Source organism: Streptomyces sp. NPDC029044, from assembly GCF_040637495.1.
In the GTDB taxonomy this organism is placed as follows: domain Bacteria; phylum Actinomycetota; class Actinomycetes; order Streptomycetales; family Streptomycetaceae; genus Streptomyces.
Genome location: NZ_JBEZWN010000031.1, coordinates 1 through 89,115, shown reverse-complemented (window position 1 = coordinate 89,115; position 89,115 = coordinate 1). Strand labels below are relative to the sequence as shown.

The window sequence follows — 89,115 nt, the reverse complement described above, 5'->3', positions numbered from 1 at the left end:
CACGGTCAGCCTCCCCCGCCGCCGCGCGCCGGGCGCCAGCACGCCGCCCGGCCCCGCCGGTCACCTGGCGCCGGGCTGCCCGCAGCCTGGGCGCCCGCCGCCGGCGCGTGGCGCCCAGGGCGCGGCCGCCGGGCTAGCGCGCCGGCCGGCGAGCGGACCGATGGAGTACATGTGGTTCCTTTCCATGGGGTGGTTGGTTCACAGGCGGGTCGATGTCTCGGCGAGCGTGCCTGTGGGGAGGGGGAAGACAGGTCGAGGACGGCGCAGTCGCTGAACGCGCCGCCGTGCACACCCGCGGTGATGACGACCCGGGGGCCGGGGCGGGAGCCGTTGACCGGGGTCAGTGGGATGTCGACGGCAAGGGTGCCGAGATCGGCCCGGACGCTGCCGCGCGTCTTGGTACCGGGCTGGGCCTCCAGAGAGCCCACGGAGCGGGTGCAGGCGTTCATGGTCAGGCCTCCGTGCGGCCGATGGTGGAGATGAAGTCGATGGGCTGGGGCGAGGTGCCGTCCAGGGCGAGGTCGGCGGCGATGTCACCGAAGGCGGGCGAGAGTTTGAAGCCGTGGCCGGAGAATCCGGCGAGCAGGATGACGTTCTCGGCGCCGGGCAGCGGGCCGACCAGTGGGCGGGAGCTCTCGGTGTAGCCCTCCATGAAGGCCGTGAGACGGGTCGGGTCCGGGTGCAGGTCGGGCAGGTAACGGCCGATCAACTCCCTGAAGATCTCGAGCTCTTCCGGTCGTACCGTCCGCTCCAGCTGGTTCGGGTCTGCGACGACCCGGTGCAGTACGCGGTTCAGGCCGAGCTTGACGGAGAGGCCGTCCGGGGAGGGCAGGCCGTACCAGTGGGCGGGTGCCGTGCGGATGAACGCCGGGCGCTCCCCGCCGAACCAGGCGTCGGGAGCGGTCGGCACGTACCAAGCGCTGATGACGCGGCGGACCTCCACCTCCCAGGGCAGGTCGGGCAGCAGGTCGTTGACCCACGGGCCGGGGGTGACCACGGCGGTGTCGAAGCGGTCGCTGCCGGCGTCGGTGCGGATCTCGACGCCGCCCGTGACGGGGACGATCTCTCGGACCGTGGTGTAGCGGTGGATGACGGCGCCCAGCTGCTCGGCGCGGCGGGCCGCGGTCTGGATGGTCAGCTCGGGGCGGATGAAGCCGGCGCGGCGGTCGAGCACGGCCGCGTCGCCGTCGTCGAGCCGGTACTGCGGGAAGCGCTTGGCGAGGGCTTCGGCGTCCAGCACCTCGTGGTCGAGGTCGTGCTCGGCGATGGACTGCAGAACGGTGGCCATCTGCTGGTGTTCGGTCGGCCCCATGAGCAGGCATCCGGTCAGACGCCGCAGCTCGCGGCCGGTCTCCTGCTGGAGCTGCTCCCACAGGGTGTCGGCGTGCTTGAGGAGGGGGACGTAACGGGAGTCCTCGAAGTGGGCGCTGCGGAAGATGCGGGTCTCCCCGCCGGCGGCGCTGCGGTCGTGGCCGGGCGCGTAGCGGTCGTACCCGACGACCTCGGCGCCGCGGGCCGCAAGCCGCCAGGCGGCCTGGCTGCCCATCGTTCCGACGCCGACGACGGCGACGCGTTTCTTCGCAGCTGACACGGGACTTTCCTTTCGTATCGCCGGGGCGCTTGCTGTGCCCTCGACGCGCGGCTGTTCGATTCGTGGTGGAGCCGGGTGCTCAGTTCGAAGGGCCGGGACGGTCAGAGCAGTTCCAGCAGCTTCTCGGTGAACTCGTCGGTCGTCGCCGTACCGCCCAGGTCGCGGGTTCGCACATCCGACTTGGCCAGGACGGCGGTGACGGCGTTGTCGATGTCCCGGGCGGCCTCGGGGTGGCCGAGGTGGTCGAGCATCATGGCCGCGGACCAGATCGCGCCCAGCGGGTTGGCGATGCCCTTCCCGGCGATGTCGGGTGCGGAGCCGTGCACCGGCTCGAACATCGAGGGGAATTCCCGCTCGGGGTTGAGGTTGGCCGCCGGGGCGATGCCGATGGATCCGGCGACCGCGGCCGCGAGGTCGCTGAGGATGTCGCCGAAGAGGTTGGAGGCGACGACCACGTCGAAGCGGGCGGGTTCGAGGACGAACTTCGCGGCCAGCGCGTCGATGTGCTCCTGATCCCAGGTGACGCCGGGGTGCTCGGCAGCCCGCTCGGCGATCAGCTCGTCCCAGAACGGCATGGTGTGGATGATGCCGTTGGACTTGGTGGCGGAGGTGAGTCTCCCTCGGCGGCGGGTGGCGAGGGAGAACGCGTAGTCGGCGATCCGGGTGACGCCGGCCCGGGTGAACACCGCTTGCTGAACGGCCAGTTCCTCGGCCGTTCCCTGGTTCAGCCGTCCGCCGATCTCGCTGTACTCGCCCTCGACGTTCTCCCGCACGACGACGAGGTCGACCTCGCCCGCGGCGGCGCTGCGCAGCGGGCTGTCCACGCCCTCGAAGACCCGGATCGGCCGCAGGTTGACGTACTGGCGGAAGGTGCGGCGGATGGGGATCAGCAACCCCCACAGCGATACGTGGTCCGGCACGCCGGGGTAGCCGACGGCGCCCAGCAGGATCGCCTCCGCCTCGCGCAGCCGGTCCAGGCCGTCCTCGGGCATCATCGAGCCCTCGCGTACGTAGCGCTCGCAGGACCAGTCGTAGGAGGAGTAGGAGAAGCCGATTCCGTGGCGGCGGCCGACGGCGTCGAGGACGCGCCGGGCGGGCGGCAGGACCTCGGTCCCGATGCCGTCACCGGGGATGAGGGCGATGCGGTGGTTGTGGTGCGTCATACGTCCGATTGCAGCAGCGGGGCGGGCAGAGCGTCCAAGACGTGATCCCGATCTGCCTTATAAGGCCGGCTTATAAGGCGGCTCTGTCGCGGTTCTCTTTCGCGCCTCGCAGGCGGACCAGAGCGGGCGCCTGCGGCGGGACCACGGCGGAGTCCTCCGTGGTCCCGGCGGCGGGATGGCGCCGGCGCCCCAGTGGCCGGGGCACGGCAACAAGCCGGCATCCGGTCGGGCTGTGGCGTCGGGCTATGGCGTAGGGCGGGCCCGGTGTCGCGCGGGCAGGCGATGGGTCATGAACGGCTTGCGGGTGACGCACTCCCGGAACTTCAGCGCCGCTTCGGACAGATGGGCGTCGCGGTTCAGCGCAGGAGCCTGCTCCTGGCCCGCGCGCTGCTCGCCGACCCGCCCGTCCTCGTCCTGGACGAAGCCGACCGCCGCCGCATCCCTCGGCGACGAGGTCCGCGCGGTGACCGTCTGCTACCCGACCCCGAGGACCGGGCCACCCGGTACGCGTCGGAGCCGGCCTGCGGGGAGCGGAACCCGGGGGTGCCGCTGATCCGGCTGAACTGCGAGCGGCGCACACTGGGCCCCCATCGCCGCCTGCGTCCGTGACGTGGGCGCGGCCGAGCCCGGCTCGCGGGTCACCGTGCTGATCCCGGAGACCGAGCCGGAGCGGCTGTGGCAGTGGCTGCTGCAGAACCAGCGGGGCGCGGTCGTCGCACACGCTCTGCGACGGGAGACGGACGCGGTGATCTGCCGTCTCCGCTTCCGGCTGCCGTGAGACCGGATGGCCTACCTGTACGGCGTGACTGCTCACCATGGCGGACCGGGTGCCGTCAGGGTTCCGTCAAAGTCCTGGGCCCGGCCGTAAGGGAGGCGTCAACGACCGGTCTGATCCGGCCACCGATGCGCTTCCCTCGAATCGTCCGTTCCAACCGAACCTCACTCCAGGAGCTCGCGATGGCCGATCTGGCCTTCGTCGTCACCACGATCGCGGTTTTCGCGCTGGTGGCCCTTGTCGCCAGGGGGGTGACCAAGCTGTGACCGCCGAGAACGTCGTCGGCCTCGTCGTGGCCGTCTCCCTTCTGGGATATCTCGTCCTCGCCCTGATCTTCCCGGAGAGGTTCTGAGACAAGAGATGGGTCCCGTACTCGCGGGCGTGCTCCAGCTGCTCGCCCTGATAGCGGCACTGGCGCTCGCCTACATCCCGCTCGGCAACTACATGGCCAAGGTCTACACGTCCGACAAGCACTGGCGCGTCGAGAAGTGGATCTACAAGGGCATCGGTGCCGACCCCGACACGGAGATGCGCTGGCCCGCGTACCTGCGCGGCGTCCTCGCCTTCTCCGCCGTCGGCGTCCTGTTCCTCTACCTGCTCCAGCGCCTCCAGGGCCACCTTCCCGGTTCGCTCGGCTTCGCCGCCATCGACCCGGACCAGGCGTTCAACACGGCCGCGTCGTTCGTGAGCAACACCAACTGGCAGTCCTACTACGGCGAGCAGGCCATGGGCCACGTCGTGCAGACCGCCGGTCTCGCCGTGCAGAACTTCGTCTCGGCCGCCGTCGGCATCGCCGTGGCCGTGGCACTCGTGCGCGGGTTCGCCCGCTCCCGCACCGGTGAACTGGGCAACTTCTGGGCCGACCTGGTGCGCGGTGTGGTGCGCATCCTGGTGCCGCTCGCGTTCGTCGCCGCGATCGTGCTGGTCGCCTGCGGTGTGATGCAGAACTTCTCCGGCATCCACGAGGTCGGCCAGTTCATGGGAGGCACGCAGCAGTGGAACGGAGGCGCGGTCGCGTCGCAGGAGGCCATCAAGGAGGTGGGCACCAACGGCGGCGGCTACTTCAACGCCAACAGCGCCCACCCCTTCGAGAACCCCACCCCGTTCTCCAACCTCTTCGAGATCTTCCTGATCCTCGTCATCCCGTTCTCCCTGACCCGGACCTTCGGCATCATGGTCGGCTCGGTCAAGCAGGGCTACGCGATCCTCGCCACCATGGCCACCATCTGGGTCGGCTTCGTCGCGCTCATGATGTGGACCGAATTCGCCCACCACGGCCCGGCCTTCGAACTCGCGAACGGCGCCATGGAGGGCAAGGAGGTCCGCTTCGGCGTCGGCTCGTCGGCGATCTTCGCGACGTCGACCACGCTCACCTCCACCGGTGCGGTGGACTCCTTCCACTCCTCCTTCACCGGCCTGGGCGGCGGCATCGCCATGCTCGGCATGATGCTGGGCGAGATCGCGCCCGGTGGTGTGGGATCCGGCCTCTACGGCATGCTGATCATGGCGATCATCGCGGTGTTCATCGCCGGTCTGATGGTCGGCCGTACGCCCGAGTACCTGGGCAAGAAGATCGGTTCCCGTGAGATCAAGCTGGCAGCCTGCTACATCCTGATCACCCCGGCCCTCGTGCTGGTCTTCACCGCCTTCGCCATGGCGCTGCCGACCCCGGCGAACTCCATGACCAACAGCGGTGCGCACGGGTTCTCCGAGATCCTCTACGCCTACACGTCCGCCTCCAACAACAACGGCTCGGCCTTCGCCGGCCTGAACGCGGACACGCAGTGGTTCAACAGCACGCTCGGCCTGTGCATGCTCCTCGGCCGCTTCCTGCCGATGGTGTTCGTGCTGGCGCTGGCCGGCTCGCTCGCCGAGCAGAAGCCGGTCCCGGAGACCGCGGGCACCCTGCGCACCGACAAGCCGCTGTATACCGGGCTGCTGGTCGGCACGATCATCATCATCACCGGTCTGACGTACTTCCCCGCCCTCGCGCTGGGACCGCTGGCCGAAGGGCTGGCGTGATGACCACCGACGTAAAGAAGCAGGACTCCATGTCCACTCCCACCCTCGCTCCCCACCAGGACGCCCCCACCGGGCACAAGGCCCCCGAGGGCCGCGTGGGCGCGGGCCTCTTCGACCCCAAGCAACTGGTCAGGTCGCTGCCGGACGCCTTCCGCAAGCTCGACCCGCGGGTGATGGTCAAGTCGCCCGTGATGTTCGTGGTGTGGATCGGATCGGTCCTGACCACGGCCTTCTCCTTCACCGACCCGGGCGACTGGTTCGGCTGGACGATCAGCGCCTGGTTGTGGCTGACGGTGATCTTCGCCAACCTGGCGGAGGCCGTCGCCGAGGGCCGCGGCAAGGCGCAGGCCGACACGCTGCGCAAGGCCAAGACCGACACGGTGGCGCGCAGGCTCAGCGGCTCGGCCGAGGAGTGCGTGCCCGGTACCGAGCTGAGGATCGGCGACCTGGTCGTCTGCGAGGCGGGCGACATCATCCCCGGTGACGGCGACGTCGTCGAGGGTGTCGCCTCGGTCGACGAGTCGGCGATCACCGGCGAGTCCGCGCCCGTCATCCGGGAGTCCGGCGGCGACCGCTCGGCGGTCACCGGCGGCACGAAGGTCCTGTCCGACCGCATCGTCATCAAGATCACGACGAAGCCCGGCGAGACCTTCATCGACCGGATGATCAACCTGGTCGAGGGCGCGGCCCGGCAGAAGACGCCGAACGAGATCGCCCTCAACATCCTGCTGGCCTCGCTGACGATCGTCTTCCTGCTGGCCTGCGCCACGCTGCCGCCGCTGGCGGACTACGCGGGCACGCACCTGACGATGGTCGTGCTGGTCGCCCTGCTGGTCTGTCTGATCCCGACCACGATCGGCGCCCTGCTCTCGGCGATCGGCATCGCGGGGATGGACCGGCTGGTGCAGCGCAATGTGCTCGCCATGTCCGGCCGCGCGGTCGAGGCCGCCGGTGACGTCTCCACCCTCCTGCTGGACAAGACCGGCACCATCACACTGGGCAACCGGCAGGCGGCCGAGTTCGTACCGGTGCGGGGCGCCACCGAGGCACAGGTCGCCGACGCGGCGCAGCTGTCGTCGCTGGCCGACGAGACGCCCGAGGGCCGATCGATCGTCGTCCTCGCGAAGGAGAAGTACGGCCTGCGCGAGCGTCACCAGGGCGAACTGGTGGGTGCCGAGTGGATCGCCTTCACCGCTCAGACCCGTATGTCGGGGGTGGACGTCGACGGGCGCAAGATCCGCAAGGGCGCGGCCGGTTCGGTCATCTCCTGGGTCCAGGAGCAGGGCGGCACCATCGCCGAGGACGCCGACGAGATCGCCAACCGCATCTCCGAGGCGGGCGGTACTCCGCTGCTCGTCGCGGTCGAGGACGCGCGCGGGGCCCGTGTCCTGGGCGTCATCCACCTCAAGGACGTCGTCAAGCACGGCATGCGGGAGCGGTTCGAGGAACTGCGCCGCATGGGCATCAAGACCGTCATGATCACGGGCGACAACCCGCTGACGGCCAAGGCCATCGCCGAGGAGGCGGGCGTCGACGACTTCCTCGCGGAGGCCACTCCCGAGGACAAGATGGCGCTCATCAAGCGGGAGCAGGCGGGCGGCAAGCTCGTCGCGATGACCGGCGACGGCACCAACGACGCCCCGGCGCTCGCGCAGGCGGACGTCGGCGTGGCCATGAACACCGGCACGTCGGCCGCCAAGGAGGCCGGCAACATGGTCGACCTCGACTCCAACCCGACCAAGCTGATCGAGATCGTGGAGATCGGCAAGCAGCTGCTGATCACGCGGGGCGCGCTGACGACCTTCTCCATCGCCAACGACGTCGCCAAGTACTTCGCGATCATCCCGGCGCTGTTCGCGGCCGTCTACCCGGGCCTGGACAAGCTCAACATCATGGGCCTGTCCTCACCGGACTCCGCGATCCTGTCCGCGGTGATCTTCAACGCCCTCGTCATCATCGCCCTGGTGCCGCTGTCCCTGAAGGGCGTGCAGTACCGGCCGGTCAGCGCCGACAAGTTGCTGCGGCGCAATCTGACGGTCTACGGCCTGGGCGGACTGGTCGCCCCCTTCATCGGCATCAAGATCATCGACCTGCTCATCTCCCTCATCCCCGGGATCGGCTGAACGCCATGAACAACTCCGTCACGAACACCGCCCGGCTGGCCGGGGCGGGCCTGCGCGCCCTCCTCGTGCTGACCCTGGTGACCGGTGTCCTCTACCCGCTGGTCGTCACCGGCATCGCGCAGGGGCTGTTCCACGACAAGGCGAACGGCTCCGAGATCACGGCGGACGGCAAGGTCGTCGGCTCCTCCCTGATCGGGCAGGCCTACAACCTGCCGCTGAAGGAGGGTCAGGAGACCCCAGAGCCGGACCTGAGGTGGTTCCAGGGCCGTCCGCAGAACGGCCTCGGCACCAACAGCGTCAACACCCGGTACAAGCTCATCCTGTCCGGCGCTACCAACCGCTCCGGCGACAACGAAGAGCTCATCCAGTGGGTGAAGGACGCCAAGGCGGCCGTCGTCAAGGACAACTCCACCGGCACCTACAAGGTGAAGCCGTCCCAGGTTCCCGCGGACGCGGTCACCTCCTCGGGGTCCGGACTGGACCCGGACATCTCCCCGCAGTACGCGGATCTCCAGGTCCACCGGGTCGCCGAGAAGAACGGCCTGTCCACCGCGGAGGTGCAGAAACTCGTCGACGAGCACACCGAGGGCCGCACCCTCGGCTTCATGGGCGAGCCGCGTGTGAACGTTCTCGAGCTCAACATCGCCCTCAAGGAACTCACGGCGAAGAGCTGATGACGTCGCGCCATGTCCTCGGGAGCCGGCGGGTGCGGGAACTTCCCGGCCCCGCCGGCTCCCGCGGCCGCGACGTCGGGCGCCCCGCTTCCGGACGTGCACGGCACGACGTACGACAGGAGAGGCAGACACCCATGACCCGGGTGCTCGTGGTCGAGGACGACCCGCAGCTGGTGCGGGCCCTCGTCCTGAACTTGCAGGCACGTCACTACGACGTGGACGCCGCGCCCGACGGTGCCACCGCCCTGCGGCTCGCCGCCGCACGGCAGCCCGACGTGGTCCTGCTCGACCTCGGCCTGCCCGACATGGACGGCGTCGACGTCATCAAGGGCCTGCGGGGCTGGGGCCGAGTGCCGATCCTGGTGCTCTCCGCCCGGCAGGGGTCCGACGAGAAGGTGGCCGCGCTGGACGCCGGTGCCGACGACTACGTCACCAAGCCGTTCAGCATGAACGAACTGCTGGCCCGCCTGCGGGCCGCGGTCCGCCGTACCGAGGACACCCCGGCCGGTCCTGCGGTGACGCTCGTCGAGACCCGGGACTTCACCCTGGACCTGCTGGCCAAGAGGGCGGTGCGCGACGGCAGGGACGTGCGGCTGACCCCCACCGAGTGGCACCTGCTGGAAATACTGGTGACCAGCCCCGGCCGGCTGATCACACAGAAGCACCTGCTCAACGAGGTCTGGGGCATCACGCAGAGCAGCAAGACCAACTACCTGCGGGTCTACATGGCCCAGCTACGACGCAAGCTGGAGAAGGACCCCGCCCACCCTCGCTACCTGATCACCGAGCCCGGCATGGGCTACCGCTTCGAAGGCTGAGACGACATGGCACGCGGCACGCTCCGGATCTACCTCGGCGCGGCACCCGGCGTCGGCAAGACGTACGCGATGCTGTCGGAGGCCCACCGACGCGTCGAACGGGGCACCGACTGCGTGGTCGCCTTCGTGGAGCATCACCACCGGCCGCGCACCGAGGTGATGCTCCACGGCCTCGAACAACTCCCGCGCAGGGAGATCGAGTACCGGGGCGGCACCTTCACCGAGATGGACGTGGACGCCGTCCTGCACCGTGCCCCGGCGGTCGCCCTGGTCGACGAGCTGGCCCACACCAACGTGCCGGGCTCCCGCAACACCAAACGGTGGCAGGACGTCGAGGAACTCCTCGCCGCCGGCATCGACGTCGTATCCACCGTCAACATCCAGCACCTGGAGTCCCTCGGCGACATCGTCGAGTCGATCACCGGGGTGCGCCAGCGCGAGACCGTCCCCGACGAGGTCGTACGGCGTGCCGACCAGATCGAGCTGGTCGACATGTCCCCGCAGGCGCTGCGCCGCCGTATGGCGCACGGCAACATCTACAAGCCCGACAAGGTCGACGCGGCACTGTCGAACTACTTCCGGCCCGGCAACCTCACGGCCCTGCGCGAACTGGCGCTGCTGTGGGTGGCCGACCGGGTCGACGCCTACCTGACCGAGTACCGCAGCGAGCACCGGGTCTCGGCCATCTGGGGCTCGCGGGAACGGATCGTGGTGGGCCTCACCGGCGGCCCGGAGGGGCGCACCCTGCTCCGACGGGCCGCGCGACTGGCCGAGAAGGGCGCCGGCGGGGAGGTCCTGGCCGTCTACATCTCCCGCAGCGACGGCCTCACCGCCGCGTCCCCCAAGGAGCTGGCCCTCCAGCGCACCCTCGTCGAGGACCTGGGCGGCACCTTCCACCACGTCGTCGGTGACGACATCCCCGCCGCCCTGCTCGACTTCGCCCGGGGGGTGAACGCCACCCAGATCGTCCTCGGCGTCTCCCGGCGCCGAAGCTGGCAGTACGTCTTCGGGCCGGGCGTCGGCGCCACGGTCGCCCGCGAGTCCGGCCCCGACCTGGACGTCCACCTCATCACGCACGCCGAGGCCGGCAAGGGCCGCGGCCTGCCGGTGGCGCGCGGCGCACGCCTCGGGCGCGCCCGGGTGGTCGGCGGCTGGGTGGCCGGCGTGCTCGGCCCTGTCCTGCTCACCTGGCTCCTGAACGGCGCCGTGCCGGACGTCGGCCTCGCCAACGACATGCTGCTGTTCCTGACTCTGACAGTGGCGGCGGCGCTGCTGGGCGGACTGCTGCCGGCGCTGGCCTCCGCGGTGGTCGGTTCCATGCTGCTGAACTGGTTCTTCACGCCGCCCGTCCACACCCTGACCATCGCCGACCCGCAGAACATCGTCGCCATCGTGGTGTTCGTCGGGGTCGCCGTGGCGGTGGCCTCGGTGGTGGACCTGGCGGCCCGCCGCACCCACCAGGCCGCCCGGCTGCGGGCCGAGTCGGAGATCCTGTCCTTCCTCGCGGGGAACGTGTTGCGGGGCGAGACCGGGTTGGAGGAGTTGCTGGAACGCGTCCGCGAGACCTTCGGCATGGAGTCGGTCGCGCTGCTGGAGCGGACCGGCGAGAAGGCTCCCTGGACCTGCGTCGACAGTGTGGGGCCCCTCCCCGCCGGGGCCCCCGACGACGCGGACGTCGATGTGCCCGTCGGCGATCACATGGCCCTGTCCCTGCGCGGCCGGGTGCTGCCGGCCGCCGACCGACGGGTCCTGGCCGCCTTCGCCGCCCAGGCCGCGGTCGTCGTGGACCGCCAGCGACTCAAGGGCGAGGCGGACCGGGCGGAGGAACTGGCCGAGGGCAACCGCATCCGCACGGCGCTGCTCGCCGCCGTCAGCCACGACCTGCGCACGCCGCTCGCCGGGATCAAGGCCGCCGTGTCGTCGCTGCGGTCCGACGACGTCGAGTGGTCCGAGCAGGACGAGGCGGAACTGCTGGAGGCCATCGAGGAGGGCGCCGACCGGCTCGACCAACTGGTCGGCAACCTGCTCGACATGTCCCGTCTGCAGACCGGCACGGTCACACCCGTACTGCGCGAGACCGACCTCGACGAGGTCGTCCCCATGGCGCTCGGCGGAGTCCCCGAGGACAGCGTCGAGCTGGACATCCCCGAGACACTCCCCATGGTCCACGTCGACCGGGGGCTCCTGGAACGGGCCGTCGCCAACGTCGTCGAGAACGCCGTGAAGCACAGCCCGCCGGGAGAGAAGGTCCTGGTCTCCGCCAGTGCCCTCGGCGACCGGGTCGAACTGCGGGTCGTGGACCGCGGTCCTGGCGTACCGGACGAGGCCAAGGAACGCATCTTCGAACCGTTCCAGCGCTACGGCGACTCACCCCGCGGCGTGGGTGTCGGCCTCGGCCTCGCGGTGGCACGCGGCTTCACCGAGGCCGTGCGCGGCACCGTGCACGCCGAGGACACGCCCGGTGGCGGCCTCACCATGGTGCTCAGCGTCCCGATGGCCCCCGAGCGGCTGGATCAGTCGGTGCTTCCGGCCGCGGCCGGGCCTTGAGCGCCCGGGGCGGTCGCCGCCCGAGCCGCACGTCGTCCGGGGAACGACGGGGTCATGTTCCGGTGCCCCTGCGTCTCCCCGCGTGCCGGGTTATCGGGGTCCTTTCACTGTGCCCGTCCGACACGGACGGGCACAGTGAAAGGACCCCTTAGTGCGTTCGGCCACAGGGCGCGGGTGCCCGAGGCTCCCCGGGGAGGAAGGTGACCTGCGGTGCGCCTGTGCGAGGGTGGACGGTGACCTCACTCGTCACGCCGTAGACGTCGGCCAGGAGCTGGGGCGTGAGGACCTCCGTGGGCGGGCCTGAGGCGGTGACCTCGCCATCGCTCAGCACATAGAGGCGGTCGCAGTAGTACGCGGCCAGGTTGAGGTCGTGGAGGGCCACCAGAACCGTCGCGGGAAGCCCGCGCAAGGTGCCCAGGACGTCCAACTGGTGGCGGATGTCCAGGTGGTTGGTCGGTTCGTCCAGGACGAGGAGGGACGGCTGCTGGGCGAGGGCACGGGCTATGAGGACGCGCTGGCGTTCGCCGCCGGAGAGCCGGTCGAAGGGGCGGTGGGCCAGGCCGGTGGCGTCGACCGTGGCGAGCGCCGACTCGATCAGGTCGGCGTCCTCGGGGGTGTCGCCGTCGAGCAGCCGTTTGTGCGGGGTGCGTCCCATGGCGACGACCTCGCGCACCGTCAGGTCGAAGTCGCCGCCCGACTCCTGGACGACCGCCGCCACCGTCCGGGCCAGCTGCCGCACGGGCAGCGACCAGGCGTCGGTGCCGTCGATACCGACGCGGCCCGTCGTGGGGCGCAGGACGCGGTACACGGCCCGCAGCAGGCTGGACTTGCCGCTGCCGTTCGGTCCGACCAGGCCGATGACCTCGCCGGGGCGGGCGGTCAGGGAGACGTCCTCGACCAGGCGGTGCGCGCCGGCGGTGAGGGTGACCGTGTCGATGACGAGTTCCGTGCCGGTCATGACCCTCCTCGATCGGTGCTCCGGCGGGCGTCGCGGCGCATCAGCCACAGGAAGAACGGGCCGCCGCACAGGGCGGTGAGCACGCCCACGGGTATCTCCATGGGCGCGGCGACGACGCGGGCGGCGATGTCGGCCCAGATGAGGAAGACCGCGCCGCCGAGGGCTGCCGTCGGCAGGACACGTCGGTGGTCGCCTCCGACGGCGAGGCGGACGATGTGCGGCAGCATCAGGCCGACGAAGCCGATCGGTCCGCACGCCGCGACGAGGATGCCGGTGACGAGGGAGAGCAGGACGAACATCCGGGCGCGGAAGCGGGCCACGTCCAGCCCCATCGTGGTCGCGGCCTCCTCTCCGGCGAGCAGCAGGTTCAGGTTGCGGGCCTGGACCATGAGGACGGCGATGCCCAGGAGCAGGGCGCCGCTCGGCAGCCAGAGGGTGTCCCAGTTGACACCGCCGAGGCCGCCGAGGGTCCAGGCGAGGACCGCGCGGGCCTCGTTGCCCCGGTCGGTCGTGAGCAGCAGCAGGTCCAGTACGGCGGTGAGCACCGAGGCGATGGCCACCCCGGAGAGGACCAGCCGTGCCGAGGTGATGCGCCCGCCGGTGCGGGCGGTGGCGTAGACGAGGAGCAGCGCGCCGAGCGCGCCTGCGAACGCGGCGACCGACAGCGACACCGGCCCGAACAGGGTCACCCCGAACACGATCACCGTGACGGCGCCCAGGGACGCCCCGGAGGAGACGCCGAGCAGGTAGGGCTCGGCGAGCGGGTTGCGGATCAGGGCCTGCAGGGCGGTGCCCACCATGGCGAGTCCGGCGCCGGCCACCGCGCCGAGCAGCACGCGCGGCGCGCGGACGTCCAGCACGATGGTCTCCCGCGCCCGCGACCAGTCCGGTTCGACCCAGCCCGCCCCCAGTGTGTGCGTCACGATGCCCCACACCTGGCCGGGCGGCACCTGCACCGAGCCGATGGCCAGGCCGGCGGTGGCGGAGATCACCAGAAGGGCGGCCAGGGCGACGAGAGTGACGGTGAGACCGGCCCGGCCGGCTCGCCCGTCGCCCTTGTGCTGTTGTGGCACGGCCCGTCGGGTGTCGGCTCGGACGATCGGAGTCGTCACGCGAAGCTCTCGGGGTGGATGCCGCGGGCCAGGTCCTCGACCGCGTAGGCCGAGCGGATACCGACCAGCGTCGCGGTCAGCGGCAGGACGACGAACCGCTTGTTCTTGACCGCGGGCACGTCCTCCAGGGCGGGCTGGGAGAGCAGGAACTTCTTCTTCTGCTCGACGCTTCCGGCGCCGGCGTAGTCGTAGATGGCGATGACTTCGGGCTTGCGTTCGACGACCTGTTCCCAGGAGACGTCGCCGAAGACGTCGTCGAGGTCGGCGAAGACGTTCTTGCCGCCGGCCAGCCGGATCAGCTCGGTGCCGAGGCTCTTCCCCCCGGCGGTGAAGGCGGTCTTGTCGCCGCTGTCGTAGACGAAGACGGGCACCTCGGCTTCGCCCTCGACCTTGGCGGAGGCCTTGTCGACGCGACCGGTGAGGTCGGCGACCAGCTCGTCCGCCCGGTCCGGGACGCCGAAGATCTTGCCGATGGTGCGGATCTCGTCGTAGGTGTCCTTCATCGTGACCCGCTTCTTGCCGCAGTACTCGCGGTTGAGATGCGTGTCGATGCCGGCGTCGGCGAACGCCTTGCGGGAGCGGCCCTCCTTCTCGGCGAAGGCGCTGCCGTAGCCGCCGTAGACGAGGTCGGGCTCTGCCTCCAGGACCGTCTCGAACGACGGCTCCTTCTTCGCCAGTTCCGGGATCGCCTCGTAGTCCTTCTTCAGTTCGGGCAGGACGGCCGAGTCGGGGAAGGCGGTGCCGACCATACGGTCCTTCAGACCGAGGGCGAGCATGAGTTCCGCCGGGTGCTGGTGGATGGTGACGACGCGGGAGGGCGGCTTGTCGTACGTCGTCTTCACACCGCAGTTGTCGATCGTGACGGGGAAGCCCGCCGCCGAAGGGGCCGGGGCCTTCGTGTCCTCGGTGGTGTCCTGCGACGAGCCGCAGCCAGCGGTCAGCAGGGCCGCGCACGCGGCGACGGCAGCGGCTGTCGCACGCAGGGCATGCCGCCTGCGGGCAGGTGTGAACAGCGGGGGACGGTCGTACACGTGAAGCCTCCTGCGGAGTCCGCGCTCCTCGGATCGGGCCCGCGACAGGCCAGTGTCCTGACTCCCGGATCGACGCTCCCCCTTGCCTTCCCGCGCGGCGCGCAGTGGCGTGTCGAAGGGTGCACTCCCCGGTCACAGTGGCGGGACCGTGCCGGATTCGCACCGGCTTCCTGTCTCCCGTCGCGGCGATGACCCGGTGATACTACGATCTGCCGAGTCCAGGCCAAAAGGGCGCGCGGGCCCGATCGCACGCCCCCGTGCCACCGGTCACCCCTCGCGGACCGCCCGCAGCACCAGCCGCTCGGCGTTCTCGTCGTAGGGGCGGCCGTCGAACCCGCCGAAGACCTCCACGCGGCCGAACCCCGCCTCCTCGGCCATGCGCCGCAGCTCGACCGCGCTGTACACGAACCACACCAGGGTGGCCCGCGTCACTCGCTCGCCCCGCACCAGCACCCAGTCGCTGCGCAGCCGCGCCCAGTCGTCCTGCACGCTGTCGGTCTGCACCATCAGGTCCTCGCCCCGCCGCACCACCTTCGGCGGGGTGACCTTGCGGGCCAGCAGTTCCTTGCCGGCGAGGTCCAGGACGAGGGTGCCTCCGGGAGCCAGGCAGTCGTGCATCACGCGCAGCACACGGGCGTTGTCGGCGGGATCCTCGAAGTAGCCGAACGAGGTGAACATGTTGAGGACGACGTCGAAGGCGCCCGGTGCCTCGTATGCCCGTGCGTCGGCCTGTACGTAGGTGACCTGGGCGCCTGCCTCGGCGGTTCGCTTGCGGGCCCGTTCCAGCATGGCCGGGCTCAGGTCGACACCGGTGACGTCGTGGCCGCGGCGGGCGAGCGGCACGGTGAACACGCCGGGGCCGCAGCACAGGTCCAGCACCCGGGCGCCGGCCGGGAAGGACAGCAGAGGAGAGGTGGCCAGCAGTTCCTCGGCCTGCGTGTGGCGTTGATCGGAGAAGAGGAAGTCGTGGAACTCCGTCCAGAAGTCATCGTCCTGGAACCCGCCCGTCCGTGTCATGCGGTCTCAGTGCTCCTTCGTCGTCGTGTGGTTGGGGGTGATTCGGCGTGCGGTCGCGCAGCGCCAGCAGTACTGGGGGCAGCAGCAGGCACTGTGCGGCGGCCAGCAGCCAGAACCAGCCGGTGCTCCCGGCGTGTTCGGTGAGGCCGTAGAGCTGGCCGCCGAGTACGCCACTGGCGCAGGCGCCGAGCCCCGCGGCCAGCCGTTGCTGACCGAAGACCACGGCGTCGGAGCGCGGGCTGCGGGACAGGGCCTCCAGGTCGTTCTTCAGGAACAGGACGATGTCGCCCAGGGTGATCAGCGCTCCGCCCGCGAGGAGCGCGGGCCGGGTACCGATCGTCAGCACGGCCAGCCCGGCAGCCAGGCCCCCGAAGCCCACCGCCAGGGCCGTCGCGTAGGGCATGCGCCGGATCAGGCCGGAGGCGAGGGGCTGGACGACGATCACCAGTACGAAGCAGAGGAGCAGGACGAGGCTGTAGAACGTGCTGGAGGCCCGTTCGGCTGCGTACACCGCCAAGAAGTGCTGGAAGTGGAAGTAGAGGTAGAAGGCGAGCGCGTTGGTGGCGAAGGGCAGGAGCGCGATGCCGGTCAGCAGGCCCTGCTCGGACGGATGTTCCTGTGCGGTCGTCGCGGGAAGCCGTGCGTGGCCCGCCGTGACCAGGACGAACAGCGCCGTGACGGCGATGAACAGCCAGCCGGGCGAGGACAGCACGAACGGCCCGGCGATCAACGGACCCACCGCCATGCCCGCGTTGAGGGCCGCGTTGCCCGCCGACAGGAACGCCGGGCGGCGCTCGTCGTCCACGCCGTGCACGAGGTACGCCTTGTTGGCGGGCAGGTACAGCGCGGCCCCGCAGCAGGTCAGCACCAGCGCTCCGACGGCCAGGGGCGGCCAGCGCAGGGCGAGGAGCAGGCCCACGAACCCGGCCGTGCGGATGACCAGCGCCCACAGCATCGTGCGGCGCAGCCCGATGCGGTCCGCCAAGGCGCCGCCCACGACCCCTCCGGAGAACTGCACGAGGGACGCCACGGCGAGGACGACTCCGACCGTGCCGAGGCCCATGCCGAGCCGTTCGTGCAGGAACACCGACATGAACGGCAGGACCATGAAGCTGCCGAGCGGGATCAGGAACGAGCTGAGCAGCAGGAACCGCAGGGGGCCGTCGAGCGTAGACAGCGCGGCCCGCAGGCCGTCGCCGCCCGGTGCGCGGTCAGCCACCGGTGTTCCCGGCCTCCGGGAACGGCTCCGTGAGCACCGTCAGGGCGTTGGCGGCGGCCACCGCGTGGTGCGTGGCCAGTTCGGCGGTCTCGCCTTCCGCGTAGACGATGCCCGCGTATCCGCGGCTGTCGGTCAGGTGCTCGACGGGGTCGCCGAGGGACCTGACGGGGTACCAGGCCGGTGCTCCCGGCAGGTCCGCAAGGCGGTCCAGCCCGGCGACGCCGGTGAACACCCCGGGCGCCGCCGGGTAGCCCAGGACGAAGGCCACCGCCGGGCCGCCGGGCAGGTCCGCGTCCATCAGGCGGGGACGGCGCCCGAGCGCGGTCTCGATCATCGCCTCGTACACGTTGACGCCGAGCGCCCGGCACATGCCCTCCCCGACCAGGGCGCCCCCGATCCGCGGATTGATCTCGACGACCTCCGGGCCGCCGGTGGTGAGCACGAACTCCACGTGTGCGAAGCGGTCGGTGTAGCCGATTGCCGCGAGCACCTCGTCGAGCCACCGCTCCAGTACGGCCCGTCGCGCCTCCGGGAACGCCACGGGGAACGCCGTGATCTCCTCCCGGAAGTACGGCTCCGGCGACATCAGCCGGCTGGAGACGCCCAGCAGCCGCGTCCGGCCCGCCCAGGTGAGGGTCTCGGCGCTGTACACCGGCCCGCTGAAGTACGGCTCCGCGAACAGCCGCCCCTTCAGCTCCCGCCCGGCCGCCTCGGCGAGGGCCTCCGCCAGCTCGGCCTCGTCGCGGACCAGCCAGACGTTCTGGCTGCCGGTGCCCGCCGTGTCCTTCAGGACGGCGGGCAGACCGACTTCCTTGGGCACCAGTTGCCGCAACTCGGCCCCGGACGCCTCCGCGGCCCGTCCGCGCGTCAGACCGGCGTCGTGCAACCGGTTGCGCACAGTCGCCTTGTCCCGGGTCACCCGCAGTACGGCCGGATCCAGCCCGGGCAGGCCGAGGCGGCCCGAGAGTTCCGCGCCGACCAGCGTCCAGGTGTCCGTGGAGCTGATCAGGCCGCGCAGCCGGGGCGTCCGGCGCAGTACGTCCGCCACCCCCTCCACGTCGAAGGTGTCCGTCTCCACGACGTCCAGGGCGTCCGGCGGAAGGTGCTCCAACTCGTAGGTGTAGGAGGAGCGGTCGCGGGTGAGCAGGATCAGACGCTCGCCGAGCGCGCCGGCGGCGCGGACCACGTGTCCGAGGCCGAAGGTGAGGGATTCCAGGCATGCGATGCTCACGCCGCTCGCTCCTTCCCGCCGGCCGGGCGGGCGGTGCGCCGCCACGCTGTTCTGGACCAGGGCATGGTCATCTCCTCGGGTGCGGATACCTCGACGGGCTTCAGGGCAGCGGGGTCCAGGGCTTCCGGGTGCCGGGCGAAGACGCGTTCGACGTAGCGGTGTCCGGTGTCGGCGCCGATCACCAGGTGCAGTCGGTCCGGGTGGCGGCGCGCCTCGTACGTCGCGGCCAGGTATCCGGCGCCGGTGGACAGCCCGGCGAAGACGGCGTGGTCGCGCAGCAGGGCGACCGTGCCGGACATGGCGTGGCTGAAGTCCAGCCAGTGCAGGGTGTCGTAGAGGTGGTGGCGGACGTTGTCGAAGACGATCGACGACCCGATGCCGGCGATGATCGCCTCCGGGTCGTGGTGGTCCTGGCTGCCGAAGGTGACGCTGCCGAACGGCTGGACGCCGACCAGCCGCACCGAGGGGTCTGTGGCACGCAGGCGTTCCACGAGGCCGCCCGTGGAGGCTCCGGAGCCCACCCCTCCGACGACGGTGAGCGCGGCGCCGGGGAGGGCGCTGGTGATCCGGTCGGCGATCTCGCGGTAGCCCAGGTAGTGGATGTCGTCGTGGTACTGGCGCATCCAGTGCCAGTCGGGGTGGTCGGCGAGGATCTCCTTGACCCGCCGCACCCGTAACTCCTGGTCCAGCTTGAGGTTCTCGGAGGGTCTGACCTGTTCCACGGTGGCGCCGAGTATCTCCAACTGGGCGCGGGTGGTGGTGTCGACGGTGGTGGACGCGACGATGTGGCAGCGCATGCCGTAGCGGTGACAGGCCAGGGCCAGCGCGTAGGCGTAGATGCCGCTGGAGCTGTCGATCAACGTCTGGCCCGGGCGGATCGAGCGCCGCTCCAGCAGATGGCGTACGGCGGCGAGGGCCGAGTAGATCTTCATCGACTCGAACCGGATCAGGACGACTCCGTCGGTGAGCCGGACCAGGTCGGGAACTTTGAGGGCGTCGGCGATGTGGGGGTGGATCACCCGTAGCCTCCTTGGGCGAAGGAACACTGGTGGCCGAGCGAGTGGAAGAACGCGGACAGCTCCGACTTGAGGTCGGCGTCGGGGCGGTGGGGGAAGAGGTAGCCGATCAGGCAGCCCGTGTGGGCGACGAAGACGCCGTCGGCGCCGAAGCGTTCGCGGTGGGCGAGCACGCTGTCGAACGACGCTTTGGGCAGCGCCCGCTGCGACAGCGCGGCACTGGTGGTGGTGGCCCGTGCGACGGCGGCCGGGTCGCCCGAGGCGAACCCCTTGAGCAGATCGGTCAGGCACCGCTCGTACTCCTCGCCGTGCCGCCGATAGTGATCCAGCAGCAAGTCAGTGACGGCGGTGGTGTCCACGGTCCCGGGCTCGGTGATGTACGCGGTGTGGAAGCCGATCTCCGTGCCCAGGTGCCGGACCACTCGGTGCCGGCCGCTGAGGTACAGCGCGAACTCGTCGAGGAAGACACTGTCGGCACGCTCGATCGCCGCCAGGACGCCCAGGACCAGGTCGGTGTCGTAGGGCAGCGCGAAAAGCCGGAACAGACAGCGCAGGGTCGCCACGACGTCGGCGGTCGAACTCGCCATCCCCACGCCCATTTCCAGGTCGGAGTGGGCGTCCCAGCGGCCCGGCGGCAGCGTGAGCCCGAAGTGCCGCAGGAAGAGCCGGGCCGCCGTCGCGGACTTCTTCCCCAGCGGCAGCGGGTTCGGCGGGCCGCCGCCCGGGGCGAAGTGGACCCAGGAGTGGCGGTCCACGGGAAAGGACACCACAGCGATGTCCGGATCGGGGCCCGCCCGCAGCGGGCCCTGGTACAGCTCGCCCAGGGTGCCGTGGCAGACGCCGGAGACGGTCGCGGCCATCCTCCTCCTCCTTGTCCCGAGCCCGGATGCGTGGGGAAGGAGGCGCGGCGCAGCGCAGGTGCAGCCGTCCGTACCGCCGACCCAGTCCTCGAGGTCACCGTGCACAACCCGCACGTCACGTACGGGCGCAGTGGCAGGTCTTCGGACTCGTGGGCTCGCCCTCCGGAAGATCCGGAGGGCACCTACCGGCCGTCGCTTCCCGGGCCCGGCTTGATCCGGGCCCAGTGCTGTTGACGGCTGTCGTTCCCACTCACCGCTGCGGGACAGTCCCGGATTCCCACCGGGTTCCCTCTTGCGTCGCGCCCCGGAAAGTCCGGTCGGACAGGAGGCGCGAACCGACTGCACGCATCAGCGTAGGGCGGGCCGAGCGCCTTCGGCAGAGGGCGTCTCGTCGGTTGTCCGAAAGCGGTCGGCCCCGGGCGGGCGTCGAGTCCGAGGTATTGAGTCCCTCCCCCCACCAGCACTGTGGCCGGATGTGGCCTCGGTACGACCTGGTCACCTCGGACACACTGGTTGCTCCGACCACACGTGCACACCGCCCGTCGGTGTCCCGCGCCCCGGAAGGCACAGGATGCTGCCAGAGACGACGCCGGAGGACGACGGCACGACCGCGCCGCCCGCCCGCGACAGGCGTCCGCCCGACCGCGTCGCCCTGCGTGCCGACCTGCGCGCCGCGCTGCCCGACGCGACCGCGGCGGTCGTGGTCACGGCGGCCGTCTTCGCGTTCTTCTGGGTGCGCATGGAGTCGGGCGACTCGGCGACCGTCGCGGTCATGCCGTTCATGGACGATGCCGGCACGTACTGGATGTACCTCCTCAGCCAGGCGTTCGGCTGGTCGGGACTGCTGTGGGCCTGGGGGACGGTCATGCTCGGCCTGCTGCTGTCGGGGCCGCGCCCCGCACGGCTGCCGGTCTCGCGGCAGGTCCTGGAGCGCTGGCACCGCACCACGAGCCTGACCACGATGGCCCTGATGTTCGCGCACGCGCTGATGTTCGCGGCCGAACTCGTCCGCTACGAGGCTCAGTTGGGGTGGGTCGAACGGCTGTGGGCGGGCTTCGCCGACACGTTCGTGCCTGGCTGGTACGACTCCGGCACCGGCCGCATCGCCATCCCCATCGGCCAGGGCGCCCTCTATCTGGCCGTTCCGCTCGGCCTGTTGTTCTACGTCCGGCACCGCATCGGGGCGAACACCTGGCGCCGACTGCACCGCTTCGTGATCGTCGTCTACGTGCTGAGCGTGTGGCACACCCTGCTGTACGGCACCAACGTCTGGTACGGCGAATGGCCGCGCACCGTGCTGTGGCTGCTGCAACTCCCGGTCGCGGTGCTGCTCTTGCTGCGCCTGCTACGGCCCGCACGGCGAGCCGAGCGACTGGGCGCACCCGGGCGGCGCGAGGGGGCGTCGCCGCCGGGCTGGGTGGTGCGGGCCGTCGGCCGGGTGGCTGCCGGGACCGTCGTGGTGGGGCTGATCGTCGTGGTGGCGTCCGGCCATGACGGTGGCCGGGAACGCCCGGCCGAGCCGCCCGCGACGAGTCCGCACGCGCACGAGCCGGAATGACCGGGGCAGCCGGCCGATGGGATGATGGCCGGCGACAGGGCGACGACGGTCCGAGGAAGCCGGTGCGAATCCGGCGCGGTCCCGCCACTGTGATCGGTGAGCGAACCCCGTACGAGCCACTGCCCCGCAAGGGCGGGAAGGCCGGGGCGAGCTGCGACCCGAGAGCCAGGAGACTCACGTCGTCGCCTCCTCGAACGACCCGGGGCGGATCTCCCCGGAAGAGAGGGGTGTTTCGGCGTGTCCGAGACCATGGGCGATGAGGCGTACGGCACCGAGGTGGCGGCGCGACCGGTCGGCGGTGTGCCCTGCCGCGTCGTCGTGTGCCGGGACTGCTGCTGCGGCACCGCGAAAGTGACCGGCGTCGACCACGCCGCACAGACCGCGCGCCTGCGTGCGGAGGCTCCCGTACGTGTCTCCGCCTGCCTGGACGTGTGCGAGCAGGCCAACGTGATCGTCGTACAGCCCTCCTCCGCCGGGCGGGCGGGCGGAGCCCGCCCGGTGTGGCTGGGACTGGTCAACGACCCGGACGCGACGGAGGACATCGCCGCCTGGGTACGGGCGGGCGGCCCCGGCATCGCGCCCTGCCCGGAGATCCTCGACCTGTACACCTTCACTCCGCCGCGCCGCCGGACGGCTTCCTGAGTGGCGGCGGTGGCAGGGCGCGCGTACGCGGCGGGGCCGCCAGGGCTTACGGTGGCTGAAGTCGTCCGCACCAGCGGCCGGTGGGCCGGGACGTCCAAGAGGTCCCGGCCCACCGGACCCCTGCGGTCAGGAAGCGGACAGTTCACCTCGGACGGTGCGGGCGGCGGCGACCACGTTCTCCAGGGAGGCGCGGGTCTCGGGCCAGCCGCGCGTCTTGAGACCGCAGTCGGGGTTGACCCACAGCCGCTCCGCAGGGATGGCCTTCAAGCCGGTGCGCAGCAGCGTGGCGGCTTCCTCGGCGCTCGGCACGCGCGGGGAGTGGATGTCGTAGACACCCGGACCGGCCTGCCGCGGGTAGCCGTGGGCGGCGAGTTCGCGGGCGACCTGCATGTGCGACCGGGCGGCTTCCAGGCTGATGACGTCGGCGTCGAGGTCGTCGATCGCCTGCACGATGTCGCCGAACTCGGCGTAGCACATGTGGGTGTGGATCTGGGTGTCCGGCCGAACACCGGAGGTGCTGAGCCGGAACGCCTCCGTCGCCCAGGCGAGGTAGGCCGGGTGGTCGGTGCAGCGCAGCGGCAGCGTCTCGCGTAGGGCGGGTTCGTCGACCTGGATGACCGACGTCCCGGCCGCCTCCAGGTCGCCCACCTCCTCGCGCAGGGCGAGGGCGACCTGGCGTGCGGTGTCGCCAAGGGGCTGGTCGTCGCGGACGAAGGACCAGGCCAGCATGGTGACCGGGCCGGTGAGCATGCCCTTGACGGGGCGGTCGGTGAGGGACTGGGCGTACCGCGTCCAGCGCACGGTCATCGGCTCGGGGCGGGAGATGTCGCCGGCCAGGACCGGCGGGCGGACGTAGCGGGTGCCGTAGGACTGGACCCAGCCGTGCCGAGTGGCGAGGCAGCCGGTCAGCTGCTCGGCGAAGTACTGGACCATGTCGTTGCGCTCGGGCTCGCCGTGCACCAGGACGTCGATGCCGGTCTTCTCCTGGAAGGAGATGACATCCTGGATCTCGGCCTTGATGCGTTCCTCGTACCCCGCGGCGTCGATCCGACCGGCGCGCAGGTCGGCGCGTGCCACGCGCAGTTCGCCGGTCTGCGGAAACGAGCCGATGGTCGTCGTCGGCAGCAACGGCAGCCCGAGGTGGGCCCGCTGGGCCGCGGCCCGCTCGGTGTACGGCTGGGAGCGGCGGGCGTCGGCCTCGGTGACGGCGGCGGCACGGGCGCGTACGGCCGGGTCGTTGGTGAGGGGCGAACTCGCGCGCGAGGCGAGATCGGCCCGGTTGGCGGCCAGCTCGGCCGTGATGGCATCCGTGCCCCGGGCGAGGCCCTTGGCGAGGGTGACGATCTCGGCGTTCTTCTGCTTCGCGAAGGCCAGCCAGCGCAAAACCTGCGGCTCGATGTCCCGCTCGGCGGACGCGTCGAGGGGGACGTGGAGCAGGGAGCAGGAGGCGGCCACGTCGACCCGGTCGGCGAAGGCGAGGAGGGTGCCCAGGGTGGACAGGGACTTCGACAGGTCGTTGATCCAGATGTTGCGGCCGTTGACCACGCCGGCGACCAGGCGCTTGCCGGGCAGGCCGCCGACGGCGGCCAGGGCGTCGAGGTTGGCGGCGGCGGAGTCGGTGAAGTCCAGGGCCAGCCCGTCCACCGGGGCTTTGGCCAGCACCGGCAGAGCCTCGCCGAGCCGGTCGAAGTACGAGGCGACCAGCAGCTTCGGCCGGTCGGTGAGGGCACCGAGATCGCGGTAGGCGCGCTCGGTGGCGTTCAGCTCGGCCGGGGTGCGGTCCTGCACGAGGGCGGGCTCGTCCAGCTGGACCCACTCCGCACCGGCCGCGCGCAGGTCGGCGAGGACCTCGGCGTACACCGGCAGCAGGCGGTCCAGGAGGGTGAGCGGCTCGAAGTCCGCGGACACCCCCGGGGCGGGCTTGGCGAGCAGCAGGTAGGTGACCGGGCCGACCAGGACAGGGCGGGCGGTCAGTCCCAGTGCCAGCGCTTCCTCGAGCTCGGCGACCTGCTTGGCCGAGTCGGCGGTGAAGACCGTGTCCGGACCCAGCTCGGGCACCAGGTAGTGGTAGTTGGTGTCGAACCACTTGGTCATCTCCAGCGGCGCCACGTCCTGCGTGCCGCGCGCCATGGCGAAGTATCCGCCCAGGGCGTCGGCCGCGACGGCGTCCCGGTGCCGCTCGGGGACGGCGCCGACCATGACGCTGGTGTCGAGGACGTGGTCGTAGTACGAGAAGTCACCGGTGGGCACCTCGTGGATGCCGGCGTCGGCGAGCTGCTGCCAGTTGCTCCGACGGAGTCCGGCGGCGGTGGCCCGGAGGGCGTCGGCGGTGACGCGGCCCTTCCAGTAGCCCTCGATCGCCTTCTTCAGCTCCCGGTTCGGGCCCTGGCGGGGGTAGCCGTACACGGTGGCCCGTGCTGCCGCGGCTGCGGTCTTGGTGGTCACGGAGATCTCCTTCGCGAGATGAATCCCTGAGATCCCGGAGACGGGACGAGAGCGCGAAGGGGTGACGTACCGGACGGTCGCGAGCTTGCGCGGCAAGGCACGGTCGTCCGCCTGGTATGTACGCCGACCCGCCCTCGAGGTCACCGGGATGTCCGCGCACGAGTGGTTCGCGCGCGGGCAGTTGGCAGGTCTTCGGACTCGCGGGCACGTCCTCACCATGTGAGGACACCTACTGGCCGTCGCTTCCCGGGCCCTGTTCGTGGGCCCAGTGCGTATGACGGCGGTCGTTCCCGCTCACCGCTGCGGGGCAGTCCCGGATTCCCACCGGGTTCCCTCTTACGACATCCCGCCTGGCGGACGGGACGAACCAGCTGCACCGGTCAGCCTACGGCGTGGCGCGTCGAAGGGGAGGAGGGCGCCCGTCATTCGGATGGTGAGGTGGCGCACGCGCAGGACGGGACCTGAGGGATGCGCATACGCAACAGGGCGGGAAGCTCCGCATGCGCGCTTCCCGCCCTTCCCCTGTGACGCCGTGCGGGAACCTCACTCCCGTTGGCGGTCGCGGGCCCATCAGCCCGCTCGTACCAGGCCCGCAGCCCTGGTCGTAGGTGTGGAACCCACGGCCCGCCTTCCGGCCGAGCAGCCCGGCCCTCCACCATCCGCTGGAGCAGCGCAGCGGGATCTTTCGACCTGCCGGTCGGCGGTGGGCTGTGGGGCCCCGACGCATGGGGGCTGCTGGCGGCCGAGCCGCACAGCGCCTCCACGTTCGACCTCGTCGGCTGCGTGGGGATCGCGATCACGGTGCTCCTGTGCGCGACGGTGGCGTGGGACCGACTGCCGTGGCGGCGCCGGCCGGCAGCACCGGTCATCGCCGTCGGCACGATGTCACTGACCCTCTACGTGGGCCACATCCTGGCCATCCTCGCCCTGCCCGGCGGGTGGGCACCCCGGGAGGCCGAGCGACGGCTCCATGGCTCCTACCCGAGGCCGGTCTTCTCCAGCCACCCGGCGGGGGTGGACCCGACAGTCGCCGGATGTGCGGAGAACGGCCGGGCGCCCAGGCTGGCGGCATGACACAGCACGTTCGTGACAAGGAGCCCGGGACCACCGTCGGGGCGTCGGCCGGCATCGACGTGCCCGGCCGTGACATCACACCTCGCGGTGGCCGGTTGCTGGAACTCCTGGGCCTGACGCTGGTGGCGGGCGCCGGTGTCCTGTTCGTCGTCCGTCCTGACTTCTACGAGGCAGGGGCGCACATCTTCGCCACGCGCGCGGCCTCACTGGTCCACTGAGCCGGCGATCGGCGAGCACATCCGCTCAGGGTCCCTGAGGGTTCGACCATCCGGCGTTCGTCGGGTGCACCCCCCAGCCAAGCTGGACCGCATCTGCCTGGCCGTCGTACGCCCTGAACTCCTCGCACGACACGCCCCAGTGGGCCGGTGCCCGCAGCCGCTGACGCGGTGCGTGGCCGACCACGTAGGAAAGGAATCCTGTGAACACCGCATCCGCCCGTGAGGCGACGGGTGCCGAGTCCCTGCGCACCAGCGAGACGCTCAAGGCGCTGTACGGGTACGTCCGTCCGCACCGGTGGGCCGTCGTGCTCGGTCTGCTGTTGGCGCTGGCAGGGGCCGCCGGCGGGCTGCTCCAGCCCCTGGCCACGAAGGCGCTGGTCGACCGGCTCTCGTCCGGTGGCACGATCGGCACCATCCTGCTGGCCATGACCGTCCTGGTCCTGCTGGGCATGGTGGCCGAGGCGTTCGGCGCCTATGTGCTGGAACGGACGGCGGAGTCGGTGGTGCTCGCCGCCCGCCGCAGCCTCATGGGGCGGTTGCTGCGGCTGCGCCTGGCGGAGGTGGACCGGATGCAGCCGGGCGATCTGATGTCCCGGGTGACCTCCGACACCACGCTGCTGCGGGCGGTCAGCACCCAGGCGGTGGTCTCCGCGGCGACGGGGGCGGTGACGCTGGTCGCGGCGGTCGTGGTGATGGCGTTCCTCGATGCCGTCCTGTTGGGCGTCACGCTCGGAGTCGTCGCGGTCGTCGGTGTGGCTGCCGCGCTGGTGCTGCCGAAGATCGGGCAGGCCGCCGAGCGTGCGCAGGCGGCTGTCGGGGAGATGTCCACGGGCCTGGAGCGGGTCTTCGGCGCGTTCCGTACGGTGAAGGCGTCCGGCGCCGAGGAGCGGGAGACCGCTCGCGTCGAGGCGGCGGCACGCAGGGCGTGGCGCCACGGCGTGCGCAGCGCGAAGTGGGAGGCCCTGCTGGGTTCGGCGGACAACCTCGCCGTCGAGCTGGCGTTCCTCGCCGTCCTCGCCGTAGGCGGGGCGCGGGTGGCGTCCGGGGACCTGCCCGTGTCCACCCTGATCGCTTTCCTGCTGTACCTCTTCTTCCTGATGGAGCCGGTGTACCAGCTGGTCGAGGCAGCGTCCCACTACCAGGAGGGCGCGGCCGCGATCGCCCGGATCGCGCAGGTGGACGACCTGGCGACGGAGAAGCAGGACGGGCACCGGCCGGCGCGGCCCGCGGCGGCCAAGGCGGTGCCGCCACGTCCGGCGTCGGTTCGCTTCGAGGAGGTGTCCTTCCGCTACGGGACCGGGTCGCCGGACATCCACCAGCGGGTGGACTTCGAGGTGCCGGGCGGCGGAATGACGGCGTTCGTCGGCCCCTCGGGCGCGGGCAAGTCGACGGTCTTCGCGCTCGTCGAGCGGTTCTACGAAGCGACCGGCGGCCGTGTCCTGGTCGACGGCAAGGACGTGACGAAGTGGCCGCTGTCCGAGCTGCGGTCCGTCATCGGGTACGTCGAGCAGGACGCGCCGGTGCTGGCCGGCACGCTGCGGGAGAACCTGGTCTTCGCCGCGCCCGGCGCGACCGACGACGAGATACGCGAGATCCTCACCCGGACCAGGCTCGACGCCCTCGTCGAGCGTCTCCCGCACGGCCTGGACACCCCGGTCGGGCACCGCGGCACGAGACTGTCCGGCGGCGAGCGCCAGCGCGTCGCGATCGCCCGCGCGCTGCTGCGCAGGCCCCGGCTGCTGCTCCTGGACGAGGCGACCTCGCAGCTCGACGCCGTCAACGAGCTGGCACTGCGGGACGTCATCGCCGAGACGGCACGCGAGACGACCGTGCTGGTGGTGGCCCATCGCCTGTCGACCGTCACGGACGCCGACCGCATCGTCGTCATGGACGCGGGCACGGTCCGCGCGGTCGGCACCCATGAGGAGCTGGTGGCCGAGGACGAGCTGTACGCGCAACTCGCGGCGACGCAGTTCCTGACCGCAGCGGGACGCCCCTTGGGGTGAGACGGGCCTGACCTGGGGGCTCGCCGGTGCTGACGGCCGTCATCCACCGGCTGCCCCCGCCGCACGGCGGGGGCAGCCGGCTACGGCGGTTCCCTGCCCGCTTGGTTCGTCCCTCGCCCGGGAGTCCCCGTGCCGTGCTCAGGGCCGAGGGCGAGCAGGCCCGCGGAGCAGGCCGGACGACCGCCCGATCGACATGATGCGCACGGGCATCGGCCGGCTGCCCACTCCGCGCCCCGGTGCGCCTTTCCCGCTGCGGGCTCCCATGGCGCTGATCACGACGGCGGTGACCGCGCAGCCGGCGCGTGGATCACGAAGGTCATCGGCGACCCGGCGACCCGCACCACCTTCGCGGACCTCCTCCAGGCCATCGAGCGCCCTGCCTGAGCACGCGCGCACGATCCCCGCACCACTCGGCGCCGCCGACACCCGGCAACCGGCCAACGGATCGCAGCACGCGAGGGTTTCGGGGAGTACGCACGCCTGCGCCGCGACGCACTCCCGCGCACCGGGCGACCTGGCCGGGCATCAGCCTGAGGACCGCACCGCGTCCGAGGCCGGGCGCCTTTCGAGCGTCGAGCTCTCTCCGGTCGGCGCCAGGCGGAGCTGGGATGAGTCGGCCAGGGGCCACAGCCGAGGCCCGCAGGGGTGATCCCCTTGCGGGCCTCGGACGGCTGACCAGGCCGGGATGGACAGTGAGCGCGCCACCCCGGCCTGACCTCACCGGATGTACTGGGCGGGCTTGGTGGCTGCGTTGAGCAGGTACTCCAGGGGGCCGCGGCGGAAGAAGCGGGACCAGATCGCGGCGAAGACGATCGCCCCCAGGATGTACGTGAGCACGGGTACCCAGGACTTCGTGGTGCCGGCGCCGGAAGCGGGCCACGCGGACTGTGCGAGGAAGTGGCCGACGTAGGCGGTCAGGGACATGGTGCCCACGGCGATGACCGGTTTCGCCAGGCGGCGCAGTCGCGGCAGGCGGTCGATGGCCACCGTCGCGCCCACGATCACCAGGATCGCGACCCCCAGGCAGCCGATGGTGTCGAGGGTGGTGCCGGTGTGCGACACGGCACCCAGCAGGTCCGAGGCCGACTGCACGGGCCCGCCGGACCCGCTGCCCATGGATCCGCTGCCCATGGACTCTGCCCCGGACCCGCTGCCCATGGACTCTGCCCCGGACCCGCTGCCCATGGACCCGTTGCCCATGGATCCTGCTCCGGACCCGCTGCCCATGGACCCGTTGCCCATGGGCCCCGATCCGGAGCCGCTGGACGGCCCTCCGCCTCCCCTGAAGCTCAGCACCGCGCTCGTGCCACCCAGCAGCGTGGCCAGGCCGTAGGCGCCCACGGTGAGGCTTGCACCGAGCGCCGCCAGGCGCCGCTGGACGGTGGCGGCGGTCAGGTCGAGGCGGGCCAGCGCCATGCCGGCGATCACGAACGCCATCCACGTGATCGTCGGGTAGAGGCCCGTGAGCAGCAGATCGAGCACTCCCACGGTGCTGAGCTTCTCGAGCGGGTCGTAGGCGTTGATGCTCTGCTGGACGGAGTCGCTCAGCCACATCTTCAGAACGAACGCCAGCTGTGGCATGACGAGCGCGATCCCCGCCGCGATGATCGCCAGCGTCCTGGCGCTCAGTCGCACCAGGAACAGCGCGAGGAGGAAGTAGACGCCGTAGTAGGCGAGGATGATGATGTCCCCGTACTCCATCGCCAGCACGGTGCCCAGCGTCAGCAGGATCACGGCGCGGATCGCGATCCGGGCCTTCGCCCGCCGGCCCGCCAGGCCGGTCTTCGGCTCAAGGCGGCCTGCGATCAGCATCAGCGAGAACCCGGCGAGAGTGGCGAACAGGGCCGACGAGCGTCCCTCCGCCAGGGAGTACACCCAGCTGCCGAGGTCGTTCCCGGCTGACGGCATCGGGGCGATGTGCACGATGTACATGCCGAACACCGCCAGCGCGCGGGCCAGGTCCAACCCGACCAGGCGTCCGATCGAGGGGCCGGGCGAGGCCCGCACGGCGCCCCCGGACGGGGTTTGGGGCCGTGGAGGCGAGTTCTCCTGCGGGGCCGATGTCTCCTGTGGCGGCGGTATCTGCGTCATACGCAGAATCCTTCGGTGCCGTCAGGAGGCGGACCATCCGGCAGGCTTCGGTGACGCGCCCGCCGACTGGCCGGGACCACCCAGCCGACCGGCGGAACAGTGCCGGCCCGGTCGGCGGGCGGGCCCGGGCGGCTGGCGGGCTCGGGCGGCTGGCGGGCTCGGGCGGCTGGCGGGCTCGGGCTGCCGGCGGGCCCGGGCGGCCAACCGCCCTATTTGATGAGGGCGTTGGCCACGACGACCGCCAGCCCGAGCAACGAGTCCACGGTGCCGATCATCAAGGCGGAGCGCCACGTGCGACCGGCGGCGCGGGCCGCGACCAGGCCCCAGGCGAACAGCAGCACGACGTTCACGGCGAAGGCCACGGACTCGATGCCCTCCGAGGGCCACCACCCCCAGCCCGCGCCGAGCAGCAGGAGCACTGTCGGCGACGTCGCCACCACCAACGGCCATTCGGACAGCAACAGCCGCCACGCGGCGCGCACACCGTGATGGGCCCGGTCGCCGCGCAGGGCGATCAGATGTGCGTAGCCGTGCGCCAGGGCCGATGCGGCGGCCGTGACCAGGAGCCACTGGGCGCTGCTGAACCGGTCGGCGGGCGCCGTCTCACCCTGCTCCGTCAGGGCGGCCACCATGGAGCTGGCCAGAACCGCCCCGTACACGCCCCCGAACAGCACATGGGGCTGCGCCGCACAGCGGCGCAGAGCACGGACAGGCTGACGAAGGTACAACTCGGGCATGGCTGGGTGATCCTCGAACGGTTCGGAAAGCGACTGCGGCCGGCAGACCCGGTCGGGCCCACGGGCCGATCCCACCGGACGAGAACCGCCGGCACCACCCGCCGGACCTCGCTCACCCGCCCGCCGACGGGCCGGAACGCTCCCCCCTACCGGCTGGAACCGGTCTGCCGGGTGGCGGGAGTCCACAGCGGCCGTACCGTCGCGCACTTGTGCCGGTCACTACGAGCGCCGCGATCAGGGGCGAGATCCCCATCAGCAGCGCTACCAGCACATCCTTGACGCTTCTCTTCTTCGGCCTCGGGGAACATGACGCTGTCCTTTCTGGAATCAGGCGCGGTCGGGAGGACTGGATGTCATGAGCTGGTGCAGGGATCCCACCTTTCCGTCGGGGCGGAGCCGCGACGGACGAGTGTCGATGCGCTTGGGGAACGGTCGTTGCGACAGCGCAACGACCGTGGTGGGTGCGGCGTGCGGGCAGAGGCGTGGGATTCCCCTGAGGCGGACCGGAGAAGAGCGGGGAAGCGCTTCGATGCTCGTCAGAGCTCCGGGACAGTGTCAAGAGATCAGCCTCTCCGCGATGAACAGCGCGCGGAAACACCCTTGTTGCACCCTGGAGCAATCTTGGAGCGGGCCCTTGTGCGCCCTCAGTGGCTTCACTTAACCTCGCAGCAACGTCGAAGCGCTTCGACTGCGCATCACGTCGCAGCAATGGGATGTCTGCTTCCAGCTCAGCCAGTTCCAGTCACGACACCGCAGCCGAGGGCCCTCCGCCGGACGTCCTGGTGCGCCATGAAGGGTTGACGCGATGACGCCGAATGCCGCCTCCGCCCGCTCCGGACCAAGCCGGAAAAGCTTCCTCGCCTTCACGGCGTTCGACGGCGCAGCGGTGGCCGACGGCATGCCGCTGCTCACCACCTAGGGCAAGGCCGCCGACAAGCCGCTCCCGACGCGCAGTGCCGGCGATACGGCACAGCCGGGCCTTCTGTCGAGAACGGCTCGGTGGCCGACTGCACCGGCGAGGTCCCCGCGCCCCTCGTGGGCGTCGCCCCTTCCGTCTCCTTCGCACACGGCAGAGGTACGTCATGCGCACCGGCGTCGTCCTCACCGTCCGGCACCCGACGGCCGCCCCCGGCCACCCGAAGGGAGACCGCCTTCCTCAACGGCGAGGGCAGCACGGTGCCCTCGGGTTCGACGATCCGCACGCCGAGCGGATCACCGTGACGCACCGCACCCAGATGCCGCCGGGCGGCGGTCATCCCCGCTGAACAGCGATCACTCGTAGAAGAAGGGAACCCCCATGAAAAAGTCCCGGATCCTGCCCCTGGCCGCGCTTGTCTCCGCCCTGCTCGGGCTGACGGCGGCAGGTGTGACCCCTGCCTCCGCCGCCTCCGACACGCCTTTGCGGGTCATGCCGTTGGGCGACTCGATCACCTGGGGTGTGGGAAGCAGTACGGGCAACGGCTACCGGGCGCCGCTGTGGGACAGACTCGCCGCGGACGGCCACCCGCTGGACTTCGTGGGTACCGGGCAGGCCGGCACGATGTCCGATCCCGACAACGAGGGACACTCGGGGTACCGCATCGACCAGATCGCCGCACTCGCCGACGCCTCGCTCACCCGCTACCGGCCCAATGTCGTCACGCTGCACATCGGCACCAACGACCTCCAGGGGGCCTCCGAGGTCAACACCGCCATCTCCCGGCTGAAGTCGCTGGTCGACCAGATCACCGCCGACGTCCCCGACGCAACCGTCCTCGTCGCCTCCCTGGTCGTGTCCACCAGTCCCTCGGAGGAGCGGTTCCGGGGCGCGTACAACCAGGCCACCCGCCACATCGTCAGCGAGGCACAAGCGGCGGGCAAACACGTCGCCCACGTCGACATGAGCAGCCTGACCACGGCCGACCTGGCCGACCCCCTGCACCCCAACGACTCGGGCTACCAGAAGATGGCCGACGCCTTCCACCGCGGCGTCCGGGCCGCGGACAGCGCCGGATGGCTGAAGAACCCCGCCCCCGCCCCCGCACGCGTACAGTCCGGCATCGCCGGCAAGTGCATGGACGTCAAAGGCGCCGCCACAGCCGACGGGACCGCCGTCCAGACGTGGAGCTGTGGCGGCGGTGCCAACCAGTTGTGGTCCGCCTACACCGACGGCACGCTGCGCTCCATGGGCAAGTGCCTCGACGCCGCCGGCTATGGCACCGCGAACGGAACCAAGGTGCAGCTCTGGTCCTGTCACGGCGGCGCCAACCAGGTATGGCAGCCCTACAACGGCGGCTACCGCAACCCCGCTTCGGGCCGCTGCCTCGACGTTCCGGGTTCCTCCACGGCCGACGCCACGCAGCTCCACCTGTGGGACTGCAACGGCGGCTCCAACCAGAAGTGGACCACTCTGACCGCCGGATGACCCCGCTCCGGGATCTGCGCCCTTTCCGGGGTGCGGATCCCGGAAGACCGCTCCTCGGCCAGGACTTTCTCCCGACACCTACGGCCGCGTCTACGTCGGCACCAACGGACGCGGCCTGAAGTACGGCGACCCGTCCTGACCTCGGCACCCGAGCGGGGCCGCAGGCACGACCGCCTGTGCCCCGCCGTGGCCGACGTGCTTCCTGGACCTGCCAAGCCGGCCCTGCGCCCTTACGGGTTACGGGTCACCGGTCACCGGTCACCGGTTACGGGTTACGGGTTACGGGTTACGGGAGCGTGGTCCACTTCTGGTTGTTCTGGCCGTTGCAGGTCCACAGGATGACCGGGGTTCCGTTGGCGGAGCCGGCCTCCTTGGCGTCGAGGCAGAGCCCGGCGCGGACGTTGCGGACCGACCCGTCGGAGCCGACCGTCCACTTCTGGTTGTCCTGGCCGTTGCAAGGCCAGATGACGACCGGCGTGCCGTTGGTGGTGCCCCGGCCGGAGGCGTCCAGGCACTTGTCGCCGTAGACGCGGATCTCGCCTCCGGCCCAGCTGGTCCAGAGCTGGTTGGCGGCGGTGTGGCAGTCCCACAGCAGCGTCTTCGACCCGGCCGCGGTGGCGGCGCCGTCCACGTCCAGGCAGCGGCCGGACCCGCCACCGCGCAGGCGCCCGGTGGTGGAGGCCGGCGGGCTGCCGCCGGTCATCCTGTACACGGCGACACCGTGTGCCGGGACGCTCGCGGAGATCTGCCCGGAGGTGCTCGACGTGCCGCCGGTCCACAGGTCGGTGAGGGTGAACGACCCCCCGGTCAGGCCGACCTGCGCGGCCGTGGCGTTGATGGTCGCGGTGCTGCTCCCGCGGTTGAACAGGCCCACGGCGACCGAGCCGTCGGACAGGCGCTTGGCGAACACCTCGGTGTCGCCGTCGTCGCGCACCCGGCGACCGCCCGCGCCCAGCGGGTCCTGGTTCACCGCCAGCAGACGCGGGTTGCGCAGGATCGCGCTCACGTCACCGGACATGGTGCGGATGTCGTTGCCCGCGATGAGAGGGGCGCCCATCAGCGCCCACAGCGCGAAGTGGGAACGCGACTCGGTCAGTGACAGACCGGGACGGCCGACGACGAGCATGTCGGGGTCGTTCCAGTGTCCCGGGCCCGACTGAGCCGCCAGTGGCGCATTGACATCCAGGACGTTGCCGACGCCCATGGGGTAGCTGTTGGTGTTGCCGTTCTGCCAGATGTCGAGCAGGTCCTCGGTCGTCCGCCACAGGTCGGCGACCTGCCCCCAGTCGTAGGTGGCGCCGGTGGGGGCGTGGAAGCTGTTGGGGTTGATGCTGTAGACGATCGGACGGCCGGTGGCCCGCAGGGCGTCGCGCATGGTCGTGAACTGCGCGATCTGCTGGCTGAGAGTGCCGCTGCCGGAGCACCAGTCGTACTTGAGGTAGTCCACGCCCCAGGAGGCGAACGTGGCGGCGTCCTGGGCCTCATGGCCCTTGCTGCCGGTGGAGCCGGGGTAGGTGCCCACACCCTGGGCGCACGTCTTCTCGTTGGGCGCCTGGTAGATGCCGAACTTCAGCCCCTTGCCGTGGATGTAGTCCCCGAGCGCCTTCATGCCGCTGGGGAACTTGGCCGGGTTGGACCGCAGGTTGCCCGCCGCGTCGCGCTGGGGGTCGAACCAGCAGTCGTCGACGACGACGTACTGGTAGCCCGCGGCCTTCATGCCCGAGGACACCATCGCGTCGGCGGCCTGGCGGACCTGCGCCTCGGTGATCCCGCATCCGAAGCTGTTCCAGCTGTTCCAGCCGAGCGGCGGGGTGAGCGCGGGACTGCCCGGCGCGGCCTGGGCGGTCGTGCCGGCGGAGGCCGTGGCGCAGGCGCTCAGCGTCAGTGCGGTGGCCGTGAGGAGCCGCAGCAGTCGTCTGTGCAGGGGAACCATGGGGGCCCCTTCCCGGCCCGCGAAGCGGAGCCGCTTCGCGGGCCTGATCGGCGGTCAGGAGGGCGTGATCACGTGCGCGCGGGTCAGGGCCGCAGGGTGAGGAGACCCGGCCGGTACGGCAGTTTCAGGTAGTCGGTGCCGTCCGATGCGGGGGTCCTGCCCTGGTAGAGGAACTGAAGGTTGCAGGGGTCGACGGTCATCGTCTGGTCGGGGTTGGTGCGGACCAGGTCACCGTGGCTGATGTCGTTGGTCCAGGTGGCGCCGCTGTTGGCCTTGCCGGCGAAGGGGCTGCTCTCGCTGCCGGCCTGCACTGTCCACGGACCGTTCAGGCCGGAGGCGGTGAAGGAGCGGAAATAGCGGCCGTTCGCGCCCATCGCCTCGACGATCATGAGGTACTGGTTCTGGCCCTTGACCTTGTAGACCTCCGGCGCCTCGAACAGCTTCTCCTTCGTGTCGCTCATGACCGTGGTGTACGACGAGCCGAAGCTGGCCGGGAAGTTCCCGATCGGCATGGTCGACTTGTAGATCTTGCCGTTGTCATCGGCGAAGAACATGTACATGTTCTGGTCGTCGGCGATCACGGTCGGGTCGATCGGGCCGCTTTCGGGGAGGCTGCCGGTGAACAGCGGCTGCGGGGCGGACCAGCCGTTGGGGTCGGTGGGGTCGCTGGACGTGCGGTAGGTGAAGGGCCAGGCGGTACCCCACCCGTTGGAGGTCAGCACCCAGATGTTCTTGGGCGCGAAGTAGAACAGTTTGGGCGCCACCGCCAGGCCCGGGCTCATCCCGGTCTGGGGGGCCGTCGCCATGTCCGACCAGTTCGTGAAGGGACGGAACGCCATCGTGCCCCACGACGATCCGTCAGAAGTGGTCGCGTAGACCAGCTGCTTGCCGTTGTACGGCACTGTGGTGAAGTCCTTCAGCGCGATCCAGCCGTTCGACGGCTGCGCCAACGGGCCGGTCGACGACCACCGGTACGCCGGCGGAAGGGCACACGTGTCGCCCGGCGGCGCGGACAGGCCCGTCCACTTCTGGTTGCTGCCGCCGTGGCAGTTCCAGAGCTGCACCGCCGTGCCGTTGCCCGTGGCGCCGCCGCTGACGTCCAGGCAGAGCCCGGACTCCACGCCGACGATCGTGCCGTCGGAGTTCACCCGCCACTGCTGGTTCGCACCGCCGTGGCAGGCCCAGATCTGCACCCGCGTACCGGCCGCGGTGGCGTGGCCGGGCACATCCAGGCACTTGTTGCCGTACACGGTCAGCCGGTTGTCGTCCGTCAGCGTCCACTGCTGGTTGGTCCCACCCGTGCAGTCCCAGACCTGAAGGTTCGTGCCGTCCGTCTGGCCGGCGTTCGGCACATCGAGACACCGTCCGGAACCGGCGCCGCGCAACGTGCCGCTGGTGTCCGCCTGAGCCGGGTTGGCGACGAGCGTCGCCGCCGAAGCGACCAGGGCCGCGAGCACCACAGACAGTCGCCTGAGGCTTGAACCACGTCTGCGCATGGGGCCTCATCTCTTGATTGAGCGGACGTTCGACATATCGATCAATGGTCGGGATGTCGTGCATGCGGGAGGGTGGGAGCTCGACCGCGCCCGACTTCGAGGCGGCCTCAGTTCCGCACGAGGCGCCGGCGGTTGTCAGCGGTTGTCAGCGGTACCGTCATCCGGGTCCTGCACCGCGAACGCTCCGACGGCGGTGGAGTTGTTCTCTTCGGTGCGTTCGCCCACAGGTCGTGCGTTCGGGCGTGACGCGTCACGTGCTCATCCGTTGGGGTCTGGGTTCGATCGACCCTCTCGAGTGATACATGGGATGGATTAACGGATATGGGCGTTGCTCCTGTCTAGTCCCGCGACACGGAAGACTTGGCTACTAGCGGGTTTCGTCCGGCTCCCGGCTCTGACGTGGCGTCAAACATGCGACTACTGGGCCGAAGCTTGCTCATGCCCTACGAGGTCGTCCCCGACCAGACCGTGTGCAGAGGCGGCTCCACGCATTAGAGTGAAGCGCCCGTTTCTGGCTGTGGCCACCGTCCACATTCGTGAGTTTCTGAGGTTGTGTTGACTCCCTACGTCGGCTCCGGTCCGTACTGCTTCTCCAACTCGCTCTGCATGACGCTGGGGGAGAGCGCGCCACCGCCGACCTTCCTCGAGGTGCTCACCGGTTCACCCTTCGGCTTCCAACTGCTCGCCGACGAGGTGCCGTTGTTCGATCCGCTCGGCTGGGACCCGGAAGCCGGCCTGGACGCCGCGATCGACTTGCTCGGCTACGTGTGCGAGCGCACTGACGGCAACGACGCCGACGACGCACTGGCGGGACTCAAGACGGCACTGGAGCGTGGACCCGCGCTGGCCGGACCACTGGACATGGGCCTGCTGCTGCACCAGCCCGACAGCGCTTCCGCCACCGGAGCGGACCATTACGTGACGGTCGTGGCGATGACCGAGGACACGGTGGTCTTCCACGACCCGCACGGCCACCCGTTCGCGACGCTGCCGACGGCCGCGTTTCTCCAGGCATGGCGGGCCGAGAAGGTCGCCTACATCGACAGCTCCTTCGTACTGCGCTCGGCGTTCGAGCGCCGCCGAGAGGTGACCGCGGACGAGGCGCTGCGTGCGTCGCTGCCCGGCGCTCTGGCCTGGCTCGGCATCCGGGCGGATCGTGACGTTCCGCCCGGCACGCTCGCCAACGAGCAAGGGCTGGAGCGCCTCGCCGAGCAGATCACCACCGGTGAACTACCCGAGGACATGCGGGAGATGCTGGAGAGGTTCTCGGTGAGGGTCGGTGCCCGGCGGCTGTCCGACGCAGCCGTGGCCCTGTCCGGCTGCGGGTACGAGGAGGTGGCCCGGCTGCTGCGTGCACAGGCCATGCTCCTGGGCAGCCTTCAGTACCCGCTGGTGACCGGGGACGACGCGACGCTGGTGTCCGGTCTGCGGCAGCTGGCGCCGACGTACGGCGAACTGCGTCAGGTGCTGGCCCGGACGGTCGCCGCGGACGGGCCCGACGGCGACGGACGATAGCCCGCACCGGGACGGCGTCGGGTGCCGTGCGGCCGACGCCGTCCCCGCCGCGACGCAATCAGCCCCGAGGGCCGGACACGTTCAGCACCTTCGGGCGGGTGTAGGCGAGCAGGCCCAGGTGCCCGTACTCGACGCCGACCCCGGAACTCTTCGTACCGCCGAACGGGACGTCGTGCCGGAGGTCGCCATGGGTGTTGATCCAGACCGTGCCGCAGTCGAGGCGGTCGGCCAGCTCGCGCGCCTGGCGCTCGTCACCCCACAGTGAGGCGCCGAGGCCGAACTCGGTGGCGTTGGCGCGGGTCATGGCCTCGTCGATGTCGTCGTAGGCCAGGACCGGGACGACCGGCCCGAACTGCTCCTCCGTCTCCAGCGCGGTGCCGGGCGGCAGGTCGGTCACCACGGTGAGCGGGTAGAAGTGGCCCGGCCCGTCGGGGACGGAGCCGCCGGTGAGCACCCGGGCGCCCGCCCGGACCGCGGCGTCGACCAGGGCGGCGACCCGGTCGCGCTGGGCCCTGCTGATCAGCGGCCCGTATTCGGTGGCGGGGTCGGAGCCGTCACCGACGACCGCCCGCCCGGCCCGTTCCGCCAGCAGCTCGGCGAGTCGCCCGGCCAGCGCCCTCGGCGCGTAGACGCGCTTGATCGCGGCGCAGAACTGTCCGCTGTTGGCCATCGCGGCACCGAACAGCGCCGGGGCGATCGCTTCCACGTCGGCGCCCGGCAGGACGATCGCCGGGTCGTTGCCGCCCAGTTCGAGCACCACGGGTGTGAAGCGGCCCGCCGCGTGCCGGGCGATGGTGCGCCCGGTCTCCACCGAGCCGGTGAAGGAGATCAGACGGATACCCGGGTGAGTGGTCAGCGCCTCCCCGAGGGCGTCGGCGCCGGACACCACGTTGAGCACACCCGGGGGCAGGCAGTCCTGGAGGACCTCTCCGACCCGAAGCGTCGACAGCGGAGTCTGGGGGGAGGGTTTCAGGACGACCGTGTTGCCGGCGAGCAGAGCCGGGGCGACCTTGCACATGGCCAGGATGATCGGGAAGTTCGATGGCGCGATGGCCGCGACGACCCCGTAGGGCTCGCGCGACAGGGTGATGCCGCAGGACGGGTCCCGAACGAGCTCCTCGATGGGCAGTGACAGTGCGGCGGTGTGGCCGAACCACCCCGCCGACAGCTCGACTTCGGCCAGTGCGCTGCTCAGCGGCTTGCCCTGCTCGGCCGACAGCAGACGGGCCGTCTCGTCGGCGACCGCGCCCAGTCGCTTCCCGCACTCCAGGAGGTGCGACCGGCGTTCGTCCTCGGTGAGTGCCGCCCAGCCGGGCTGCGCCGCGCCGGCAGCAGCGACCGCCTCGTCCAGTTGGGCCGCGGTGCAGTCGGGTGCCTCGGCGAACACCGCGCCGGTGGCCGGGTTCTCGACGGGCAGTCGGCCGGCGGTGTCCACGCGGGCCCCCGCCACGGTCATGCGGATCATCACGACGCGGATTCCGCCTTCTCCATGTGCAGACGCAGGCTCAGCGGCCGCATGTCCGTCCAGACCTCGTCCACGTACGCCAGGCACTCCTCTTTCGTGCCCTCCTTGCCGGCCGCGCGCCAGCCGGCCGGAATCTCCGCTTCCGATGGCCAGATCGAGTACTGCTCTTCGTGATTCACGACGACTCGATAGGACACAGCGTCCTGATTCAGCTCGCTCATTGCGCTTCTCCCCTTGTCCCGCCGTGCTAGCTATAGTGCGCCGGACCGCGGCATCGAAAACGAAAGCTGCGATGGTGGACCGAACTTCGGAGGTACGTTACATGAGCCAAGTGGCGCAGGGCGACGGTGAGCTGAACAGTGAATGCAATGCCGCCCACGTGCCGGTTGTCCCCTGGCCGGACCGGGCCGAATCGGGTGACTGGCTCGGCGGGGACAAGGCCGTCGTCGTCATATCCGTGGACGTCGACGCCGAGTCCCCGGTGCTGGCCCGGGGCGAGCACTACATCAACCACTTGACGACGATGTCCCACCAAGCCTACGGTCCGCGGGTCGGAGTTCCCAGGATTCTGGACCTGCTGGAACGCTTGGACGTCCCGTCCACATTCTTCATACCCGGGGTGAGTGCGGAGCGCTGGCCCTCGGTCGTCGAGTCCGTTCGCGACCGGGGCCAGGAAATCGGCCTGCACGGATTCACGCACCGCCACCCGGTCCATCTCTCCGAGGAAGAACAACGGGCGGAGCTGGAGAACAGCCTCGAAACCTTCGCGCGATTCGGTGTGACACCGCGCGGATATCGCGCTCCCAACTGGGAAATGACGCGGTACACCCTCGACCTGCTGCCCGAGTACGGGCTCGCGTACGACTCCTCCCTCATGGACGACGACCGGCCGTACGTGGTGCTGGCCGGGGAGGGCCGGCAGCGGGTCGCGGAGCTGCCCGTGCACTGGCTGCTGGACGACTGGGAGCAGTACGCCTTCCTGCCCGAGCCCGACATCGGGCAGTTGATCGAGGCTCCCTCCAAAGTAGTTGACCTGTGGACTTCTGAGCTCGACGCGATGCGGGAGCACGGTTCCCTCTGTGTCCTGACGGTCCACCCCTTCCTCACCGGACGTCCTTCGCGACTGCGCGCGCTGGAGAGCTTCATCCGGTTCGCTCAGGAATGCGGGGATGTCCGATTCGCCACGGCCGGCGAGGTGGCCGACCGCGTTCTCGCGCCGGAGCGACTCATTCCGTAGTCGACTACCGGCCAGGTTGTCCGAATCTCCGGTGGTTATGGTGCCGCTTGCCGCCGCTCTCGCCGGCGACACCGGGCGAGAATCGACAGCCGGAAAGCCTTGAACCGGAGATCGGCCGTGTGTTTGGATAACGCCCAACGAGCGGCACCGGGGGCGCGGCCACTCCGTTCAGGGGGATCCTGTCGCCTTTCGTGCGCATTCATTCAGCTGCACCGGGGGATTCACGCGTGCAGGTTCTGTAGGGGGAAGCTTCATGAGCTTCGACGATGCGTCGAATCATGCGCGTCTTGAAGAAGTGACCGATATGGTCGTGGATATCTGGGCCGACGTCCTGGAGATAGACCGCTCCACCATCGACCCGCGTGAAAGTGACTTCTTCGCGCTGGGCGGATACTCGCTCCTCGTCCTTCAGTCGATATCCCGGCTGCTCGCCGGACAAGGAATAGGCGAGGAGGAGGGTCAGGAACTCGAAGGACTTCTCCTCAACGAGCTCTTCGAGAGGCCCACGGCGGCCGCTCAGGCGGAATGCCTGCTGCGGAACATGTCGATCCAGGCGCAGTGAACATTGACCAGTCCGGTGAGTGACGCTGCATCCAATATTTTGTGGCAACGCGCCCGAGTGACGTCGAAGGACCAATCAGATTTCGTCGTCAAACTGGTTATTGCCCTCGTTCTGATCGCGGCGGGTGCCTTTCTGGCTCTAGCGCCGTACTGGCCGGCGCGGATCGCGGGCGTGTTCCTGCTCGGCGCCATGTACACCCACACGGTGGAGTTGCAGCACCAGTGCCTGCACCACTCCGCCTTCCTCAACCCCCGGCTGCACCGGCTGGTCGGAATCCCGCTGGGGATCCCGCTGTTCGTCGGCTACAGCCACTACCGGATCAGGCACCTTCAGCACCACAAGTACCTCGGAACCCCGCAGGACTCGGAGTTCTTCGGTTTCGACACCCGGCAACCCGTGACCTGGGGCGCCCTGCTGCGCGAGATGTTCAACTTCGGCCGCATCCTCACGGTGCTCGGCGAGATGGCACGCAGCATCCGCGGAACCTGGACGTACGACATGGGAGAGGTGCCCGAACGCCGTCGCCGCGAAGTCATGAGCGAGTACCGCATCATGGCGCTGTGCCTGCTGGCGGCTGTCGTCGCCGGTTGCGCGGGCTTCGGCGAGCAGGTCCTGCTGCTGTGGGTGCTGCCCCTGGTGGTGGCGGTCCCCTTGCACTTCGTCGTGGAACTGCCCGAGCACATCCTCTGCGACAACGCCAGCACCGACGTGCTGCGCAACACCCGCACCATCACGGGCAGCCGGTTCAGCACCTGGTACACCAACGGCAACAACCTGCACGTCGAGCACCACGCCGCCATGTCGGTGCCTATCAACCGCCTTCCCGAACGCCATCCGGTGGCCGTGGAGTTGGCCGTCCACTCGCACCGCAGCTACCCCGCCTTCTTCCGTCTGATCGCCCGTGAGGCGCAGCGCAACCGGAAGGCCGGGCAGAGCCGGTAGCCACCCCGCCGGGCCCGGCGGTCGTACGTCCCTCCCGCACGCACGCACTTCGAGCAGCACCGATTGGGTACAACGTGGCACGCATAACTCCCCGGAGAGCAGCGACAGTCGTGATGCTCCTGGTCATCGCGCTCACCGGGTGGTCGCTGTACACCCTCCGGCCCTCCGCCCCCGCCTCCGTCGCGGCTCCCGCGCAGGACTTCTCCGCCGCACGCGCCATGAAGGACGCCGAGGTCATCGGTCATGCCCCGCACCCCATGGGCAGCGCGGGCGCGGCCGAGGTGCGCAAGCATCTCCAGAAGCGGCTGACGGCCCTCGGAGGCAGGGTGTCGGTGCGGACCGGCACCGTGGCCGTCAACGAGGAGGGCACCGCCAAGGTCGGCGAGGTCACCAACGTCCTCGCCAGCTTCCCCGGCACCGATCCCACGGGAACGGTCCTGCTGGTGGCGCACTACGACTCCGTCCCCGCCGGGCCCGGCGCCGCGGACAACGGCGTCAACGTCGCGGCGATCCTGGAGGTCGTGCGCGCCCTGAGGGCGGAAGGGACGACGACCCGCAACACCATCGACGTCCTCTTCACGGACGGCGAGGAGGCCGGCCTGCTGGGCGCCCACGACTTCGTCACGAAGAAGTCGGCCGACCCCGCGAAGACGGTGGTGGTCAACCTGGAGGCACGCGGCGTCTCCGGCCCCTCGATCATGTTCGAGTCCGGCCCCCGCAACAGGGGGGTGCTGCCGGCCCTGAGCGACGCGGGCCGCCCCGTGGCGACCTCCCTCGCCGACGAGATCTACCGGCTGCTGTCCAACCACACCGATTTCAGCGAGTTCAAGGAAGCCGGCTTCACCGGACTGAACTTCGCCTTCCTCGACGGCTCCGCGCGCTACCACACCAGCGGCGACACGGTCGCCAACGTCGACCGCGCGAGCGTGCAGCACCAGGGCGACTCGGTGCTGGCCGTCGCCAGGGCGCTGTCCGGGGCGTCCCTGGGCTCCCTGGACGGCGGTGAGGACACGTACTTCACCTTCCTCGGGTTCCTCGTCCACTACGCGCAGTCCCTCGTCCTCGTCCTCGCCGTCCTCGCCGTCCTCGCCTACGTCGCCACCGTCTGGTACGCCCGGCGCACCGGCGCCCTGAGCGGCGGCAGCGTCAAGGGCGCCTTCGGCTTCCTGGGCGCGCTGGTCGCGTCCTGGTTCACCGCCTTCTGCCTCTGGTCGCTCGTGGTGCTGATCCGGCCGGAGTACGACAACCTGCTCATGGGCGACACCTACCGGCCCGAGTGGTACAGGGCCGCCTTCCTCGCCTTCGGCTTCGCCGCGGTCATCGCCTGGTACCAGCTCCTGCGCCGCCGGATCCCCGTCCTCGCGCTCACCCTGGGCGCCTGGGGCTGGTTCGCCTTCCTGGCCCTGCTCACCGCCGTCCTCGCACCGGGTGCCGCATATCTGTTCACCTGGCCGCTGCTGGTCGGCTGCGCCGCTCTGGCCGCCGCGCTGCGCTGGGGCGGCCCGGACGGCGCGTGGCACCCGGTCGGCGCCTCCGTCGCGGCCCTGCCGGCCCTGGTGCTCTTCCTGCCCGTGATCGTGCTGATCTTCCCGACCCTCGGCGTCAGCGCCGGGCCCGTGCCGCTGATCCTCTGCGCCTTCGTGACCGTCCTGCTGGCGCCGCTCGCCGGGGTCCTGCCCCGCAGAGTCCCCGGCCTGACCGCACTGGTCGCCACGGCCGCCGGCACGGCCCTGGCGCTGACCGGGATGAAGGTGGACGGCTTCGCACCCGACCGCCCGGCCCACACCAGCCTCGCCTACCTCTGGGACGCGGACCGCTCCAAGGGCACCTGGGCGAGTTCCGACGCCTCCCCGCCCGCCTGGACGCGCAAGGTCACCGGACCGGAGCGCGGCCCCGTCTCCGACCGGTTCCCGACCTTCCCGCCCGTCCTGCCCCACGCCGCCCACAGCGAGTCCTCCGCGGGGCCCCGCCCGGCCGCCCCCGAGGTGACCGCCCGGGCCGAGGCCGCCACCGGTTCGGAACGCACCGTACGTCTCAAGGTCGTCCCCGCCCCCGGCACCTCCTACGTCACCCTGATGGCGGACGTCTCCCGGCACACCGTCAAGGGCGCCTCCCTGCTCGGCGTGAAGGTGGACGGCGGGGTCAACCGCCCCTACGCCGAGGGGCCCTGGAAATGGGGGTTCGCCCTGTACAGCGTCCCCGAGGAAGGCGTCGAGATCACCCTGCGGGTCAGTGGGAAGGGCCGGGTCCCGCTCTGGCTCACGGGCTACACCCCGGGACTGCCGCAGTCGCCGGACCTGTCACCGATGCCCGCCCACCTGACCTGGAGCACCCACGGTGACGCACTGACCGACGTCACCGCGGCGGGACGCGGCATCCGCGCCTGACGTCCCGTCATCCACCAAGCCGGAACAGGGGGAACGAAACGCCATGTGCGGAATCACCGGAGTGGTCGCCCTCGGCAGGGCTCCCGCCGTGGACGCCCGGACGCTCGACGCCATGACCGCCACACTGCTGCACCGCGGACCCGACTCCGCGGGGCGCTACCTCGACGCCCATGCGGGCCTGGGCTTCCGGCGCCTCAGCATCGTCGGCGTCCAGGACGGCGACCAGCCGATCAGCAACGAGGACGGCTCACTCGTCCTCGTCTGCAACGGCGAGATCTTCAACCACCGTGAACTGCGCGCCGAACTCGAGGCCAAGGGGCACCGGTTCACCACCCTGTCCGACGTGGAGGTGATCGTGCACCTCTTCGAGGAGCACGGCGTGGGCCTCCTGGACCGGCTCAACGGGCAGTTCGCCTTCGCCCTCTACGACCGGCACCGGCGCCGCCTCATGCTGGCCCGCGACCACATGGGCATTCTGCCCCTGTACTACGCGCGGACCGCGGAGCACCTCGTGTTCGGCTCCGAGATCAAGGCCGTCCTCGAACACCCCGCCGTCGAGCGGGCGGTGGACCTCACGGGCCTCGACCAGGTGCTGACCTTCCCCGGCCCGGTCAGCCCCCGCACCGTCTTCCGCGGCGTCAGCGGCCTCAAGGGCGGCGAGTACCTGCTCGTCGAGGACGGGTCGGTGCGGACCACGACCTACTGGGACCTCGACTACCCCCCGGACGGCGAGGAGGAGCAGCAGACCGACGCGTACTGGACCGAGACCCTGCGCGAACTGCTCGCCACCTCGGTGCGCCGGCGCCTTCAGGCCGACGTCCCGGTCGGGTACTACCTCAGCGGCGGACTGGATTCCTCACTCATCGCCGCGCTGGTCCACCGGACCGAGCCGGACGCCCGCCCGCACTCCTTCTCCATCGCCTTCGGCGACAGCGGCATCGACGAGTCCGCCCACCAGCGGATGATGGTGGACCTCCTCCGGCCGCAGCACCACGAGACCCGCTTCGAACCGGCCGACATCGAAGGCGAACTGCGGCGGATGGTCCGGCACGCCGAAACCCCGGTCAAGGAGACCTACAACACGTGCTCACTGGCCCTGTCCCGGGCCGTGCGCCGCTCCGGCACCCGGGTGATACTCACCGGTGAGGGCGCCGACGAACTGTTCGGCGGCTACCTCGGCTACCGCTTCGACCACGCCGGCCACCGCGACGGTCACGGCGCCGGCCTCGAAGGCCAGTTGGAGCGCGAGGTCCGCCAGACCCTGTGGGGCGACCCCGGCGTGTTCTACGAACGCGACTACCACGCCTGGCGGGAGTCCAAGCTCGACCTCTACGCGCCCGGCCTCGTCGACGCCTTCCCCGACTTCGACGCCCTGCGCCACCCGGTGGCCGACGGCGCGATGCTGCGCGGACGCCACCCCCTGCACCAGCGCAGCTACCTCGACGTCAAACTGCGCCTGACCGACCACCTGCTCACCGACCACGGCGACCGGATGGCCCTGGCGAACTCCGTGGAGGCCCGCTACCCGTTCCTCGACATCGACGTGGTCCGCTTCGCCGCCCGCATCCCGGCCCGCCTCAAGGTCCGCGCCGGCACGGAGAAGTACGTGCTCAAGCAGGCGGCACGCGGGCTGGTTCCCGAACCGATCATCCGGCGCGAGAAGTTCGGCTTCCGCGCGCAGGGCAGCCCGCAGCTGCTCCGGCAGAACCACGAGTGGATCGGCGACATGCTCGCCTACGACCGCATCAAGCGGCAGGGCTACTTCAACCCCGATGTGACCGAACTGCTGAAGAAGACCTACACCGAGCCCGGTTTCGAGGTCCATCCGCACCTCGGGGACGACCTGCTGCTGGTGGTCCTCACGTTCGGCGTCCTGCTGGACACGTTCGGCCTGCCCGACCACTCATGACCCACCGGGGCGGCACCGCCGGCCCTGACCGATGGAGGAGAGCACGATGGCGTTCGACCCGATCCACGCCCTGGTGGGGCAGGCCGCGGAGAAGTACCCGGAGCACGTGGCCGTTCAGACCCCGCTGGGCGAACTGACCTATGGCGACCTGGTGGCCCGCTCGGACGGCTTGGCCCACGAGCTGCGGGCGGCCGGGGTGACTCCCGGGGCCCTGGTGCCCGTGATCACCACCGACCGGCGTGAGTTCGCCGTCGCGGTGCTGGGCATCCTGAAGACCGGCGCGGTCTTCGTCCCCTTCGACCTGGACGGCCCCGACCTGCGGCTGCGCGACACCCTCTCCGGCACCGCCGCGGAGTTCGCCGTCACCGGCGCCGACGAGACCGAGCGGGTGAACGAGCTGCTCGCCTCCGCCGTGCCGCAGGCCCGCCGGCTCGCCGTGGACCTCGCCGTGCCCGCCGGGGGCGAGCCCCTCACCGACCCGCACGTGCCCGCTCCCGACGACCCGGCGTACCTCTTCTTCACTTCGGGCTCCACCGGCACGCCGAAGGCCATCGCCGGCCGGATGCGCGGCATCGACCACTACATCCGCTGGGAGACGGACCTGCTCGGCGTGGAACCGGGCTGGCGGGTCAGCCAGTTCGCCTCCGTCGCCTTCGACGCGGTGCTGCGCGACCTGTTCGTCCCGCTGGCCACCGGAGGCACCGTCGTCGTCCCCCCGCCCGGCCTGCTCCTGGACGGCGCCGGGCTCGGCCGCTGGATCGACGGGCAGCGGCTGAACCTCGTCCACTGCGTCCCCTCGGTCTTCCGCGGGCTGGCCGCGGCCGCCGAGTCCGCCGACAGCCCCGGCTTCGCCGAGCTGCGCGCCGTCCTGACCGCCGGCGAGCCCCTCGCCCCCGCCGACGCCGGCCGCTGGTTCGCCCGGCACGGCGAACGCATCAGCCTGATCAACCTGTACGGGCCGTCCGAGACGACCATGACCAAGACCTTCCACAAGGTCACCCCCGCCGACGCCGAGCGTGAACTCATCCCGGTCGGCAAGGCCATGCCGGGGGCCCGGATCGCCGTGCTCGACGGCCGCGGCAAGCCCAGCCCGCAGGGCACGGCCGGTGAGATCTACATCCGCACGCCCTTCATGTCCCTGGGGTACTACCTGCGCCCGGACGCCACCCTGGAGACGTTCGTGCCCAATCCGCTCGGCGACGACCCGGACGACATCGTCTACCGCACCGGCGACTTCGGCCGGATCCTCGCGGACGGATCGCTGGAATTCATCGGCCGCAAGGACCACCAGATCAAGATCGGTGGCGTGCGGGTCGAACTCGGCGAGGTCGAGCACCTGATCCGCGCCCATCCCGCGGTGCGGGAGGCCGCCGTGGTCCCCGTCAAGGACGGCAACGGCGACATCGCGCACCTGTGCGCCTTCGTGGAGCTGGCCTGGGCCGTCGAACCCGAGGAGGTCGGCGCACACCTCTCAGGCAGACTCCCCGCCGTCGCCGTGCCCCGGGTCTTCGTCCCGCTGGAGCGGATGCCCCGCACCATCAGCGGCAAGGTGGACCGGCGCGCGCTGCCCGCCCCGATCCTTCCGCAGCAGGCCTCCACGACGGAGTACGTCGCCCCGCGCACGCCCACCGAGGTCACGCTGGCCCGGATCTGGGCCGACCTGCTGCCGGTGGAGAAGGCGGGCGTGCGGCACGACTTCTTCGCGTCCGGCGGGCATTCGCTGCTGGTCATGCGTCTGCTGTCGCGCGTCGGCAGTGAGTTCGGCGTCGAGATCCCGCTCCAGGACTTCCTGGCCGCCCCGACCGTCGAAGCCCTCGCCGAGCGCATCGAGACCGCCATCCTCACCGGCGGCGACTCGCTCGACGACCTCCTCGACTCGCTGGACGGCCTGGACGAGGAAGAAGCCGAACGCCTGCTGAAGGAAGGGAGTGCCTGAGATGTCCCGGACCGTGACCCACGACGACGCGCCGCAGGACCCCGCGCAGGCCGGCGAGGACCTGCCCTCGCCCGAGAACGTCCGGCTGATCGAGCGCCAGGTCGAGAGCGCGCTGCTGGAGCACCCCGACGTCCTGGACGCGGCCGTCGTCTTCCGCGGCGGCACGCTGGAGGACGTCCCGCCCGAGATCTGCGTCCGCTGCGGCATGGACGGCCGCTACCCGGGCCTGGAACTGGACGCTGACAGCGGCGTATGCAGCCTGTGCACGATGTACGAGCAGCACCGCGAGGAGATCCACGGCTACTTCGGGGACGTCGACGCCTTCACCGCCCGCATCCGCGAGCGCGCCCGGGCAGCCGGATCCGACTACGACTGCCTGCTGCTCTTCAGCGGCGGCAAGGACAGCACCTACGTGCTGCACCAGCTGGTGCGCCTCGGCCTACGGGTCATGACGTTCACCTTCGACAACGGGTTCATCTCCCGTACCGCCCTGGAGAACGTCGAGAACATCACCGCGGCCCTGGGCATCGAGCACGTCACCTCGACCCGCGCCGACCAGAACCGGATCTTCGTCCAGAGCCTGAAGGAGCACAAGAGCGTCTGCAACGGCTGCTTCCGCTCGCTGCTGGACCTCGCCAACCAGCTCGCCTACGAGCGCGGCATCCCCAGCATCGTCACCGGCCTCTCCCGCGGCCAGATCATCGATGAGCGGCTGCTGTGGTTCTACCGCCAGGGCGATTTCGACGCCCAGTACATCGAGAAGCAGCTGGCCGTCGGCCGGCAGATCTACCACCGCGTCGGCGACCGGATCGCCTCGGGCTCCGACCGGGCCGTGGACGAGGTGGAGGTCGTCGACTACTACCGCTACTCCGACGTGACCAAGGACGACATCCGGGCCCTGCTGGCGGAGACGTCGCAGCTGTGGAGTGCCCCCAAGGACACCGGGTTCTGCAGCTCCAACTGCATGATCAACGACGTCGGCGTGTACGTCCACAAGCTGGAGCGCGGCTTCCACAACTACGAGTCGCCCACCCGCTGGGAGGTCCGGCTGGGCCACCTCGCGCGCGCCGAGGCCGACGCCGAACTGCGCACCCCCGTCAACATCCACCGGGTCAAGTCCATGCTCAGCCGCATCGGATACACCGACCCCGGCGCCCGGGACGCACTCGGCACCCGACTGGCCGCCTACTTCGTGACCCGGGAGGGCGCGACCGCCGGCGAGAGCGAGCTGCGGACCGCGGCCTCCGCACGACTGCCGGAGTTCCTCATCCCCGAACACTGGGTGCCGCTCAGCCGGATCCCGCGCTCACGGGGCGCCGTCGAGCGGAAGGAACTGCCCGATCCGCTCGACGGAACGGGCAAGCGGCTCCGGCTGTCGGCGCACGGCAGTGCCGCCCGGGCCGAGGCCACCGACGGCAGCGCCCCCGTGACGGCCGCCGAGCAGGCGCTGCTGGAGTCCGGCCGGGCCGGAGCCCGAGCGCTGCTCCTCGACCTCGACCACCGCCCCGCGCTGACCGAGGTCCGGCGTGCCGTGCTGGCCACCGTGCTGCACCACGAGGCACTCCGGTCCCGCTACACGTGCCACCCGGAGGACGGGCGGTGGCTCCGCACCACCGCCGCCGCGGCCTCCGCCGTACCGGTCGCGGCCGTCGACCTCACACGCCGCGCCGGCCAGGATGAACCCGCCCTGCTGCGCGCACTGGAGCGCCGCCTGCGCGAACGCCTCGACCCCGCCGCCGGCCCCCTGGCCCACGTGGTCCTCGTCGAACGCGGGGAGCGGCCCCCTCGCCTGCTGCTGGTGGTGCACGAGCTGGCCGCCGACACGGCCTCCTGGCCGGTGCTTTTGGAGGACCTGGCCACGGCTCTGACCCAGGTCCGCGACGGCGTCCCCGTCAGCCTGCCGCCGGCCGGGGCCCGCGAGCGGCCCACCGCGGACGGCGCCGCCGAAGGCACCGTGGTCCGCGAGCTGCCCCCCGCGGACGGCACCGCCCAAGGCGTCGTCACCGAGGAGGCACCGGCGGCCGACGGGCACACCGTGCTGCCGGCCACCGGGGGACAGCCGGTCAGGGTGGAGAGCACCACCCTCTCCGCGGCGGACAGCCGCGCCCTGGCCGCCGCCCCCGGCGGCACCGCACTCGCCGTGGCCGCCGCACTCCAGGAGGTGCTCGGCGCCGCGTACGGCGGCTCGGCCCTCACCCTGACCGTCACCGACCACACCGAGACGGCCGGCCGGCCGGGGCGCCTGGTCGGCGCGACCACCGTCCCGCGCACCGTGACCCTGCCGACCGGCGCCGCGGGCCCGGGCCGGCCGTCCGTCGGCCTGGTCCACGTCGGGGACGCCACCGTCCCCGTGCCCGGGGGCGCCCCGTTCCGGGCCGCGGGGATCCCCGGCCTGAGCCTCGAAACGGCACCGGCCGGCCGGCACCACCCGCTGGAGGTCGTCCTGTCCGAGCGGGACGGACGGCTGACCCTCGATTGGTGGAGCACCGAGCCGCCGCGCCGCGAACCCGCCGGAAGCGGGACGCCGCAGCAGGTGGCCGGATGGCTGACGAACCACGCCCAGAACCTCCAGGAGCGCACCCCGTGACCCGATCCACGCCGGAACTGGAACGGCTGCGGCAGCTCTCGCCGGCGAAGTACGCCCTGCTGCTGCGCACCCTGCGCGAACGGGAGACGGCCGAACCGGCCACCTCCGAGAAGCCGTTGTCCTTCGCGCAGGAACGCCTGTGGTTCCTCGACCAGCTCACGCCCGGCAGCCCGGTCTACAACATGCCGCACGCCATCCGGCTGACCGGAGTCCTCGACGTCCCCGCCGTCGGCCGCGCCTTCGGCGCCGTCGTCCGGCGGCACGAGACGCTGCGCACCTCCTTCCCGGCCGTCGACGGCCGGCCCCGGCAGGTCGTCGCCGCGCCCGCCGGCATCGACGTGCCCGTCACCGACCTGCGCGGCCTGCCGGACGGAGAACGGGACGCCGAGGCCGCCCGGCTCGCCGCCGAGCACGCCACCGCCCCCTTCGACCTGGCCACCGGGCCCCTGCTGCGGGTCGCCCTGCTGCGGCTCGCCGACCAGGAGTGGGTGGCCCTGCTCAACCTGCACCACATCGTCGGCGACGACTGGTCCATCGGCATCCTCGTCCGCGAGTTCGCCCTCGCCTACGGCTCCTTCACCGCGGGCGGTGGCGACCCGCTGCCGCCACTGGGCTCCCAGTACGGGGACTACGCCCTCCGCCAGCGCGAGCGCTACGGGAAGGAGGACACCCTCACCCGCGAACTCGCCTACTGGACCGAGCGCCTGGCCGGCGAGCTGCCCAGCCTGGAGCTCCCCGCCGACCGCCCCCGCCCGCCGGTGCAGACCCATGCCGGCGCCGTGCTCACCCGGGTGCTCCCGGCCGACCGCGCCGACCGTGTCCGCGCGCTGGCCCGGCAGGAGGGCGCCACCCTCTTCATGACCCTGCTCGCGGCCTACGGGGTGCTCCTGCACCGCTACTCCCAACGCTCCGACCTGATCGTGGGCACCAGCTCGGCCAGCCGGCACCGCCCCGAGACGGAGCCGCTGATCGGCTTCCTCGTCAACACCCTCCCGCTGCGCCTGCACGTCGAGGGCGGCACCCCGTTCCGCACCCTGCTCGCCGAGGTCCGCCAGCTCGCCCTCGACGCCTTCGCCCACCAGGACGTGCCCTTCGAGCGGATCGTCGAGACGGTCCGAGCCGACCGCGACCTCAGCCGGGCGCCGCTCTTCCAGACCATGCTCAACCTGCACAACGCCCGGACGGAGGAGATCGAGCTGCCGGGCCTGCGGCTCTCCCGCTACGGCGAGGTCCGCCCTGCGAGCGCGATGTTCGACCTGTCCCTGGACGTCTCCGAGGACGACGCAGGCGGTCTGCGCTGCGACTGGGAGTACAACACCGACCTCTTCGACGCCGAGACCATCGGCCGGCTCGCCCGTCACTTCGAGCGGGTGCTGGCCGCCGTCACCGCCGACGCCGGCCTGACCGTCGCGGACATCCCGCTTCTCTCCGGCAGTGAGCGCCAGGCGCTGCTCACCGAGGCCAACGAGATCTCCGTCGCCGTGGAGCCGGACGCGTGCGTCCACCGGCTGTTCGAGGAGCACGCCCGTCTCACCCCCGACGCGGTCGCCGTGGTCGACGGCGACCGGCGCACGACCTACGGCGAACTCGAGCGCGGCGCCGAACTGATCGCTCGCCGGCTGCGCGCCATGGGCGTGGGACCCGAGGTGCGCGTGGGCCTGTGCGGCCCCCGCTCGGCCGACACGATCGCCGCGCTGCTGGGCGTGCTCAAGGCGGGTGGCGCGTACGTGCCGCTGGACCCCGCCAACCCCGTGGACCGGCTCAACTTCGTCATCGCCGACGCGGAGGTGAAGGTCCTCCTCGTCAACCGGGCCACCGCGGAGGCCGTGCCCGGCCTCGGCGCGGACGTGCCGGTCGGCCTCTACGACGAGTGGCTCGCCGCAGGCGAGGAAGGCCTGCCGGCCGCGACGGGACCCGACCGCGGGCCCGCGGCGGTCGCCTCGAACCTGGCCTTCATCGTCTACACCTCCGGTTCCACCGGTCGCGCCAAGGGCGGCATGATCACGCACGGGGCGCTGGTCAGCGCGTTCCGTTCCTGGGAGCGCGTCTACGAGCTCGGCACCGTCGTCCGGCGTCACCTCCAGGCCGCCAACCTCGCCTTCGACGTGTTCACCGGCGACCTCGTGCGTGCTCTGTGCTCCGGCGGCTCGCTGGTGCTGTGCAGCCGCGAGGTCCTGCTGGACCCGGCGAAGCTGTACGGGCTGCTCCAGCGTGAGCGGGTCGACTTCGCCGACCTCGTGCCGGTCGTCGTCCGGCTGCTGTCGGGACACGTGGCCGAACAGGGCAGGCTGCTGGACAACTTCAAGGTGTTCGCCGTCGGCGCGGACATCTGGTTCATGAAGGACTACTGGGCGCTGCACGCCCTGTGCCCGCCCGGCACCCGCCTGGTCAACTCCTACGGCATCACCGAGTCGACCGTGGACAGCGGCCTCTTCGAGACCCCGATGCCCGGCCGCGGCCTGGAAGAGCCGGTGCCGATCGGCCGGCCCCTGCCCAACACCGAGTTCTACGTCCTGGACGACCACCACCGGCCGGTGCCCATCGGCGTCAACGGCACCCTTTACATCGGTGGACTGGCACTCGCCCGCGGCTACGTGGGCCGGCCCGGACTGACCGCCGAACGGTTCCTCCCGCACCCCTTCGCCAAGGAGCCCGGCGCCCGCCTGTACAACACCGGCGACCTGGCCCGCGTGCTGCCCAGCGGTGACGTCGAGGTGCTCGGCCGGGTCGACCGGCAGATCAAGATCCGCGGGTTCCGCATCGAGCTGGAGGAGATCGAGGCCGTCCTGGGCAAGCACCCGGACGTCCAGGACGCGGCCGTCGTCGTCCGCCTGGACGACCGCGGCGAGAAGCGGCTGGCCGGCTACGCGGTGCCCAGGCCGGGCCGCACCGCCGACCCCGCCGACCTCACGGAACACCTGCGCCGGCAGCTGCCGTACTACATGGTCCCCAGTACCCTGACCGTTCTGGAGCGGATGCCCCTCAACTCCAACGGCAAGCACGACCGCAAGGCGCTGCCCGACCCCGCCGAGACGGACGGCACCGCCGACCGCACCGGCACCCCGCTGGTGGACCCGGTCGAGCTGAGGATCGCCGAGATCTGGCGCGAGGTGCTCGGCGTGGAGGACGTCACAGCCGAGGACGACTTCTTCGGGCTGGGCGGGCACTCCCTGTTGGTGCCGCGGATCGCCTTCGAACTGCGCCGCCGCTTCGCGGCCGAGATCCCCCTGGTCGAGCTGTTCGAGGCCACCACCGTCGGTGCGCAGGCCCGGCTGGTCGCCGGCGCCGGCCTGGGCAGCGCCGCGGTGCAGGAAGCGCCCGACCTCGGCGCCGTCCTCGACCCGGCGATCGCGGTCGCCGACGGTGCGGTCCGCACCCCGGCCCACCCCCCGCGCAAGATCCTGCTGACCGGCGCCACCGGCTTCCTCGGCGTCCACCTGCTGGACGCGCTGCTTGAGGGCACCGAGGCCGTCGTGCACTGCCTGGTCCGGGCGGAGAGCACGCAGGCGGCCCGCGAGCGCCTGCGCCGGGCGGCCGACGAGCACGCCGTCCGGATCCGGCACGAGGACCGCGTCGAGATCGTCCACGGCGACCTCGGCGCCCCGCTGCTGGGGCTGTCCGGGGACGACTTCGACGCCCTTGCCGACAGCCTGGACGCGATCTACCACAGCGGCGCCCGCGTCAACTTCGTCCTGCCCTACGAGGCGCTCGCCGCGGCCAACGTGCGGGGCACCGAGGAGGTGCTGCGGCTCGCCGCCCGGGCCGGCGGCGCCCGCGTCCACCACGTCTCGACGGCGGCCGTCCCGGTCGCCGCGACCGGACCGGACGAGCAGACCGCCGCCGCGCTCCAGGGCGGGTACAACCAGTCGAAGTGGGTCGCCGAACGGCTCGCGGTCCAGGCCCGGGAGCGGGGCGTCCCGGTCGCCGTGCACCGTCCCGACTACGTCGCCGGGCACAGCGTCTCCGGCCGCGGCAACCCCAAGGACCTGATCTGGGCCATGATCAAGGGCAGTGTCCAGCTCGGCAGTTGCCCGGACACCGCACTGCCGGTCCAGATGGTTCCCGTCGACCTGGTCGTCCGCGCCCTGGTGAGTGCCTCACTGGCCGGGGACGGCGGAGCCGGCCGCGCGTTCGACCTGGCCCACCCCCAGCCGGTCACCCTCGGGAAGCTGTTCGACTGGGTGCGCGACTTCGGCTACGACGTGCGCCGCCTGCCGTCCGATCAGTGGCTGGCCGAACTGGTCGAGTCCACGCGGCGCTCGGCGGACAACGCCCTTCACCCCTTCGTCTCCACCCTCGGCGGGGCCCTGGACCAGGGGCCGGGCGGCGCGCCCTGCGCGGGGCCGGCGGAGAACGCCTACGAGGCGACGGCGGTGGCGTGCCCGCCCGTCGACGAAGCTCTGGTGCGCGCATACCTGGCGCACCTCGTGCACATCGGCTTCCTGCCCGCGCCCACGCGCGGCGGGGAGCGGAACGAGGAGAACGAATGACCGCGCAGTCCCCTCCGGACCGCGACTCCGGCCGGCCCCCGACCGACAGCGTCGGGAGCTGGCTCTGGTCCCACCTGTCCCGGTTCAAGGGACACATCGCCGCACACCTGGCGGCCGGCGTGCTCTGGCACCTGCTGTCGGCGGCGGTCCCGATCGCGATCGGCGTCGCGATCGACGCGGCGCTGGCCGACGAACCGGACATGGAGCGTTTCACCAGCGCCATCCTGCTCATCCTGACGCTGGTCGTGGTCCGCGGCGTCGCCGGTTTCACCAGCACCTACTCGCTGGAGGCGTACGCCAGCGGCACCGAACGCGACGCCCGCGCCGGGCTGTTCTCCGCGCTGCTGCGCAAGGGCCAGTCGTTCTACGACCGGCGCCCGATCGGGGACCTGTCCGCCCGGGTCACGGGCGACGCCGAGGCGCTCAACCTGATGCTGTCGCCCGGCGCCGACATGACCATCGACATGCTGCTGAGCATCCTCGTCCCGATCGTCGCGATCGCGCTGATCGACCCCGAACTGCTGCTCTCGCCGGTCACGTTCGTCATCCTCTTCGTGCTGGTCCTGCTCGCTCACGGGCGGCGGCTGGAGCCCGTGTCGGGCCAGGTGAGGGAGGCGAACGGAAAGCTCGGCGCCCAGGTCTCCGAGACCCTCTCGGGCATCGAGACCGTGGCCGCCACCGGCAGCGCCGGCACCGCCCGGCGCAGACTCGGCGACCTGGCCCGCGAGTACCGCGACGCCACGGTCCGCCAGGCCGACGTGCAGTCCCTGTACCTGCCGCCGCTGCTGATCAACCTGGCCATCGCCGGTGCGCTGCTGCACGGCGCCGTGCTCGTGCGCGAAGGCTCCCTGAGCACCGGTGACTTCATCGCCTACCTCGGCCTGATGGGTGCCCTGCGCGCCCCCACCCAGCTGGCCGCCTTCAGCATCGGGCTGCTCTACTACGGCATCGCGGGCGCCCGCCGCATCCTGGAGATCATCAACGACCGCTCCGACAGCGACGACCGCGAGGGCGGCCACGCCGCCACCGTGGCGGGCGAGGTCCGCTTCGACTCGGTCACCTTCGGGTACGGCGACACCCCCGTCCTGCACGACGTCTCCTTCAGCGTCCCGGCCGGGGCGACGGTGGCGCTGGTGGGACCGACCGGCAGCGGCAAGAGCACCTTGCTGCACCTGCTCAACCGCACCTACCGGCCCGACTCGGGACGGGTCCTCGTCGACGGTGTGGACGTCGCCGACTGGGACCTGGAGTCGCTGCGCGGGCAGATCGCCGTCATCGAGCAGGACGTGGTCCTCTTCTCCTCCTCGATCGCCGACAACCTCGCCTTCGGCAGCGCGCCGGGCACCAGCCGCGCCGACCTGGAGCGGGTCGCCCGGGACGCGAGCGCCCACGACTTCATCATGGAGTCCGCCGACGGCTACGACACCCTGGTCGGCGAGCGGGGCGTCACGCTCTCCGGCGGCCAGCGGCAGCGGATCGCCATCGGACGGGCGCTGCTCGCCGACCCGCGGATCCTGGTCCTCGACGACTCCACCAGTGCCGTCGACAGCGCGACCGAGCAGGAGATCCAGCGGGCGGTCCAGCGGGCATCGGCCGGCCGCACCACCTTCCTGATCACCCCGCGGCTGTCCCGCATCCGTTCCGCGGACCACGTCATCGTCCTCGACCGGGGCCGGATCGTCGGCCAGGGCCGCCACGAGGACCTGATCGACGGCTGCGAGCTCTACCACCGCATCTTCGCGCCGTACCTGGCCACGGCCCCGTCCGCAGAAGGAGACCGGTGATGGCGCCGATCCTGGAGGGTCTCAACCCCGAGAGCTACGACCGCGCCTACAGCGACGGTGAACTGCTGCGCCGCATCCGCCCGCTGTTCACCGCGCGCCGCTGGGTGGTCGTCCTGATCGCCGTGATGGTGCTCGGCACCGCGGCCGCCGGCGTGACCCTGCCCATCGTGCTGTCGATGGTCGTCGACACCGCCGACTCGGTGGGCGAGAGCGTCGTGCCGCTGGTGCTGGCGGCCGTCCTCTCCGGCGTCGCCGCCTGGCTGTTCACCTTCGTCCAGGCGCGCGCGGTCGGCCGGCTCGTGGGAGACGTGGTGCTGCAGATGCGCGACCGGGCCTTCCGCGCCGTGCTCCGGCAGGACCAGGCGTTCTTCGACACCCACACCACCGGGGCCATCGCCAGCCGTGTCACCTCCGACACCCAGGCCTTCGCCACGCTGCTGACGCTGACCCTCAACGTCGTCGGCCAGATCCTGATGGTCGGGATCATGCTGCTGGCGCTCTTCGTCATCAACTCCGGTCTCGCCGTGGTCACGGCCCTGGTCGCGGTCGCCATCGTCCGCGTCAGCCTCCTCTTCCGCCGGGTCTCGCGCCGGGCCTCGCAGCAGCAGCAGCGCTCCCTGGCGGAGATCCACTCCTATGTGCAGGAGACCCTGCGCGGCATCGCCGTCGCCCGGAACTTCCGCCAGGAGAAGTCGACGTACGACGGCCTGGTCGAGGTCAACCGGCGCTGGTTCCGGGCCACTTTGCGCATGAACCGCCTCTTCAGCGGCATCTTCCCGCTGCTGCTGACCCTCACCGGCCTCGGCACGGTCGCCGTGGCCTGGCTCGGCGGACGCAACGCCGCCGCGGGCGGGCTCAGCGCCGGCGAATGGGCGCTGTTCTTCGAGGCGCTGACCATGTTCTGGTTCCCGCTCACCGCCATCGCCTCGTACTGGAGCCAGTTCCAGCAGGGACTGGCCGCCGCCGAACGCATCTTCGCGCTGGTGGACCGCACGCCCGGCGTCGTCCAGAAGGCCGAGCTGCCGGTGCCCGAACTCCAGGGTCGGATCGAGTTCCAGGGCGTGACGTTCGGCTACGGGGACGGCGACCCGGTGCTCAAGGAGTGCGACCTGGTCGTCCGGCCCGGCGAGACGGTCGCGCTGGTGGGCCACACCGGCGCGGGCAAGTCCAGCGTCGTCCGGCTCATCGGGCGGGCCTACGAGTTCCAGGCAGGCCGCATCCTGGTGGACGGCCGGGACCTGCGGGAGCTGGACCTCGCGCAGTACCGCGCGCACCTCGGGGTCGTCGCGCAGACGCCGTACCTGTTCTCGGGCACCGTGGGGGAGAACATCGGGCACGGGCGCGAAGGCGCCGCCCCGGCGGAGATCGAGGCGGCGGCCCGCGCGGTGGCCGGCGGTGACTGGGTCGACCTGCTGCCCGAAGGGCTCGCCACCCCGACCACCGAGGGCGGGCGCAACCTGTCCACCGGACAGCGCCAGCTGATCGCGCTGGCCCGGGTGGTGCTCCAGGACCCGGCGGTGTTCGTCCTGGACGAGGCGACCGCGAGCGTCGACCCCCTGACCGAGGCGCTGGTCCAGGAGGGCCTGGACACCCTGTCGGCCGACCGGACCACGATCGTGGTGGCGCACCGCCTGCCGACCGTGCGCAAGGCCGACCGGATCGTGGTGCTGGACCACGGCGTGGTCGTCGAACAGGGAGACCACGAGACGCTGCTGAAGCGGGGAGGGGCGTACGCGGCGCTGTACGACGCCTACTTCCGTCACCAGCAGCCCGACTTCGACCCCGCGGCCACGGACCCCGCCGGGCAGGCCGGGCGACGGGAGGTGCTCGATGCCGCCGCAGGCTGACCACCAGCAGGATCGGCCCTCCCTCTGGTCGCTGATCGACGCCGGGGCACGGACCCGGCCGGCGCTGCCCGTCCTGCGGGACGCGCACACCGAGCACACCTTCCACACCCTGCGCGAGGCGGTGGCGAGCGGCGCGGCCGGGCTGGCGCGCGCCGGGGTCCGGCCCGGCTCCACGGTGGTGCTGCTCTTCGAGAACACCGTCGAATGCGCGGTCGCCTTCCTGGCCGCCGCACGGCTGGGCGCCCGCCTGGTGCCGGCCGAGCCGGACTCCGCACCGGCCGCCCTGACCGCCCTGCGCGAGGGCCTGGACGAGACCCCGGACGACGGCCCGGACGGAGCGGTCCTCGTGGGCGCCGCCTCCCGCCTCACGGCCCTGGCCGCGGCCGGAGCCTGGCCCGCGCACCGGACGGCGGCCGCCGCCGCGCCCCGGACCGGGCAGGGAGAGCACCCGCTGCCGGCCCCGGCCGACGGCGAGGAGCCGTTCCTGCACCAGTACACCTCCGGGTCGACCGGCGAACCCAAGGCCGCCGTGCACACCCAGGCGAACCTGGTACGCGGAGCACGCATCTACGCGGGGGTCCACGGCTACGGCGAGCAGGACCGCGTGCTCCTCGCGGTGCCCCTGCTGCACTCCTTCGGCATGGTGTCCGGCCTGGTCACCTCCCTGCTCACCGGCGCCTGCCTCACCCTGCCGGGGCGCTTCGCGCCCGGCGCGTTGCTGCGCGAACTGGCCGCCGTACGGGCCACCGTGCTCGTCGCCGCCCCCGTCGCCTACGACCTGCTGGCCCGCTCGGTCGCCGCCCGCCCGGGCGCGACCGGCTCGGTCCGGCTGTGCCTGTCCTCCGGGGCGGCCCTCGCCCGCACCACCGCGGAGCGGTTCCACGCCGCCACCGGCCTGCGCATCCAGCAGGTCTACGGATCGACCGAGGCCGGGATCATCGCCACCCAGCGCTCGGACGACCCCGCCGAGGACCGCGGCGTCGGCCACGTCGTGCCGGGGGTGCGGATCCGCCTGGTCGGTGAGGACGGCCTGCCGGTACCGGACGGGCGGCCCGGCTCCCTGCTGGTGCGTACACCGGCCATGTTCGCCGGATACCACCGGCGACCGGAGGCCACGAGAGCGGCGTTCGTGGACGGCTGGTACGCCACCGGTGACGTCGCCCGTACCGACGGGGACGGTCGCCTGCACCTGGTCGGCCGCAAGGACTCGTTCATCAACGTCGGCGGCAAGAAGGTCAATCCGGCCGAGGTGGAGGCCGTGATGGCCGGTCACCCGCTGGTCGCCGAGGCCGCCGTCTGGGGAGAGGAACTGCCCGGCGGGGGAGAGCGGGTCCGGGCGACCGTCGTGGCCGCCGGCCCGCTCACCGCGGGGGAGCTGACCGCCTACTGCCGCGAGCGCCTGCTGGCCCACCAGGTGCCCCTGGGCACCGAGTTCGTCGCGGCGCTGCCCCGGACCTCCTCCGGCAAGATCCGGCGCGCCGCCCTGCGGGACCCACACCACCATCACGGAACACCGGCACGGGGGGACGACCGATGAGCGGGACACTGGTACGACTGCTGCGCGAGCGCGCGGACAAGCAGGAGGCGGACACCGCCTTCCGGTTCCTGGCCGATGTCGGCCCGCAGGAGATCACCTACGGCGAGCTGGAGACCGGAGCGCGCGCCGTGGCCGCCCGGCTCCAGCAGGCGGGCACCGGGGCCGGGGATCGCGTCATGTTGCTCTACCCGCCCGGCCTCGACTACGTCACGGCGTTCTTCGGCAGCCTGTACGCGGGGGCCGTCCCCGTCCCGGCGTACCCGCCTGGCTCCGCCCGCACCGTCGGCCGGCTGGCCGCCGTCGCCCTGGACAGCGGCGCCCGGCTCGCCCTGACCACCGCGGACATCGTTCCGGTGCTGGAACAGGGCGTGGCCGGAACCCCGTTGGCGGCCCTGCGAGGTGTCGCCACCGACGTCCTGGACCCCGCACTGGCGGCCCAGTGGCGGACGCACGACCCCGAATCCGGCGCCACGGCCTTCCTCCAGTACACCTCCGGGTCGACGGCCACTCCCAAGGGCGTGGTGGTCACCCACGCCAACCTCCTGCACAACGTCGACATGATCAGCCGGGCGTTCGGGGTGACGGCGGCCTCACGCGGCGTCGTGTGGCTGCCGCCGTACCACGACATGGGTCTGATCGGGGGCATCCTCACCCCGCTGTACGGCGGTTTCCCCGTCACGCTGATGTCGCCGATGAACTTCCTGCGGCGCCCCATGCAGTGGCTGCGGGCCGTCTCCGACGAGCGGGCCGACGTCAGCGGCGGTCCGAACTTCGCGTACGAGATGTGCGTACGCGCCGTCACCGACGCCGACCGGGAGAACCTCGACCTCAGCTCCTGGAAGGTCGCGTTCAACGGCGCCGAACCCATCCGCCCGGAGACCCTCGACGCCTTCGCCGAGGCGTTCGGCGACTGCGGATTCCGGCGCAGCAGCTTCCTGCCCTGCTACGGGCTGGCCGAGGCCACCTTGTTCGTCACCGGAACCGCCGCCCACCGGGAGCCCGCCGTCCGCACCGTGGACCCCGCGGCGCTCCGGGCCGGCCGTGCCGACGCACCCGCCCCGGGCGGCCCGGCACGCGCCCTGGTCGGCAGCGGCCGGGCCTTCGCCGGACAGGACGTGTGCATCGTCTCCCCCGAGACCCTGCGCACCCTCCCGGACGTCGAGGTCGGCGAGATCTGGGTGCGCGGCCCCAGCGTCACCGCGGGATACTTCGGCGACCCGGAGCAGACGGCGGAGGCCTTCGGAGCCGTCCCGGCCGGCGAGGAGGCCGGAACGGGCTACCTGCGCACCGGTGACCTCGGCTTCCTCGCCGACGGCGAGCTGTTCGTCACCGGCCGCCGCAAGGACCTCATCATCATCCGGGGCCGCAACTTCTACCCCACCGACATCGAACGGGCGGCCGACCACAGTCACGCCGGGCTGCGCAAGGGCTGCGGCGCCGCCTTCACCGTGGAGCACGAGGGGGAACAGGCCCTCGTCCTCGTCCAGGAGGTGGACGGGCGGGGCCTGCGCGGACTGGACGGGGAACAGGCCGTGGCCGCGATCCGCGCCGCGGTCGCCGAGCAGTGCGACATCGCCCTGCACGACGTGGTCCTGGTCCGGCCGGGCAGCATCCCCAAGACGACCAGCGGCAAGATCCAGCGCCGGCTGTCCCGTGCGCGCTACACGGCAGGCGAGTTCGAGCCGCTGTGGAGCGCGAGCACCCGTGCCGGTGGCGAGGCGGGCACGGACCGGCCGGCCGGTGACAGGGCCGCCTTCGCAGCCCTGGACCCGGCCGGGCGGACGCGGTTCCTGCGCGCCCTGCTGGCCGGCCGCATCGCCCGGTCGACCGGTGTCCCGGTCGATTCCGTCGACCACGACCAGCCCCTGGCGGCCGCCGGCCTCGACTCGCTGGCCGCCGTACGCCTGGCCAACGCGGTCCAGGACGAGCTCGGCGTCACCCTGCCGCTGAGCGAGCTGCTCGGCGGGGCCACGCTCGCCCGGGCCGCCGAGGCCGCCGTCCTCGACGACGGCCCGGTCGACGCGCAGGCCACCGACGGCGCGGGCGCCGCCCCGCTCGGCCCGCAGGCCGCGCTGACCGCGGTCTCCCCGGGCCAGCACGCCCTGTGGCAGGCCCACCAGGAGGACCCGGGCGGGTCCGCCTACACCATCGCGATCCCGTTCCGTGTGCACGGCGCGCTCGACGCGGACACCCTCCAGGCGGCCCTGCGCCGGCTCGCGGGCCGCCACGCCGTGCTGCGCACCTCCTACCGGGTCCGGGACGGCCGGCCGGTGCCGGTCACCGCCGACGCCCCCGAGGTTCCCCTCACCCGGGCCGACGCCCGTACCTGGGACGAGCAGCAGGTCCGCGACCGCCTCACCCAGGCCGTCCACGAGCCCTTCGACCTGGAGCGCGGGCCCGTGCTGCGCGCGCTGCTCCTGACCCGTCCCGGCGACGTCCACCTGGTCCTGCTGACGCTGCACCACATCGCCGGCGACCTGTGGTCCGCGGTGCTGCTGACCGACGAGCTCGGCCGGCTCTACCAGGAGGAAGCCGCGAGGACCGCCTCGGGCCGGGAGGCCGCGGTGGATCCCGGGGAGCCCGCCGCCCCCCTCCACGGCTACGCCGACCACGTCGCCCACCGGGCCGCGCTGCTCGCCGGCCCCGCCGGGGACCGGCTGCGCGCCTACTGGGAGCGGCGGCTGGCCGGGGCCGCCACCGTCCTGGATCTCCCCACGGACGCCCCCCACCCCGCGCTGGTCGACCACCGGGCCGGGCGGCGGGCCTTCACCCTCGCGCCCGAGTTCACCGACCGGCTCAGGGCGTTCGCCGCGGACCGCGGCGTCACCCTGTACAGCCTGCTGCTGGCGGCCTTCCACATCACCCTGCACCACGCCGGCGGGCAGGACGACCTGGTCGTCGGCTCCCCGGCCGCCAACCGCGGCCGCAGCGCCGACGAGGACGTCATCGGCTACTTCGTCAACCCGCTGCCCGTCCGGGTCACCTTCGCACCCGAGGACACCCCGGCCACCCTGCTGGCCCGCCTGCACGCCGACGCCGTCCGCGACCTCGACCACCAGGCGTACCCGCTTCCGCTGATCCTGGAGCACCTCCGCCCACGCCGCGTGCCCGGCCGCAGCCCGCTCTTCCAGGCCGCCTTCCTCTTCCAGAAGCCGCACACCGGGCACGCCGCGGCGCCGTTCGTCCTCGGTGCCGGCTCCGGCACGGTCGCCTGGGGAGGCCTGAGGGCCGCCCCGCTGGCCGTCGAACAGCACACCGCGCCCTACGAGCTGACGCTCACCCTGGTGGACACCGGGGCGGGCCTGGACGGCTCACTGCACTACACCACCGACGTCTACGCCGGCAGTACGGCCGAGCGGCTCACCGCCCACTTCCGGCAGACCCTCGCCGACGTCCTGGCCCATCCGGACACCCGGATCGGCGACCTGTGCCCACCCGACCTGCTGGCCAGACGCACCGCCGCCCGGACCGTCGGCGACCCGTCCGGGGACGACGGCTACACGCCGCCGCGCACCGAGACCGAACGCGTCCTGGCCGCCCTGTGGGAGGACATCCTCGGCGTCGAACCCGTCGGTGCCCACGACGACTTCTACGAACTCGGCGGTCACTCACTGCTCGCCGCCCAGCTCATCAGCGCCATACGCGACGCCTTCGGCGTCGAGGCGCCCGTCCGGGCCGTCATGCAGTCCCGGACCCTCGCCGAGAGCGCCGCCTTCGTCGACGCCCTGCTCTGGGCACGCGAGAGCGCCCGCACCCAGGAACCCACCGCCACCACGGCCGCACGAGAGGAGGGCGAGCTGTGACCGTGACCCCCGAGCCCGCCGGCCACGTGCTGCCGCTGCCCGGCGGCGACTGGAACGTCTGGCGCCTGCTGGGCGTCCGGGGAGCCGGTTTCCCCGCAGCCCGTGTCCTGAGCCTCGCCGCACCCGGCGCGGCGGCCGCCGCCGACCGCCTGGCCCAGGCCCGCGCCCGGGCCGCCGAGCGGCGCGAGGAAGCCCTCGCCGCGCTGCGCGCCGAACTGGACGCGCTGCGCGAGAGCGGCCAGTGGGACGACCTGTCCCGCCGCCGCCCCCTGCTGCGCGCCATCTCCCGGCTCAACAAGGGCCGGCTGCCCGGCCCGGATCCCGCCCGCCCGCAGTACGCGGCCCTGGCCGAGGCCGAGGAACGGGCCGCCGCCGAACTCGCCACCGCACGCGCCGCGTTCGACGCCGACATCGAACGGCTCTCGGAGGGTCTGCGGGAGGCCGCCGCCGACCCGCTGTTCCAAGAGGCCGTCATCTGGCAGAACCGGGCGGCGTACACCACCGGGATCAGCCGCCTGGCCCGCCCCGGCAATGTGCACCGCAACGCACGCCGTCGCGAACACGAGGCACTGGCCGCCGGATACCTCCAGCGGTACTGCGTCAAGAACGACTCCATCGGCTTCTTCGGCCCCATCGGCTGGGGCTCCTTCGTCGAGGACGGCGCACCGCTGGCCGTGCGCACCGAGACGGAGCTGCTCGCCGCCCGCGAGGTGTACTTCGAGCAGTGGTGCATGGACTCCTTCGCCCGGTCCCTGGGCACCGATCCGTCGCTGCGCCGCTGGATCGCCCCCCGCCGGCTGCCCGCCGTACGGCTGGAGGGCCGGGTGCTGCACCGTCCCGCGGGCCCGGTCACCCTGCCCGAAGCCCAGGTCGCCACCCTGGGGACCGTCCTGGACCTGTGCGACGGCACCCGCACCGCGCTGGAGGTCGGTGCTGAGGCCGCCCGCCTGCTGCCCGGTCTGAACGGCGGGGAGCAGCAGGTGGCCGGCCTGCTCGCCTCGATGTGCGAGAGCGGCCTGATCGCCTGGGACCTGGAACTGCCGCTCCAGCCCGAACCGGAGCACGCCCTGCGGCGCCAGCTCGGGCGGATCGGCGACACCGGGCTGCGCGAGTCCGCGCTGGCCCGTCTGGACCTGCTCGCCCAGGCCCGGGCCGGTGTCCGGGGGGCCGCGGGCAAGCCCGCCGAGCTCGAACGGGCCCTGGAGCACCTGGAGTCCACCTTCACCGAACTGACGGGCACGGCGGCCACCCGCGCCCGCGGCGAGACCTACGGCGCGCGCACCCTCGTCTACGAGGACACCCGCCGCGCCGGGACGGTGGAACTCGGCGCCCGCCTGCGCGCCGAACTCGGGCCCCCGCTCACCCTCATGCTGGACTCCGCCCGCTGGCTGACCCACACCGTCGCCACCGGCTACCGGGCCGTCTTCGACCGGCTGCACCGGGAACTGGCCGCGGACGGTGCCGAGGTGCGGTTCACCGACTTCTGGCAGTCCCTCCAGCCGCTGCTGCTGGGCCAGGTCCAGCAGCCCATCGAGACGGCCGTCGCCGAACTCCAGCGCCGCTGGGCGGAGGTGCTCGGCCCCTTCGACGGGGCACGGCGCATCACCCGCACCGCGGCGGAGCTGAGGGACGCCGTCACCGAGCGGTTCGCCGCCCCGGACGCCGGCTGGCCCGCCGCCCGTCACCAGTGTCCCGACGTGATGCTCGCCGCCGAGAGCCCCGAGGCCGTCGAGCGCGGCGAGTACCAGCTGGTCCTCGGCGAACTGCACGCGGGCGCCAACACCCTGCGCAACCTGCTCTTCGTCAACCAGCACCCCCGGCCCGACGAGCTGATGGCGGCCGTCGCGGCCGACATACCCGAGGCGCGCGTCGTCCCCGTGCTGCCGAAGTACTGGCTCTACTCGACCCGCTTCGTGCCGTTGCTCACCTCCGACAAGGACCACCGGCTGCTGCTCAGCGACGAGTCGTCCTGGTACACCGCCGACGACCGGGCGCTGCCCGTCGGCTGCCTCGTCGTCGAGCGGACCCCCGAAGGCGCCGTCGTCGCCCGTGACGTGGACCGCGGCACCGTCTTCGACATGGTCGACCTGCTCGCCGAGGCGCTCAGCTTCAAGGTCGTCAGCCGCTTCCAGCCGATGGCCCCGCTCGCCCACACCCCCCGGATCACCGTCGACCGGCTGGTGATCAGCCGCGAGACCTGGCGCTTCCACGCCGCCGAACTGCCCTTCGGCGGCATCGAGGACGAGCTGGAACAGTTCACCGCCGTCCGCCGGTGGGCGCGCGACCACGGGATGCCGAGGTTCGTCTTCGTCAAGGCCGTTCACGAGACCAAGCCGTTCTACGTCGACTTCGACAGTCCGGTCTTCACCAAGGCGTTCGCCCACGCGGTCCGGGCCGCTCCGGCCCCCGCCCCCGGTGCCCGGCCCGCGTTCACGGTGAGCGAGATGCTCCCCACGGCCGAGCACACCTGGCTCACGGACCACCAGGGCAACCGATTCACCAGCGAGTTCCGCATCGTCGCGGTCGACTCCCAGCGAAGGGAACCCACGAAGTGTCAGTGACCGACCTGATGGCACGCCTGCGGACGCTCGACATCCGGCTGTGGACCGAGGACGGCCGGCTCCGTTACAGCGCACCCGACGGCGCCCTCACCCCCGAGCTGCGCACCGAGCTGCGCGCCGCCAAGGACGAGTTGGTCGCCCTGCTCGGCGCCCGCGCCGCCCAGGCCCCGATCGGCCGCCGCCCGGGCACCGGCCCGGCCCCGCTCTCGGCCGCCCAGCAACGGCTGTGGCTCCTGGACCAGATGGATCCCGGGAACGCGGCCTACGGCATGCACGCCGGGGTCCGGCTGCGGGGCCCCGTCGACGTGGACGTCCTGCGGCGCTGCGTGCAGGAGATCACCGACCGGCACGCAGCGCTGCGCACCACCTTCCGCGCCGTCGGGGGCCGTCCCGAGCAGCATGTCGCCGACTCCCTGGCCATCCCGCTCGAACTGCGCGACCTGCGGCACCTGCCGCCGCGGGAGCGGGCCGAGGAGGTCGCCCGGGCCGGGGCCGAGGAGGCCCGGCGCGGGTTCGACCTGGCGGCCGGCCCGCTGCTGCGCACGGTGCTGCTGCGGTCCGCCGACGACGAGCACGTGCTGCTGCTGACGATGCATCACATCATTTCGGACGGCTGGTCGGTGTCCGTCCTGATCGGTGAACTGGGCGCGCTGTACACAGCCTTCACGCGCGGCACGGGCTCCCCGCTGCCGCCTCTGGAGATCCAGTACGCCGACTACGCGGCCTGGCAGGCCGAATGGCTCGCCGGTGACGGTCCCGCCGGGCAGCTGGCCCACTGGCGTGACCGCCTCCACGACGCCCCGACCGACCTGGCGCTTCCCCTGGACCGGCCGCGCCCCGCCGTCCAGACCTTCCGCGCCATGAGCACCGAGGGCCGGCTCGATCCGCAGACCACCGCCGCCCTCAAACGCCTCAGCCAGGAGGAGGGCGCCACCCTCTTCATGACGATGCTCACCGCGTTCAGCGCGCTCCTGGCCCGTCACAGCGGCCAGGACGACCTCGTCGTCGGCATCCCCGAGTCCGGCCGCAACCGCTCGGAGACCGAGCCGCTGATCGGCTGCTTCGTCAACACCCTCGCCCTGCGCACCGACCTCTCCGGCGACCCCGACTTCCGCACCGCCCTGCGCCGGGTCCGCGACACGGCCCTGGACGCCTACGCGCACAGCGAGGTCCCCTTCGAGCAGGTCCTCGCCGAACTGAGAACCGAGCGCCGGCTGGACCGCACCCCGGTCTTCCAGGTGTTCTTCAACATGGTTCCGTACTCCCCGCAGGCCCTCGAACTGCCCGGCGTGGAAGCGGAGATCGTCTCCGTCCCGGAGACCGGCGCCAAGTTCGACCTGACCCTCTACGTCAGCGCCGACGGCGGCACGCTCACCCTGGTCCACAACGCCGATCTGTTCGACGCGGCGCGCGCCGCCGAGCTGCTGGAGCAGTACCGGGAGCTGCTCGCCGCGGTCGCGCTGGACGCCGGCCGGCCGCTCACCCGGTACCCGCTGGTCACCACGGCCGCGCGGGAGCTGCTGCCGGACCCGGAGCGGCCCCTGCCGGCCGCCTGGGACGTTCCGGTGCACGAGATGTTCGCGCGCCGGGCCGCCGAGACCCCGGACGCCGTCGCGGTGTGCGACCCCGCGGAGTCGCTCACGTACGGCGAACTCGCCCGGCGGGCGGGCGGGATCGCCGCACGGCTGCGGGACGCGGGCCTGGGCCCGGGCGACCTGGTGGCCGTGCACGGCCCGCGCGGGGCCGGCCTGGTGGCGGCTCTGCTCGGGGTGCTCGGTGCCGGAGCCGGCTTCGTGGTCCTCGACCCCTCCGAGCCCGCCGTCCGGCTGGCCGACCAGGTACGCACCGCGGGGATCCGCGGCTGGATCGCCGTGGCCACGCCGGGCGAGGCCCCCGACGGGCCGGCCCCCGAGCTGGAGGCCGCCCTGACCGAGACGGCGGCGGTCCGCCTCACCCCGGCGGCCGCCGGATCCGGGCCGGAAGCGTCCGCGACGGAATACCGGGCCGCCGCGGAGTGCGGTCCGGACACCGTCGCCTATGCCGCGTTCACCTCCGGCTCCACCGGCCGCCCCAAGGCCGTGCTCGGCGGGCACGGCCCGCTGGCCCACTTCGTCTCCTGGTACGCCCGCGACTACGGGCTGACCGCCGAGGACCGGTTCGCGCTGCTCTCCGCACCGGGCCACGACCCCATGCTGCGTGACGTGTTCACCCCGCTCGCGCTCGGCGCGGCCCTGTACGTCCCCGACCACTCCTCCCTCAAGCCGGGCGAGCTCGCGGCCTGGCTGGACGAGCGGCGGATCACCGTCGCCAACATGACCCCCGCCACCCTGGACTTCGTCCTCTCGGGCGCCGAGGGCATCCGCAACACGAGCCTGCGGCTGCTGTGCTTCAGCGGCGACCGGCTGCTGGGCGGCCACGTCGAGCGGGCCCGCTCCTACGCCCCCGGCGTGCGGTGCGTGAACTTCTACGGGGCGACGGAGACCCCGCAGGCGGTCAGCGCCTACGAAGTGCCGGTCCCCGGCGCCGGCGCCCCGTCCGGCGTCCCGGCCGAGATCCCCCTGGGCGCCGGTGTCGAGGGCGCCCAGCTGGTGCTGCGCAACCGGGCCGGGCGGCAGACCGGCGTGGGCGAACTCGGCGAGATCCATGTGCGCTCCCCCCACCTGGCCCTGGGGTATCCGGGCTCCCCGGAAGGGACCGCCGAGCGCTTCCTCCCGGCGGGCCCCGGCGGCGAGCGCGAGTACCGCACCGGCGATCTCGGGCGCTACCGCCCCGACGGCACCGTCCAGTTCGTGGGCCGCGTCGACCGGCAGGTGCAGATCCGGGGCTTCCGCGTCGAGCCCGGCGAGACGGAGCGAGCCCTGCGATCCCACCCCGGGGTCGCCGACGCCGTCGTCGTGGCGGCGCCCGACAGCACGGGGATGCGCCTGGTCGCCCACGTGGTACCCGCCGGGCCGTCCACCGCCGCCCTCGATCCGCGCGAGCTGCGGGGCCACGTCCGTGGCCTGCTGCCGGACTACATGGTTCCGACGGCCTGGTCGGTCCTGGAGGAACTGCCGCGGCTGGCGAACGGCAAACCCGATCTGCGGTCGCTGCCCGAGGCGGCGCCGCCCGGCTCCGCGCAGGAGTACGTGGCACCCAGCGGTGCCACCGAGGAGAGCCTGGCCCGGATCTGGGCCGAGGTGCTCCAGGTGCCCCGGGTCGGCGCCCGCGACGACTTCTTCGACCTCGGCGGGCACTCGCTGCTCGCCACCGTGATCACCCACCGCATCCGCGAGCAGTTCGGTGTGGAGATCACCATTCGGTCGCTCTTCGAGGCGCCGACGGTGGCGGAGCTCGCCCGGCGCCTGGAGGAGCCCGGCGCGGTGGCGGCCTCGTCGGCCCAGCCCGGCATCCGGGCGGTGCGGCGCGCACCGGAATCGGCGGGTCTGGACGACCTGCTGGCCCGGCTCGGCGACATCAGCGGCGGTGCCCGGTGACGCCGCTCCACGGCACCACATCGAACGGGGGAACCATGACGGATTCCGAGCAGTACGACGTGCCCGCCGGCCGCACGGGCCGGGAAGTCCCGGACGTCATCGAGGCGTTCGAGGCGCGGGCGGCGCAGCACCCGGAGGGCCCGGCGCTCACCTGGGGCAGCCGGACCTGGACCTTCAAGGAGCTCGACGAGGCCGCCGACCGGGTGGCGGCCCGGCTGCGTGCGGCCGGCATCGGGCGCGACGACCGGGTGGCGGTCCTGGCCGGGCGGACCCCGCAGATGGTCGCGGCCCTGTTCGGCGTCCTCAAGGCGGGCGCGGGATACGTCCCCGTGGACCCCGGTTATCCGCGTGAGCGCTGCGCGCACATGCTCGGGGACTCCGGTGCGGCGGCTCTGCTGACCCACCGCGAGCTGGTCGGCACGGTGCCCTTCGACGGCCCCGTGCTGCTCCTGGAGGAGATGGGCCAGTGGCCCGCCACCCCCGCCGCACCGCACGCGCGGCCGGTGCGCGACCAACTCGCGTACGTCATCTTCACGTCGGGGTCCACCGGCCGGCCCAAGGGCGTGATGGTGACCCGGGGCGGCATGTCCGAGCTCGTGGCGGGCCTGGGCGACCTCGTCGGCACGGACCGGCTGCACGCGGTGCTCGCGGCCACGCCCACCTCGTTCGACGTGTCCGTGTACGAGATCTTCGTCCCGTTGTGCGCGGGCGGCTCGGTGGTCCTCGCCGACGATGTGTTCGCCGTGTGCGACGCCGACGCTCCGGTGTCGGCCGCGACCGTCTCCAGCGTGCCCTCGGCGCTGGCCCAACTGGCCGCGCTCGGCGGCCTGGCCGGCCGGGCCCGCACGGTGTTCTCCGGCGGGGAGGCGCTGCCCGGGCCGCTGGTGCGGGCGATGTTCGACGCCGGGGTCACCGCGGTGTTCAACATGTACGGCCCGACCGAGAACAGCGTGGTGGCCATCGCCGCCGCCGTGACGGGGGAGGAGGCCGCCGTCCCCATCGGCGACGCGCTGCCCGCCGTCGACGCCTACGTGCTGGACGAGGACCTGCGCCCGGTGCCGGACGGCGAGTCGGGGGAGTTGTACCTCGGCGGGCGGCAGGTGAGCCGCGGCTACCAGCGCCGGCCGGGGCTGACGGCGGAGAAGTTCCTGCCGGACCCGTTCGCGGGGACGCCCGGCGCCCGGATGTACCGCACGGGGGACCGGGTCCGCCGCCGCCCGGGCGGCGGACCGTACGAGTTCCTCGGGCGCTGGGACGACCAGGTGAAGCTGCGGGGCTTCCGGATCGAACTGGGCGAGATAGAGCACGCACTGGGGGCACACCCCGGTGTGGTGCACGCGGCGGTGGTGGTGCGCCAGGACGTGCCCGGCGGCCCCCGCCTGGTGGCGTACACCACGCCGGACGGGCCCGACGCGCCCGCCGCGGGGGAACTGCGCGAGCACGTCCGCCGCACGCTGCCCGAGTACATGGTGCCCAACGTGTTCGTCGCGCTGGCCGAGCTGCCGCGCACCCCGGCCGGAAAAATCGACAGGAACGCCCTGCCGAAACCGGCCGCCCGGGCCCGCGTGAAAATCCGTTGAGATACCGCCGGTTGACCGGAGATTCTATTGGTCAACCGCACTCCGCACGTTATGGTGAACGAGTAATCCGACTATCGAACGGTCGAGAATCTATGCGTCTCCTGGCCAATGAACGGCATCACTTCGAATTGCGGTTGCTGAGTCTTTTCGGGGACAAGCTGAGGCCTGTCGAGGAATCCTTCGACACCATTGACAATTTCAAAGACGGATCGTTCGCCATGGGGCATCTCGGACTGATGCTCTACGCCAACGGCTACAACCTGCGGGGCTCCAGCATCCAGTACCGGAACGGTCTGGTGTTCCACGACGGGGAGAACCTGTTCGGGGTCGGCTACTTCAGCAAGGAAGGCCACCTCGCCAAGCACCTCCACATCGTGGCGCCCAGGGGCCCGGGCCGCCTGGAGGCCGTGCGCGCCTTCATCGCCGACGTCCGTGAGGCCGGCCTGGCCCCCAACTCCGTCTACGTGCGCCACCTGTCGCCCGAGGACCACGAGCTGTTCCTGTCCGCCGGCTTCGCCCCGGTGACCACCGACCCCTGGCACCCCGGAGCTCCGGAGGAGGACGAGACCTTCCCCAACCGCGTCTACTACCTGGACCAGCTCTTCGAGGAGGAGCCGGACGGCGGCCTGCGGATCCGCACCCTCAAGAGCGAGGAGCACCGGAAGTACAAGACCAAGAACCGGCTGGCCTTCCGCCGGTTCGAGAACTTCCTGGAGCGCAACGACCACCTCGACTTCCGCATCCGGCCCTACGGGCACACCGCCGAGGAGGCGGCCTCCGCCCGCGGCATCGTCGAGGGCTACTTCGCCGCCCGCCGCGAGCAGGGCATGCTCGTCGGCTCCACGCCCGAGGACTACATGGCGCTGATCACCCAGAAGCCCGGCGGTGACAACGAGCGCGACTACTTCGCCTACCTCGGCCAGATGGCCGTCGAGGGGCAGGACGAGGTGCCCGTCATGTTCTTCGCCGGCGAACGCACGGGAGAACGGCGCGCGGCGCTCTACTGCACCATGTCGATGCGCTTCCCCGAGCGGCTCACCGACATATTCAAGGACCCCACCGGATTCACCGCGATTCCCCAGTACGTCTGGCTCACCGTGTTCAAGCGCATGTGGGCCCAGGGCATTCGCGAAGTCGATGCGGGCGGGTCCGAGGTCAAGGGCCTCGACGACCAGAAGAGACAACTCGGCGGCAGGGCGGAAAAGACGCACTGGGTCGTCGGGTGACGTTCGCAGGCCGGACCGGTCCATATCACTAGGGGATATGCAGAATGGAATCGCGCACACCGTTTCACCAATTCGACGTCTGCGTCGTGGGCATGGGATACGTCGGCGTCACGCTCACGGCGGCCCTGCTGTCCACCGGCAAGCGGGTCCTGGGCTACGAGGCCAACCCGGCGGTCGCGGCCGAACTCGCCCAGGGCCGGCTGGTCCTGGCCGAGCCCGGCGTGGAGGACCTGATCCGCGACAGCGCCGCCAGTGGCGCGCTGCACGTCACGGCCGACATCGAGGGACACCGGCTGCCGCCGGTCGTCATCGTCTGTGTCGGGACGCCGATCAAGGACGGCGGCACCACGCCCGACCTCGGCCATCTCGCCGCCGCGACCGAGTCCATAGCCGCCGGGATCGACAACGGCACCCTCGTCGTCGTCCGCTCGACGGTCCCCGTGGGCACCACGCGGAACCTGGTATTGCCGGCGCTGCGCACCCGCGTCGCCGAACCGCTCCTCGCCTTCGCGCCGGAGCGCACCATCCAGGGCCAGGCGCTCGCCGAACTGCTGTCGCTGCCGCAGATCGTCGGCGGACTGAACGAGAACGCGGCCAAACTGGCCGCGGACCTCTTCGCCACGGTCACCGATCAGGTCGTCCCCGTTTCCTCCCTGGAGGCCGCGGAACTGGTCAAGCTCGTGTGCAACTGTCACACCGACCTCATCTACGGCTTCGGCAACGAGGTCGCCCTCATCGCGGAGAAGCTCGGCCTGGACGCCATGGAGGTCATCGGCGCCGCCAACCGCGACTACCCGCGCCCGGACATCAACAAGCCCGGCTTCGTCGGCGGCAGCTGCCTGACCAAGGATCCTTACCTGCTGCGCCACTCGCTGGCCGGCCACGGGCACGTGCCCGAACTCGTCGGTGCCGCCCGAGCCCTGAACGAGTCCATGCCGCGCCGGGTCGGCGAACGCGTCCTGGCCGCCCTGTGGGAGGCCGGCTGCGACCCCGCCACGGCCACCGTCCTGCTCACCGGCTTCGCCTACAAGGGCCGTCCGGAGACGGACGATCTGCGCGGCGCCCCGTACGAACCGCTGCTGGAACTGCTGCGCGGACGGGTCGGCGAGATCGTCGGCCACGACTTCGTGGTCCCCCCGGAGCGGATCGCGGCGCTCGGCGTCCGACCCGTCACCATCGAGGAGGGCTTCACCGGTGCGCACGCCGCGCTCATCCTCAACGACCATCTCGGCTACCGCGGCCTGGACGCCGACGACCTGATCCTCAGGATGGCCCAGCCCGCCCTGGTCTACGACACCTGGCGGGTCCTGCCGCCCTCGACGAACGTAATGAGGCTCGGAGTTGCGTAAGAAGGTCCTGATCACCGGCGGCGCGGGCTTCATCGGCCTGCACCTGGCCGAGAAGCTCGTCGCCACCTGCGACGTCACTCTCCTCGACGACTTCAGCCGAGGGCGCTCCGACGACCGGCTGGCAGCCGTGCGCCCGCACGTGAGGCTCGTCGAGCACGACCTGACCACCCCGATCCCCGACGGACTCCTCGACGGGGACTACACGGAGGTCTACCACCTCGCGGCCGTCGTCGGCGTGGTCTACTCCAACGAGGAGCCGCAGCGCGTCCTGCGGACCAACCTCCTGTCGACGATCAACGTCCTCGACTGGTTCGCCACCCTCCCGGACGCCACCCTGTGCTTCGCCTCCTCCAGCGAGGCGTACGCGGGCAGCGTCGAGGCGGGCGTCGCCGAGGTCCCCACGGGCGAGGACGTCCCGCTGGTCGTCTCCGACCCCACCGTGGCGCGTTCCTCGTACGGCTTCAGCAAGATCGCCGGCGAGCTGCTGTGCCGCAACTACGCCAAGGCCCACGGATTCGCGCTGCGCATGGTGCGCTTCCACAACGTCTACGGCCCGCGCATGGGATACGAGCACGTGATCCCGCAGTTCATCGAACGCCTGCTGTCGGGCGCCGACCCGTTCGCGATCTACGGGGCCGACCAGACGCGCGCCTTCTGCTACGTGAGCGACGCCGTCGACGCCATCGCCGCGCTGACCGCGCTGCCCACCAAGGAGCCGCTGCTGGTCAACATCGGCAACGACCAGGAGGAGATCCTCATCGAGGACCTCGCCCGCAAGGTCTTCGAGACCGCCGGCCGGTCCCCGGCCACCGACGTCCACCCCGCACCCCCGCTCTCCCCGGCCCGGCGCCTCCCGGACGTCGGCCTGCTGCGGGAACTGACGGGCCACACGCCGAAGGTGGACCTCGCCGAGGGCCTGCGCCGTACGTACGAGTGGTACGCGCGGGACATCGCCGCCCGTGCCGTGAAGCAGCGGTGACGGCGATGCGCGTCCGTTACGTCCACCGGGGGTACTTCCCGGCGCGCGCCGGAGCGGAGCTCATGACGCAGTACCTCGCCGAGGGCATGGCCCGGCGCGGCCTCGACGTCCGCATGCACTCGGGCCGCATGGACGACGACTCCGCCCGGTTCATGGCCGGGATGGGCATCCGGGTGGAGCCCCTCCCGCGGACCGTGGACCCCGGCGACCCCGACCGGCCCGACGTGGTGCACGCTTTCGACGCCTTCCATCCCGAGGACCTTCGGGCCGGCCTGGAGCTGGCCCGCGCCTGGGGCGTCCCGTTCGCCGTCACCCCCGCCTCCGCGCCAGGGGTCTGGCCCGACCGGGAGACCGTGCTCGACGCCTGCCGCCAGGCGGACGCCGTCTTCGTCCTCACCACCGCCGAACGGGACATGATGGACGCGGAGGGCGTCCCGCGCAGGGCGCTGCACATGGTCACCCAGGGCCCGCACCTGCCCGGCACCGCGGATCCCGGCCGGTTCCGGAGCGTCCACGGCATCAGCGGGCCGATGGTGCTCTTCCTCGGCCGCAAGATGCGCTCCAAGGGCTACACGGTGCTGCTGGAGGCCGCCCCCGCGATCTGGGAGCGGCACCCCGACACCCACCTGGTGTTCCTGGGGCCGCGCTGGGACGACGACTGCCTGGAGCAGTTCCGCGCCCACGCCGACCCGCGCATCATCGAGGAGGGCCTGGTCGACGAGGACGACAAGCACAGCGCCCTGGCCGCATGCGACCTGGTGTGCCTGCCCTCCACGGTCGACGTCTTCCCCCTCGTCTACGCCGAGGCCTGGGCCTGCGCCAAGCCCGTCGTCGCCTCGGACTTCGCGGGCAGCTCGGAGGTCGTCCGCCACGGCCACGACGGCCTGGTGGCCGCCGCCGCCCCCGGGCCCGTCGCCGAGGCCGTGTGCCGGCTCCTGGACGATCCGGCCGAGCGGGTCCGGATGGGACGGCAGGGCAACGAAAAGCTCCGGCGCGAGCTGACCTGGGACGCGACCACCGAACGCGTCCGGCAGGTCTACTCCGCACTCGTTTCCGCACAGCGTCACAAGGAGGGGGCCCGATGAAAGCAGTCGTACTGGCCGGGGGAGAAGGGCGCCGGCTGCGTCCGGCCACCTTGACCGTTCCCAAGCCCCTGATGCGCGTGGACGGCATGCCGATCCTCCACATCATCCTGCGACAGCTGCGCAACGCCGGATTCACCCACGTCACGCTCTCCCTGGGCTATCGCGCCCACATGATCGAGACCAGCTTCGGCGGCAACCACTGGGAGGGCCTCCGGCTCGACTTCTGCCTGGAGACCGAACCGCTCGGCACAGCGGGCCCCTTGGCCCTGCTGGAACCGTTCGACGACGCCACCCTGGTGATGAACGCCGACCTGCTCACCGACATCGACTTCGCCGATCTGTGGGCCAGCCACAAGAAGTCCGGGGCCGCCGCCACCATCGCCCTCACCCCGCAGAGCATCGACATCGCCCACGGCGTCGTCCGGATCGATCAGGACCGCCAGGTCGTGGACTTCCACGAGAAGCCGCGGATGGAGTTCCTGGTCAGCGGCGGCATCTACGTGCTCGACCCCGGACTGCTGCGCTTCCTGCCGTCCACCGGCCGCCACGACATGCCCGCCCTGCTGGAGACCGCCCGCGCTGCGGGCGAACGCATCGAGGGCTACGTCTTCGACGGTGAATGGCGGGACATAGGCACCCCCGAGCAACTGGAGCGCGCCACGCGGGCCTTCCGCGCCGACCGCGCCCGCTACCTCGGCGCGCAGGGGCCCGCCGCCGACAGCCCCGCCCCGAAGGAGACCGTCCGCCGATGAGTGACTGGAAGGTCCCCCTGTACCGCCCCGAGATCGGCGCTGCCGAGGCCGACGCGGTGGCCGAGGTCCTGCGCTCCGGCTGGCTCTCCAACGGGCCCGTCACCCAGGACTTCGAGGCCGCCTACGCCGAGACCCTGGGCGTCCCCGGGGCGGTCGCCGTCAGCAACGGCACCGCCGCTCTCCACCTGGCGTTCCTCGCCCTGGGCATCGGACCCGGCGACGAGGTCGTCATGCCCTCCCTCAACTTCGTCTCCGCCGCCGCCACCGTCACCCTGGCCGGCGCCACCCCGGTGTTCGCCGAGATCTCCTCCGCGCACGATCTGTGCCTGGACCCGGTGGACGCCGCCCGCCGCATCACCCCGCGCACCAAAGCGATCGTCGCCATGCACTACGGGGGGTACGCCGCCGACCTCACCGCCCTCGCGGAGCTGGCCCGCTCCCGCGGCATTCCCCTCATCGAGGACTCGGCCCACGCCCCGGCCACCCGCACCGCGCACGGCGTCCTCGGCACCGTCGGCGACATCGGCTGCTACAGCTTCTTCGCCACCAAGAACCTGGCCACCGGTGAGGGCGGCATGGTCGTCGCCCGTGACCCCGCCGTGCTCGCCGAGATCCGTCGGTTGCGCTCGCACGCCCTGACCGTCAGCGCGCAGGACCGGCACCGCGGCGGGCCCTCCGTCTACGACGTGGACGGCTTCGGCCTGAACTACCGGCCCACCGAGATGGGCAGTGCCCTCGGCCGCGTCCAGCTCGCGGGCCTGCCCGCGGGACAGGCCCGCCGCCAGGCCGTCGTCCGCCACTACCGCGACCACCTCGCCGAACTGCCCGGCATCACCCTGCCCTTCGCCGGCCGCCCCGTCGAGGAGAGCGCCCACCACCTCTTCCCCGTCCTGCTGCCCGAGGGCACGAACCGGGCGGAGCTCCAGGAACGGCTCAAGGCGGCCGGCATCCAGACCGGGGTGCACTACCCGCCCAGCCACCTCTTCACCGCCTACCGCAAACGGTTCGGCACCGGCCGCGGGGATCTGCCCGTCACCGAGCGCGTCACCGACGCCCAGCTGAGCCTGCCGCTCTACGCGGGCATGGGTGCCCAGGAGGCCGCGCTGGTCGTGGAGGCGGTGAAGCAGGCATGGACGGCTCCGTGACCCCGCCCACCCGGGTCTCGCTCGCCGACGGGACGTTCCGCCGCGACGGCAGCCCGTACTTCGCCGTCGGCTTCAACTACCATCCCTCGCAGGCCGGTTGCGCCTACTGGCGCACCTGGGACCCGCGCACCCTGGACGCCGACTTCCGGCGGATGGCCGAACTCGGCTTCAACACCGTCCGGTTCTTTGTCTTCTGGGCGGACTTCGAGCCCGTGGAGGGCGTGTACGAGGCGGAGAAGACCGGCCGGCTGCGCGAACTGGTCCGCATCGCGGAGCGGCACGGCCTGCACTGCCTGCCCTCCCTGCTCACCATCTGGATGAACGGCCAGCGCTTCGAGCCCCCGTGGCGCCGGGGCCGCGATCTGTGGCACGACGAGTCCATGGTCGAGCGCCAGCGCGCCTTCGTCGAACACATCGCGGGAGTGCTGCGCGACGCCCCCAACGTCCTCGCCTACGACCTGGGCGACGAGGTCATCCACGTGGACTCCGAGGCGTCCGCCGCGCTGTCCCCGGACCAGGTCCGCCGCTGGTGGGCGCTGCTCGCCGGGGCGATCCGCGCCGCCGACCCCGCCGCGCTGGTCCTCCAGGCCAACGAGGCCACCGCGGTCACCGGCGGCCACGCCTTCCGCCCCGAGCACGCGGGCCCGCTCGACCTCGTCGGCCTGCACGGGTTCCCGGTGTGGACCCCGTTCCACATCGAGGCGGTCGACTCGGTCAAGGCCAGCTCGTTCGTGCCCTACCTGGTCCGACGCGGCCGTGCCGACGCGGCCGTCCTCGTCGACGAACTCGGCAGCTACGGCTGTGACGAGGCCACGGCCGCACGGTACCTGCGGGCCACCGCGCACAGCGCTCTGGCGGCCGGCGCCGCCGGCACCACCGTGTGGTGCTGGCAGGACTTCACCACCGAGGACAAGCCCTACGCGCTGCGCCCCAACGAGCGGTTCGTCGGACTGGTCGCCGCCGACGGCCGGCTCAAGCCCGCCATGGACGCCTACCGGGAGTTCGCCGCCCGGGCCACGGGCGAACTCGCCGGCTTCGCCCCCGCCCCGGCCGCCGTCGGGGTCTTCCTGCCCGAGGACGACCCCGGCGAAGCCGCCTACCTCGCCACCGGCGGCTCGGGCGAGGCCGCCGCCTTCTACGCCCACCTGCTGCTCCAGCGCGCCCACCTGCCCTACGCGTTCGCACGTCCGGACGAGCTGGACCGGTACGCCCTGGTGATCTGCCCCTCCGTACGTCATCTGTCCCTGCCCGACCAGCAGCGGCTGCGCGCCTACGTCGCCGGCGGCGGCACCCTGCTCTACAGCACCGGCGACCTGCTCCACGCCTTCGGCGGCGAGGACCTGTTCGGCGTCCGGATCCGCGACTACACCCTGGACCCGGCCGCCGCCGACTCGTTCACCTGGCAGGGCGTCCGCTACCCGGTGCACCGTCCGCCCGGCCAGATCCCGCTCCTTCAGGCCGCGGGCGCCGACGTTCTCGCCGCCTTCCCCGGCGGCGCGCCCGCCCTGACCCGGCACCGCTACGGCCACGGCACCGCCTATCACCTGAGCGCACCGCTCGAAGAGGGGATCAACGCCCCCTACCGGCTGGAGCAGGCACCCTGGCACCTGCTGTACGCGGGCCTCGCCGACGCCGCCGGTGTCGAGCGGGAGTTCACCGCCGACGAGCCGTCCGTCGAGACCACCGTCCTGCATCGCGGTGCCGAGCGCTGCGCGGTGGTGGTCAACCACGCGTCCGCGACCGTGTTCACCACCTTGCGCCGGCCCGGCGGGCCCGCCGCCGAGCGCGCCGGGACCGAGGTCGTCCTGGAACCCAAAGGCGTCCTCCTCGTCCGCTGGAACGCCTGACCCGCTTCCCGTACCGAAACGGAAGAACAGCCAACGTGATCATCGATTCCCACGTCCACGCCGGCGAGTACCACCGCCACTACACCGCCGAGTTCGCGGACCAGATGATGGCGACCACCGGGCGGCCGCCGCAGGCGCTGTCGGCTCCCGAGGCCGCGCTGATCGCGGAGATGGACGCCGCCGGAGTCGACATGGCGTTCCTGCTGGCCTTCGAGGTCAGCCGGGTGGAAGGCTTCTCCGTGCCCGGCGAGTTCGTGGCGGAGATGTGTGCCCGGCACCCGGGCCGGTTCGTCGGCTTCGCCTCGGTGGACGCCGGCCGTCCGGGCGCCGCCGCCGACCTCCGGCACGCGGTGGCCGACCTCGGACTGCGCGGACTGAAGACCGCCCCGTGCTACCTGCGCATGTCACCGGCGGACCGGCGCTGGTACGACGTGTACGCGACGGCCGAGGAACTCGGCGTCCCGCTGCTCGTGCACACCGGCTACACGCCCTCGAAAAAGGCGGACGCCCGTTACTTCTCCCCCCTGCTGCTGGAACCCGTGGCCCGCGACTTCCCCGGCCTGACCGTGATCCTCGCCCATCTCGGCACCCCCTGGACCGGCCCGTGCGTGGAGCTGCTCGCGCGCCACCCGAACCTCTACGCCGACCTGTCGATCTTCGGCTCGTACCGGCCGGCTCCGACGGTGGCCGCGGCGCTCGAGCACGCCCGCAAGGCAGGCGTGCTCGACCGGATCCTGTGGGGCACCGACTACCCGTTCGCCACCATGACCGCCTCGGTGGCCCGGATGGCGGAACTCGCCGGTGATCCGGGCCTGTGGCCCGACGGCGCCCCGCTCACCCCCGAGGAGCACACGGCGCTGATGGGCGGCACCGCCGCGAGGCTCCTCGGATGACGGGGTGCGGGTCAGTGGCCGTGCGGGGCACCTGTCAGCTGCGTCCCCACCAGGGAGACGAGCTCGGCCCGGTGTTCCACGAGGTAGAAGTGCCCGCCGGGGAAGGTGCGCTGCCGGAGGCCGGCGGTCGTCAGCTCCGCCCAGCCGGCGAGCTCCTCGACCGGGCAGGCCGGGTCGCTCTCACCGCCGAACGCGGTCACCGGCGCGGACAGCGGCACCGGCCGCTCGGGGCGGTAGGCGCCGAGCAGCCGGTGGTCGGCACGCAGCGACGGCAGCACCAGGGGCAGCAGTTCGGGGTCGTCGTAGGCGCCCGCGTCCGGTTCGCCGAGCCGGCGCACCGAGTCCAGCAGCTCCCGGTCGTCGCGCGGCGCGGACGGCTCGGGCGGCACCCGGTGCGGAGCGGTCCGGCCCGAGACGAACAGCCGCTCCAGCACCAGTCCGCTGCGCTGCTCCAGCCGCACGGCGACCTCGTAGGCCACGGCGGAACCCATGCTGTGGCCGAAGAAGGCCATCGGCAGCCCCAGGTGCGGGGCGAGGGCCGCCGCGATCCGGTCCGCCAGTTCCGCCATCCTCTCCACGCAGGGCTCCCGCAGGCGGTTCTGCCGCCCCGGGTACTGCACCGCGAGCAGGTCCACCCCCGGCGGCACCAGGCGACCCCAGTCGCGGTACGCGCTCGCCGCGCCCCCGGCGTGCGGAAAGCAGACCAGCCGCACCTGCGGCTCGTCCGCCGGCTGATGCCGGAACCACTGCTCCGGGCCCGCGCCCGGCCCCCCTTGCAACTCCACGGCGTTCTCCCCGTTCCTCGACGTCGTCCGAGCCGCAGCCTAGGGCCTGTCCGCGCCCGGGCCGGCGAGCCCTCCCCTTCCGTCCGCCGCGCCCTGCGCCTCGCAGGGCCCCGTACAACATCCGGCAGGTGACGCCGTGCCCACCACCACTTCCCTCCGGCCGCTGGCCCTGGGCGAGCTGCACAGTTCGCTGAGCGATCCGGCCCTGACGTCGATGACGCTGCTCAACGAGATCGCCGGCCGTTTCCCCGCCGCGGTCAGCTTCGCCGCGGGGCGGCCGTACGAGGGTTTCCACGAGCCCGAGTCGCTCCAGCGGCAGATCGCGGTGTTCCGCACCCACCTGGAGGCGGAGCTGGGCCAGGGACCGGAGCAGGTGAGGCGAACGCTGTTCCAGTACGGCCGTACCAAGGGCACGATCACGCACCTGGTCGCCCGGCACCTGGAGACCGACGAGGGCCTGCGCGTCGACCCCGAGTCGCTGGTGGTCACCACCGGCTGCCAGGAGGCGATGGTCCTGGTGCTGCGGGCGCTGCGCCGGGACGAGCGGGACGTGGTCCTCGCCCCCGCCCCCACCTACGTCGGCTTCATCGGAGCGGCCAGGCTGGTCGACATGCCGGTGCGTCCGGTGCTCGAAGGCCCCGAGGGCGTCGACCCGGAGGACCTGATCCGCCAGATCCGCGCGGCGCGGGCCGAGGGACTGCGTCCGCGTGCCTGTTACGTGGTGCCCGACTTCGCCAACCCCGGCGGGGCGTCGATGCCGCCGGAGCGGCGCCGGCAGGTGCTGCGGATCGCCGAGGAGGAGGGCATCCTGCTGCTGGAGGACAACCCGTACTCGTTGTTCCGGGCGAGCGGAAGCAGACCGCCGACCATCAAGTCGATGGACGAGCACCGCCGGGTGGTCTATCTGGGCTCGTTCGCGAAGTCGGCCTTCGCCGGGGCCCGGGTGGGCTACGTCGTGGCGGACCAGCCGGTCGCCGACGGCAGCGGCGCCGGAATGCTCGCCGACGAACTCGCCAAGCTCAAGAGCATGCTGACCCTGAACACCTCGACGGTCGCCCAGGCGGTCATCGGGGGATTCCTGCTGGAGAACGGGTGCAGCGTCCAGCGGGCGGTGACCCGGGAAGCGGCAATCTACCGGGAGAATCTCCGGGCCGTCCTGACCGGACTGGCCGCCCGATTCCCGGGCTCGTCGGCCGTGGAAAGGGGAGGGGTCGACTGGAATGCGCCCAGTGGCGGAATGTTCGTGGTCCTCACCGTTCCCTTCCGGGCCGACGAGGAGGCCTTGGAGGTATCCGCGGAGCGTTTCGGGGTGCTGTGGACGCCGATGCACCACTTCTACGCCGGCGCCGGCGGATTCCGTCAGATGCGGCTCTCCTTCAGCGTTCTGACGCCGTCCGCCATAAACGAGGGGCTCGACCGCCTCGCCGCATTCGTCGCCCACCGCTCATGAGCGTCCGCCCCGCCGCGGGGCGGACGCCCCGGTCAGCGGTAGAGCTCGGCCAGGCAGGCCTCGGCCAGGGCGTCGATGCTGGAGACCATGTGCTCCGGCGGCAGACCGCCGGCGGCGTGGGCCAGCGGGAGTTCGGTGCAGGCGGCCAGCACCGGCGCGTCGATCTTGTCCCTGAGGGTGCGCACGGCGTCGCCGAACACGGTGCCCGCCTCGGCCGTCCGTCCCGCCTTGACGAACACGCTGGCCTGGTGGACCAGTTCCTGCACCTCGTCGTGCGGAACGAACAGCGGGTACCCGAGCGCCTCGGAACGGCGCTGGTAGAGGCCGCTCAGCACGGTTCCCGTGGTCGCCGCCAGCCAGCTGCCCTCCGGGCTGGTCCGCAGGGCGGCCGCCAGGGCGGCGTCGATGATGTGGACCACGGGCACCGGCAGTTCGGAGCGGAAGCGGTCGACGAAGGCGTGGGCGGTGTTGCACGGCACGGCGAGCAGGTCCGCACCCCAGCCGGCCAGGGTCTCCAGACCCTCGCGCAGGGGGGCCAGCGGAGCCTCGTCGCCCGCGATGAGCGAGGCCGTCCGGTCGGGTATCCCCGGCTCGGAGAGAAGAATGACGCGGGGATGTTCCTGGTCGGTGGCCGCCGGCGCCCCGGCGGCGAGGACGCGAAGGAATTCGGCTGTTGCGGAAGGGCCCATTCCGCCGAGAACTCCGAGAGTTCTGGCAGGCCTGCGGAGATTCATGAGGATTTCTCTCGAAGATTCTTCACCGGCGAACTCATGGCGGGATCGTACTACATATCATCCCGATCAATTGCCTTACGGGGAAGCGGGATTGAGAGACGCGTGCCGGCTGGGCGAAGTCCCTTGCGGCATGATCACCTCTGTGTTTTGATGGCGGCCCCGCCGAATGAAGTTGAATTCGGGGGTCCGGTAAGGAAAGCGAGGTTGCGGTCAGTGACGGAAATACCGCTGTCCCACGCCCAGCAGGGCATGTGGTTTCTCGAGCGGTTTTCGGGCACCTCCTTCGTCGACCCGATGACGTTCCGCCTCAAGGGCGACCTGGACGCCGGGGCGCTGCGGTGGAGCCTGGAGGAGCTCGTCCGGCGGCACGAGGCCCTGCGCACCCGCTTCCCCGTCACCGGAGGCCGGCCCACGCAGGAAGTCGTCCCAGCCGACCGGGCCGAGCTGGCGCTGCCGCTCACGGACCTTTCCGGACTGCCCCGGGAGGAACGGGAGCCGGAGCTGCACCGGCTGCTGCGGGAGGACCAGGACCGCCGTTTCGACCTGGCCCGCGGCCCGGTGGTCAGGGCCGGTCTCTACCGGCTCGGCCCGCACGAACACGTCGTCCGCGTCACCATGCACCACATCGTCTCCGACGCCGTCTCCTGGTGGTCCATCCTCTTCCGGGAGCTGGAGCGCCTCTACGCCGCCCGCCGGGCCGGGCAGCCGTCCCCGCTGGAACCGGTCCGGGCCCACTACGCCGCCTTCGTGCACTGGCAGCGGGACTGGCTGGAGAGCCCCGCCGCCGCACGCGAACTCGCCTACTGGCAACACGAGCTGGAGGGCGCCACCCCGCTTCCGGAGCTCGCCCTCGCCCGCACCCCCGCAAGAGCCCCCGGCACCGGGGACCGGCGCGCCGTGCCCCACCGGCAGGTCGCCACCCGCTGGCTGACCTTCCCCCAACCGCTCTACGACGCCCTGCGGGACTATGCCGGCCGTGAGCGCGCCACCCCGTTCATGGTCCTGCTCACGGCGTTCTCCCGCCTGCTGCACCGGCACACCGGCGCCCACGACCTCCTCGTCGGCACCCGCGCCGGCTTCCGCGGCCGCCCGCAGTTCGATCACACGGTCGGCTTCCTGGTGAACCTGCTTCCGCTGCGCATCCGGGTCCCCGGCGACGGCGACTTCGGGGACCTCCTCCAGGCCGTACGCCGCAGCACCCTCGGCGCCTATGTCCACCGCACCCTGCCGTTCGAGCGCCTGGTCGCCGACCTCGGCCTCCAGCGCCGTGGCAGCCGCCCGGTGGTCAACGTCTGCGTCTCCTTCCAGTCCACCCCCGAGGTACCCCCGGCCCTCGGAGACCTGGAGGTCACCTTGATCAACCACGACCCGTTCAGCGCCTTCGACCTCGACCTCGGCTTCTACGAGGACGACGGCGCGCTGCGGGCCCTGCTGACCCACGATCCCGACCAGTACGACGACGAGGCAGCGCAGAGCCTGCTCGACGACCTCCAGCAGGTCCTGACGAGCGTCCTGCACCCGATCGCCACAGAGGTGTGACCCGATGTCCGACGGCCAGCGCGACGAGCTCGCACCGCTCTCCCTCACCCAGGAACAGCTGTGGTTCCTCACCCGGCTCGACCCTGCGAGCGCCTTCTACAACACCACCGCGACCTGGAGCCTGACCGGCCCGCTCGACACCGGCGCCCTGCACACCGCTCTGGCGCGGACGATGGACCGCCAGCACATGCTGCGCACCGCCATCACCGAATCCGACGGCGTCCCCCACCAGCGCGTCGTCGACGGCGTGCCCGTACCGCTGGAGGTGTCCGACCTCACCGGACTGCCGCAGGAAGAACGCCGCTCCGCCGCCGACCGCCTCGTCCACGAGGAGGTCCACACGCCCTTCGACCTGCACACCGCTCCGCTGTTCCGGGTCCGGCTGATCCGCACGGCCGCCGACGAGCACGTCATGGTCTTCGTGATGCACCACATCGTCGCCGACGGCTGGTCCCTCCAGGTGCTCGTCCAGGAGGTGGCGGACCTCTACGCCGCGGCCGTCACCGGCGCCGAAGTGGAACTCGACCCGCTGCCCAGGCAGTTCGCCGACTACGCGGTGCAGCAGCGCGAACGGCTGGCCGGGCCCAGGCGCGAGAAGCTGGTCTCCTACTGGAGCGAGCGGCTGGCCGGCGCCCCCGCCGTCCTGGAACTGCCGGCCGACCGGCCCCGGCCGGCCGAAGCGAGCTTCCGCGGCGACCGGTACACCTTCACGGTCCCGCAGGAGACCCACCGGGAGCTGACCGCCCTCGGCCGCAGCGCCGGCGCCAGCCCGTTCATGACCTGCCTCGCCGCGTTCGCCGTCCTGCTCTCCCGCTGGTCGGGGCAGAGCGACGTCCTCCTCGGCACCCCCGTCGGCAACCGCGACCGCGCCGAATGGACCTCCGTGGTCGGCTACTTCGCCGACACCCTCGTCATGCGCACCGAACTCGCCGACGACCCCTCCTTCAGGGAACTGCTCGCTCGCGTCCGCCGCTCCTCCCTCGACGCCTTCGTCCACCGCGACCTGCCGTTCCGCGCCCTGGTCGAGGAGCTCAAGCCCGAGCGGGCCCCGCAGCGCAACCCGTTGTTCCAGGTGATGTTCATCCTCCAGAACATTCCGCCGCGCCGCCGGAAGGTCGAGTTCGCGGGCCTCACCATGGCACTGCGCGAGGACGTCCGCACCACCTCGATCTTCGACCTGCGCCTCGACCTCTTCCAGTCGGAAAGCGGGCTGCGCGGCCAACTGGAGTACAACACCGACCTGTTCGACCGGACCACGGTCGAGCAGCTGGCAGGCCGGTACCTCGCGCTGCTCGCGGACGCCTGCGCCGCCCCCGACACCGCGGTCTCCGCGCTCTCGCTCGGGGCGCCGCCGCCCGCCGACGACTTCGGCGCCGGATTCAACGACGACCTAGAGGAGGCGTAGCAGCGTGGAATGGGCCACGAAGATAGCCGGGCTGACCCCCGGGGAGCGCAAGGCACTGGAGGAGCTGATGGCCTCCGGCGCGCAGGGCCTGAACCTGTTCCCGCTCTCCTTCACCCAGGAGTGGGTGTGGTGGAACGCCCGCCTCAAGCCGGGCACCTCGCTCTACAACTCGCCCTTGGCGCTGCGCATCGAGGGCTCGCTCGACACCGGGGTGCTCGAACGCAGCCTTCAGGAACTGGTCGGGCGGCACGAAGTGCTGCGGACCAGCTTCCACCACCTCGCCCGCACCGTCGTCCAGGCCGTGGAACCGGTGCCACCGCGCTTCGAGCTGCCCGTCGAGGACCTCTCCGGTCAGGACCCGGACGAGCGGGACAAGGTCGTGGAGCGGCTCGCCGTCGAGGAGCGCTCGCGGCCCTTCGACCTCACACGCGGCCATCTGCTGCGTGGCCGGCTGCTCCGGCTGGGTGCGGACCTCCACGTCCTGCTGCTCACCACCCACCACCTGGTCACCGACGACTGGTCGATGCGGATCCTGCTCGGCGAGATCGTCACCCTCTACCGGGCCTTCAGCGAGGGCAAACCGTCACCGCTGCCCCCGCTGCCCATCCAGTACGCCGACTTCGCCGTCTGGCAGCGCGACTGGCTGGACGACTCGCGGCTGGAGTCGGAGTTCGCCTACTGGGCCGAACGGCTGGCCGGTGCCCCCGTGCCCATGGACATGCCCACCGACCGGCCCCGGCCGGCCGCCCGCAGCTTCGGCGCCCTCGTGCACTGGTTCGATCTGCCGCGGGAACTGTCCGACCGCATCCGCGACCTCTCCCGTGACGTCGGAGTCACTCCCTTCATGACCCTGATGGCGGCGTTCCAGCTGTGGCTGCACCGAGCCTGCGGCCATGACTCCTTCGCCACCAGCACCCTCACCGCCTACCGGGACCGGGCCGAAGTCGCCAACGTCATCGGCGACTTCGGCAACCTGGTCGCCGTCCCGGCGGACCTGCGCGGCGCCCGGCTCACCTTCCGGGAACTCGTCCTGCGGGTGCGCGACGCGGTGCTGGAGACCCACGAGCACGCCGACGTCCCCGCCCACCGCCTCTCCCTGCGCCTGGCCAAGCGGCGCGAGGACAGCCACAATCCGATCTCGCAGGCCATGTTCTTCTCCGTGCACGCGGAGCACAGCGTGGCCACCCTGGAACTGCCGGGTCTGCGGTTCGAGCACCTCAAGGCCGCCGCCGAGCGCCCTTCGACGCCCTTCGACATCGAGCTGCGGCACTTCGAGCAGGCCGACGGCATGCGGATGCAACTGCTCTGCAACGCCGACCTCTTCGAGGAGGACACCGTGCCGCGCCTGGCGGCCCAGGTTACCGCCGTACTGACAGCGGCGGTCGGCAGCCCCGACACCCCACTGGCCGGACTCGACGTCGTCGACCGGCCCGCGACCGCCCACCCGGCCGGCCCGGCGCGGGCCGGAACGGCCGAGATCGGAAGAGCACACCTCAGAACTACAGTCACCAAGACTAAAATAGTGTTATGGGGATGTGTGTTGTTAT

60 protein-coding genes, 2 pseudogenes and 4 riboswitches are annotated in these 89,115 nt (G+C 71.8%); of the genes and pseudogenes, 43 read left to right on the top strand and 19 right to left on the bottom strand.

What is annotated here, in order from left to right:
• Positions 1-451: 451 nt before the first annotated feature.
• Positions 452-1,591 carry an N-methyl-L-tryptophan oxidase gene (gene solA / locus AB0E85_RS23795; RefSeq protein WP_361930531.1) on the bottom strand — a complete coding sequence of 380 codons (1,140 nt, stop codon included), beginning with the start codon at positions 1,589-1,591 and terminating at the stop codon, positions 452-454.
• A gap of 101 nt (positions 1,592-1,692) precedes the next feature.
• Positions 1,693-2,754 carry a tartrate dehydrogenase gene (locus tag AB0E85_RS23790; RefSeq protein ID WP_361930529.1) on the bottom strand — a complete coding sequence of 354 codons (1,062 nt, stop codon included), beginning with the start codon at positions 2,752-2,754 and terminating at the stop codon, positions 1,693-1,695.
• Between the two features lie 427 nt (positions 2,755-3,181).
• Between AB0E85_RS23790 and AB0E85_RS23785 the strand changes: the two are divergent.
• The 8 genes and pseudogenes from AB0E85_RS23785 to AB0E85_RS23750 form a co-directional block, all read left to right on the top strand.
• A pseudogene (locus tag AB0E85_RS23785) lies at positions 3,182-3,532 on the top strand (amino acid permease); the annotation flags it as partial.
• A gap of 125 nt (positions 3,533-3,657) precedes the next feature.
• Positions 3,658-3,795, top strand: a complete 138-nt coding sequence (locus AB0E85_RS23780) for a hypothetical protein (protein WP_361930526.1) — start codon at positions 3,658-3,660, stop codon at positions 3,793-3,795.
• Positions 3,792-3,881: a K(+)-transporting ATPase subunit F gene (gene kdpF / locus AB0E85_RS23775; RefSeq protein WP_037672136.1), complete on the top strand. Its 90-nt coding sequence runs from the start codon at positions 3,792-3,794 to the stop codon at positions 3,879-3,881. Before AB0E85_RS23780 ends, kdpF begins: the two co-directional genes overlap by 4 nt.
• Positions 3,882-3,889: 8 nt before the next feature.
• Positions 3,890-5,551: a potassium-transporting ATPase subunit KdpA gene (gene kdpA / locus AB0E85_RS23770; RefSeq protein WP_361930523.1), complete on the top strand. Its 1,662-nt coding sequence runs from the start codon at positions 3,890-3,892 to the stop codon at positions 5,549-5,551.
• Entirely contained in the window at positions 5,551-7,674 is a 2,124-nt protein-coding gene (kdpB, locus tag AB0E85_RS23765) for a potassium-transporting ATPase subunit KdpB (protein ID WP_361930520.1), read from the top strand. The genes kdpA and kdpB overlap by 1 nt, the downstream gene beginning before the upstream one ends.
• Positions 7,675-7,679: 5 nt before the next feature.
• Positions 7,680-8,348, top strand: coding sequence for a potassium-transporting ATPase subunit C (locus AB0E85_RS23760; protein ID WP_361930516.1), 669 nt, complete (start codon positions 7,680-7,682; stop codon positions 8,346-8,348).
• A gap of 134 nt (positions 8,349-8,482) precedes the next feature.
• A complete protein-coding gene (locus AB0E85_RS23755) occupies positions 8,483-9,166 on the top strand; it encodes a response regulator (RefSeq protein WP_361930513.1) in 684 nt (227 codons plus the stop codon).
• Positions 9,167-9,172: 6 nt separating this feature from the next.
• Complete coding sequence (locus tag AB0E85_RS23750) at positions 9,173-11,713, top strand: DUF4118 domain-containing protein (RefSeq protein ID WP_361930510.1); 2,541 nt, start codon at positions 9,173-9,175, stop codon at positions 11,711-11,713.
• A gap of 148 nt (positions 11,714-11,861) precedes the next feature.
• Here AB0E85_RS23750 and AB0E85_RS23745 read toward each other — a convergent pair whose 3' ends face one another.
• The 8 genes from AB0E85_RS23745 to AB0E85_RS23710 all read right to left on the bottom strand — a co-directional run bounded on the left by AB0E85_RS23745 (position 11,862) and on the right by AB0E85_RS23710 (position 20,157).
• Positions 11,862-12,671, bottom strand: coding sequence for an ABC transporter ATP-binding protein (locus AB0E85_RS23745; protein WP_361930507.1), 810 nt, complete (start codon positions 12,669-12,671; stop codon positions 11,862-11,864).
• Entirely contained in the window at positions 12,668-13,744 is a 1,077-nt protein-coding gene (locus AB0E85_RS23740; protein ID WP_361930542.1) for an iron ABC transporter permease, read from the bottom strand. The genes AB0E85_RS23745 and AB0E85_RS23740 overlap by 4 nt, the downstream gene beginning before the upstream one ends.
• A gap of 35 nt (positions 13,745-13,779) precedes the next feature.
• Positions 13,780-14,814 carry an ABC transporter substrate-binding protein gene (locus AB0E85_RS23735; protein ID WP_361930504.1) on the bottom strand — a complete coding sequence of 345 codons (1,035 nt, stop codon included), beginning with the start codon at positions 14,812-14,814 and terminating at the stop codon, positions 13,780-13,782.
• A gap of 29 nt (positions 14,815-14,843) precedes the next feature.
• Positions 14,844-15,026, bottom strand: a riboswitch (cobalamin riboswitch).
• Positions 15,027-15,081: 55 nt separating this feature from the next.
• On the bottom strand, positions 15,082-15,831 hold the full coding sequence (locus AB0E85_RS23730) for a class I SAM-dependent methyltransferase (RefSeq protein WP_361930501.1): 750 nt from the start codon (positions 15,829-15,831) through the stop codon (positions 15,082-15,084).
• Positions 15,800-17,050, bottom strand: coding sequence for an MFS transporter (locus tag AB0E85_RS23725; RefSeq protein ID WP_361930498.1), 1,251 nt, complete (start codon positions 17,048-17,050; stop codon positions 15,800-15,802). The genes AB0E85_RS23730 and AB0E85_RS23725 overlap by 32 nt, the downstream gene beginning before the upstream one ends.
• On the bottom strand, positions 17,043-18,281 hold the full coding sequence (locus AB0E85_RS23720; RefSeq protein ID WP_361930495.1) for an ATP-grasp domain-containing protein: 1,239 nt from the start codon (positions 18,279-18,281) through the stop codon (positions 17,043-17,045). Before AB0E85_RS23720 ends, AB0E85_RS23725 begins: the two co-directional genes overlap by 8 nt.
• Positions 18,278-19,300, bottom strand: a complete 1,023-nt coding sequence (locus AB0E85_RS23715; protein ID WP_361930492.1) for a cysteine synthase family protein — start codon at positions 19,298-19,300, stop codon at positions 18,278-18,280. The genes AB0E85_RS23720 and AB0E85_RS23715 overlap by 4 nt, the downstream gene beginning before the upstream one ends.
• Entirely contained in the window at positions 19,297-20,157 is an 861-nt protein-coding gene (locus AB0E85_RS23710; protein ID WP_361930489.1) for a hypothetical protein, read from the bottom strand. Before AB0E85_RS23710 ends, AB0E85_RS23715 begins: the two co-directional genes overlap by 4 nt.
• 114 nt (positions 20,158-20,271) lie before the next feature.
• Positions 20,272-20,512: riboswitch (cobalamin riboswitch) on the bottom strand.
• A 216-nt stretch (positions 20,513-20,728) separates the two neighbouring features.
• Here AB0E85_RS23710 and AB0E85_RS23705 point away from each other — a divergent pair.
• Entirely contained in the window at positions 20,729-21,715 is a 987-nt protein-coding gene (locus tag AB0E85_RS23705; protein ID WP_361930486.1) for a ferric reductase-like transmembrane domain-containing protein, read from the top strand.
• A gap of 52 nt (positions 21,716-21,767) precedes the next feature.
• A riboswitch (cobalamin riboswitch) is annotated at positions 21,768-21,891 on the top strand.
• A gap of 73 nt (positions 21,892-21,964) precedes the next feature.
• Entirely contained in the window at positions 21,965-22,357 is a 393-nt protein-coding gene (locus AB0E85_RS23700; protein WP_361930540.1) for a (2Fe-2S) ferredoxin domain-containing protein, read from the top strand.
• Between the two features lie 126 nt (positions 22,358-22,483).
• On the opposite strand, the gene metE is transcribed toward AB0E85_RS23700, so the two are convergent.
• Positions 22,484-24,802 (bottom strand): 5-methyltetrahydropteroyltriglutamate--homocysteine S-methyltransferase, encoded by a 2,319-nt coding sequence (gene metE / locus AB0E85_RS23695; RefSeq protein WP_361930483.1) that lies wholly within the window; start codon positions 24,800-24,802, stop codon positions 22,484-22,486.
• Positions 24,803-24,967: 165 nt separating this feature from the next.
• Positions 24,968-25,189, bottom strand: a riboswitch (cobalamin riboswitch).
• Positions 25,190-25,471: 282 nt separating this feature from the next.
• Between metE and AB0E85_RS23690 the strand changes: the two are divergent.
• From AB0E85_RS23690 to AB0E85_RS23680, 3 genes and pseudogenes are all read left to right on the top strand, one after another.
• Positions 25,472-25,738 (top strand): annotated as a pseudogene (locus AB0E85_RS23690) (hypothetical protein); the annotation flags it as partial.
• Positions 25,739-25,872: 134 nt separating this feature from the next.
• The gene (locus AB0E85_RS23685) at positions 25,873-26,094 is read left to right on the top strand and encodes a hypothetical protein (protein ID WP_361930480.1); all 222 of its coding nucleotides are present in this window, start codon (positions 25,873-25,875) and stop codon (positions 26,092-26,094) included.
• Positions 26,095-26,294: 200 nt separating this feature from the next.
• Positions 26,295-28,100, top strand: coding sequence for an ABC transporter ATP-binding protein (locus tag AB0E85_RS23680; protein ID WP_361930478.1), 1,806 nt, complete (start codon positions 26,295-26,297; stop codon positions 28,098-28,100).
• Positions 28,101-28,817: 717 nt separating this feature from the next.
• On the opposite strand, the gene AB0E85_RS23675 is transcribed toward AB0E85_RS23680, so the two are convergent.
• Both AB0E85_RS23675 and AB0E85_RS23670 read right to left on the bottom strand, forming a co-directional pair.
• Entirely contained in the window at positions 28,818-30,191 is a 1,374-nt protein-coding gene (locus AB0E85_RS23675) for a DUF418 domain-containing protein (RefSeq protein WP_361930475.1), read from the bottom strand.
• Positions 30,192-30,400: 209 nt separating this feature from the next.
• Entirely contained in the window at positions 30,401-30,928 is a 528-nt protein-coding gene (locus AB0E85_RS23670) for a hypothetical protein (protein ID WP_361930472.1), read from the bottom strand.
• A gap of 1,082 nt (positions 30,929-32,010) precedes the next feature.
• Between AB0E85_RS23670 and AB0E85_RS23665 the strand changes: the two genes are divergently transcribed.
• Both AB0E85_RS23665 and AB0E85_RS23660 read left to right on the top strand, forming a co-directional pair.
• Positions 32,011-32,193 (top strand): hypothetical protein, encoded by a 183-nt coding sequence (locus AB0E85_RS23665; protein WP_361930469.1) that lies wholly within the window; start codon positions 32,011-32,013, stop codon positions 32,191-32,193.
• A 32-nt stretch (positions 32,194-32,225) separates the two neighbouring features.
• A complete protein-coding gene (locus tag AB0E85_RS23660; protein WP_361930467.1) occupies positions 32,226-33,332 on the top strand; it encodes a ricin-type beta-trefoil lectin domain protein in 1,107 nt (368 codons plus the stop codon).
• 286 nt (positions 33,333-33,618) lie between these two features.
• Here AB0E85_RS23660 and AB0E85_RS23655 read toward each other — a convergent pair whose 3' ends face one another.
• Together AB0E85_RS23655 and AB0E85_RS23650 are read right to left on the bottom strand one after the other, a co-directional pair.
• Positions 33,619-35,265, bottom strand: a complete 1,647-nt coding sequence (locus tag AB0E85_RS23655) for a ricin-type beta-trefoil lectin domain protein (RefSeq protein WP_361930464.1) — start codon at positions 35,263-35,265, stop codon at positions 33,619-33,621.
• Between the two features lie 83 nt (positions 35,266-35,348).
• Complete coding sequence (locus AB0E85_RS23650) at positions 35,349-36,761, bottom strand: non-reducing end alpha-L-arabinofuranosidase family hydrolase (protein WP_361930461.1); 1,413 nt, start codon at positions 36,759-36,761, stop codon at positions 35,349-35,351.
• A 555-nt stretch (positions 36,762-37,316) separates the two neighbouring features.
• On the opposite strand from AB0E85_RS23650, the gene AB0E85_RS23645 reads away from it, so the two are divergent.
• On the top strand, positions 37,317-38,276 hold the full coding sequence (locus AB0E85_RS23645; RefSeq protein WP_361930459.1) for a hypothetical protein: 960 nt from the start codon (positions 37,317-37,319) through the stop codon (positions 38,274-38,276).
• A 58-nt stretch (positions 38,277-38,334) separates the two neighbouring features.
• Here AB0E85_RS23645 and AB0E85_RS23640 read toward each other — a convergent pair whose 3' ends face one another.
• Complete coding sequence (locus tag AB0E85_RS23640) at positions 38,335-39,741, bottom strand: aldehyde dehydrogenase family protein (RefSeq protein WP_361930456.1); 1,407 nt, start codon at positions 39,739-39,741, stop codon at positions 38,335-38,337.
• Positions 39,741-39,962, bottom strand: a complete 222-nt coding sequence (locus tag AB0E85_RS23635; RefSeq protein WP_361930453.1) for an MbtH family NRPS accessory protein — start codon at positions 39,960-39,962, stop codon at positions 39,741-39,743. Before AB0E85_RS23635 ends, AB0E85_RS23640 begins: the two co-directional genes overlap by 1 nt.
• Positions 39,963-40,063: 101 nt before the next feature.
• On the opposite strand from AB0E85_RS23635, the gene AB0E85_RS23630 reads away from it, so the two are divergent.
• From AB0E85_RS23630 to AB0E85_RS23520, 23 genes are all read left to right on the top strand, one after another.
• Positions 40,064-40,978, top strand: coding sequence for a polysaccharide deacetylase (locus AB0E85_RS23630; protein ID WP_361930450.1), 915 nt, complete (start codon positions 40,064-40,066; stop codon positions 40,976-40,978).
• Positions 40,979-41,231: 253 nt separating this feature from the next.
• Positions 41,232-41,540 carry a phosphopantetheine-binding protein gene (locus tag AB0E85_RS23625; RefSeq protein ID WP_361930446.1) on the top strand — a complete coding sequence of 103 codons (309 nt, stop codon included), beginning with the start codon at positions 41,232-41,234 and terminating at the stop codon, positions 41,538-41,540.
• 57 nt (positions 41,541-41,597) lie between these two features.
• Positions 41,598-42,482 (top strand): fatty acid desaturase, encoded by an 885-nt coding sequence (locus AB0E85_RS23620; protein ID WP_361930443.1) that lies wholly within the window; start codon positions 41,598-41,600, stop codon positions 42,480-42,482.
• Positions 42,483-42,595: 113 nt separating this feature from the next.
• A complete protein-coding gene (locus AB0E85_RS23615; RefSeq protein ID WP_361930537.1) occupies positions 42,596-44,869 on the top strand; it encodes a M20/M25/M40 family metallo-hydrolase in 2,274 nt (757 codons plus the stop codon).
• 43 nt (positions 44,870-44,912) lie between these two features.
• Positions 44,913-46,778 carry an asparagine synthase (glutamine-hydrolyzing) gene (gene asnB, locus AB0E85_RS23610; RefSeq protein ID WP_361930440.1) on the top strand — a complete coding sequence of 622 codons (1,866 nt, stop codon included), beginning with the start codon at positions 44,913-44,915 and terminating at the stop codon, positions 46,776-46,778.
• Between the two features lie 46 nt (positions 46,779-46,824).
• Entirely contained in the window at positions 46,825-48,714 is a 1,890-nt protein-coding gene (locus tag AB0E85_RS23605) for a non-ribosomal peptide synthetase (RefSeq protein WP_361930437.1), read from the top strand.
• Between the two features lies 1 nt (position 48,715).
• Positions 48,716-51,301, top strand: coding sequence for a condensation domain-containing protein (locus tag AB0E85_RS23600; RefSeq protein WP_361930434.1), 2,586 nt, complete (start codon positions 48,716-48,718; stop codon positions 51,299-51,301).
• Entirely contained in the window at positions 51,298-55,791 is a 4,494-nt protein-coding gene (locus AB0E85_RS23595; RefSeq protein WP_361930432.1) for an amino acid adenylation domain-containing protein, read from the top strand. Before AB0E85_RS23600 ends, AB0E85_RS23595 begins: the two co-directional genes overlap by 4 nt.
• Complete coding sequence (locus AB0E85_RS23590) at positions 55,788-57,575, top strand: ABC transporter ATP-binding protein (protein WP_361930429.1); 1,788 nt, start codon at positions 55,788-55,790, stop codon at positions 57,573-57,575. Before AB0E85_RS23595 ends, AB0E85_RS23590 begins: the two co-directional genes overlap by 4 nt.
• Positions 57,575-59,422, top strand: a complete 1,848-nt coding sequence (locus AB0E85_RS23585; RefSeq protein WP_361930426.1) for an ABC transporter ATP-binding protein — start codon at positions 57,575-57,577, stop codon at positions 59,420-59,422. The genes AB0E85_RS23590 and AB0E85_RS23585 overlap by 1 nt, the downstream gene beginning before the upstream one ends.
• A complete protein-coding gene (locus AB0E85_RS23580; protein WP_361930423.1) occupies positions 59,406-60,959 on the top strand; it encodes a class I adenylate-forming enzyme family protein in 1,554 nt (517 codons plus the stop codon). The genes AB0E85_RS23585 and AB0E85_RS23580 overlap by 17 nt, the downstream gene beginning before the upstream one ends.
• Positions 60,956-64,762: a condensation domain-containing protein gene (locus AB0E85_RS23575; protein ID WP_361930420.1), complete on the top strand. Its 3,807-nt coding sequence runs from the start codon at positions 60,956-60,958 to the stop codon at positions 64,760-64,762. Before AB0E85_RS23580 ends, AB0E85_RS23575 begins: the two co-directional genes overlap by 4 nt.
• Positions 64,759-67,323, top strand: a complete 2,565-nt coding sequence (locus AB0E85_RS23570; RefSeq protein ID WP_361930418.1) for a lantibiotic dehydratase — start codon at positions 64,759-64,761, stop codon at positions 67,321-67,323. Before AB0E85_RS23575 ends, AB0E85_RS23570 begins: the two co-directional genes overlap by 4 nt.
• Entirely contained in the window at positions 67,314-70,799 is a 3,486-nt protein-coding gene (locus AB0E85_RS23565) for an amino acid adenylation domain-containing protein (protein ID WP_361930416.1), read from the top strand. The genes AB0E85_RS23570 and AB0E85_RS23565 overlap by 10 nt, the downstream gene beginning before the upstream one ends.
• A 35-nt stretch (positions 70,800-70,834) precedes the next feature.
• Complete coding sequence (locus AB0E85_RS23560; protein ID WP_361930413.1) at positions 70,835-72,379, top strand: amino acid adenylation domain-containing protein; 1,545 nt, start codon at positions 70,835-70,837, stop codon at positions 72,377-72,379.
• 218 nt (positions 72,380-72,597) lie between these two features.
• Entirely contained in the window at positions 72,598-73,605 is a 1,008-nt protein-coding gene (locus AB0E85_RS23555) for a hypothetical protein (RefSeq protein ID WP_361930410.1), read from the top strand.
• Between the two features lie 44 nt (positions 73,606-73,649).
• The gene (locus tag AB0E85_RS23550) at positions 73,650-74,954 is read left to right on the top strand and encodes a nucleotide sugar dehydrogenase (protein ID WP_361930407.1); all 1,305 of its coding nucleotides are present in this window, start codon (positions 73,650-73,652) and stop codon (positions 74,952-74,954) included.
• The gene (locus AB0E85_RS23545; protein ID WP_361930404.1) at positions 74,947-75,933 is read left to right on the top strand and encodes an NAD-dependent epimerase/dehydratase family protein; all 987 of its coding nucleotides are present in this window, start codon (positions 74,947-74,949) and stop codon (positions 75,931-75,933) included. Before AB0E85_RS23550 ends, AB0E85_RS23545 begins: the two co-directional genes overlap by 8 nt.
• A gap of 5 nt (positions 75,934-75,938) precedes the next feature.
• Positions 75,939-77,018 (top strand): glycosyltransferase family 4 protein, encoded by a 1,080-nt coding sequence (locus tag AB0E85_RS23540; protein ID WP_361930534.1) that lies wholly within the window; start codon positions 75,939-75,941, stop codon positions 77,016-77,018.
• Positions 77,015-77,770 carry a nucleotidyltransferase family protein gene (locus AB0E85_RS23535; RefSeq protein WP_361930401.1) on the top strand — a complete coding sequence of 252 codons (756 nt, stop codon included), beginning with the start codon at positions 77,015-77,017 and terminating at the stop codon, positions 77,768-77,770. The genes AB0E85_RS23540 and AB0E85_RS23535 overlap by 4 nt, the downstream gene beginning before the upstream one ends.
• Positions 77,767-78,915, top strand: a complete 1,149-nt coding sequence (locus tag AB0E85_RS23530) for a DegT/DnrJ/EryC1/StrS family aminotransferase (RefSeq protein ID WP_361930399.1) — start codon at positions 77,767-77,769, stop codon at positions 78,913-78,915. The genes AB0E85_RS23535 and AB0E85_RS23530 overlap by 4 nt, the downstream gene beginning before the upstream one ends.
• Positions 78,900-80,762: a beta-galactosidase trimerization domain-containing protein gene (locus tag AB0E85_RS23525; protein WP_361930396.1), complete on the top strand. Its 1,863-nt coding sequence runs from the start codon at positions 78,900-78,902 to the stop codon at positions 80,760-80,762. The genes AB0E85_RS23530 and AB0E85_RS23525 overlap by 16 nt, the downstream gene beginning before the upstream one ends.
• 35 nt (positions 80,763-80,797) lie before the next feature.
• A complete protein-coding gene (locus AB0E85_RS23520; protein ID WP_361930394.1) occupies positions 80,798-81,655 on the top strand; it encodes an amidohydrolase family protein in 858 nt (285 codons plus the stop codon).
• Between the two features lie 11 nt (positions 81,656-81,666).
• Here AB0E85_RS23520 and AB0E85_RS23515 read toward each other — a convergent pair whose 3' ends face one another.
• Entirely contained in the window at positions 81,667-82,440 is a 774-nt protein-coding gene (locus AB0E85_RS23515) for an alpha/beta fold hydrolase (RefSeq protein ID WP_361930391.1), read from the bottom strand.
• A 136-nt stretch (positions 82,441-82,576) separates the two neighbouring features.
• Here AB0E85_RS23515 and AB0E85_RS23510 point away from each other — a divergent pair, with 136 nt between their 5' ends.
• Entirely contained in the window at positions 82,577-83,890 is a 1,314-nt protein-coding gene (locus AB0E85_RS23510) for a PLP-dependent aminotransferase family protein (RefSeq protein ID WP_361930388.1), read from the top strand.
• A gap of 32 nt (positions 83,891-83,922) precedes the next feature.
• On the opposite strand, the gene AB0E85_RS23505 is transcribed toward AB0E85_RS23510, so the two are convergent.
• Complete coding sequence (locus AB0E85_RS23505) at positions 83,923-84,624, bottom strand: amino acid racemase (protein ID WP_361930385.1); 702 nt, start codon at positions 84,622-84,624, stop codon at positions 83,923-83,925.
• Positions 84,625-84,837: 213 nt separating this feature from the next.
• Here AB0E85_RS23505 and AB0E85_RS23500 point away from each other — a divergent pair, with 213 nt between their 5' ends.
• From AB0E85_RS23500 to AB0E85_RS23490, 3 genes are all read left to right on the top strand, one after another.
• A complete protein-coding gene (locus AB0E85_RS23500) occupies positions 84,838-86,163 on the top strand; it encodes a condensation domain-containing protein (protein WP_361930383.1) in 1,326 nt (441 codons plus the stop codon).
• A 4-nt stretch (positions 86,164-86,167) separates the two neighbouring features.
• On the top strand, positions 86,168-87,568 hold the full coding sequence (locus tag AB0E85_RS23495; protein WP_361930380.1) for a condensation domain-containing protein: 1,401 nt from the start codon (positions 86,168-86,170) through the stop codon (positions 87,566-87,568).
• 4 nt (positions 87,569-87,572) lie between these two features.
• A partial coding sequence (locus AB0E85_RS23490; RefSeq protein WP_361930377.1) for a condensation domain-containing protein occupies positions 87,573-89,115 on the top strand: 1,543 nt, incomplete at its 3' end.

What these genes read in the sequence shown, in the direction of transcription:
- AB0E85_RS23790 (WP_361930529.1), bottom strand. Translation starts at nt 2,754, where the DNA reads ATGACGCACCACAACCACCGCATCGCCCTCATCCCCGGTGACGGCATC.
- AB0E85_RS23780 (WP_361930526.1), top strand. Translation starts at nt 3,658, where the DNA reads ATGCGCTTCCCTCGAATCGTCCGTTCCAACCGAACCTCACTCCAGGAG.
- kdpA (WP_361930523.1), top strand. Translation starts at nt 3,890, where the DNA reads ATGGGTCCCGTACTCGCGGGCGTGCTCCAGCTGCTCGCCCTGATAGCG.
- kdpB (WP_361930520.1), top strand. Translation starts at nt 5,551, where the DNA reads ATGACCACCGACGTAAAGAAGCAGGACTCCATGTCCACTCCCACCCTC.
- AB0E85_RS23760 (WP_361930516.1), top strand. Translation starts at nt 7,680, where the DNA reads ATGAACAACTCCGTCACGAACACCGCCCGGCTGGCCGGGGCGGGCCTG.
- AB0E85_RS23755 (WP_361930513.1), top strand. Translation starts at nt 8,483, where the DNA reads ATGACCCGGGTGCTCGTGGTCGAGGACGACCCGCAGCTGGTGCGGGCC.
- AB0E85_RS23750 (WP_361930510.1), top strand. Translation starts at nt 9,173, where the DNA reads ATGGCACGCGGCACGCTCCGGATCTACCTCGGCGCGGCACCCGGCGTC.
- AB0E85_RS23745 (WP_361930507.1), bottom strand. Translation starts at nt 12,671, where the DNA reads ATGACCGGCACGGAACTCGTCATCGACACGGTCACCCTCACCGCCGGC.
- AB0E85_RS23730 (WP_361930501.1), bottom strand. Translation starts at nt 15,831, where the DNA reads ATGACACGGACGGGCGGGTTCCAGGACGATGACTTCTGGACGGAGTTC.
- AB0E85_RS23710 (WP_361930489.1), bottom strand. Translation starts at nt 20,157, where the DNA reads ATGGCCGCGACCGTCTCCGGCGTCTGCCACGGCACCCTGGGCGAGCTG.
- AB0E85_RS23705 (WP_361930486.1), top strand. Translation starts at nt 20,729, where the DNA reads ATGCTGCCAGAGACGACGCCGGAGGACGACGGCACGACCGCGCCGCCC.
- AB0E85_RS23700 (WP_361930540.1), top strand. Translation starts at nt 21,965, where the DNA reads ATGGGCGATGAGGCGTACGGCACCGAGGTGGCGGCGCGACCGGTCGGC.
- AB0E85_RS23685 (WP_361930480.1), top strand. Translation starts at nt 25,873, where the DNA reads ATGACACAGCACGTTCGTGACAAGGAGCCCGGGACCACCGTCGGGGCG.
- AB0E85_RS23675 (WP_361930475.1), bottom strand. Translation starts at nt 30,191, where the DNA reads ATGACGCAGATACCGCCGCCACAGGAGACATCGGCCCCGCAGGAGAAC.
- AB0E85_RS23670 (WP_361930472.1), bottom strand. Translation starts at nt 30,928, where the DNA reads ATGCCCGAGTTGTACCTTCGTCAGCCTGTCCGTGCTCTGCGCCGCTGT.
- AB0E85_RS23665 (WP_361930469.1), top strand. Translation starts at nt 32,011, where the DNA reads ATGCGCACCGGCGTCGTCCTCACCGTCCGGCACCCGACGGCCGCCCCC.
- AB0E85_RS23660 (WP_361930467.1), top strand. Translation starts at nt 32,226, where the DNA reads ATGAAAAAGTCCCGGATCCTGCCCCTGGCCGCGCTTGTCTCCGCCCTG.
- AB0E85_RS23655 (WP_361930464.1), bottom strand. Translation starts at nt 35,265, where the DNA reads ATGGTTCCCCTGCACAGACGACTGCTGCGGCTCCTCACGGCCACCGCA.
- AB0E85_RS23650 (WP_361930461.1), bottom strand. Translation starts at nt 36,761, where the DNA reads ATGCGCAGACGTGGTTCAAGCCTCAGGCGACTGTCTGTGGTGCTCGCG.
- AB0E85_RS23640 (WP_361930456.1), bottom strand. Translation starts at nt 39,741, where the DNA reads ATGATCCGCATGACCGTGGCGGGGGCCCGCGTGGACACCGCCGGCCGA.
- AB0E85_RS23635 (WP_361930453.1), bottom strand. Translation starts at nt 39,962, where the DNA reads ATGAGCGAGCTGAATCAGGACGCTGTGTCCTATCGAGTCGTCGTGAAT.
- AB0E85_RS23630 (WP_361930450.1), top strand. Translation starts at nt 40,064, where the DNA reads ATGAGCCAAGTGGCGCAGGGCGACGGTGAGCTGAACAGTGAATGCAAT.
- AB0E85_RS23625 (WP_361930446.1), top strand. Translation starts at nt 41,232, where the DNA reads ATGAGCTTCGACGATGCGTCGAATCATGCGCGTCTTGAAGAAGTGACC.
- AB0E85_RS23615 (WP_361930537.1), top strand. Translation starts at nt 42,596, where the DNA reads ATGCTCCTGGTCATCGCGCTCACCGGGTGGTCGCTGTACACCCTCCGG.
- asnB (WP_361930440.1), top strand. Translation starts at nt 44,913, where the DNA reads ATGTGCGGAATCACCGGAGTGGTCGCCCTCGGCAGGGCTCCCGCCGTG.
- AB0E85_RS23605 (WP_361930437.1), top strand. Translation starts at nt 46,825, where the DNA reads ATGGCGTTCGACCCGATCCACGCCCTGGTGGGGCAGGCCGCGGAGAAG.
- AB0E85_RS23600 (WP_361930434.1), top strand. Translation starts at nt 48,716, where the DNA reads ATGTCCCGGACCGTGACCCACGACGACGCGCCGCAGGACCCCGCGCAG.
- AB0E85_RS23590 (WP_361930429.1), top strand. Translation starts at nt 55,788, where the DNA reads ATGACCGCGCAGTCCCCTCCGGACCGCGACTCCGGCCGGCCCCCGACC.
- AB0E85_RS23585 (WP_361930426.1), top strand. Translation starts at nt 57,575, where the DNA reads ATGGCGCCGATCCTGGAGGGTCTCAACCCCGAGAGCTACGACCGCGCC.
- AB0E85_RS23580 (WP_361930423.1), top strand. Translation starts at nt 59,406, where the DNA reads ATGCCGCCGCAGGCTGACCACCAGCAGGATCGGCCCTCCCTCTGGTCG.
- AB0E85_RS23575 (WP_361930420.1), top strand. Translation starts at nt 60,956, where the DNA reads ATGAGCGGGACACTGGTACGACTGCTGCGCGAGCGCGCGGACAAGCAG.
- AB0E85_RS23560 (WP_361930413.1), top strand. Translation starts at nt 70,835, where the DNA reads ATGACGGATTCCGAGCAGTACGACGTGCCCGCCGGCCGCACGGGCCGG.
- AB0E85_RS23555 (WP_361930410.1), top strand. Translation starts at nt 72,598, where the DNA reads ATGGGGCATCTCGGACTGATGCTCTACGCCAACGGCTACAACCTGCGG.
- AB0E85_RS23550 (WP_361930407.1), top strand. Translation starts at nt 73,650, where the DNA reads ATGGAATCGCGCACACCGTTTCACCAATTCGACGTCTGCGTCGTGGGC.
- AB0E85_RS23540 (WP_361930534.1), top strand. Translation starts at nt 75,939, where the DNA reads ATGCGCGTCCGTTACGTCCACCGGGGGTACTTCCCGGCGCGCGCCGGA.
- AB0E85_RS23535 (WP_361930401.1), top strand. Translation starts at nt 77,015, where the DNA reads ATGAAAGCAGTCGTACTGGCCGGGGGAGAAGGGCGCCGGCTGCGTCCG.
- AB0E85_RS23530 (WP_361930399.1), top strand. Translation starts at nt 77,767, where the DNA reads ATGAGTGACTGGAAGGTCCCCCTGTACCGCCCCGAGATCGGCGCTGCC.
- AB0E85_RS23525 (WP_361930396.1), top strand. Translation starts at nt 78,900, where the DNA reads ATGGACGGCTCCGTGACCCCGCCCACCCGGGTCTCGCTCGCCGACGGG.
- AB0E85_RS23505 (WP_361930385.1), bottom strand. Translation starts at nt 84,624, where the DNA reads ATGAATCTCCGCAGGCCTGCCAGAACTCTCGGAGTTCTCGGCGGAATG.
- AB0E85_RS23495 (WP_361930380.1), top strand. Translation starts at nt 86,168, where the DNA reads ATGTCCGACGGCCAGCGCGACGAGCTCGCACCGCTCTCCCTCACCCAG.